The 115,343-nt window shown below is 29.7% G+C and carries 103 protein-coding genes, 2 tRNA genes and 1 pseudogene (2 of these 106 cut by a window edge); 87 read left to right on the top strand and 19 right to left on the bottom strand.

All coding sequences use genetic code 11. The annotated features are described in order from the left end of the window. Both gpmI and fabG read left to right on the top strand, forming a co-directional pair. A protein-coding gene (gene gpmI, locus L8X27_RS02605; RefSeq protein WP_263671065.1) for a 2,3-bisphosphoglycerate-independent phosphoglycerate mutase crosses the window boundary here: on the top strand, positions 1-137 show its 3' end. It extends 1,342 nt beyond the left edge of the window; the window shows 137 of its 1,479 coding nt (coding positions 1,343-1,479); its start codon lies off the left edge, out of view; the stop codon is at positions 135-137. 14 nt (positions 138-151) lie between these two features. Continuing rightward, complete coding sequence (gene fabG / locus L8X27_RS02600) at positions 152-895, top strand: 3-oxoacyl-ACP reductase FabG (RefSeq protein ID WP_220566803.1); 744 nt, start codon at positions 152-154, stop codon at positions 893-895. 8 nt (positions 896-903) lie between these two features. Here fabG and acpS read toward each other — a convergent pair whose 3' ends face one another. From acpS to L8X27_RS02585, 3 genes are all read right to left on the bottom strand, one after another. Next, positions 904-1,260 (bottom strand): holo-ACP synthase, encoded by a 357-nt coding sequence (gene acpS / locus L8X27_RS02595; RefSeq protein WP_263661129.1) that lies wholly within the window; start codon positions 1,258-1,260, stop codon positions 904-906. Continuing rightward, positions 1,260-1,805 carry a flagellar basal body-associated protein FliL gene (gene fliL / locus L8X27_RS02590; RefSeq protein ID WP_133319594.1) on the bottom strand — a complete coding sequence of 182 codons (546 nt, stop codon included), beginning with the start codon at positions 1,803-1,805 and terminating at the stop codon, positions 1,260-1,262. Before fliL ends, acpS begins: the two co-directional genes overlap by 1 nt. A gap of 65 nt (positions 1,806-1,870) precedes the next feature. Next, positions 1,871-2,509 carry a transcriptional regulator gene (locus tag L8X27_RS02585; protein WP_220566805.1) on the bottom strand — a complete coding sequence of 213 codons (639 nt, stop codon included), beginning with the start codon at positions 2,507-2,509 and terminating at the stop codon, positions 1,871-1,873. A gap of 218 nt (positions 2,510-2,727) precedes the next feature. Between L8X27_RS02585 and L8X27_RS02580 the strand changes: the two genes are divergently transcribed. From L8X27_RS02580 to L8X27_RS02565, 4 genes are all read left to right on the top strand, one after another. Further along, a complete protein-coding gene (locus tag L8X27_RS02580; protein WP_263671064.1) occupies positions 2,728-4,152 on the top strand; it encodes a catalase in 1,425 nt (474 codons plus the stop codon). A 51-nt stretch (positions 4,153-4,203) separates the two neighbouring features. Continuing rightward, positions 4,204-4,665 carry an ankyrin repeat domain-containing protein gene (locus L8X27_RS02575; protein WP_263660699.1) on the top strand — a complete coding sequence of 154 codons (462 nt, stop codon included), beginning with the start codon at positions 4,204-4,206 and terminating at the stop codon, positions 4,663-4,665. 172 nt (positions 4,666-4,837) lie between these two features. Beyond that, positions 4,838-6,235 carry an argininosuccinate lyase gene (argH, locus tag L8X27_RS02570; RefSeq protein ID WP_263681020.1) on the top strand — a complete coding sequence of 466 codons (1,398 nt, stop codon included), beginning with the start codon at positions 4,838-4,840 and terminating at the stop codon, positions 6,233-6,235. Positions 6,236-6,255: 20 nt separating this feature from the next. Next, on the top strand, positions 6,256-7,587 hold the full coding sequence (locus L8X27_RS02565; protein ID WP_263666318.1) for an anaerobic C4-dicarboxylate transporter family protein: 1,332 nt from the start codon (positions 6,256-6,258) through the stop codon (positions 7,585-7,587). 3 nt (positions 7,588-7,590) lie between these two features. Here the strand turns inward: L8X27_RS02565 and L8X27_RS02560 are convergent, their stop codons facing one another. Then, entirely contained in the window at positions 7,591-8,265 is a 675-nt protein-coding gene (locus L8X27_RS02560; RefSeq protein WP_133319588.1) for a transcriptional regulator, read from the bottom strand. A gap of 167 nt (positions 8,266-8,432) precedes the next feature. Here L8X27_RS02560 and L8X27_RS02555 point away from each other — a divergent pair, with 167 nt between their 5' ends. The 7 genes from L8X27_RS02555 to feoB all read left to right on the top strand — a co-directional run bounded on the left by L8X27_RS02555 (position 8,433) and on the right by feoB (position 16,480). Next, positions 8,433-8,795, top strand: a complete 363-nt coding sequence (locus L8X27_RS02555; RefSeq protein ID WP_044598311.1) for a Rid family detoxifying hydrolase — start codon at positions 8,433-8,435, stop codon at positions 8,793-8,795. Positions 8,796-8,798: 3 nt separating this feature from the next. Beyond that, the gene (dcuC, locus tag L8X27_RS02550; protein WP_263671062.1) at positions 8,799-10,238 is read left to right on the top strand and encodes a C4-dicarboxylate transporter DcuC; all 1,440 of its coding nucleotides are present in this window, start codon (positions 8,799-8,801) and stop codon (positions 10,236-10,238) included. Positions 10,239-10,251: 13 nt separating this feature from the next. Beyond that, the gene (metC, locus tag L8X27_RS02545) at positions 10,252-11,421 is read left to right on the top strand and encodes a cystathionine beta-lyase (RefSeq protein WP_263671061.1); all 1,170 of its coding nucleotides are present in this window, start codon (positions 10,252-10,254) and stop codon (positions 11,419-11,421) included. A 3-nt stretch (positions 11,422-11,424) separates the two neighbouring features. Beyond that, complete coding sequence (gene purB / locus L8X27_RS02540) at positions 11,425-12,789, top strand: adenylosuccinate lyase (RefSeq protein ID WP_220566812.1); 1,365 nt, start codon at positions 11,425-11,427, stop codon at positions 12,787-12,789. 6 nt (positions 12,790-12,795) lie between these two features. After that, entirely contained in the window at positions 12,796-14,136 is a 1,341-nt protein-coding gene (locus L8X27_RS02535; protein WP_263671060.1) for an MmgE/PrpD family protein, read from the top strand. Positions 14,137-14,228: 92 nt separating this feature from the next. Further along, positions 14,229-14,456, top strand: coding sequence for a FeoA family protein (locus L8X27_RS02530; RefSeq protein ID WP_039627920.1), 228 nt, complete (start codon positions 14,229-14,231; stop codon positions 14,454-14,456). After that, the gene (gene feoB, locus L8X27_RS02525; RefSeq protein WP_263681019.1) at positions 14,456-16,480 is read left to right on the top strand and encodes a ferrous iron transport protein B; all 2,025 of its coding nucleotides are present in this window, start codon (positions 14,456-14,458) and stop codon (positions 16,478-16,480) included. Before L8X27_RS02530 ends, feoB begins: the two co-directional genes overlap by 1 nt. Before the next feature lie 15 nt (positions 16,481-16,495). Here feoB and tenA read toward each other — a convergent pair whose 3' ends face one another. Further along, positions 16,496-17,161 carry a thiaminase II gene (tenA, locus tag L8X27_RS02520; RefSeq protein WP_220566815.1) on the bottom strand — a complete coding sequence of 222 codons (666 nt, stop codon included), beginning with the start codon at positions 17,159-17,161 and terminating at the stop codon, positions 16,496-16,498. A gap of 145 nt (positions 17,162-17,306) precedes the next feature. On the opposite strand from tenA, the gene acpP reads away from it, so the two are divergent. From acpP to L8X27_RS02500, 4 genes are all read left to right on the top strand, one after another. Next, positions 17,307-17,540, top strand: coding sequence for an acyl carrier protein (gene acpP / locus L8X27_RS02515; RefSeq protein ID WP_039617517.1), 234 nt, complete (start codon positions 17,307-17,309; stop codon positions 17,538-17,540). A 26-nt stretch (positions 17,541-17,566) separates the two neighbouring features. Then, complete coding sequence (locus L8X27_RS02510; RefSeq protein ID WP_263661895.1) at positions 17,567-18,781, top strand: beta-ketoacyl-ACP synthase II; 1,215 nt, start codon at positions 17,567-17,569, stop codon at positions 18,779-18,781. A 1-nt stretch (position 18,782) separates the two neighbouring features. Beyond that, positions 18,783-19,718, top strand: coding sequence for an acetyl-CoA carboxylase carboxyltransferase subunit alpha (locus tag L8X27_RS02505; protein WP_173787044.1), 936 nt, complete (start codon positions 18,783-18,785; stop codon positions 19,716-19,718). Between the two features lie 68 nt (positions 19,719-19,786). Beyond that, positions 19,787-19,862 (top strand) — tRNA-Phe (locus L8X27_RS02500). Between the two features lie 3 nt (positions 19,863-19,865). Here L8X27_RS02500 and L8X27_RS02495 read toward each other — a convergent pair. Then, the gene (locus L8X27_RS02495) at positions 19,866-20,663 is read right to left on the bottom strand and encodes a ferritin-like domain-containing protein (RefSeq protein ID WP_263681017.1); all 798 of its coding nucleotides are present in this window, start codon (positions 20,661-20,663) and stop codon (positions 19,866-19,868) included. Positions 20,664-20,744: 81 nt separating this feature from the next. On the opposite strand from L8X27_RS02495, the gene L8X27_RS02490 reads away from it, so the two are divergent. The 26 genes and pseudogenes from L8X27_RS02490 to L8X27_RS02365 all read left to right on the top strand — a co-directional run bounded on the left by L8X27_RS02490 (position 20,745) and on the right by L8X27_RS02365 (position 54,630). Then, complete coding sequence (locus tag L8X27_RS02490) at positions 20,745-21,521, top strand: ABC transporter permease (RefSeq protein WP_263681015.1); 777 nt, start codon at positions 20,745-20,747, stop codon at positions 21,519-21,521. Further along, positions 21,518-22,189, top strand: a complete 672-nt coding sequence (locus L8X27_RS02485; protein ID WP_220566820.1) for an ABC transporter ATP-binding protein — start codon at positions 21,518-21,520, stop codon at positions 22,187-22,189. Before L8X27_RS02490 ends, L8X27_RS02485 begins: the two co-directional genes overlap by 4 nt. Next, positions 22,179-23,294: a capsule biosynthesis protein gene (locus tag L8X27_RS02480; protein WP_263671056.1), complete on the top strand. Its 1,116-nt coding sequence runs from the start codon at positions 22,179-22,181 to the stop codon at positions 23,292-23,294. Before L8X27_RS02485 ends, L8X27_RS02480 begins: the two co-directional genes overlap by 11 nt. Further along, positions 23,294-24,937: a polysaccharide biosynthesis/export family protein gene (locus L8X27_RS02475; RefSeq protein ID WP_263671055.1), complete on the top strand. Its 1,644-nt coding sequence runs from the start codon at positions 23,294-23,296 to the stop codon at positions 24,935-24,937. The genes L8X27_RS02480 and L8X27_RS02475 overlap by 1 nt, the downstream gene beginning before the upstream one ends. 8 nt (positions 24,938-24,945) lie before the next feature. Beyond that, entirely contained in the window at positions 24,946-25,902 is a 957-nt protein-coding gene (locus tag L8X27_RS02470; protein ID WP_412175085.1) for a KpsF/GutQ family sugar-phosphate isomerase, read from the top strand. After that, positions 25,899-26,765: pseudogene (locus tag L8X27_RS02465) on the top strand (galactosyltransferase-related protein); the annotation flags it as partial. The gene L8X27_RS02470 and the pseudogene L8X27_RS02465, both read left to right, overlap by 4 nt. Before the next feature lie 184 nt (positions 26,766-26,949). After that, entirely contained in the window at positions 26,950-28,326 is a 1,377-nt protein-coding gene (locus tag L8X27_RS02460) for a glycosyltransferase family 2 protein (protein WP_263681013.1), read from the top strand. A gap of 8 nt (positions 28,327-28,334) precedes the next feature. After that, entirely contained in the window at positions 28,335-30,350 is a 2,016-nt protein-coding gene (locus L8X27_RS02455) for a glycosyltransferase family 2 protein (protein WP_263671053.1), read from the top strand. Next, entirely contained in the window at positions 30,337-33,231 is a 2,895-nt protein-coding gene (locus L8X27_RS02450; protein ID WP_412175084.1) for a glycosyltransferase, read from the top strand. Before L8X27_RS02455 ends, L8X27_RS02450 begins: the two co-directional genes overlap by 14 nt. After that, the gene (locus L8X27_RS02445; RefSeq protein ID WP_263671051.1) at positions 33,221-33,928 is read left to right on the top strand and encodes a cyclase family protein; all 708 of its coding nucleotides are present in this window, start codon (positions 33,221-33,223) and stop codon (positions 33,926-33,928) included. Before L8X27_RS02450 ends, L8X27_RS02445 begins: the two co-directional genes overlap by 11 nt. Continuing rightward, positions 33,928-34,500 carry an SIS domain-containing protein gene (locus L8X27_RS02440; protein WP_263671050.1) on the top strand — a complete coding sequence of 191 codons (573 nt, stop codon included), beginning with the start codon at positions 33,928-33,930 and terminating at the stop codon, positions 34,498-34,500. Before L8X27_RS02445 ends, L8X27_RS02440 begins: the two co-directional genes overlap by 1 nt. A 3-nt stretch (positions 34,501-34,503) precedes the next feature. After that, the gene (locus L8X27_RS02435) at positions 34,504-35,511 is read left to right on the top strand and encodes a Gfo/Idh/MocA family protein (RefSeq protein ID WP_263671049.1); all 1,008 of its coding nucleotides are present in this window, start codon (positions 34,504-34,506) and stop codon (positions 35,509-35,511) included. Next, the gene (locus tag L8X27_RS02430) at positions 35,504-36,214 is read left to right on the top strand and encodes a cytidylyltransferase domain-containing protein (RefSeq protein WP_002887771.1); all 711 of its coding nucleotides are present in this window, start codon (positions 35,504-35,506) and stop codon (positions 36,212-36,214) included. The genes L8X27_RS02435 and L8X27_RS02430 overlap by 8 nt, the downstream gene beginning before the upstream one ends. Continuing rightward, a complete protein-coding gene (locus L8X27_RS02425) occupies positions 36,204-37,136 on the top strand; it encodes a phosphoglycerate dehydrogenase (protein ID WP_263671048.1) in 933 nt (310 codons plus the stop codon). The genes L8X27_RS02430 and L8X27_RS02425 overlap by 11 nt, the downstream gene beginning before the upstream one ends. After that, a complete protein-coding gene (locus L8X27_RS02420; RefSeq protein ID WP_263671047.1) occupies positions 37,136-37,630 on the top strand; it encodes a YhcH/YjgK/YiaL family protein in 495 nt (164 codons plus the stop codon). The genes L8X27_RS02425 and L8X27_RS02420 overlap by 1 nt, the downstream gene beginning before the upstream one ends. Then, positions 37,627-38,376 (top strand): inositol monophosphatase family protein, encoded by a 750-nt coding sequence (locus L8X27_RS02415; protein ID WP_263671046.1) that lies wholly within the window; start codon positions 37,627-37,629, stop codon positions 38,374-38,376. The genes L8X27_RS02420 and L8X27_RS02415 overlap by 4 nt, the downstream gene beginning before the upstream one ends. Then, positions 38,357-41,623, top strand: a complete 3,267-nt coding sequence (locus tag L8X27_RS02410; RefSeq protein ID WP_263681011.1) for a hypothetical protein — start codon at positions 38,357-38,359, stop codon at positions 41,621-41,623. Before L8X27_RS02415 ends, L8X27_RS02410 begins: the two co-directional genes overlap by 20 nt. Before the next feature lie 10 nt (positions 41,624-41,633). Further along, positions 41,634-43,631: a hypothetical protein gene (locus tag L8X27_RS02405; RefSeq protein ID WP_263681009.1), complete on the top strand. Its 1,998-nt coding sequence runs from the start codon at positions 41,634-41,636 to the stop codon at positions 43,629-43,631. Further along, positions 43,628-45,319, top strand: coding sequence for a hypothetical protein (locus L8X27_RS02400; RefSeq protein WP_263681007.1), 1,692 nt, complete (start codon positions 43,628-43,630; stop codon positions 45,317-45,319). Before L8X27_RS02405 ends, L8X27_RS02400 begins: the two co-directional genes overlap by 4 nt. Further along, positions 45,312-47,297, top strand: a complete 1,986-nt coding sequence (locus L8X27_RS02395) for a hypothetical protein (protein ID WP_263671042.1) — start codon at positions 45,312-45,314, stop codon at positions 47,295-47,297. The genes L8X27_RS02400 and L8X27_RS02395 overlap by 8 nt, the downstream gene beginning before the upstream one ends. Continuing rightward, complete coding sequence (locus L8X27_RS02390; protein WP_263681006.1) at positions 47,294-47,887, top strand: hypothetical protein; 594 nt, start codon at positions 47,294-47,296, stop codon at positions 47,885-47,887. The genes L8X27_RS02395 and L8X27_RS02390 overlap by 4 nt, the downstream gene beginning before the upstream one ends. Next, complete coding sequence (locus tag L8X27_RS02385; RefSeq protein ID WP_263681005.1) at positions 47,880-49,178, top strand: HAD-IA family hydrolase; 1,299 nt, start codon at positions 47,880-47,882, stop codon at positions 49,176-49,178. The genes L8X27_RS02390 and L8X27_RS02385 overlap by 8 nt, the downstream gene beginning before the upstream one ends. Next, the gene (locus L8X27_RS02380; protein WP_263671039.1) at positions 49,168-49,893 is read left to right on the top strand and encodes a class II aldolase/adducin family protein; all 726 of its coding nucleotides are present in this window, start codon (positions 49,168-49,170) and stop codon (positions 49,891-49,893) included. The genes L8X27_RS02385 and L8X27_RS02380 overlap by 11 nt, the downstream gene beginning before the upstream one ends. A gap of 1 nt (position 49,894) precedes the next feature. Then, entirely contained in the window at positions 49,895-51,391 is a 1,497-nt protein-coding gene (locus L8X27_RS02375) for a sugar phosphate nucleotidyltransferase (protein WP_263681004.1), read from the top strand. Positions 51,392-51,427: 36 nt separating this feature from the next. After that, positions 51,428-53,455: a capsular polysaccharide biosynthesis protein gene (locus tag L8X27_RS02370; protein ID WP_263671037.1), complete on the top strand. Its 2,028-nt coding sequence runs from the start codon at positions 51,428-51,430 to the stop codon at positions 53,453-53,455. Continuing rightward, on the top strand, positions 53,452-54,630 hold the full coding sequence (locus L8X27_RS02365; RefSeq protein WP_263671036.1) for a capsule biosynthesis protein: 1,179 nt from the start codon (positions 53,452-53,454) through the stop codon (positions 54,628-54,630). Before L8X27_RS02370 ends, L8X27_RS02365 begins: the two co-directional genes overlap by 4 nt. Here the strand turns inward: L8X27_RS02365 and L8X27_RS02360 are convergent. Continuing rightward, positions 54,627-56,135, bottom strand: a complete 1,509-nt coding sequence (locus L8X27_RS02360; protein WP_263671035.1) for an SGNH/GDSL hydrolase family protein — start codon at positions 56,133-56,135, stop codon at positions 54,627-54,629. The two genes, L8X27_RS02365 and L8X27_RS02360, sit on opposite strands and share 4 nt — an antisense overlap. 164 nt (positions 56,136-56,299) lie before the next feature. On the opposite strand from L8X27_RS02360, the gene L8X27_RS02355 reads away from it, so the two are divergent. The 3 genes from L8X27_RS02355 to L8X27_RS02345 are packed head-to-tail and all read left to right on the top strand — an operon-like array spanning position 56,300 to position 59,163. Then, positions 56,300-57,430, top strand: a complete 1,131-nt coding sequence (locus L8X27_RS02355) for a DUF829 domain-containing protein (RefSeq protein ID WP_263671034.1) — start codon at positions 56,300-56,302, stop codon at positions 57,428-57,430. Positions 57,431-57,439: 9 nt separating this feature from the next. After that, complete coding sequence (locus tag L8X27_RS02350) at positions 57,440-58,813, top strand: cytochrome P450 (protein ID WP_263671033.1); 1,374 nt, start codon at positions 57,440-57,442, stop codon at positions 58,811-58,813. Then, entirely contained in the window at positions 58,810-59,163 is a 354-nt protein-coding gene (locus tag L8X27_RS02345) for a membrane protein (RefSeq protein ID WP_039627957.1), read from the top strand. The genes L8X27_RS02350 and L8X27_RS02345 overlap by 4 nt, the downstream gene beginning before the upstream one ends. Here L8X27_RS02345 and nusA read toward each other — a convergent pair. After that, complete coding sequence (gene nusA, locus L8X27_RS02340) at positions 59,160-60,251, bottom strand: transcription termination factor NusA (RefSeq protein ID WP_263671032.1); 1,092 nt, start codon at positions 60,249-60,251, stop codon at positions 59,160-59,162. The genes L8X27_RS02345 and nusA overlap by 4 nt on opposite strands. Positions 60,252-60,374: 123 nt before the next feature. On the opposite strand from nusA, the gene L8X27_RS02335 reads away from it, so the two are divergent. The 6 genes from L8X27_RS02335 to L8X27_RS02310 are packed head-to-tail and all read left to right on the top strand — an operon-like array spanning position 60,375 to position 64,564. Then, positions 60,375-60,617, top strand: a complete 243-nt coding sequence (locus L8X27_RS02335) for an HP0268 family nuclease (RefSeq protein ID WP_070255886.1) — start codon at positions 60,375-60,377, stop codon at positions 60,615-60,617. Next, positions 60,614-61,912 carry a tRNA (N6-isopentenyl adenosine(37)-C2)-methylthiotransferase MiaB gene (miaB, locus tag L8X27_RS02330; protein WP_220566266.1) on the top strand — a complete coding sequence of 433 codons (1,299 nt, stop codon included), beginning with the start codon at positions 60,614-60,616 and terminating at the stop codon, positions 61,910-61,912. The genes L8X27_RS02335 and miaB overlap by 4 nt, the downstream gene beginning before the upstream one ends. Then, positions 61,896-62,519, top strand: coding sequence for a lysophospholipid acyltransferase family protein (locus L8X27_RS02325; protein ID WP_263671031.1), 624 nt, complete (start codon positions 61,896-61,898; stop codon positions 62,517-62,519). The genes miaB and L8X27_RS02325 overlap by 17 nt, the downstream gene beginning before the upstream one ends. Positions 62,520-62,524: 5 nt before the next feature. Next, positions 62,525-63,490 carry a hypothetical protein gene (locus L8X27_RS02320; protein ID WP_133319440.1) on the top strand — a complete coding sequence of 322 codons (966 nt, stop codon included), beginning with the start codon at positions 62,525-62,527 and terminating at the stop codon, positions 63,488-63,490. Beyond that, the gene (locus tag L8X27_RS02315) at positions 63,487-64,041 is read left to right on the top strand and encodes a hypothetical protein (RefSeq protein ID WP_220566268.1); all 555 of its coding nucleotides are present in this window, start codon (positions 63,487-63,489) and stop codon (positions 64,039-64,041) included. Before L8X27_RS02320 ends, L8X27_RS02315 begins: the two co-directional genes overlap by 4 nt. Beyond that, a complete protein-coding gene (locus L8X27_RS02310; protein WP_070255897.1) occupies positions 64,025-64,564 on the top strand; it encodes a hypothetical protein in 540 nt (179 codons plus the stop codon). The genes L8X27_RS02315 and L8X27_RS02310 overlap by 17 nt, the downstream gene beginning before the upstream one ends. On the opposite strand, the gene L8X27_RS02305 is transcribed toward L8X27_RS02310, so the two are convergent. Beyond that, entirely contained in the window at positions 64,551-65,348 is a 798-nt protein-coding gene (locus L8X27_RS02305) for a membrane lipoprotein lipid attachment site-containing protein (protein ID WP_263671030.1), read from the bottom strand. The genes L8X27_RS02310 and L8X27_RS02305 overlap by 14 nt on opposite strands. Before the next feature lie 72 nt (positions 65,349-65,420). Between L8X27_RS02305 and lgt the strand changes: the two genes are divergently transcribed. The 6 genes from lgt (at position 65,421) to L8X27_RS02275 (ending at position 73,796) form a co-directional block, all read left to right on the top strand. Next, positions 65,421-66,236 (top strand): prolipoprotein diacylglyceryl transferase, encoded by an 816-nt coding sequence (gene lgt, locus L8X27_RS02300; protein WP_263671029.1) that lies wholly within the window; start codon positions 65,421-65,423, stop codon positions 66,234-66,236. A 77-nt stretch (positions 66,237-66,313) separates the two neighbouring features. Next, positions 66,314-67,093 (top strand): fumarate reductase cytochrome b subunit, encoded by a 780-nt coding sequence (locus L8X27_RS02295; protein WP_070255907.1) that lies wholly within the window; start codon positions 66,314-66,316, stop codon positions 67,091-67,093. Then, positions 67,077-69,068 (top strand): fumarate reductase flavoprotein subunit, encoded by a 1,992-nt coding sequence (locus tag L8X27_RS02290; RefSeq protein ID WP_220566271.1) that lies wholly within the window; start codon positions 67,077-67,079, stop codon positions 69,066-69,068. The genes L8X27_RS02295 and L8X27_RS02290 overlap by 17 nt, the downstream gene beginning before the upstream one ends. Then, positions 69,061-69,786, top strand: coding sequence for a fumarate reductase iron-sulfur subunit (locus tag L8X27_RS02285; RefSeq protein ID WP_012661078.1), 726 nt, complete (start codon positions 69,061-69,063; stop codon positions 69,784-69,786). Before L8X27_RS02290 ends, L8X27_RS02285 begins: the two co-directional genes overlap by 8 nt. Continuing rightward, on the top strand, positions 69,764-71,989 hold the full coding sequence (locus tag L8X27_RS02280) for a dynamin family protein (RefSeq protein ID WP_263671028.1): 2,226 nt from the start codon (positions 69,764-69,766) through the stop codon (positions 71,987-71,989). The genes L8X27_RS02285 and L8X27_RS02280 overlap by 23 nt, the downstream gene beginning before the upstream one ends. Then, positions 71,979-73,796, top strand: a complete 1,818-nt coding sequence (locus L8X27_RS02275; protein WP_263671027.1) for a dynamin family protein — start codon at positions 71,979-71,981, stop codon at positions 73,794-73,796. The genes L8X27_RS02280 and L8X27_RS02275 overlap by 11 nt, the downstream gene beginning before the upstream one ends. On the opposite strand, the gene L8X27_RS02270 is transcribed toward L8X27_RS02275, so the two are convergent. Then, on the bottom strand, positions 73,786-74,370 hold the full coding sequence (locus tag L8X27_RS02270) for an NAD(P)H-dependent oxidoreductase (RefSeq protein ID WP_263671026.1): 585 nt from the start codon (positions 74,368-74,370) through the stop codon (positions 73,786-73,788). The two genes, L8X27_RS02275 and L8X27_RS02270, sit on opposite strands and share 11 nt — an antisense overlap. A 93-nt stretch (positions 74,371-74,463) precedes the next feature. Here L8X27_RS02270 and rrpA point away from each other — a divergent pair, with 93 nt between their 5' ends. Further along, entirely contained in the window at positions 74,464-74,793 is a 330-nt protein-coding gene (gene rrpA, locus L8X27_RS02265) for a MarR family transcription factor RrpA (RefSeq protein WP_263671025.1), read from the top strand. After that, positions 74,790-75,242 (top strand): lipocalin family protein, encoded by a 453-nt coding sequence (locus L8X27_RS02260; RefSeq protein WP_263671024.1) that lies wholly within the window; start codon positions 74,790-74,792, stop codon positions 75,240-75,242. Before rrpA ends, L8X27_RS02260 begins: the two co-directional genes overlap by 4 nt. Here L8X27_RS02260 and L8X27_RS02255 read toward each other — a convergent pair. Further along, positions 75,239-76,321 (bottom strand): NAD(P)-dependent alcohol dehydrogenase, encoded by a 1,083-nt coding sequence (locus L8X27_RS02255; RefSeq protein WP_263681003.1) that lies wholly within the window; start codon positions 76,319-76,321, stop codon positions 75,239-75,241. The genes L8X27_RS02260 and L8X27_RS02255 overlap by 4 nt on opposite strands. Positions 76,322-76,473: 152 nt before the next feature. Here L8X27_RS02255 and hsdR point away from each other — a divergent pair, with 152 nt between their 5' ends. The 5 genes from hsdR to L8X27_RS02230 all read left to right on the top strand — a co-directional run bounded on the left by hsdR (position 76,474) and on the right by L8X27_RS02230 (position 84,427). Then, positions 76,474-78,786 carry an EcoAI/FtnUII family type I restriction enzme subunit R gene (gene hsdR / locus L8X27_RS02250; RefSeq protein WP_263671022.1) on the top strand — a complete coding sequence of 771 codons (2,313 nt, stop codon included), beginning with the start codon at positions 76,474-76,476 and terminating at the stop codon, positions 78,784-78,786. Continuing rightward, positions 78,755-80,509 (top strand): AAA family ATPase, encoded by a 1,755-nt coding sequence (locus L8X27_RS02245; RefSeq protein ID WP_243705644.1) that lies wholly within the window; start codon positions 78,755-78,757, stop codon positions 80,507-80,509. Before hsdR ends, L8X27_RS02245 begins: the two co-directional genes overlap by 32 nt. Continuing rightward, positions 80,509-81,741, top strand: coding sequence for a restriction endonuclease subunit S (locus L8X27_RS02240; protein ID WP_133319426.1), 1,233 nt, complete (start codon positions 80,509-80,511; stop codon positions 81,739-81,741). The genes L8X27_RS02245 and L8X27_RS02240 overlap by 1 nt, the downstream gene beginning before the upstream one ends. Positions 81,742-81,862: 121 nt before the next feature. Then, positions 81,863-82,933, top strand: coding sequence for a Fic family protein (locus tag L8X27_RS02235; RefSeq protein ID WP_133319425.1), 1,071 nt, complete (start codon positions 81,863-81,865; stop codon positions 82,931-82,933). Then, positions 82,934-84,427, top strand: a complete 1,494-nt coding sequence (locus L8X27_RS02230) for a type I restriction-modification system subunit M (RefSeq protein WP_263671020.1) — start codon at positions 82,934-82,936, stop codon at positions 84,425-84,427. It abuts the gene before it with no gap. Here the strand turns inward: L8X27_RS02230 and L8X27_RS02225 are convergent. Genes L8X27_RS02225 through L8X27_RS02210 form a run of 4 tightly spaced genes read right to left on the bottom strand, consistent with a single transcriptional unit; the run spans position 84,424 to position 87,834 of the window. Beyond that, positions 84,424-85,605, bottom strand: coding sequence for a molybdopterin molybdotransferase MoeA (locus tag L8X27_RS02225; RefSeq protein ID WP_263671019.1), 1,182 nt, complete (start codon positions 85,603-85,605; stop codon positions 84,424-84,426). The two genes, L8X27_RS02230 and L8X27_RS02225, sit on opposite strands and share 4 nt — an antisense overlap. A 1-nt stretch (position 85,606) precedes the next feature. After that, positions 85,607-86,053, bottom strand: coding sequence for a molybdopterin synthase catalytic subunit (locus L8X27_RS02220; protein ID WP_039627992.1), 447 nt, complete (start codon positions 86,051-86,053; stop codon positions 85,607-85,609). A gap of 3 nt (positions 86,054-86,056) precedes the next feature. Further along, the gene (locus L8X27_RS02215; protein WP_039617593.1) at positions 86,057-86,278 is read right to left on the bottom strand and encodes a molybdopterin synthase, small subunit; all 222 of its coding nucleotides are present in this window, start codon (positions 86,276-86,278) and stop codon (positions 86,057-86,059) included. 11 nt (positions 86,279-86,289) lie between these two features. After that, positions 86,290-87,834, bottom strand: coding sequence for a multicopper oxidase family protein (locus tag L8X27_RS02210; protein WP_263671018.1), 1,545 nt, complete (start codon positions 87,832-87,834; stop codon positions 86,290-86,292). A gap of 145 nt (positions 87,835-87,979) precedes the next feature. Here L8X27_RS02210 and nspC point away from each other — a divergent pair, with 145 nt between their 5' ends. The 11 genes from nspC to putP all read left to right on the top strand — a co-directional run bounded on the left by nspC (position 87,980) and on the right by putP (position 102,320). After that, entirely contained in the window at positions 87,980-89,143 is a 1,164-nt protein-coding gene (gene nspC, locus L8X27_RS02205) for a carboxynorspermidine decarboxylase (RefSeq protein ID WP_263671017.1), read from the top strand. 136 nt (positions 89,144-89,279) lie between these two features. Continuing rightward, positions 89,280-90,209, top strand: coding sequence for a formate dehydrogenase subunit gamma (locus L8X27_RS02200; RefSeq protein WP_039627999.1), 930 nt, complete (start codon positions 89,280-89,282; stop codon positions 90,207-90,209). Between the two features lie 63 nt (positions 90,210-90,272). Further along, positions 90,273-90,953 carry a molecular chaperone gene (locus L8X27_RS02195; RefSeq protein WP_263671016.1) on the top strand — a complete coding sequence of 227 codons (681 nt, stop codon included), beginning with the start codon at positions 90,273-90,275 and terminating at the stop codon, positions 90,951-90,953. A gap of 175 nt (positions 90,954-91,128) precedes the next feature. After that, a complete protein-coding gene (locus L8X27_RS02190; protein ID WP_133319416.1) occupies positions 91,129-91,332 on the top strand; it encodes a twin-arginine translocation signal domain-containing protein in 204 nt (67 codons plus the stop codon). Positions 91,333-91,348: 16 nt separating this feature from the next. Next, positions 91,349-94,171: a formate dehydrogenase subunit alpha gene (locus tag L8X27_RS02185; protein WP_133319415.1), complete on the top strand. Its 2,823-nt coding sequence runs from the start codon at positions 91,349-91,351 to the stop codon at positions 94,169-94,171. A 10-nt stretch (positions 94,172-94,181) separates the two neighbouring features. Beyond that, on the top strand, positions 94,182-94,751 hold the full coding sequence (fdh3B, locus tag L8X27_RS02180) for a formate dehydrogenase FDH3 subunit beta (RefSeq protein ID WP_133319414.1): 570 nt from the start codon (positions 94,182-94,184) through the stop codon (positions 94,749-94,751). Between the two features lie 55 nt (positions 94,752-94,806). Further along, positions 94,807-95,535: a winged helix-turn-helix domain-containing protein gene (locus tag L8X27_RS02175; protein WP_263671015.1), complete on the top strand. Its 729-nt coding sequence runs from the start codon at positions 94,807-94,809 to the stop codon at positions 95,533-95,535. A gap of 48 nt (positions 95,536-95,583) precedes the next feature. Next, positions 95,584-96,162: a sulfurtransferase-like selenium metabolism protein YedF gene (gene yedF, locus L8X27_RS02170; protein WP_263671014.1), complete on the top strand. Its 579-nt coding sequence runs from the start codon at positions 95,584-95,586 to the stop codon at positions 96,160-96,162. Continuing rightward, complete coding sequence (gene selD / locus L8X27_RS02165; RefSeq protein WP_263671013.1) at positions 96,159-97,190, top strand: selenide, water dikinase SelD; 1,032 nt, start codon at positions 96,159-96,161, stop codon at positions 97,188-97,190. Before yedF (L8X27_RS02170) ends, selD begins: the two co-directional genes overlap by 4 nt. Positions 97,191-97,328: 138 nt before the next feature. Next, positions 97,329-100,826, top strand: coding sequence for a bifunctional proline dehydrogenase/L-glutamate gamma-semialdehyde dehydrogenase (locus L8X27_RS02160; protein ID WP_263681002.1), 3,498 nt, complete (start codon positions 97,329-97,331; stop codon positions 100,824-100,826). A 12-nt stretch (positions 100,827-100,838) separates the two neighbouring features. After that, a complete protein-coding gene (gene putP, locus L8X27_RS02155; RefSeq protein ID WP_220566430.1) occupies positions 100,839-102,320 on the top strand; it encodes a sodium/proline symporter PutP in 1,482 nt (493 codons plus the stop codon). Between the two features lie 24 nt (positions 102,321-102,344). Here the strand turns inward: putP and gltS are convergent, their stop codons facing one another. Beyond that, positions 102,345-103,535, bottom strand: coding sequence for a sodium/glutamate symporter (gene gltS, locus L8X27_RS02150; RefSeq protein WP_133319408.1), 1,191 nt, complete (start codon positions 103,533-103,535; stop codon positions 102,345-102,347). Continuing rightward, on the bottom strand, positions 103,532-104,404 hold the full coding sequence (locus L8X27_RS02145; RefSeq protein WP_263661071.1) for a formimidoylglutamase: 873 nt from the start codon (positions 104,402-104,404) through the stop codon (positions 103,532-103,534). The genes gltS and L8X27_RS02145 overlap by 4 nt, the downstream gene beginning before the upstream one ends. Before the next feature lie 255 nt (positions 104,405-104,659). Between L8X27_RS02145 and L8X27_RS02140 the strand changes: the two genes are divergently transcribed. Both L8X27_RS02140 and L8X27_RS02135 read left to right on the top strand, forming a co-directional pair. Then, positions 104,660-106,171: a BCCT family transporter gene (locus tag L8X27_RS02140; RefSeq protein WP_263664637.1), complete on the top strand. Its 1,512-nt coding sequence runs from the start codon at positions 104,660-104,662 to the stop codon at positions 106,169-106,171. Then, the gene (locus L8X27_RS02135) at positions 106,158-107,285 is read left to right on the top strand and encodes a mandelate racemase/muconate lactonizing enzyme family protein (protein WP_133319405.1); all 1,128 of its coding nucleotides are present in this window, start codon (positions 106,158-106,160) and stop codon (positions 107,283-107,285) included. The genes L8X27_RS02140 and L8X27_RS02135 overlap by 14 nt, the downstream gene beginning before the upstream one ends. A gap of 21 nt (positions 107,286-107,306) precedes the next feature. Here L8X27_RS02135 and yedF (L8X27_RS02130) read toward each other — a convergent pair whose 3' ends face one another. Both yedF (L8X27_RS02130) and yedE read right to left on the bottom strand, forming a co-directional pair. Next, the gene (gene yedF, locus L8X27_RS02130; protein ID WP_263671011.1) at positions 107,307-107,534 is read right to left on the bottom strand and encodes a sulfurtransferase-like selenium metabolism protein YedF; all 228 of its coding nucleotides are present in this window, start codon (positions 107,532-107,534) and stop codon (positions 107,307-107,309) included. Continuing rightward, positions 107,531-108,739: a selenium metabolism membrane protein YedE/FdhT gene (yedE, locus tag L8X27_RS02125; RefSeq protein WP_263671010.1), complete on the bottom strand. Its 1,209-nt coding sequence runs from the start codon at positions 108,737-108,739 to the stop codon at positions 107,531-107,533. Before yedE ends, yedF (L8X27_RS02130) begins: the two co-directional genes overlap by 4 nt. Positions 108,740-108,894: 155 nt before the next feature. On the opposite strand from yedE, the gene L8X27_RS02120 reads away from it, so the two are divergent. The 9 genes from L8X27_RS02120 to ccoO all read left to right on the top strand — a co-directional run. Further along, positions 108,895-108,992, top strand: a tRNA-Sec gene (locus L8X27_RS02120). 26 nt (positions 108,993-109,018) lie between these two features. Continuing rightward, complete coding sequence (locus tag L8X27_RS02115) at positions 109,019-110,269, top strand: adenylosuccinate synthase (RefSeq protein WP_133319402.1); 1,251 nt, start codon at positions 109,019-109,021, stop codon at positions 110,267-110,269. Then, entirely contained in the window at positions 110,266-110,685 is a 420-nt protein-coding gene (locus tag L8X27_RS02110; RefSeq protein ID WP_133319401.1) for a flagellar FliJ family protein, read from the top strand. The genes L8X27_RS02115 and L8X27_RS02110 overlap by 4 nt, the downstream gene beginning before the upstream one ends. After that, positions 110,682-111,200 carry a MotE family protein gene (locus L8X27_RS02105; protein WP_165955271.1) on the top strand — a complete coding sequence of 173 codons (519 nt, stop codon included), beginning with the start codon at positions 110,682-110,684 and terminating at the stop codon, positions 111,198-111,200. Before L8X27_RS02110 ends, L8X27_RS02105 begins: the two co-directional genes overlap by 4 nt. 63 nt (positions 111,201-111,263) lie before the next feature. Further along, the gene (locus tag L8X27_RS02100) at positions 111,264-111,815 is read left to right on the top strand and encodes a DUF507 family protein (protein ID WP_133319399.1); all 552 of its coding nucleotides are present in this window, start codon (positions 111,264-111,266) and stop codon (positions 111,813-111,815) included. Beyond that, positions 111,812-112,930 carry a glutamine-hydrolyzing carbamoyl-phosphate synthase small subunit gene (gene carA, locus L8X27_RS02095; RefSeq protein ID WP_263671007.1) on the top strand — a complete coding sequence of 373 codons (1,119 nt, stop codon included), beginning with the start codon at positions 111,812-111,814 and terminating at the stop codon, positions 112,928-112,930. Before L8X27_RS02100 ends, carA begins: the two co-directional genes overlap by 4 nt. Then, the gene (locus L8X27_RS02090) at positions 112,927-113,589 is read left to right on the top strand and encodes a sulfite exporter TauE/SafE family protein (RefSeq protein WP_133319397.1); all 663 of its coding nucleotides are present in this window, start codon (positions 112,927-112,929) and stop codon (positions 113,587-113,589) included. The genes carA and L8X27_RS02090 overlap by 4 nt, the downstream gene beginning before the upstream one ends. A 108-nt stretch (positions 113,590-113,697) precedes the next feature. After that, on the top strand, positions 113,698-115,164 hold the full coding sequence (gene ccoN, locus L8X27_RS02085; protein WP_039617631.1) for a cytochrome-c oxidase, cbb3-type subunit I: 1,467 nt from the start codon (positions 113,698-113,700) through the stop codon (positions 115,162-115,164). 11 nt (positions 115,165-115,175) lie between these two features. After that, a protein-coding gene (gene ccoO, locus L8X27_RS02080; protein WP_087700416.1) for a cytochrome-c oxidase, cbb3-type subunit II crosses the window boundary here: on the top strand, positions 115,176-115,343 show its 5' end (the start). It continues 498 nt past the right edge of the window; 168 of the gene's 666 nt are visible here — the first part of the coding sequence; its start codon is at positions 115,176-115,178; its stop codon lies beyond the right edge, outside the window.

Below are 115,343 nucleotides of genomic sequence, written 5' to 3'. Positions count from 1 at the left end.
TTGATGTTTTTGCTTTTGTTGAAGCTAAAGGAGTAGAAAAGCTTAAAGAAGGCATGGGGCTTAGTAATATAGCACCAAGCGTGCTTAAAATTTTAAACTTACCTATCCCAAAAGAAATGGATGAGGCTTTATTTTAATTTAAAGGAGAACAATGAAATTTAGTGGAAAAAATGTTTTAATAACAGGTGCAAGTAAAGGTATAGGTGCAGCAATAGCCAAAGAATTAGCAAGTTATGGCTTAAAAGTTTGGATTAATTATAGAAGTAAGCCTGAACTTGCTGATGCACTAAAAGAAGAGATAGAAAAAAGTGGTGGTTGTGCGGCTGTGATTAAATTTGATGCAAGTGTTGAAGAAGAATTTACAAGCGCTATTGCAACTATAGTAGAAAGTGATGGTGAGCTTAGTTATTTAGTTAATAATGCAGGTATTACTAATGATAAATTAGCACTTAGAATGAGTATGGATGATTTTTCTTCAGTGATTAATGCTAATTTAAATTCAAGTTTTTTAGGTTGTAGAGAGGCATTAAAAACTATGAGTAAAAAGCGTTTTGGTGCGGTTGTAAATATTGCTTCTATAGTTGGAGAAATGGGAAATGCAGGCCAAACTAATTATAGTGCTAGTAAAGGCGGTATGATAGCTCTAACAAAATCTTTTGCTAAAGAAGGCGCAGCAAGAAATATAAGATATAACTGCATTACCCCAGGTTTTATAAAAAGTGATATGACTGAAGTTTTAAGTGATGAGATTAAACAAAATTATATTAACAATATCCCTTTAAAGCGTTTTGCAGATGCTAGTGAAGTAGCTCAAGCTGTGGCATTTTTATTAAGTGATCATTCTTCTTATATCACAGGAGAAATTTTAAAAGTCAATGGCGGGCTTTATATGTAAGCAAGGTTTTAACCTTGCTTAGTTTCTATAGCTACTACTGCTATAGCAAAACCCCCATCATGCGCTACGCTTACACTTGCTGATTTAATTTTGAATTCTTGCATGACTTTTTGAGAAAAACTAATGTGTGGAGCATTTTTGTCATCTTTAGAGATGGTGATGTCAAAAAAAGAACATTCTTTAGAAATTCCAACCCCCAAAGCCTTAGAGGCAGCTTCTTTAATAGCCCAAAATCCGGCTAGAGTGTTGGTATTTTTTATATAACTTTGCTCTTTCTTGGACAAAAATTTATCCAAGAAAAGTGTTTTATGTCTTTCATAAATTTTTTCTATGCGAGAGCATACGACTATGTCACAGCCTATCATTAAGATACTACAAAGTCGGTAAAATAAATATTTTTGATAAAACCATCAGTTAAAACTTCATTGATCTTACCGGTTAATTCATCTTTTAATCTTTCTTTACCCTTTGTAGTGCTTACTTCTTCAAAGGTTTTTGATGTTAAAGTTCTAATGATAATATCTCTAATAATAGCAACTTTTTTATCAAGTTCAGGAGTTAAGGTTTCAACATTTTGTTCAAGTTGAATGGTGCATTTTACATATCTTGATCCACCATCACTTAATAAATTTAGCGTAAAAGGTGCTAAAGGATACATCACGCCAATATTTGCATAATCACTCCCTCTAGCTGCTACTGCATTTGTTTTTTTAGGAGCTTGTGCAACTTGTGCGCTTTCTTCGGTTTGCGGGGTAGGATTTTCTTCAGAGCCGCCACTAAACATTAGATAAGCAATTGCTCCTACAATAACAAGTAAAAATACAAATAAAAATACAACGATAATGATTACTAAAGTATTCCCGCCTTTTTTCTTTGATTCACCTTGTTCATCCATCATATCATCAGCCATATTTTTCCTTTTATAAAATTTTAAAATGTTATTGTATCAAAAATTATATTTTTTTTAAATTATGATTATTTAATCTTTTGTAAATGTCTATAAACACTAGGTTCTGAAATATTTAAAAGCTCCGCAACTTTAGGAATAACACCTTTTACATTAAATACGCCTTTTTCATATAAACTAGCTATCATTTTTTGTTTTTCCTTCGGTTTTAAACTTTTATTTTTAAAACTTTCAATATCTATCCCCGTAATATCTTCAACGATTTCTTCTAAATCAAGTTTTATGTATTCTTTATTTTCTTGTTCAGGACTTTCATAAGAATTATCATAAATATTTCCAAGATTTAAAATTTCATCAGAGATTTTTTTAAATGCTGAAGTATCATGATTAATACAAAGCAAACCTTCAAGTTTTTCATCTTTTTTAATAAAAAAAGTAGAGCCTGACATTACTTGTGAGCTTTTAGCTGAAGTTTTATAATGTGTTATATAATCACGCTCTAAATAGATTTTGTTTTTAATCATTTCAATAGCAAAGCCTGTTAGAGGTGAATTTATAGTTCTTTTGCTAATATGATTATTAGCTATTTCTGCTATATTAGTACCATCTTCACTTACATCATGCAAAACTATTTCATAATTTCTTCCCAAAGCATCAGCAAGAAATTTCACTAATTTAATATAGTAAGTTCTTGTTTCTTTATCCATTAAACTCTCCTTGTTTTATTAATTTTGTAGTAAAAATATTTAAAATAAGAGCACTTATTCTTATTTTTCAACAATTTTAATACAAAATAAAAATAATTATGCTTAAAAAAAGATTATTTTTTCAAAAATAATAATTTTTATTGTTTAATTTTATTTTAATAATATAGGGATATAATTTATCAAATAATAAAAATTATTATTTATAAAAAGGAGAAAAGATGAAAAAACTAACCAATGATTTCGGAAATATCATAGCCGATAATCAAAATTCATTAAGCGCAGGTGCTAAGGGTCCACTTTTAATGCAAGATTATATTTTGTTAGAAAAACTTGCCCATCAAAATAGAGAAAGAATTCCAGAAAGAACTGTTCATGCAAAAGGGAGCGGTGCTTATGGGGAGCTTAAAATCACTAAAGATATTTCTCAGTACACCAAGGCAAAAGTTTTACAGCTTGGAGAAAATACACCTTTATTTATAAGATTTTCAACCGTTGCAGGCGAAGCAGGTGCAGCTGATGCAGAAAGAGATGTAAGAGGTTTTGCTATTAAATTTTATACTAAAGAAGGAAATTGGGATTTAGTAGGTAATAATACTCCGACATTTTTTATAAGAGATGCATATAAATTTCCTGATTTTATCCACACTCAAAAAAGAGATCCAAGAAATCATTTAAGAAGCAATAATGCTGCATGGGATTTTTGGAGCCTTTGTCCTGAAAGCTTACATCAAGTTACTATTTTAATGAGTGATAGAGGAATTCCTGCAAGCTATCGTCATATGCATGGTTTTGGAAGTCACACTTATAGTTTGATTAATGATAAAAACGAAAGATTTTGGGTGAAATTTCATTTTAAAACCAAGCAAGGTATTAAAAATTTAACCAACGAAGAAGCAGCAAATTTAATAGCAAATGATAGAGAAAGTCATCAAAGAGATTTATATGAAGCTATTGAAAAAGGAGATTTTCCAAAATGGACTTTCCAAATTCAAGTTTTAAAAGAAGATGAAGCAGAAAAATTAGGTTTTAATCCTTTTGATTTAACTAAAGTTTGGCCGCATAGTATTGTGCCTTTAATTGAAGTAGGCGAATTAGTACTTAATAAAAATGTACAAAATTACTTTAATGAAGTAGAACAAGCTGCATTTAGTCCAAGCAATATTGTTCCTGGTATTAGTTTTAGTCCTGATAAAATGTTGCAAGCTAGAATTTTTTCTTATCCTGACGCACACAGATACCGCATAGGAACAAATTATCATTTATTACCAGTTAATCGTGCAAAAAGTGAAGTAAATACTTATAATGTAGCAGGTGCTATGAATTTTGACACTTACAAAAATGGCCTTGCTTATTATGAACCAAATAGTTATGATGATAGTCCAAAAGAAGATAAAAATTACCTAGAGCCTGACTTAGTACTTGAAGGTAATGCGCAAAGATATGCTCCACTTGATAATGATTTTTACACCCAACCAAGAGCCTTGTTTGATATAATGAATCAAGATCAAAAAGAGCAATTATTTAAAAATATAGCAGCTTCTATGAGTGGGGTTGATGAAAAAATTATTGCTAGAGCATTAAGTCATTTTGAAAAAATTTCAAGTGAATATGCAAATGGCGTTAAAAAAGCTTTGAAAATGTAATTTTTACTTGCCACTTTAAAAGTGGCAAACTAAAGATTATAAAGGAAAAATATGTTTAGTAATGAAGAAGAAAAAAGAATTCAAGAGCTTTGCACTATGGCTTTTGATTACGCAAGACAAAATGATTTACAAAATTTAAAGACTATGATAGAAGCGGGTTTGAGTGTGAATTTAAAAAATCATAAAGGCGATAGTCTTTTAATGCTTGCAAGTTATCATAATGCTTATGAATGTGCTAAGTTTTTACTAGAAAATAATGCTAGGGTAGATGAGAAAAATGATAGAGGACAAACTCCATTAGCAGGGGTGTGTTTTAAAGGATATTTACCTATGTGTAAGCTTTTGGTAGAACATGGAGCAAATATTGATGAAAACAATGGTCTTGGTATGACACCTTTTACTTTCGCGTTGATGTTTGGGCATAGAGATATAGTAGAGTTTTTAACAAAGCATTCTAAAAAAAGTTTTCTTAAAAAAATAGCTTTTAGTGTATTAAAAATTTTCAAAAAATAGTTAAAAATTTATAATATATTAAAAATATATTTTATTTATTTAAAATTATCAAAAAATTCTATTATTAAATTATAAATTTTTAAAATTTTTTATTATAGAAATAAAAATTTTAAGCTAAATTAAAATAAATTCAAATAAAATTACCCCTAATTTTTTAATGAAAGGATAACAAATGTCTAACAAAGCAGAAAAATTATGGGGTGGGCGTTTTGATTTACCTACAAATAAATTAGTTGAAGAATATACTGCTTCACTACCAGTTGAGCCAAGACTTGCTCCTTTTGATATACAAGGTAGTATAATTCACTGCACCATGCTTGCAAAACAAGGTATTATAAAAGACGATGAAGCAAAAACTATCATTAAGGGCTTAGAACAAGTTAGAGAAGAAATTCAAAATGGAACCTTTGTTTTTGATATAGCTGATGAGGATATTCATATGGCTGTAGAAAAAAGAATGACACAAATCGTAGGTCCAGTAGGTGGAAAACTTCACACCGCAAGAAGTAGAAATGACCAAACTACACTTGATTCAAAAATGCATATGAGGGCAGTTATTAAAGAAATTTTAGGTCAAATTATTGCTTTAGAAGAAGAAATTATCCATCAAGCTCAAAAAAATATCAAAGCTATTATGCCAGGTTATACGCATTTGCAAACGGGCCAGCCAGTGCTTTTTTCACATTGGATTATGGCGTATTTTTGGATGTTAAGTAGGGATTATTCTCGTTTTGAGGATTTATATAAAAGAATGAATGAGTGTCCTTTGGGAGCAGCTGCACTTGGCGGAACTACATTTAATATAGACAGACATTTTTGTGCCAAAGAACTAGGCTTTACTAAACCAACAGAAAATAGCATTGATAGTGTAAGTGATAGAGACCACATGGTTGAATTTACTGCTATTGCTGCAATGTGTTTCATGCACCTTAGTCGTTTTTGTGAAGAGCTTATACTTTTTTCAAGTCAAGATTTTAAATTTATAGAATTAAGTGATGATTTTTGTACAGGTTCAAGCATAATGCCTCAAAAGAAAAATCCTGATGTAGCCGAAAAAATGCGTGGTAAGACAGGTAGAATGTATGGTAATGTTATGGCAATGCTAACTATTATGAAAGGTATTCCATTAGCTTATAATACTGATATGAGTGAAGATAAGGTTCAAGTTTATGATTCTATGGATACTTTAATGGCAAGTTTAAAAATTATAACTCCTATGATAGAAAAAATGCAAGTAAATACTAATAATACAAGAGCAGCAGCTGCAAAAGGATTTTCAAATGCCACAGATATGGCTGATTATTTAGTAAGAAAAAATATACCATTTAGAGAAGCTCATAGTATAGTAGGTTCAGCTGTGAATTATTGTATTAAACACGGAAAAATGCTTGAAGAGCTTAGCATGGAAGAATTCCATCAATTTAATGAAAATATCCAAGAAGATATTTATGAAGCAATTGCTTTAGAAACTTGTATAGACGCAAGACTTTCTTATGGCGGTACAGGAACTAAAGTTGTATTAGAGCAAATTGAACATGCAAAAGAATTGTTGGATAAATGTAAAAAATAAACAATAAGGGCGAAGATTAGATGGATATTATTTTTATACTTCAACTTTTTATTATTTTTTCTATGATAGCCATAGGTGGTAGATATGGTGGTATAGGACTTGGGGTTGCAGGTGGGCTTGGTATGTGTATTTTGGTGTTAGTTTTTGGTATGCAACCAGCTTCACTTCCTGTGAGTGTTGTGTTTATTATACTTGCTGTGATTACTTGCGTGAGTGTTTTGCAAAGCGCAGGCGGGCTTGATTTGCTAGTAAAAATAGCTGAAAAAGCATTAAAGAAAAAACCTCAAGCTATTGTTTTTATGGGCCCATTAATCACATCCACATTTACAATATTTTGTGGTACTACTTATGTGGCTTTTTCTATTTATCCAGTGATTGCTGAAGTAGCTGCTCAAGCTAAAATTCGTCCTGAAAGACCACTTTCGGTTTCAGTTATAGCAGCAGGTATTGCAGTGGTGGCTTCTCCTATGAGTGCAGCCACTGCAGGTATGGTAGCCATTTTAGCCATTAGTGGTGTAGGACTTGTTCAAATATTAGCTGTGGTAATGCCAGCATTTTTAATTGGCGTTATATGTGCTTGTTTGAGCGTTTTTAAAAGAGGAAAAGAGCTTGAGCAAGATGAGGAATTTCAAAGAAGAGTAAGAGCAGGGGAATATCAGTTTTTAACTCAAGATAAACAAGAAGATAAACAAGAAACAGATCCTAAAGTAAAAAGAGCTTTATTAATATTTGCTTTGGGGATTTTAACCATTATTTTCTTTGGGACTTTTACAAATTTGTTACCTCACTATGAGCTTGCAAATGGTAAAATAGAAAGACTTTCTACCCCAAATTTAATTCAAATGATCATGCTTGCAACAGCTTGTTTAATTATGCTTTTTGCTAAAGTTCCTGCTAATAAACTTGGTGAAGCTTCTGTATTTAAATCAGGACTTATAGGCGTTGTAGGGGTTTTTGGTATAGCTTGGATGACAGGGACATTTTTTGAAGCTTACAAGCCTTTATTTAGTAATTCTTTATCACATATTGTAGAAGATTATCCATATTTATTTGGCGTGGCTTTATTTGCCTTTTCTATGGTGATTTTTTCTCCAGCTGCAACAGTAGCTGCTTTGATGCCTTTGGGTGTGAGTTTGGGAATTCCTCCTCAAATTCTTATCGTGCTTTATCCTTGTGTGAGTGGAGATTTTATAGTTCCAGGAGCTAATCAAATAGCTTGCGTGGCTTTTGATAGAACAGGCACAACAAAAATAGGAAAATTTGTGATCAATCACTCTTATTTAAGACCGGGTTTTTCTTTAATCATTGGTGCTGTTGTGAGTGCTTATTTTATATCGCAAATAGTTTTTTAGCTATTAAAGGCTATTTTTAAATTTTTGCAAATATCTATAGACGCTAGGTTCTGATATATTAAGTGACTTAGCAACTATAGGTATACTTCCTTTTATATTAAAAATTCCCTTTGAATGAAGCTTTTTAATAATCTCATCTTTTTGTTCAGTGCTTAAGCTATATCCTGAATTTAAATATTTTAAGTCTATGTTTTCAGCTAGAATATCTTCTATAGAATGACTAAGTGTTTCTATATTACTCACATTGTGTAAATTTACATTGTTTTGATTGTGAATATCTAATAAATCACTAAAATCATTAATTTTTTCTAGTTCTATGATTTTACTAATAGCATTTCTAAGTTCTGTGGTGTCGTGATTTATACATAAAATTCCTACAATTTTATTTTGGTTTTTTATAAAAAAGGTTGATCCAGTAACGATCTTAGACTTTCCAACCTTTGCTTTGTAATCACATAAAAAATCTTTATTTAAATACTCTTTTTCTTGTACAAGCTCACTCGCAAAAGAGGTTAATGGAGAATTGATTGTCCTTCCGCTAATATGATTATTTGCAATGGCTGCTATATATGAACCCTCAGGTGAAATCACATGAAAAACTATTTCATACTGATCTCCAAGAACTTGCCCTAAAAATTGAGTGAGTTTGATAAATAATTCTTTTTGTTGTTCATCCATGATCTAGACCTTTTTGTTGTTTTTTGTTATTTTACAAAATATTTTCATCAAAGTTGTTAATATTTACAACAATAAAAAAAATTATTATTATGATAAAAAAATATTGACAATTTATTATTATGATGATAATATTATATTATGATTTCATTTAAACACAAGGAGTATACATGGCAAATTATCCAAAGGCTATAGGACCATATTCAGCTTATAGAGAAGCTAATGGTTTGTTATTTATTTCAGGACAACTTCCTATTAATCCACAAAGTGGAAACATAGAAAGTGAAGATGTAAAAGAACAAACAAGACAATCATTGTTAAATATCAAGGCTATATTAGAAGAAAATAATCTTTATTTTAATAATGTAGTTAAAACGACTTGCTTTTTGGCAAATATTGATGATTTTTTGGCTTTCAATGAGGTTTATTCTGAATTTTTCGCAGCTCCATATCCTGCAAGAAGTGCTTTTGCGGTAAAAGATCTTCCTAAGGGAGCAAAAGTGGAGATAGAGGTTATTGCTCATAAAGGATAGAGCATGTTGGGTTTATTTTTTGCAGGATGTTCTGTATTTTTACTTGTATTTATGCTCTATAAAAAAATCAACGCCCACATGGCGTTGCTTTTAAGTGGTTTATTCTTGTTAGCTTTAGCAGGAATTTTTGGACTTTCTCCTATCATTAGTGAAAAACAATCTTTACATTTAGGTCTTTTTGATATTTTCCAAGTAGTAAATACTAAAATGTCAAGTACTCTAGCAGGTCTTGGACTTACTTTAATGTGTATAGCAGGATTTTCTGCTTACATGGATCATGTAGGTGCAAGTTATGCTTTGTTTAAAGTATTTGAAAGACCTTTAAAAGCTGTGAAATCACCTTATGTTTTATTGTTGGTTTCATATTTTGTGATCCAGTTTTTAGTGCTTTTTATACCTTCACATGCAGGTTTAGCACTTTTGCTTATGGTTACAATGTACCCTATTTTAGTGCGCTCAGGTGTTTCTAAGCTTTCTGCGCTTTCGATTATTGCTATTTGTCAATACATTGACCATGGCCCAGGAAGTGGTAATGTAATTTTAGCTGCAAAAACAGCTGAAATTGATCCTGCGGTATATTTTGTGCATTATCAGCTTCCTACAACTGTGCCTATTATCATAGCAGTGGGTATTGCGATTTATTTTTGCTCAAAATATTTTGATAAAAAAGAAAATTTCATATTTAACCGTGATGATGTTGAAAAAGAATTAGCAGAACATGATGGCAAAAGTGAAGAGCTTAAAAAGCCACCTAGAATTTATGCGATTTTACCTATTATACCTTTAGTGTTAATTTTGGGCTTTAGTAGTGTTTTAGATAGCATTATGGTGTTAATGGGATTTACTACCATGGAAGAAGTTAAAGCAGCTTCATCTACTGCAATTAGAATGAATGTGCCAGTTGCTATGATGATTTCAACTTTTATAGCAATTATTTTTGAAATCATTCGTTATAAAAGTTTAATTGATACTTTAAATTCTATCATGGTATTTTTCAAAGGTATGGGACATTTGTTTGTAATCACGGTTTCTTTGATCGTTTGTGGCCAAGTTTTTGCAAGTGGCCTTTTATCGGTTGGTTTTGTAGATACTTTAATAGATTTTGCAAAAGATGCAGGTTTTGGAGTGCTTGCTATCATCATAGCAGTTTCTATTTTACTTGCTGTGTGCGCATTTTTAATGGGTTCAGGAAATGCAGCATTTTTTTCTTTTGCACCACTCATTCCAAATATAGCAAAATCTTTTGGAGTTGAAACTATAACTATGATAGCACCTATCCAAATCATGACAGGTTTTGGTAGATGTGTTTCACCTATTGCACCAGCTATTTTGGCAATTTCAGCTATGGCTAAAGTAAATCCATTGCAAGTTGTAAAAAGAACAGCTATTCCTATGCTTGTAGCTGCTATTGTTAATGTGATTATGACTTATGTTTATTTGTAAAAAAGGACTTAAAATGAATAATAAAACTAAATTAATCCACCTAGGAAGAGGCGATCAAAGCGCTGAAGCAAGATCAGTTAATCCAACCTTAATGCGTGCATCAACCATACTTTTTAAAGATCATGCTACTTGGCAAAAATACCGCGAGCTAAGAAAAAATGAGCGTGTTTTAAGTTATGGTGCTAGAGGAACAGCTACAAATTTTGAACTTGAAAAACTTATTTGTGAGCTTGAGGGTGGTTATAGAGCACAACTTTTCCCAACAGGGCTTGCAGCATTAGCTATGGTGCTTTTAAATTATGCTAGTAAAGATGCTCATTTTTTAATCACTGATGCTATTTATGGACCTGTTAGAACAATTTGTGATTTATTTTTAACTAAAATGGGTGTAGAAATTGACTTTTTAAAAGCTGATGCTTCTGATGTAGAGGAAAAAATCAAACCAAACACAAAATTAATCCTTTGTGAAAGTCCAGGTTCTATACTTTATGAAATCATAGACTTACCAAAACTTTGTGAAATTGCACACAAACATAACATACCAGTAGCGATTGATAATACTTATTCAAGTGGGTATTTTTTAAATCCGCTTGAGCTTGGAGTGGATATTTCAGTAATTGCAGCGACTAAGTACTTAAGCGGGCATTCAGATGTTACTATGGGTATAGTAGTGATTAATGAAAAAGAATGGAAAAATTTTGACAAATTACCAGAAGCTTTAGGATTTACTACAAGTCCTGATGATGCTTATTTAGTGCTTCGTGGTATGAGAACTTTAGATGTAAGAATGAGGGCTCATGAAAAAAGTGCAGATGAGGTAGTAGACTTTTTACAAAGTAGAAAAGAAGTTAAAACAATTTTTTATCCAAAATTAAAAACTCATCCAAACCATGAAGTTTTTATGCGTGATCATAAAGGCGCTAATGGTATGGTAACAATTGAATTTGCAGATGGCATTTCTAAAGAACAAGCCGTTAAATTTGTAGATAATTTAGAGTATTTTTCAATCGGTGCAAGCTGGGGTGGATATGAGAGTTTAGCTACTGTTACTACTCCGCCAAGAACAGCAACAGATTGGAGTGCTAGAGGGCCTTTTGTGAGATTTCATATAGGTCTTGAAGATAGTAAGGATTTGATTGCTGACTTAAAACAATCATTTGAAAAAATAAATTTTAAAGGATAAAACATGGGTGTGAGTGTATTTGATATGAGGTTGCTTCAAGATTCTTGGAGCACTCCTGCAATGAGAGCTATTTTTAGCGAGGAAAATAGGATTCAAAAATGGCTTGATGTAGAAGCTGCCCTAGCAAAAGCTCAAGCAAAACTTGGCATTATCCCTAATGAGGCAGCTACAGAAATAGCTAAAAAAGCGCATTATAAATTTATGGATATGGATTTTATTTTTGCTGAGTTTAAAAAGACTAAACACCCTTTAGTGCCTACTGTTAGAGGTTTGGAAAAAGCTTGCGAAAATGGTCTTGGCGAATATGTGCATTTTGGTGTAACAACACAAGATATCATTGACACAGGCATAGTTTTACAATTTAAAGAAGCTATGGCTTTAATCAAACAAGATTTAAAAGATATAGCTAAAAATTTAGCAAAAATCGCAAAAGAGCATAAGAACACTGCAATGATGGGAAGAACCTTAGCTTTACAAGCTTTACCTATAACTTTTGGACACAAAGTTGCAATTTGGCTAAGTGAGCTTAATCGTCACTATGAAAGAATTATCGAACTTGAAAAAAGATTATATGTAGGATTAATCGTAGGTGCAGTAGGAACCAAAGCAAGCTTAAGTGACAAGGCTAATGAAGTAGAAAAACTTACTTTAGAAAGCTTAGGTTTAGAAGTTCCTGACATCTCATGGCAGCCAGCAAGAGATCGTTTTATTGAGCTTGGTTATGTTTTAGGTAATATCAACGCAACCTTTAACAAAATTGCACATCAACTTTTAATCTTAGCTCATAATGAAATCGATGAAATTGCTGAACCTTTTGGAAAAGGTCAAGTAGGAAGTTCTACTATGCCTCATAAAAGAAATCCCGCAGTAAGTGAAAACGCAGTGACTGTAAGTAATGCCCTAAGAGCTAATATTGCAATTTTAAGCGATATAGAAAGACATGAGCATGAAAGAGATGGTCAAGTTTGGAAAATGGAATGGAAGCTTTTACCAGAAGCATTTTTAATGCTTTCAGTGGTATTAGCAAATATGAAATTTGTCTTTGATGATTTAGAAGTTAAAAAAGACAAAATGTTAAAAAATCTTGATACGCTTAATGGCTTTGTATTGGCAGAACGCGTGATGTTTGCTTTGAGTGATCATTATGGTAAGCAACATGCACATGAAATTGTTTATGAAAATGCTATGAGAGGTATAGAAAATCATAAAACTTTTAAAGTTGTTTTACTTGAAGATGAGCGTGTAAGTAAGGTTTTAAGTGAAAAAGACATTGATGTTTTAATGGATGCTACAACTTATGTAGGTTATGCACCAAAATTAGTTGATGAGTTCTTAGAAAAAATCGCTAATGCACCAATTCTAAAGTAGGAAAAAATGTATTTAAGTGAAAAACTAGCCGAATTTATCGTAAATTTAGACTATGAAGCTATCCCTAGTGAAGTAAAGCAAAGAGCAAAAGAGCTTATGCTTGATGCACTAGGAACAGCCCTAGCTGCTAAAAATGAAGCTTGTGTTTTAAATGCAACTAAGGCTTTTGAAGCTTTAAGTGTAAATCCTAGTGAAAAAATTTGGAGTGGGGGTAAAAAGCTTGATGTAATTTATGCTGCGATGGTAAATGCTATTGCAGCGCATGCCCTTGATTTTGATGATACTCATACTGAAGCTATTTTGCACGCTAGTGCTATTTTAACTCCACTTTGTTTAACTTATGGATTTAGTGTAAGTAAAGATGGAAAGAAAGTTTTAAAAGCCTTTATTATTGGTTGGGAAATTGCTGCTAGAGTGGGTATAGCAAGCAAAGGAAGTTTCCACAAATGCGGCTTTCATACTACAGCTATAGCAGGAATTTTTGGTAGTGTGGCTGCAAGTTGTGTTTTGCTTGATTTAAACAAAGAACAAATCATCAATGCACTAGGTTTAGCAGGAAGTTTTGCAAGCGGGGTAAATGAATTTTTATCTAATGGGTCTAATTCTAAAGTTTTACACATAGCTAATGCTTTGAAAAATGGAATTTTAGTAGCAAATTGCGCAAAAGCTAATATGAGTGGTCCTTTGAGTATATTTGAAGGAAGGGATAATGTCTTTAGAACTTTTGGCTTAGAAGATGAATGTGATAAAAATGAACTTTGTAAGGGTTTGAATGAAATTTGGCAAGTAATGCAAGTTTCGTTAAAACCTTATCCAAGTTGTCATTTTGCACACGGGCTTATTGATTGTGCTATGAGTTTAAGAAATGATGGCTTAAAAGCACAAGATATCAAAAGTTTGCATTGCTTTGTAGATGAGGTGCCAATTTCATTTATTTGTGATCCAATAGAAGCAAAATACACTCCACAAAGTGCTTATGCGGCCAAATTTTCCATGCCTTTTTTAATGGCCTTGGCATTTTTTGATGGCAAAATTACTTTAAAATCTTATGAAAATTTAAATAGAGCTGAACTAATAGAATTTGCTAAAAAAATTAGCTATGAGAAGAAAAAATCTAGCGGTTTCCCTAAATACTTTCCAGGACATTTAGAAGCTGTTTTAAATGATGGAAGAGTAATTAAAAAAGATGTGTTTATAAATAAAGGAAATTTTGATAATCCTTTAAGTTTTGATGAATTAAAAGATAAATTTCTTTCTAATGCTAGCATAGCACTTTCTTTAGAAAAGGCTGAGGAATTAGTCAAAAAGCTTCAAAATTTAGAAAATCTAAATGATTTTGATTTCTAGCAATCTCATTTTTTGAGATTGCTTATTATTTTAAAAAATAAATAATTGAATTTTTTATATAATGTCTTATCTTAGTTTTTGTAAGGAAAAACATGACTTTAGATACATTAAAAGACAATGAAGAAGCCTTTATAGTAGGCTTTGAAGCAGATAAACAACTCCAAGCAAGACTTTTTAGTTTTGGTTTTGCAAAAAACAAAAAAGTTAAAAAAATTCGCTCTTCTATAGCAAATTCTACTATTATGGTAGAACTTGATACAACTTGCGTGATTTTACGCTCAAGTGAAGCAAAAATAATACAAATTTCAAAAGAGTTTTAATGAAAGAAATCATCGTTGCTTTAGTAGGTCAGCCAAATGTTGGTAAAAGTTTATTAATTAACGCACTTTGTAAAGCTAATATGAAAGTTGGAAATTTTAGCGGTGTTACAGTTGAAAAGGCTGAGGCTAGATTAGTTTATAAAAATTATGAGTTTAAATTTATAGATTTACCAGGAACTTATGCATTAGATGGTTATAGTGAAGAAGAAAAAATTACAAAAGATTTTTTAAAAAAGGGTAAATTTGATCTTGTAGTAAATGTGCTTGATTCTACAAATTTAGAGCGTAATTTGATTTTGAGCGCATCTTTAATAGAAGCTAAAATCAAAATGATTATGGCTTTAAATATGCAAGATGAAGCTAAAAATGAAGGTTTTAGTATAGATTTTAAAATTTTATCCCAACTTCTAAATACACCTTGTCTTGGCGTGTGTGCTAAAACTAAAGAAAATCTAAATGCACTTTTGGATTTAATCATTTCAACCCATGAAGCTAAATTTGAAGCTAAAGAGCGTGTTTATAGCGATATCATAGAAGAAGAACTTGCAAAAATAAGTGAATTTTTAAATCAAAATGAAATTACTTATTTAGATTTTTCTACAAAAGATTTGGCACTTGCTTTACTTAAAAATGAAGCCAATATAGTCATTTCGCACGCTTTGAGAAAAATACTTGATGAAGCTTTAGAAAAAATTTATATGGCATATCATAGCAAAGATATGGAAAGTATTTTTAAAGAAGAGCTGATTGCTTTTGCAAATGGTATATGTGTTAAGGTTTTAAGCAAGAGTGTTAAGTATAAAAATCATACCAAAGAAATAGATTCTATTTTAATTAATAAATTTTTAGGAATTCCTATATTTTTGTTTTTTATGTGGGCTTTATTTCAACTAACCTTTACTTTAGGGCAAATTCCTATGGATTATATAGAAATGTTTTTTGCTAATTTAGGTGATATGGTAAAAAATAATATTAGCAATGAATTTATCGCTTCAGCCTTAGCTGATGGTGTTTTAGGTGGGGTTGGTGCGGTTATAACTTTTTTACCAAATATTATGATTTTATTTTTTGGTATAGCCTTGCTTGAAACAACTGGATATATGGCTAGGGTTGCATTTTTATTAGATGGAATTTTATACAAATTTGGCTTACATGGTAAAAGTTTTATCCCTTTAATCACGGGTTTTGGCTGTTCAGTACCTGCATTTATGGCTACAAGAACTTTAAAAAATAAAAAAGATAGACTATTAACTCTTTTTATTATTAATTTTATGAGTTGTGGCGCAAGACTTCCTGTATATGTGCTTTTTGTTGGAGTGTTTTTTCCTGCTGATGTGGCGGGAAATTATCTTTTTGGGATTTATCTTTTGGGTGCGTTTTTGGGTTTGATTGCAGCTAAGATTTTAAGAATGAGCGCTTTTAGAGGACAAGATGAACCTTTTGTAATGGAAATGCCAAAATATAGAATGCCAAATTGGAATTTGGTATGGTTTATGGTGTTTAACAAAGCCAAAATGTATTTAAAAAAAGCAGGAACATTTATTTTGATAGCTTCTTTGCTTATTTGGTTTGCGAGTAATTTTCCTGCACAAGAAAATAATACTCAAGATGCTTTAACTCAAGAGCTTCAGATAGAAAATAGTTATCTTGGACAATTTGGCAAAGCAATAGAGCCTATTTTTGCACCACTTGGCTTTGATTGGAAACTTAGTGTATCTTTGGTAAGTGGTTTAGCAGCTAAAGAAGTGATGATTTCTACTATGGGCGTGCTTTATTCTTTAGGCGATGAAGTTGATGAGACAAGTTTAAATTTACAAGAGGCTATAAAAGAAAACATCCCTTTTAGCACAGCAGTAGCTTTTATACTTTTTGTTATGATTTATAATCCTTGCTTTGCAGCAACTATAGTTTTTGCTAAAGAAGCAGGAAATAAAAAGTATGCATGGTATCTTTTTATATTTACATCTTTATGTGCATATTTGGTTGCTTTTGTAGGGATTAATATTGCTAAATTGATAATTTAATCATCTTTATGATGATTAAATTTCCATTTTTTGCTCTAAAGAGTGTTGCCAAAAGGCCGCTTCAAGTCTTATAGTAGTATAAAAAATTTCGTTTAATTTTTTAAATTTTTCTTCACTAATGCTATTTGTATAAGAATTAAAAAAGTCTTTAAATTCTTTAATTTCATCTTGAAATTCTTTACCTGCATAGGTTAAAATCCACTCTTTGTAAGGATGATTTTCTAAGCTTTTTTCATTAAGTCCTTTATAAATTTCTTCCCCTATATATGCATAACCTATAGCACAAGCACTCAAAGCACACAGCATATCCAAATAATCTCCATTTTGTCCCACACTTAGTAAGTATCTTGTATAAGCAATATTAGTTAAACTTTCATCTTTATAGTCAAGTTTTTCTACATCAATGCCCAGTTTTAAAATACTTCTGTGAAGTTCCAATTCTCCTTCTAAAGTGTAGTTTTGATTTTTAATAGCAAATTGAATTTCTTTAGCGTTATTTGCATTTAAAGCAAGCAAAGCATAGCATTTTGCATAATTATTTAAAAAAATATAATCTTGTTTAAGATAAAACAAAAATGTATCTTTTTCTAAAGTACCATTTTGAAGTTTTTTTACAAATTCATGATAGATGTATTGCTCCCAAGTTTTTTTATTTTCTTTTATAAGTTTATCCAAAAGCATAAATTTCCTTTGCTAAAATTTAAGCTTTTATTTAAACACAGATAATTAAATTTTTCGTAATAATCTTTAATTTTTAACTTTTTAAACAAGAAATTTATTTTTTTATTGTAAAATGCGTTTTAATTTTTTAAACTAGGAGATAAAAATGGCAATTTTTGATGATGTAAAAAAAGTAGTTGTTGAGCAACTTAGTGTTGATGAAGATGCAGTTAAAATGGAATCTAAAATCATTGAAGATTTGGGTGCTGACTCTTTGGATGTTGTTGAATTAGTTATGGCTTTAGAAGAAAAATTTGATGTGGAAATTCCAGACAGTGATGCTGAAAAACTAGTAAAAATTGAAGATGTTGTTAATTATATAGAAAATCTTCAAAAATAATTTTAATTTTTAATAAGGAGTGCGGTTTGAAACGCGTTGTAGTAACAGGTATAGGAATGATCAATGCTCTTGGCTTAGACAAAGATAGCTCATTTAAAGCAATTTGTGATGGCAAAAGTGGCGTTGATAAAATCACCCTTTTTGATACCACTGATTTTCCAGTGCAAATTGCTGCTGAAGTAAAAAATTTTGATCCTTTAAGTGTCTGTGATGCTAAAGAGGTTAAAAAAATAGATCGTTTTATACAACTTGGTATTAAAGCAGCAAGAGAAGCTATGGAAGATGCTAAATTTGATGAAACTTTAAACAAAGAAGAATTTGGTGTAGTTTCAGCAGCTGGTATAGGTGGTTTACCAAATATAGAAAAAAATTCCGTTACTTGCGCACAGCGTGGACCACGCAAAATAACTCCTTTTTTCATACCATCAGCTTTAGTTAATATGCTTGGTGGGATTATTTCAATCGAGCATGGATTACAAGGACCAAATATCTCATGCGTGACTGCTTGTGCAGCAGGAACTCATGCTATAGGCGAAGCTTATAAAAGCATAGCTTTAGGCAATGCGGATAAAATGCTTGTAGTAGGTGCTGAAGCAGCCATTTGTGCTGTGGGTATAGGTGGCTTTGCTGCTATGAAAGCTCTTTCTACTAGAAATGATGATCCAGCTAAAGCTTCAAGACCATTTGACAAAGAAAGAGATGGTTTTGTAATGGGTGAGGGTGCTGGTGCTTTAGTGTTTGAAGAGTATGAGGCTGCTAAAAAGCGTGGAGCTAAAATTTATGCTGAGTTGGTAGGTTTTGGCGAAAGTGCGGACGCACATCATATCACTTCGCCTACTTTAGAAGGGCCATTGCGTGCTATGAAAAAAGCTTTAAAAATGGCAGGAAATCCAAAAGTGGATTATATTAATGCACACGGAACTTCTACTCCGGTAAATGATAAAAATGAAACGGCAGCTATTAAAGAACTTTTTAAAGATCAAATTCCTTTAGTTAGTTCTACAAAAGGTCAAACAGGCCATTGTTTGGGTGCTGCTGGTGCTATTGAAGCTGTTATTTCTTTAATGGCACTTGATCAAGGTGTATTACCGCCAACTATCAATCAAATCGTAGCAGATGAAAATTGCGATCTTGACTATATACCAAATACTGCAAGAAAAAGCGAAGTTAATGTTGTAATGAGCAATTCTTTTGGTTTTGGTGGAACAAATGGTTGTGTGATTTTCAAAAAAGTAGATTAATATGGCTTCTTATTTAGATTTTGAAAAAAATATTCAGCAAATTGATGAAGATTTAGCAAATGCTAAAATCAAAGGTGATGATGAAGCAGTAAAAATTTTAGAAAAAAACCTTGAAAAAGAAACTCAAAAAGTTTATAAAAATTTAAGCGATTACCAACGCTTACAGCTTGCAAGACATCCTGATCGTCCTTATGCGCTTGATTATATTCAAGCTATACTAAGTGATGCTTATGAAATTCATGGTGATCGTGCTTTTAGAGATGATCCTGCTATTGTGTGTTATGCAGGTTATATAGGTGGGAAAAAAGTTATTGTTATAGGTGAGCAAAAAGGTAGAGGTACTAAAGATAAACTTCATAGAAATTTTGGTATGCCTCATCCTGAAGGTTATAGAAAAGCTCTAAGAGTAGCAAAAATGGCTGAAAAATTTGACATACCGGTATTGTTTTTAGTGGATACTCCGGGTGCTTACCCAGGAGTGGGTGCTGAAGAGCGTGGTCAAAGTGAGGCTATAGCTAGAAATTTATATGAGTTAAGCGCCCTTAAAACAATCACTATAGCAGTAGTTATAGGCGAAGGTGGAAGTGGTGGTGCTTTGGCTATAGGAGTAGCTGATAAACTTGCTATGATGAAAAATTCAGTTTTTTCTGTGATTTCACCTGAGGGTTGTGCTGCTATTTTATGGAATGATCCATCAAAAAGTGAAGCTGCTACTAAGGCGATGAAAGTAACTGCTGATGATTTAAAAACTCAAGGTTTAATAGATGATGTTATCGAAGAGCCAATGAGTGGAGCTCATAGAGATAAAGAAAACGCGATTAAAAATTTAAGTGATTATGTCTTAAAAGCTATAGAAGAGTTAGAACAATACGATAAACGCGAATTAGCTGCATTAAGAATGCAAAAAATCTTTAAATTTGGAGCTTTTGCTGAATGATTTGCATTTTTATGCAAATTTCAACTTTTTTTAAAAAAACTATTGTATAATTACAACTTCAATTCAGTGGTTGGATAGCTCAGTCGGTAGAGCAGCAGACTGAAAATCTGCGTGTCGGCAGTTCGATTCTGCCTCTAACCACCATCTTTATTTTCTATTATAAAAATCATCTAATTTTTGAAGTTCATTTTCGTTAAACCCTGCTTGTATTCTAGCTGTTTTGTTATATACTTTTCCTAAAAGATTAAATTCTTTATATTTGGCACAAAGATCAAGGTAATCGTCATTTTCATTTTTTGCATAATTCCACCAAAAATCTCCTTTATTTACATGTTTAATCTCATCATTTAATATAATGGTGAAAATTTCACTAAATAAACTTTTTATAGGATGATTAGTTGTGTTTAATTTTTCTAAGACAAAAGGATTGGCATCAAGTCCTTTTGCTTCAAGTCCTCTATGTACTATGCCCATTCTATGAGCAAGATTATCTTTGGTTAAAAATAAGGCTTTTTCAAGATTATCATGAGCATAGAAATTTCCATATTTAAAACCAAGTTCATTTAAAGTTTTTTCTAAAAGTAAAAAATGCTTAATTTCCTCATCAGCTACTTCAAGCCAATCTTGATAAAATTTCAATGGCAAATTTTTAAATCTATAACTAGCATCTAAGGCCAAATTTATAGCACTATATTCTATATGTGCAACTGAATGTAATATTTTAGCTAAAGATAAAGTACTATTTGCTTCTTTTGGACGCCTTATTTTCATAGGATGAAGGATTTTAACTTGTGAGTTTTCACAAATGATCGCTTCATGGGAATGATTAAAATCATATAAATTAGCTTTAAAATTTTCATAAAATTCATTAAATAATTCAATCTTTTTGAAAATATCTTTATGATATAAAATTTTTTCTAATTCCTCAAAAAAATTTCTTTTCATTTTTAAACCTTGTTAAATATTATATAAGATAAAAAAGTATAATATAAAAATTTTGAAAATTTAAAAAGGTTTGCTAAAAATATGTTTAATGTCATACATGCTCTTTTTTTTAGAGAGTTAAAGACAAGATTTGGTATTAATAAATATTTGGGCTATTTTTGGGTAATCGGAGAGCCTATGATGGTAGTTTTGGTAATCACTTCTATTATAACAGCTATTAGAGAATTTCATCATCAAATCATGCCTGAAGGTGTTTCTATCTTTTTGTTTTTAGCAGTAGGAATTATACCTTTTTTTATGTTTAGAAGTATTATTACTCAGCTTTTAAATGGCATAAGTGCTAATCTAGCTCTTTTTGCTTATAAACCTATTCGTCCCATACATGTTTTTATTGCAAGAGCACTGCTTGAGTTTTGTATTTATTTTACTATTTTTATTTGTGTAATGTTTTTGGCAGGTTGGTTTTTACATATGCAAGTTATACCTAAGCATTTTTTAGAAGTGATGTTTTCATTCTTTTTGCTTGTAATATTTGGCTTTGCTATGGGGATGTGTTTTGCTATAGCAGGACATTTTGCAGAGCCTTTAAAAATGGCTTTAAATTATTTGAATATAGTTTTATACTGGACAGCTTTGGTGGTATTTCCTATATGGATAGTTCCAAAACCTATTTTAGACATTTTATATTACAATCCACTTTTACATATTATGGAACTTTTAAAATATAATTTTTTTCAAAATTATCCATTGCTTGATGATTATAATTACTATTATCCTATTGCATGTTTAAGTGTGATTTTGTTTTTGGGATTGTTTTTTTATTATTTTACTAGAGAAAAGTTGATAGCGGTGCGATGATAAAATTAGTTAATTTAACAAAATCTTTTCCTTTACGCAATGGTGAAAGGCATTATGTTTTTAAAAACTTAAGTTTTGAGTTCCCTGAAAATTGCAGTATAGGTTTAATGGGACGCAATGGTGCTGGAAAATCAACCTTAATGAAACTTTTAAGCGGCTCCTTGCTTCCTGATAGAGGTAAGATTATAACTAATAAAAAACTATCTTGGCCATTAGGCTTAGCAGGTGCGTTTCAACACAGACTTTCAGCAAGAGATAATGCACGCTTTGTGGCTAGAGTATATGGTTATAAAGGAAAGGCTTTAGAGGAAAAGATTAAATTTGTTGAAGATTTTGCTGAACTTGGAAAATTTTTTGATGAGCCTATGAATACTTATTCAGCAGGTATGAGTGCTAGAATATCTTTTGGCTTAAGTATGGCTTTTGATTTTGATTATTATTTAATTGACGAAGCAGGTGCTGTGGGAGATCCTAAATTTAGAGAAAAAAGCTCTAAAATCTATAAAGAAAAATTAAGTAGGTCAAAAGTTATCATGGTTTCACACAATGTAGCTGAAATTAAACAATGGTGTGATAAAATTATATTCATGCAAGATGGACAAGCTACTATATATGATGATGTAGATGAGGGTATAGCGGTGTATCAAGGAAAAATAAATGCAAAATGAGTTATTAAAAAAACTTAAAAATTTAGAAATATTTAATTCTTTTAAAATAGTGTTGATTTTGACAGTATTTGTTGTATTCTATTATGTTTTTATAGCAGCAAATCGCTATGTGAGTGAAAGTGTTTTAAGTGTGAAATCAACGACAGGAGATAGCGGAGCTATTACTGGAATTGCCGCATTTTTGACTAATAATTCTTTTTCAAGCGAGGATATTAATTATTTAAAATCTTATATTCATTCTTTAGATATGTTAAATATCTTAGAAGAAAAAGTTCAAATTCGTGAGTTATATCAAAAACAAAAACTTGATTTTTTTTATAGTGTTTCCTCATCAGCCAATCAGGAAGAGTTTTTAAAGTATTATCAAAACCGTGTTAAAATTACTCAAGAAAACTCAGCTAATGGGCTTTTGCGTGTAGAAGTTGAAGGTTTTGACCCACAAAGTGCACATTTGATAGCTTCAACTATAGTTAAAGAAAGTGAAAAATTTATCAATGAAATTTCACACAAAGCCGCAAGAGATCAAATGCAATTTGCCGAAGAAGAACTTTTGCAGTTTAAAAAAAGATATCAAAAGGCTAAAGATGAGCTTTTAGCTTTTCAAAACAAATATGGAGTATTTGATCCACTCAAACAAGCAGAAGGCACTCTAAAACTCATAGCTGAACTTGAATCAAAAATAGCAGCCAAAGAAGCTGAGCTTTTAATGATGCAAAGTTATATAAACGATAATGCACCACAAATTGTTACTATAAAAAGTGAAATCACAGCTTTAAAAAAACAACTTCAAAAAGAAAAATCCAAAGTTTCATCCCCAAAATCCTCTCAAAAACTCAACGATCTTGCAGCTAAATTCCAAGATCTAACCATAGAAGCAGGTTTTGCAGAAAGTGCTTACACAGCTGCATTAAAAGCTTATGAGAGTGCTAGGATAGAAGCTTTAAGAAAGATAAAGCAGGTGGTTATAGTGCAAAGTCCAAGTTTACCTCAAAGTGCTAAATACCCAGAAGCTTTGTATAATATACTCACAGCTTTTATGATTTTATCTTTGATTTATGGAATTGTTAAATTTATTAAAATGATTATAGAGGAGCATAGATACTAATGAGAAAGATATTTTTATTTTTACTTTTACCTTTGTTTTTATTTTCAGCGGTAGATGTTTCTCAAATCGCAAAAACACAAGCAGATAGTATAAAGCAAATTCAAGATAAAGAATTTTTACAAAGTGATTTAAATAAAACAGCAATTATAAATGCTAAAGTTTTTGGTGCACATTTGTTTAATGGAAACTTTACTAAATTTACCCAACATGTTTATAATCCTGATTATAAACTAGCAGTAGGCGATAGGATTAATGTAAAAATTTGGGGTGCGGTAGAGTTTATACAAACCTTAACAGTAGATTCTCAAGGAAATATTTTCATACCAAAAGTAGGTGCTATTAATCTTTTGGGTGTGAAAAATAGTGCTTTGGTACAAGTTATTACAAAAGCTATTAATAAAATTTATAAAAGCAATGTCTATGTATATGCAGATATGGATATTTATCAAAATGTATCAGTTTTTGTTACAGGAAATGTGAATCAACCAGGCCTTTATCAAGGGTTAAGTTCAGATTCTATTATACAGTATTTAGATAAAGCAAGTGGAATTAATTTAGAATATGGTAGTTTTAGAGATATCCAAATTTTAAGAGATAATAAAGTTATTAAAAAAGTAGACTTGTATGATTTTTTACTTAAGGGTCAGCTTGATCTTTTTCCTTTTAGAATGGGTGATGTGATTTTAGTGGGTAGTGTGCAAAAGTATGTTTTTGTAGAAGGGGATGTACAAAAACCTTTTAGATTTGAACTAAGTAATGATATTTTAAATTTAGAAGATATAGCCAAAGTTGCAGGAGCTAAACCTATAGTAACTAATGCTGTGGTAAAAAGCTATAGGGATGATCATAAATTACATGTGGATGCTTACAGCAAAAGGCAGTTTTTAGGTGTGAAGTTATATAATGGTGATGAGATAGAGTTTAGACCTGATTATACTGCGCAAAATATTAGTATTAGTATAGAAGGTGAGCATAGTGGTTTGCACTCAGTAGTGATAAAAAAAGGCACAACCTTGGCTGAACTTGCTAAAATGATTATAGTTAATGATCAATCAAACATTAACGCTTTACAGGTTTTTAGAAAAAGTGTAGCAGCTACTCAAAAACAACTTATTGAAGCCCAACTTAAAGAGCTTGAAACACTAGCTCTAACAAGCTCTTCGGTTAATGCTGAGCAAGCTAGCATTAGAGCTACTCAAGCTAAAACAATTTTAGAATTTATTGCGCGTGCAAAACAAGCTCAACCAAAAGGACAAATCGTTATAGACAATGTCAAAGCGTATAATTCTATAGTATTAGAAGAAGGTGATGTGGTAAATGTACCTAGTAAAAATAATCTTGTCTTGGTTCAAGGTGAAGTTTCTATACCAGGTGCATTTGTATATATGGATAAAGAAAAATTAAGATATTATATTAACCTAGCGGGTGGTTTTAGCGATAGGGCTGATATATCAAGAGTTTTAGTAATTAATGCTAATGGTAAAGCAACTAAATACAGCGGTAGAAGTTCAGCAGATATAAAAGCAGGAGATTCTATTTTAGTTTTACCAAAAGTAGATAGTCAAAATCTCCAAATTTTTAGCATGCTAACACAAATTTTATATCAAATAGCTATTGCAACTAATGTAGTGTTAAATATATAGGAATTTAGATGAGTCAAATAGATGCGATTAAAATAGCCAAAGAAGTTTTTGAGATAGAGTCAAAAACGATTTTAGACTTATGCGATAATTTAGATGAAGGTTTTAATAAAGCCATTGAGCTGATTTTATCTATCAAAGGTAGATGTGTAGTAAGTGGAATGGGTAAGTCAGGTCATATAGGAGCCAAGATAGCTGCGACCTTAGCTAGCACGGGTACCCCGAGCTTTTTTATGCATCCAGGTGAAGCATTACATGGAGATCTTGGTATGCTTACAAGCGAGGATGTGCTTTTGGCTATTTCAAATTCAGGAGAAACTGAAGAGGTTTTAAAACTCATACCAGTGATTAAAAAAAGAAAAATTCCTTTGATCGTCATGGCAGGAAATCAAAACTCTACCCTAGCTAAACAAGCAGATATTTTTATAAATATAGCAGTAAAAAAAGAAGCTTGTCCGCTTCAACTTGCTCCAACTTCTTCTACTACGGCTACCTTAGCGATGGGTGATGCTATAGCAGTAGCTTTGATGAGAGCGAGGAATTTTAGACCTGATGATTTTGCTTTATTTCATCCAGGGGGAAGTTTAGGTAGAAAGCTTTTAACTAGGGTGGGTGATTTGATGGTGTCAAATAATCTACCCATGGTAAGCCCTGAGAGTGAATTTAATGAGTTAGTTGATGTGATGACTAGTGGCAAGTTAGGACTTTGCATAGTACTTGAGAATAAAAAACTAGTTGGAATCATCACAGATGGAGACTTAAGAAGAGCATTAAGAGTAAATGATAAACCAAGATTTGATTTTAAAGCTAAAGAAATCATGAGTGAAAAACCTAAAACTATAGAGGCAAGTGCTATGGCAAGTGAAGCAGAAGAGCTTATGCTAAAACATAAAATCAAAGAAATAGTTGTCACTCAAGATGAAAAAATAGTAGGTATTATACAACTTTATGCGATAGGAAATGTGTGAAGCTTTCTATTGTTATACCTTTTGGTTTAAGTAAAGAAAGAATTTATATAAAAGATCGTGTTAGTCAAAAATCATGCGAGTTTAAAAGTGATGATAGAGTTGAATATATTTTTGTTGAAGGATATTCTTCTTTAGAAAATGATTTAAAGTGTATCATCGAAGAAAATGGGCATATTTATCTTAAAGATGAAAGTCAAAAGGAATTTTTCTCACAAGGAAAATGTCGTAATCTCGGTGCATCTTTTGCAAATTCAGATGTAGTGATGTTTTTAGATGTGGATTGTTATTTTTCTACAAGATCTCTTGAGCTAATTTTACAGCTTATAGATATAAAAAATATCGCACAAAATATTAATGAGTTTTTAGTGCTTCCTGTTGTTTATCTTAGTAAAGAAGGCGGTGAGTTTATTTACACGCAAGAAAAAGATTTATGGGATGGTTTAATTAAGAATGATTTAATTAGCGGAAAAAGAGAGTGGATTAAATTTTATTCTTTAGTTTCAAGTAGTGTGGTTTTAAATAAACATAAATTTTTAAGTCTTGGCGGATATAGTGAGGCTTTTATAGGACATAGTTATGAGGATTTTGATTTTTTAGCAAGACTTATTTATAGTGGAGTTGAATTTCAAAAAATTCCAAAAGCATTGCCTTATGATGAGGCAAATTGGGAGTTGAGTTCATTTAAGGGTTTTAGAGTTTGGTTTTCTTTGTTAGGCGAAGAAATGAGTTTTCATGGAGTTTATATGTATCATTTTTATCATGAAGAACCAAATCAAAATGATTATATGAGTAACCGCCGAAAAAATCATAAACTTTTTTATAAAAACTTATCTAATATAAAAAACTATCATTTAAAATCTTTGCTTGATAAACATATCATAGAATATAATAAATTTAATTTCACAAAAAAATATATTCCTTTGAAATCTTTAGTTTATACTAGATATTTATATGAAATCAAGCATTTTAATGTATTGAATGTTTTTAATTGTTTTTTGGTAAAAATATCTCACACTAAAGTTTATAGATTATTAAAAAAGAAGTTAAATGCAAACTAAAACCATCGGTGTAGTAATCCCCATATATAATGTAGAAAAATATTTAAAAGAATGTTTAGATAGTGTAATCAATCAAACCTATACTAACTTAGAAATCATACTAGTAAATGATGGTAGTACAGATGAAGACTCACTCAATATTGCAAAAGAATACACTTTAAAAGATAAAAGAATCACTCTTTTTGATAAAAAAAATGGTGGTTTAAGCAGTGCTAGAAATGTAGGTATAGAATATTTTAGTGGAGAATATAAACTCAAAAACAAAACTCAAACTATAAAAGAAAATTCTTTAATAGAATTTAATATAGAAGGTAATAATCCTTATGAAATATACACTGTATATAAAAGCTATAAAGCTTTTAATGATGAACAAGATTTAACTAGCTTTACTTATCCTATTATAGATTATATTATCTTTTTAGATTCTGATGATTATTGGGAATTAAACTGCATAGAAGAATGTGTACCTAGAATGGATGGGGTGGATGTATTGTGGTTTGATTTTAAATTTTTATACGAGACTAAAAAAAGAGACAACAAAAGCCAGATGTTTTATTTTGGATACAATGATGAAAAAATTATTACACCAAGAGAATGGTTGAAAAGAGCTAAGGAAAAAAAACTTTTTTATTTTTGGTTTGCTTGGCAAGGTATGATCAATTTTAATTATCTTAAAAAAATAAAATTAAAATTTATTGATGGAATTTTTGCGGAAGATTGTCATTTTGGAGTGATATTGTTTGCTTTATGTGAAAATATTTACATCCTTCCAAGGCGATTTTATATATATCGCATAAGGGAGTCAAGTTTAATGAATTGCTCTAAGAAAAAATATAATATACATCCTAGTTCTTATTTAAAACAAATTGATGTTTTTCAAAATGAAAATATAACAAGAAATTACCATGAAGCGGCAAGCTGGGCACAAATAGCATTAAAATTTATAAAATTTATTAATTCAAATCATTATTTTGGTGAGGATATAAAAACACATTTTTTACCAGTGGTTTGCAATAAAGCTTTAACTTTGCAAATATTTAATAAGGACCCTTTATTTTATAAAAAGAATATCAAGATACTTAAGCAATATATTCAAAATCAACCTTTAGGTGCAGTTGAAAGAGTGAAAGGTTATTTTGTTTATAAAATGCTCAAACAAGTATCTAAAAATAATGGAATAAAAAAAATTTTATTACCATTTAAGATAGCTTATTTGAGTTTTGATTTTTATAAAAATAGGAAAAGATATAAAAAGGATATTAAAAAAGATTTATCAAATAAAAAATTACCATTAGAGTATTACAAAGATTATCAAAAAGCAATTAAAATAAAAAACAAACTAGAACAGATTTGTTATATCGATTAGGAAGTGAAATGTTATTTATGAAAAAAGACAAATACGACAAACCGCTTGTGAGTGTTATAATGCCTACTTTTAATAGACAAAACTATATAGGTTTTGCTATAGAATCAATTTTAAGTCAATCATATCTGAATTTCGAATTTATTATTATTGATGATTGTTCAACTGATGCAACATATAATATAATTCAAGAATATGCCAAAAACGATAAAAGAATTGTTGTTTTAAGAAATGAAAGAAATAGAGGAATTGTTTATTCGCTAAATAAATGCATGGGGATATGTAAGGGAAAATATATTGCTAGAATGGATGATGATGATATATCTTTACCAGAAAGAATAGAAAAACAAGTTGATGCTATGGAAAGAGATAATAGTATTGTTGTTGTTGGGTGTTATTTTAAACCTATAGGTGAAGATACAGAGTTTTTTGGTAATTGGGTAAATGTCTATGAGTATGATATGATCAAGTTAAAAATGATGTTTGAATGTTCTATATGTCATCCTACAGTTATGATTAGAGCTGAATTTTTAAAAAATCATAATTTAGCTTATTCTTATAAATATCAGTATGCAGAAGATTATAAGCTATGGACTGATATTATTCAAAAAGGTGGTAAAATTATTAATATTCCAGAGACTTTATTATTATATAGAATAAGTAATTTTAGCATTAGTAGGAATAAATTGACATCCAGATTGCAACGGCATAATTCCAAGTTAATAGCAAAACATTATAGACAATTTATCTTAGGCGATACAATTAAAAATACTCATTTGATAGAGAAATGCTCTCCATTAGAATTTTGTAAAAAACAGTATGTTTATAAATTAATAGAAGAAATGCAAACTAATGGTTGTCAACTAGATAATGAAAAAATCCAAGAATTTATGCAGTATTTTTGTGGCTCAGATTCAAATATTCATGTTTGTTTTATATATAAAAATATGCAATTATATGATCTTGTTGGTAGTATATTTTCTATTTTAAATAATTCTATCTCACTTGATCATTTTTGTTTCTATATCTTACACGAAGGGGATTTTTTAAATGAGCAAAGTATTTTACATCTTCGAAAAATTAAAGATTTTGAAATCAAAATAATTGATATTAGAAATTATAAAAGCAATTTTAAAAGTTTTTATTTTAAATGTTTGTACACTTTAAAATACATAAATGTCAAGAAATGTATTTTAATTGATTCTAAGATTATAGCCAAGGATAGTTTAAATCAAATGTGGAATATAGACCTTGAAGATAAAGCAATTGCGGCCGTTGCTGTTCAAAATCAACTTAAATCCGATTTTATATATAGAGAATTTATGCATAAGAATTATTTTGAGAAAAATATATTGATAGTTAATTTAGAGCGTTTGTTTGGGGATAATCTATTGAATAAAATATTATTTTTAGAAAATACTATTTTTATTGAAAATGATTTAATTTCCAAAGATGAAGTTATAATGAATATTGTGTATTATAATCATTGGAAAAATATTTCTCTACGGTATAATATTTATAATCAGCTGTATTTAAATAAAATGAAACTTTATAATGTGCAGCCTGTTTTGATTAGCTATTTAAAATCAAATTCTTGTAATGATAATTTTTTTATTAGTTATGTTAAAGAAAATCATTGTGAATATATAAAGCAGTTTTTAGAGTATGATATAAATAATAACGAATACACTAGCGCAGTAGATGTTGTTAAAAATAGTCTTTCTTATAAAATAGGTTTAAGAATAATACAATCAAAAACAGTTGGTAAAATTTTAACCCTCCCTTTTTCTTTAATCAATATTATTTATCAAGATCATATTGAAAAAAAGATTGGAGATAAACTTAAATCAATAAATGTCAATTTTGGGAATCAAAGTATAGATGAGTGTTATGACTTTATCGAGAGCGAGAAAATTAAACGGCATTTAGCTTATCAACTAGGTGAATGTTTTTTAAAACATCCTATTATGTTTATATTTTACTCTGTAAAAATTTATATTAAATGGAAAAATAATGAGGGGAGATAAAATAATAAAATTACATGATAAGAAGGTTTCGATTGTTTTTTCTGTTGATGAAAAATATCTCCAATATGTTTCTGTTGCTATAAATTCTTTAGTGAAAAAAAGTACAAAGTGTTATATATATGATATTTATATTATTTATACAGGTATTGAGTTAAATAGGTTACACAAATTAAAAAAAATAACTAAATCAAGAAGTAATATAATTATTAATTTTGTTGATATAAAGTATTATTTGGAAGATGCAATTAAACAACATGGTAATATTTTTTATGAAAAATCCTACTTTACAACAGCTATGTACTATAGATTTTTTATTCCTAAAATTTTTTATAATTTTGATAGAGTAGTATATTGTGATAGTGATATGCTTTTTAAGAAAGATATATCCGAGTTGTTTCATATAGATTTAAAGGGTAATGCGATAGCAGCTTGTAAAGACATTGCAGTTTTATATTCTTATAGAAAAAGAAGTGAAATATGGCAGCAAAATATCGGATTAAACCTTGATAAAATAGGACTTTTTTTAGTTCCTAATTATATTAATTCAGGGTTAATTATATTTGATATTAATAAATGTAATAAAATTCAATCTGTTGATCGGTGTTTAAATGTTCTTAAAAATTTTAATAATTTATATTTACCAGATCAAGATGTTTTAAATATTGTATTTCAAAATAATATCTATTTTTTGCATTTAAAGTGGAATTTTTTATGGACAATTGACATAGAATGCAAACAAAAACCATTGTATTTATCTCAGCAAGCTATAAAAGAAATCAATGAAGCAAAAACAGATCCTGGTATAATTCACTATATATCTGAAACAAAACCTTGGAAAGATAAAAATAAATTTTTTTCAGAATGGTGGAAAATTGCTCATGAAAGTATATTTTATGGTGAAATATTATATAGTAAATTAGCAATTCAAAATAGCTATATAAATATAGCACAAAATGATTATATATATGTTGATATTTTGGATTACTTGTTATTGCTTCCATATTTTAATTTAGATGATTTATACAGATTTATAGAACAAGTGTATAGTCTTGAAAATTTTGTTTTATATAGAAAACGAGCAATTAATCAAGCTACGGTTTTTTATCAAAAGAAAACATTCTTTTTGAGCAATGAAGAAATTTATTTTTTTATGATAAAAGAATTTGCACATATTAAAGATGTAGAAGAGAGATTAATTAAACAGTGTTCTTATCTAAATCAAGAGTTGTTTCAAATCCTAAAATTCTTAGATAGCTTAGGGAAAAAGATAATTTTAATCAATAATAGCGTATATTCAAAACAAGACATTACTGAAGTATTACAAAAGAATGGTTTTGATTTTTATGAAGATATTTATTCTGCGGAAAGTTTTCAAGAAAAAGATCATGATGTATTTTTATATTTTGGAAAATTTTTATTTGATATTCAAAGAATTGATCCTAAAAAATATCATTTTAGATATGCTAGCCCTAAAGATGAATTTTTAAAACACAACCCTAAGCTATGTATGATTTATAATAATGAAAGCTTAGAGGCGAGTATTGTTTTAGGATTGTATATAAAAAAATGGATTTTAAACGATAAATATATTGATAATTATTGGGAAGTTTTTGGTTATTTTTATGGTGGGCCGCTTTGCTATGGTTTGGCTAGTTTTGTATATAACCAAGCAATTAAAAATGATTTAAAAGAATTTGTTTTTGTTGCGAGAGATGGTTATGTTATTGAAAAAATTTTTAACTTTTTACAACAACAGTTTAAAACAAATATCAGGACTGAATATGTATATGCCTCGAGAGCTTTAAAGATTTTATCGGATATTGATTTGAGAGCAGATGACTTGCCTTGGGATAATAAAATATCAAGTTTATTTGATTTGTGCGTTGAAGCGTTAAGTAGTTTTAAAAAGTATAAACACAAAGTGTTATCTAAAAAAATACAACTAGATTTACTTAGATCTAATTTGTATACTATTAGAAAATTATCTATTGAAATTGAAAAGTCATTTGTTAAGTATATAGATAATTTTAGTTTTAAACAAGGTAAAATAGGAATTTTTGATTTTGTTTCTTTTGAATTTAGTTCTTTGAGAATTTTGCGGTCTGTTTTAAAGAAGAATTTTTTTTATGCATATTATTTTTATATAATGCCAAATGCTAAAAAGACTTTTTTGTTTAACTTTGCTAAGACATGTTCTTATTCACCGGTATTTTTTAAAAATCATCTTATCGGAGAATTTTTAGTAACAGCACCGGAATTACCTATAAGTTTTATTAAAGATGAGCAGATAAATAGAGTATATAATACATACGAACGACACAAAGTTGAAATTTATAAGATTATTTCTAAATATGAATTGGAATTTTCAAGGGATTTAATTTCAACATTTGGAGATTTTAAAATATCTTTTAGAAGTAGCAAGGTGATTGAGATAATAAATTGTTTTATTGATAATATGGATTATAAAGATAGATATTATTTTAAGGATATATATCATTCTGAAAATAGTGCTCACACTAAATATGTAAAAATTTTTAACGAATACACTAGCGCAGTAGATGTTGTTAAAAATAGTCTTTCTTATAAAATAGGTTTAAGAATAATACAATCAAAAACAGTTGGTAAAATTTTAACCCTCCCTTTTTCTTTAATCAATATTATTTATCAAGATCATATTGAAAAAAAGATTGGAGATAAACTTAAATCAATAAATGTCAATTTTGGGAATCAAAGTATAGATGAGTGTTATGACTTTATCGAGAGCGAGAAAATTAAACGGCATTTAGCTTATCAACTAGGTGAATGTTTTTTAAAACATCCTATTATGTTTATATTTTACTCTGTAAAAATTTATATTAAATGGAAAAATAATGAAAAATAGTTTTTTATATGATGCGGATCAGTGGCTTTGTTTATCCTACGCGTTTAATTCAAAAAGGAAATTCTATAAAGATAAAACGGGGATTGTAAACAATAAGGAGGCGTACTCTCAAGGGTTTATCAATAGAGAAACAGATTTTTTTCTTAATTCGCATATGAATACACATATTGATTTTCCTGCTCATTGTATTAAATCGGGAAATTTTGGCGAGGAATATCCTATAAATTTTTTTTATTCCCGAAAAGTTGATGTAGTTTTTTTTGATTTAATTAAAGATGTAGATCCAAAATTAACTTGCGAACATTTTTGTAAAAATAACATGATTTCAAACCAAGTGGAAATCTTGCTAATAAATACCAATTTTCATACTATTAGGGATAGTATGCAATATATTTGGAATTCTCCTGTAATTAGTCAAGATTTACCATTATTTTTGAAAAAGCAATATCCAAAATTAAGAATTGTAGGTTTTGATATTATTTCTTTAACATCTCAGCTTGATCGAAGTGAAGGTAAGATGTGTCATTTTAATTTTTTAAGCAATAGTGGTGGCAGAGAGATATTGGTGGTAGAAGATATGTATTTTGGCTGTTTAAAAAGAAATGTTATAATCGATGAATTGTTTATTGCACCCTTTTATTATGAAAAAATGGATGGAGCATTGTGTACTGCAATGGCAAAATGTAGGAGGAAATAATGAAAAATATAAAAGATTTTACAGAGGAATATATTTTAAAATTAAATCAATTGTTAAGTGAAATTGATGTGAATATTGTTGCTGATATTGTTAATTTATTTGAACAAGTTTCAAAAAATAAAAACACGATTTATATTATAGGAAATGGAGGTAGTGCAGCTACTGCTTCGCATTGGGCGAATGATTTTTCCGCTGGATTAAAAAGAAGAAATATATTAAGTATTAATATAAAAAGTTTAGCTGATAATGTACCAGTTTGCACAGCTATAGCAAATGATATAGGATATGAGAATATTTTCAAACTCCAATTACAAGATGTATTAAAAAAAAGTGATGTTCTTTTTGCTATATCTTGTAGTGGAACTTCACCAAATATTATTAATGCAGTAAAGTATGCAAAAGAAGTTGGTGCAACGGTAATAGGAGCCACAGGATTTGATGGTGGAGATTTGTTAAAGCTATCTGATATTAAATTTCATGTTCAAACTCCTAAAGGTGAATATGGACTGGTAGAAGATGTGCATATGATTCTTGATCATATTATATATTCATATTATATGCAAAAGGCGTAATTTATGATCAAAATTGGTATTGCAGGTTTTGGAAAGATAGGCCAGTTAAGAGCTCAAAAAATTTTAGAAAAAGATTATGGTAAAGTACTTGCGGTTTATGATATTAAAAAACCTTCAAAATTAAGTAATGATATAATTTTTTGTCATAGTTTTGATGAGTTATTGTCGCAAGATATCGATGTTATTTTTATGTGTACTTTTGTGGATTCTTTGGCTGAGTATACCAAAAAAGCACTATTGTCAGGTAAGCATGTTTTTTGTGAAAAACCACCTTCTAGGACTAGTAAAGAACTTCAAGAAGTAATTGAAATTGAGCATAAGACTAAAATGATTTTAAAGTATGGATTTAATCACAGATATCACTATTCAGTTATGGAGGCTAAAAAAATTATAGACTCTAAAACTATGGGAAGGCTTTTATGGATGAAAGGTACTTATGGAAAAGCCGGAAGTATTGATTATCATAAAAATTGGCGCAATTATAAAAACAAATCAGGTGGCGGAATACTTATAGACCAGGGAATTCATATGCTCGATTTAATGCGTTATTTATCTGGTGAGGAGTTTGAAAAAATTAATAGTTTTGTAACAAATGCTTATTGGGATATTGAGGTGGAAGATAATGCATTTGCTATTATGAAAACTTATTCAAATACTATAGCAATGTTGCATTCTAGTGCTACGCATTGGAAGCATAAGTTTTTATTAGAGATGTATTTTGAAGAAGGTTATATCAATCTTGATGGTATTTTATCTGGGACCAGAAGTTATGCACCAGAAACATTGGTTGTAGGAAGAAGAGAATTTGAAGATATAACTTTTGCAATGGGTAAACCTAAGGAAAATATTACTTGGTTTGAAAATGATGATTCTTGGGAAATTGAAATAAAAGAATTTTTAGATGCAGTGGAGGGTAAAGTGAGTGTTAAAAATGGCACTAGCGCTGATGCTCTTCAAACCATGTTATTGATTGAGAAAATTTATAACAACTCAGGATTTTACAATGACTAAAAATAAATACATTGCAGAAATTCCTGCTAGATTAGGAAGTCAAAGAGTAAGGCAAAAAAATTTAAGACTTATCGAAGGGGAGCCTATGATAGCTTATGCTATAAAGGCTTGTAAAAATGCAAATAGTATTTCTGAGGTGTATGTAAACACAGAAAGTGATTTAATAGGACAGGTTGCCTTGGATTATGGTGTAAAATATTATAAAAGGAGCCAAGAATTAGCTCTAGATCATATTGTGTCAGATCAATTTAATTATGATTTTTTAAAAAAAATAGAATGCGAAGCTCTAGTCATGGTTAATCCTGTTTCGCCTTTAGTCGAATCAAGTGATATAGAAAATGCTATCAAATTTTTTGAAACAAATCAATTAGATTCGATGATATCAGCTAAAGATGAAAGATTGCAATGTTTTTATCAAGGAAAGGCATTAAATTTTAATAAAGATGGGTTATTACCTATGACACAAAATATTGATCCGGTTCAAGTATGTGTATGGACAGTGTGCATTTGGAGAAGGGAAAGTTTTATTAAATCTTATGAAAAAAATGGCTATGCTGTTTTTAATGGAAAATGTGCTTTGTGGCCTATTGATCCTATAAAATCTATTAAAATTAGCTATGAAGAAGATTTTTTACTGGCAGAACAATTGTTAAAAGCACGAAGATATTGCGGCAAAAATGAGGTAAAATACTATGGAGAATAAAAAAATTGCTGTTACTACGGTAGCATTTTCTAAAAATCAATATTTAAGAGAAAAACTAAATTCATATTTTAAATGTGTGCAATTTAACGATTCCTTAAAAAGATTAAGCCAAGATGAGTTAAAAAGTTTTTTAAAAGATGCTGATGGTGCTATTGTTGGGCTTGATGAAATAAATGAAGATATTTTAAAAGAAGTTAACAATCTTAAAGTAATTTCTAAATATGGTGTTGGATTAAATAATATTGATTTTAATGCCGTAGATAAATATAAAGTGAGTGTTGTTTATCCTCAAGGAGTAAATAAAAGATCGGTTTCAGAACTTGCTTTGGGAAATATGTTATCGTTGATGAGAAATAGTTATATAACTTCAAATAAATTAAAAAAACAAGAATGGGATAAAAATGGTGGAATTCAATTAAGTGAAAAAAATGTTGGAATTATAGGAGTTGGAAATATTGGTAAAGATCTTATAAGTCTTTTAAAGCCCTTTAATTGTACAATATATGTTAATGATATAATACAGCAAGATGAGTATTATAAAAGAAATAATTTGATTGAAACAACAAAGGAAGAAATTTATAAAAAATGTGACATTGTTACTATCCACACGCCTTCAACTAGTTTAACAAAAAATATGGTTAATAAGGATGTTTTTGCTATGATGAAAAAAGAAGCATATTTTATTAATACTGCTAGAGGAGATATTGTTGTTCAAGAGGATTTAAAATGGGCTTTAAAAGAAAAAATCATAGCTGGAGCTGCTATTGATGTTTATGATCAAGAGCCACCCAAGGATTATGATTTTATTTCTTTGCCAAATTTAATTTGCACCCCACATATTGGTGGTAACGCTAAAGAAGCGGTTTTAGCAATGGGGGAAAGTGCCATTAAAAATTTAGTAGACTATTTTAAAGAGATTTAATGGCAATCATCACTAATGTGCATCAAGTTCACAGCTTTTTAAAAGATCAAGTAGCTTTAGAATATCTTTATTCTGTATGTAATAGTACACATCAAAATCGGCTCCGAATTTTAGAATTACCATTAAAAAGTTGCAAAAAAGAAAATATAAATGAAACTTTTTTTGTTTTGGAGCAAAATTATATAACAAAACCAAGAAATGAATGTTTTTGGGAGAGTCACAAAAAATATATTGACATACAATTGCACTTAAAAGGTATAGAGCAAATGGAGTTTATTAATGTAAGTCATCTTGAAATTTCAGAAGAATATAATCAAGAAAAAGATTTAATTATATATAATGATAATCGTTACTCAAATAAAATTATAATGCAAAAAAATGATATAGCTATTTTTTTTCCAGAAGATGCACATTTGGGAATGGCTATGTATAATGAGAACCCATCGAATATTTTAAAAACAGTTATTAAATATCCGTTAGGATTATGGAAATGAAAGAATTAGAAATTGCAAAATTGGCATGTTATAAAGCGGGTGATTTTTTATTAAACTTAAAAGAAAAAAAAGTAAATTCTAATGATAAAAAAGATATCAAATTACAAGCAGATTTAGATTCTGAAAAAATTATATGTAAAGTTTTATCTGACGCTTTCTCATATCCTATTTTAAGTGAGGAAAGCTATCGGGTAAGTAATGAAGAGAAAAAAGGTATGTTTTGGATTATTGATCCTTTAGATGGGAGTCTAAATTTTAGCCAAGATATTCCACTATGCTGTATTAGTGTAGCTTTATATGAAAATGATAGGCCTGTATTAGGTGTAATATATGATTTTAATAGAGATGAAATGTTTAGTGGTATAGTTGGAGTTGGTGCTTGGTTAAATGATAAAAAAATTATTCCATCTGATAATATAAAAGACAAAAGTCAAGCTATTTTGGCAACAGGTTTTTCTTCTTATATGAATTACGATAAAGATGGACTAATGGAATTTATATCGAATATTCAAGAATTTAAAAAAATCAGGTTGCTTGGTAGTGCGGCTTTATCTTTAGCTTATGTGGCATGCAGGAGAATTGATGCTTATTATGAAAAAGATATAGCTATTTGGGATGTTGCAGCAGGAATAGCAATACTTGAAAGTTTAGGAAATATAACATATAGTTTTTTTCAAAATGAATTGAAATGCTTAGTTAGGGTAGAAAATAAATTAAAGGAAAAAAATGACATTAGAGCAAATTAGTGAGCTTGTAAAATCAGAATCAGTAAAAATTGTTAGTTTTGATATTTTTGATACTTTGTTGGTTAGACCTTGTATTGTTCCTTCTGATATGTTTAAAATTGTGGCTACAAGAGCAGGTTATGATGAATCTTTTGTAAAGATTAGACAATTAGCTGAACAATACGCAAGAGAAAATAAACCATTCTATGAGGATGATATTACTATAGACGATATTTATAAATACTTACATTTAAATTTTGAATTTTCGGTAGAGGAGTGTGAAAAACTTAAAACAATAGAGATGGAAGTCGAGTTTGATTATTTGTACCCTAAAAATTCAATCCAGAAACTTTTTTTTGAAGCATTGGAAAACCATAAAAAAGTTATTATTGTTTCAGATATGTATTTACCAAAAAAATTTTTGGAAAAAGTTTTAGAAAAAAATAATTACAAAGGCTACAATGAACTGTTTGTTTCGGGAGACTTAAAATTATCTAAAGGTAGCGGAAGATTATTCGATTTTATAATTGCTAAATTTGAAAAAATGGGGTTTGAAAAAAATAGTATTTTACATATAGGTGATAATCCAAGAGCTGATGTAAATATACCTAACTCCAAGGGAATTAAGGGTATTAGAATTGTTAATTCTTCAGATAGATTTAATATGTTATATTTATTAGATTCTATTCAATATTCAAAAATGGTATTTACAGATAATAGATTTATATTGGGTTTTATGATTAACAAGGTTTTTGATCATATTTCAAGACCATATGATAAAGATCATTCTATGTTCAATGGTGAGATTGAAAATTTTACAAATTTATTGTTAACACCTATTTTTTATGCTTTCACTCAGTGGCTTTTAGAAGATTGTAAAAAAAATAATATCGACACTTTGTTGTTGGTTTATAGAGATGGTTATTTGATAGAAAAAATTTTAAATATTTTTTTAAAGGATAAAAATACTCAGATCAATATAAAGCCTTTGAGGCTTTCTAGAAAAGCTTTATATGTTTTTGATGGTTTAAGTAAAAAAGAATGTAAAAAAAAGTTAGTTGCAATACCAGCAAGTACTACTATGACTATTGAGAGTTTTTTAAAACTAAGGTTTTTAATGAATGATTCTCAAGTTACTGAAGTATCAGAAAAATATAATTTTGTATTAGATTCTTATGTCGGAGATGTCAAAAATCAACTGATAATTGCTGATCAAGTATATGAATATTTTTTTAATAATGCCAAGGAAAGAACTGAAATTATAAAAGATTATTGTAACCATGTTGTAGCTGATGGTAAAAATATTGCTGTATTTGATGTAGGGTATAGTGGAAGAATTCGTAAGTTTTTAAAAGATGTTTTAAATGTTGAAACTACAGCCTATCATATGTTTAAACATTTTGGTTTCAAAGGCGATGATGGTATAAAAACATATTTTGACTTTAGTAACACTTTTTTTCAGCATATTCATGTAATTCATAATCAAATATTTGAAGATATTTTAAGTGAGCCTGTTGGAACATTGCAAGAAATTATAAAGAAAAATGATAAATTTGATTTTATACTCGATGATAAATACCAGGCACAAGATGAAATTCTAAAAATTCAAGAAAAAATTTTAAGTAATATTGAAGAATTTTATGATTTATTTAAAAAAGATATTGATACATTGAATATACACGGTTTTGATTTTTATCATTTATTGACACGGTTTTTATGGCAACCAAAAGCTAGGGATATGAATGTCTTTAAAAATTTAACTTTTAAAGATGATTTTATAGTGGGGGATAACAATATTGGCTATGATCGATGGTTTGCGAGTAAAAAAAATTTTCAAAAACCAAACGAATACTGTACTATAAGAAAAATAATTAAGCGATATTATAAAAAGTTTAAAAGTTTCTCATTTTTTCAAAATTTCAAAGATAAATTAGAACTAAAAAAACAAAAACAAAGTCTTCAAAAAAATATACAAGATTTATTTGAATTTTCTACTAAATGCTTTGATGATGCATTAGAAAAAAAAGATTTTCTTTTTGTGGGCCATTTTGCTTATTTTGATAAAGGGGTATGTCGTTATATTTCTAATGCAGCTCAAAGCAAGTCCGCGTTAGTGGTATCTACAACCCCTTGGTTAAAAAAAGAATTTGTACAAAATAAATTAAAAATGCCAAGCATTATAATCCCTAAAGCTACTTTTAATAGAGGATATGACAGAAATGTTGATCTTAATCTTACAGAGTCTGAGAAATATATTTTAGAACAAAATCCAAGATTAAAAGAAATTAGTTTTAGAATGAAGTTGCAATATAAAGATATGGGTAAAAATTATCCAGATAAAATGGTTGTATTTTTATTTCAATATTTTGATGTTTTATTGGAAAAAACTTCTCCAAAAAAGGCTTTCATATGGAATAAATTTAATGCAACGCATGAAATTTTCTACCTAGTTTGTCTAAAAAGAAATATACAATGTGTTTTTATGGAATTTGGAGTAATCCCTGGTACATTTAATTTTGATTTGCAAGGGCAAATGGGTGAGAGTTGGATAGCAAATCATACATCAGATTTTAATGATTTAACAATTAACTCAAATGATCTTGAAAATGCAAAAAAAGTTTTAGAATATATTTGCAAAGAAAAACTATGTAGAAATTTACAACCTAAAAATAATCTTATTGATAATATTAAGAAAGAAATAAAAAAAGATCGCCCAACGATTGTGTATTTTGGGCAAAATGATTTTGAAGCAGGGATGATACCCTATAATCAGCATGTGGTTAAATATCATTCTCCTTGGAGTGTTGACTCAAATGATGCTTGTAGAGTTTTAAGTGAAATATGTATTAAAAATGATTGGAATTTTATTTACAAGCCGCATCCTAATTTAGAATGGTTAGAAGAAAAAAAATCTGAAATCATTGATGCTAGAGGTGTAGATATTCATGAGCTTATAGGTTTGGCTGATGTTGTAGTAACTATACTATCTCAAAGCTCTTATGAGGCTTTGATGCGTGATAAACCTGTTGTTATGTTAGGATATACACATTTAAAACATAAAAATTGTACCTATGAAGCATTCACTAAAGATAATTTGGAGCAAGTTCTTGATAAGGCAATAAAAGATGGTTTTACAGAAGAAATGAGGGAAAATTTTTATAGTCATATCGCTAGACTCTTAAAATATTACCTATACGATGATTATGTTGCAAGAAAATTTAAATACGGAAAAAAAATTGAAGAATTTCAAAAAGAGTTTTTGAGTTAAAGGTTTATTTGTGTTTCAAAGTGTTGATGAAAAAATACAAGAACAGTTAAGTCTGTGGAATTTTGATGCAGTTGAAATATTATATGAAAAAAAATTAGATTCACTTGAAAATGAATATGTTGATTTTTTATTTCAAATTGGAAAATTTGAAAAAATTTATAACTTTCTTAAAGTTTTTCAAGAAACACCTACTTGGTGGGAAATGACAAGGATAAGTAAAGATTATAATTTTTTTTCTTTTCGAGAAAAATTATTGCAAGCAGTGCAATTTGATTTTAAAGCTACATGTTTTAAAAAGAGATATTTGGCATGTTATATTTTAAATTCTAAAATTTCAAAGCAAGAGTTAAATGGAAAATTTTGTCATGAGCTGTTTTATACTTCAATTGTTTATATGGAAAATAATAAATATAAGTGGGGAGCTTATAAAGAGGCTTGCGGTGTAATTTCAACTGCTTATTATATAAAAAAAAGTACTGATTATTTTTTTTACAGTAATGATGATGATTTTTTGGATCGAATGCAAGATTATATGTTTATTTTGCAAGATTATATGAAACAAAATTTTTACGGAGCTTCAATCTGTTATGAGCAAATAAGTTTTTTATTGAAAAAGAAGAAATTAAATATTGTTTATACAATGCCAAATGTTGCAGTTTTAGTAACAGGGGCTATTAGAGGAAAAAAATGGTTTGAATCTTTAAAATTTTTAAAAGATCAAGTTGTAGATCCATTAAATGCGGATATTTTTTTATTTTCTTGGAACAAAAAAATGTTGTGGCCAAGTATTAGAAATAGAAGTAATTGGGTATATAGAAGAATTCCGGAAGTTTATAATGATACTCCTGAACAAATTAAAAACTTCAATGAATTCACAAAATGTTTTCCGAATGTATATAGTAAATTAAGCGAGGATCTATCTATTCCTTTTTCTGAAGATGAATTGGAGCAATTAAATGTTTTTTTTAATGATATTTATTTAGAGGATGAAAGAAGCTTTATTGCTTTTCATCAAAAATATGGCGAATTGAATAATTTGCATAAAATGTTATATGGTAGAAAAATAGCTTTTGAATTAATGGAAAAATATGAGAAGAGGTTTCAAAAAAAATATGATTTTGTATTGATTGTTAGACCGGATTTAGATTATCCCAGAATAGATTCGGCTATACTTGAAAAAATAAATATTGGTAATGTTATTGCTACACACGAGTTGTGGCCGCACCATAAAGAGGTTTTGGATTACTTTTTTATGGGAAATCGTGAAGTTATTAAAAAGATTTGTGACATTTGGGATGCTATTCAAGATACAAGATTGGATTTTTTTAGGGATTCATTTAGAAAAGATTTTCACGCTCAAGAAGCACTACACAAGTGGTTGGTATTTAATAATATAAAATCAATTGAACCACATTTTGCATATAATGTCAATGTTGCAAGATCAATATCTTCAAAAAGTATATGTTTTCCAAATTTGCAAGATGAGTTGCAAAAAGATATTTTAAATTTAAAAAAACAAAATTATGGTAGCGATATAATCGAGCAAAATACACATTTTTTTAGTGATGTTGTTCAATTTTATGGACAAGTGAATATTTGCGAAAATGACCAATTGGATAGGAGTAGGTTTTATTCAGCAAAAGCTCGAGTGAAAAATCATTTGGCTTATAAGCTAGGGCAAGCAATGATTATGTGTTCTAAAAGTATTTTTGGATATTTAAAGATGCCTTATATTTTAAATGAAGTTTATAAAAAACATCAAGTTGAAGTTAATGAATATAATGAAAAAATAAAAACAATAACTTTTTTGAAAATTCCTTCTATGGAGTGTTGTGAAGATTATGAAGAAGCTTTAAAAGAAAAACAATGCTTAACTTATAGGTTAGGTGAAGAATTGATTAAAGCTAATAAAAGCAAATATAAGTTAGGATATATAAATTTTTTTATAAATACCTATAAAAGTGTAAAAAAATTTAACTCATATCAAAGCAAGAGTAACTCTAAATGAAAAAATATAATGTAGTTTTACTTGGTGGTAGTAATTCTGTTATGGTAAATGGTCTGCAAAAAGGGTTAAGGCAAGAGAATGTAAATCTAACAAATTTAGCTTTAGGTGGAAGTAGTTCACTGCAAAATCTTTATGAATTAAAAAGAAAACGAAACCAAGAACACTTAGAAAATGCTGATTTAATTATTTCTGAAAGTAATATTAATGATAGAGCTGCTTCTTTTGATGTTGTTCTTAAACATACTGATTGGTTGTATAGTGAGTTAGCTTCAATAAATAAAAAAATATTAATTATACTCATGCCTCATATTCTTTTTAAAAAAAGTAAAGGATGTAATAATATTCATAAATTCCATATAGCAAAATACGGTTTTAATATTATAGATTTGCAAGAATATTATGAGAGATTTAATTTATGTGATTTTTTTCACAATGTGGATGAATCACATCAGATGGGTTTTATTATGATCCAATTGGCGAAAAATATTGTAAATAATATAAACTATTTTCTCTATCCTAAAAAAATATATGATAAAAGATTTTTTTTTAAAATTTGCTTTCCAAGTGAAATGCTATCAAATAGCGATAATTTTTTTCAAAATAATACACTCTATGAAAAATACCGCACAAAATCAACCATGAAATTTAGCAATTCATTTTTTAGTGAAACGATATTTAGAATTGATAAATCTAGTATATTAAAATTTCCGAAATGTCTTGATGGTTATACTTTAATAGGTATTCATAGTTGGAATAGTGGTCTTATTGAAATGAATAAAAATTGGGAGATAAATCATAGATTCACTTCTACGATTATAATTAAAAACAATCAAGCAATTGTCAAAATTACTCAACCATACATGAATGCATTTAAGGATACTGAAATTAATATAGATGACAATACATCAGTGTATTTTGATGCGGATAGTTCAAGTGCTATTGAGTTAAATAATAAAATATACAGATTAGAGCATTTTGATATTATATCTTTTTTTTTAATTAATAGTGTTAATTATAATGTAAAAATAAATTTAAAAAAAATGAATAATATAGATATAAAAATTCCAAAGCAATATGATTGGAATTTTTTAATTCCACCTATAGAAAAATATAAGAAAGCAATAGAGGAATATTGTTTAATAATGGATCCTAGAAAAATAAATCCAATACAAGATATACTAAATAAAGAAGTAAAAGAAAAAAAAGCGATACAAGAAAATATTTTAAAAATTCAACAGAACTTTTTAAAAGAAAAATACCAATTGCAAAATGATAATAATGAATTGTTTTTGAAATATATAAAAATTTATAATAAAATACATTCAGCCAAAGTAAGAATTCAAAACCAACTTTCTTATAAACTGGGTCAAGCTATGATAATTAATTCTAAATCTATACTTGGTTATATAAGAATGCCTTTTGTATTATCATATATTTATGATAAGCATAAACAAGAACAAAAAATCTATCAAGAAAAAATAAAAAAAGATTCTTCTTTAATATTACCTCCGCTAGAATCTTACCCTGATTACAAAGAAGCTTTAAAAGAAAAAGAATGTTTTACTTATAAACTAGGTCAAGCTCTCATACAAGCTAATAAAACTTGGTATGGGGGGGGGTATATCAGGTTGTTGCTTGAAATTAGGAAGTTGAAAAGGGAATATAATAAAAAGGAAGCATATGAGTAATATTGATATAAATATTCAGCAATGTTTAGAGAATTGGAATTTTTATATGTTGGAAAAAATATATGATTTGAATATCGAAAATGATACTCTTGCAAAAGAATATGTTTTATATTTGTCTTATACTGGACAATATCATAAAATTTTGCAAAATTATAAACTAAAAAAATATTTTGAAAACTTGTTTTCTGATTCATATCGTAGTGAAGTAGATAAACTAATAAAAACAAATGATGGGTTGATCAATATAGAAGAATACTCTAGTGTATCTCGAGAATCGATAGGTTGTTATTTGCTTTTAAACGCTATTAATAATTTTAAACACACTCCTGAACAAGTATTAGATATATTTAAAAACTATCTTGTTGTCGATGATATAAAAATTTCATCTTATAAAATTCCTAAACAATCTTACGAAGCTCTTTTATCAAAAAAGTTTTTTATTGCAAAATCAATAGATTATTTTGAGGTATTTAAGGATAATATTTTTTTTATGAAAGCAACAGTTATATTATCAATCATTCAGTGGCTATTTCCAAAAGAAAATGGATCTAAAAAATATTATCTTAGGTTTAGTAGTAGAATGAAAAATGGTATTAGTAAAAGTGAAATTAGCACAAGTAAAAATGCTAAAGTTGCTGTTTGCATTTCTGGTGCAATGAGGGGTGATTATTTAAAACCAATTGATCAAATTGTTGATAATATAGTAAAACCATTGAATGCAGATGTATTTGTTTTTTCTTGGAGTGAGCATTTAAAATGGCCAGGAATATGTGGAGGTAGTAATTGGGTGCATAGGTTGTTAAGTCAAGATTTTAACCTTATAGCACCGAATGAAATAAGAAATAACCACCTTTTTAAGCAATTATTTCAACACACATACAATAAGCTAGACAGAGAAATTAGTGATGTATTAGAAATTCAAGATTTAAAAAAAATATATAATTGTAAAAAAGTAGTACTAGAAAATCAAAAAGAGTTTGTTGAGCAAACAGGTCTAAAAGAACATTCTTATACAGCAACTAAATTATATTATGGTTGTTTTAGGGTCTTTGAGCTAATGGAGGAATATGAAAAAGAAAATAATATTAAATATGATTATGTGATTAGGATTAGACCCGATTGTAATTTTGCAGAAGTAATTAATATAGAGGACTTGCTTAGATTAGAGGTCAATGAAATTTATATCGCACATCATCTTCATATGAATGGTAGGGTTAGCGATAGTTTTTCTTGTGGTAAAAGAGAAGCTATGGAGAAACTTTTGTTGATGTGGAAAAGAGCTGAATTTAACAAACAAATGCAAGAGTTTGTATCTTATCCTAAAAAATTTGATATTGAAACTCATATGCTATTATTGAGGTGGCTTATTGTAAACAATCTTGTGGCAAATACCGCTTTTCCTTATCCACTTTTAGGTGGAAGTAGTACTATTATAAAAGATTTTCCAGATATTACTGAAGAGTTAAAGAAGGATATATTAACAATAAGAGAGAGTAATATATATAAAGAAGAAAAATTACAGAGTTTTATAAGTTTTTTTACAAAAGTTCAAAAAAAATATAATATAATAAAACCTAAATTGCATTATAATTTCATTTATCCAAACTCAGCCAAAGTAAGAATTCAAAACCAACTTTCTTATAAACTGGGTCAAGCTATGATAATTAATTCTAAATCTATACTTGGTTATATAAGAATGCCTTTTGTATTATCATATATTTATGATAAGCATAAACAAGAACAAAAAATCTATCAAGAAAAAATAAAAAAAGATTCTTCTTTAATATTACCTCCGCTAGAATCTTACCCTGATTACAAAGAAGCTTTAAAAGAAAAAGAATGTTTTACTTATAAACTAGGTCAAGCTCTCATACAAGCTAATAAAACTTGGTATGGGGGGGGGTATATCAGGTTGTTGCTTGAAATTAGGAAGTTGAAAAGGGAATTTTATATAAATATAAAAAAGGATATAAGATGATATTTTTACATCGCCAAAATAATTTAGAATCGTTTATTGAAAATTATGGCATAGAAATTGACTTGAGATATAATGAAAAATTAGTATTAAACCACGATCTACTAGAAAAAAATTCCCTGTATCCTTTTTTTAAAGAAAAAATTCAGTTTATGAAAAATATCCCTATAATTTGCAACATTAAAGAATCGGGACTAGAAGAAAAAATTATAGAATTGCTCGGTGATAATTTTGAGTATTATTTTTTAGACTCTCAAATTCCAGACATTTTAAGATTATCAAAAAACGGATATCAAGGTAAATTTATTATTAGAATTTCAGATGTGGAATCTTATAATGAAAAACTTATGGATATTAGTAAACCTAAATATGTATGGGTGGATTATTCACAATTTTCTAGTTTTAATATTAAAGATTATCAAGAATTTATTTATAACATCAAACCAAAATTAGGACAAGTTGAACCTATATTGGTTTCTCCTGAGTTATACGATCTATCATATATGGAGCTTATAAAACCTATTCAAAGTATTCTACCAAAAGGATTTTCTGTGTGTACTAAAAAGCCTGAGTTGTGGAGTATGTATGTTTAATTTAAGAAAAATAGCCAAAAATTATAAACTTATTATGGTTGATATTGATAATACTTTGTTTAATTATACATTTGCACATAAAAATGCTTTAGAAGTTGTAATGAAACAATATAGTTTTACGCTAGAAGATTATGATTTAGCAAAAAAGGTGATTGCAAAAAGAGGATTATCTGCAAATCATCATAAAAAAGAATTGTATTTTAAAATTATTTGTGAAAATAAAAATATTCATTTTTCAAAAGCTAGTGAAATGTTTGAGTTGTATGTTTCTATTTTTACAAGAAATTTAAAAGTAGATAAAACAATGTTTGAATTTTTATGTTTTGTTAAAAGTCTTAATAAAAAAGTAATAGCTATAACAAATTTTTATTTTGTCGAGCAAATTCATAAGCTAAATTGTGCAAATTTGACAAATATGATTGATTATTTGGTATGCTCTGAAGAATTTGAGCTTGAAAAACCAAATAAAGCACTTGTTGATAGAGCTTTAGAGCTTTATGGGAAATTTATTGATGAAGAAGAAATTATAATGATTGGAGATTCTATCGCCGATAATTTTCTAGGGCGGGGGTATAGGATAAATTATTATCCATATAATTGTTCAAAACTTCTGATCTCAATTTCTGGAAAAAGTGGAAGTGGAAAAACTACTTTGAGTAATGCTATTGATGAGATATATAAAAGTTTTATTATTAGTACAGATGGTTACCATAAATATGAAAGGCATTCTAAGATGTGGGAGAGGGTGACACACTATAACCCAGAAGCAAATAATCTTATTCAGTTAGCTATGGATATAAAACATATTTATCAAGATATAGGAAATAAACTATATATACCATTATATGATCATAAAAATGGAGTGATTGTTAAATCTGATGAGATTAAGATTAAAGATTTAGATATTGTGATTATAGAGGGTTTGCACACTTTATATCAAGAGGTTATAGGAGATTTTGTAAAAATTAAAATATATATTGATTCAGATGAAGCAGATAAACAGAAGATAAATAGAGATAGTAAAGAAAGAAATTATAGTCATTCTAAGATTATAGATACTATACAAAAACGAGAGGAAGATTATAAAAAATATCTTGAAAAACAAAAAGATAATGCAAATTTTCTAATTATAGTTAGAGATGGTATTTTTAAAATACGTTTAAGGGATATATTGTTAAATAATTACTTGCAAAAAGAATATACTGGTAGATATGAAGATTTGATCCAAACCGTAAAAGATATTTTTAATCTGATTTTGAAAAATAGATGGGTAATGGAAAATGATGTATAATAATAAAAAGCTTGATGGGTGTATTAAAGACTACCAAGAGTTGTGTAAAATTTTTGGTAATATTTTAGATACCCCATCAAAAGGTGGAAATATTTCTATAAAGAATGATGAATATTTTATTATTAAGGCTTCAGGTGAGGATTTAAAAAAAGAGCATAAAATTTCTATTTTTAAAAATAATGTCAATTCTTTTTCTTATTACAAAGATTATTCTGTAGATATTGTGAAGCCATCTATGGAAATCAAAATGCATATGGTATTTAAAAATAAATATGTAGCACACTATCATCCTGTTTATATTTTACCTTATTTGTGTGCTAGGGAATATAAATTTGAAAATTATGAAACTATTGATTTTGCCTTACCCGGAAATGATTTATATGAAGCATTAAGTAAAAGTTATTCTTATCAAGAAAAGGGTGTAGTGTTGTTGCGAAATCATGGTGTTGTTATTTACGCAGAGCAAATTCAAGATATAATAGAATTATATAATCAATTAAAAAGTGAATTTTTTGAACAAAATGATTTTGTTTATACTCCAGATGATGCAGTTGATAAGACTAATGAGGAGCTATGGTTGTTTAGAAATGCAATGGAGAATATTGCTATTAAAAAACAAATTAATCTAAACCCATTAAAAGTGAGTGAAATTAATAAACTGTTAAATTTACCTGATGAGCAATATAGAAAAAAAATTATGGAAAGTGAGAGTTAGAATGAATATTATTATACCTGCAACTGGAGTAGGCAAGAGATTTAAAGAAGCTGGATATAAAGAATTAAAACCTTTTATTAAAGTTATGAAAAACAAAGTTATCTTGGACTATGTAGTTGAATGCTTTGATGTTCAAAATGATATTTTTTATTTTATTGTTCAAGAGTGTGAGAAAAGTAAATTTGAAGATTTTGCTTTATCTAGAAAAATTAATGCGAAAATTATTGTCTACAAAGGGGAAAAATTAGGACCTGCTGGAAGCTTATATGGTGTGGTGTCGCAGTTGCAAGATATACTTGATGAGGAAGTTATTATTAGCTATTGTGATTTTGGACAAGAATGGAATTATAAGGATTTTCTACAATTTGCACAAAAAAACCTAGATGTTCAGGCTATAATTCCTTGTTATACTGGTTATCATCCTCATTTATTACCTTTAGAGAATGTATATGCAGCATGTAAGGTGTATGACGATACTTATAAAGTATATGAAGTTATAGAAAAATATAATTCTAAGAATAAATTTGAAGAATATTATTCTTCCGGTATTTATTATTTCAGAACTTTAAAGTTGGCTATTGAAGCAATAAAAAAACAAATAGAAGCCAAAGATATGGCTTCCGGGGAATATTATGTGTCTGTAACTAATAATTATATAGAAAATGTTTTATGTTATCCTTTTATAGAGAAATTTTACCAATTTGGTACTCCAAAAGACTTTGAATATGTAAAAGAAAAACTTAACTCACAAGATGTTAATAACGAAAAAACAAAAATACAAAATACTATTATATTATCTGCTGGTAGAGGAGAGAGATTTTTAAATCTTAATTTTAACCAACCAAAACCATTTTTACCTCTTGGTAAAACAAGTATTATAGAAAATATAATTGATACTTTAAAAAATGTTGATACGAATATTATTTGCGTTGGTGCGCAAGATCATGAAAAATATTGGGAAAATATAAAACAAGAAATAAGGTTCGTAAAACCGAATAAGATTGGTGCGGCATATTCTTATAAAGAATCTTGTGGAGATTTGTCAGGTAATGTTTTAATTCTTCCGTGTGATTTGATTGCCAAGCATGTTAATAAGGAATTTATAAGATTGCAAAAAGAATATGAAGTTATTGTATTTGTTACACATGCTTCTAAATATAATATTAATAATCCGCATTATTTTACTTGGGTAGATGGGGAAAATAATAAAATAGATAATATTTTTGTTAAAAATAGATCTAATGATGCAAATTTAGTAATGATAGGAAGTTTTTATTTTAAGGAAAATTCTTTGTTATTAGAATATATAAATAAAATATTCCAAGAAGATGTAAAAACTAACGGTGAATTCTATATAGACAATGTGTTTGAATTGTTAATTAAAACACATAAGATAGGTTATATAATCGTTGATAATTATTTTTCTTTTGGAACTCCAGAAGAGTATTTGGAAAATAAATATTGGTATAATATTCCCAAAAGTAAAATAAGGGATTAATTTTGATATAATCTCTCTTTGATTTAAAGAGAGATTATGAAATTTTATACCACATCTAAAAGATTAAAAAAAAATGTTAAAAGCTTTTGTAAAATAACTTTATATCTTATCTATAAAAATATTACCAAGGAAGATGTTTTTGTAGGTTGGGGTAGAAAAAAGTCAGGTTTAAAAGCTATAGAATTAGCTAAAAAACATAATGCAAAATTTTTGCTTTTAGAGGATGCCTTTTTACGCTCATTGAATTTGGGTGTAGAAAATAGTCCAAGTTTTTCTATCGTCAAAGATGATGTGGGAATTTACTATGATGCTATGACTCCATCTAAACTTGAAAATATTTTAAACACTTATGAGTTTAGCACCGAAGAATTAGAGCAAGCAAAAAAGGCTATAGAGCTTATAAAAAAAGAAAAACTTAGTAAGTATAATAATAATCTTTGCGTGCCAAAAGAGCTTTTTAGCACTAATGAAGAACGCGTATTAATCATCACTCAAGTAGCAAATGATGCTTCTCTTAAATTTGGCCTAGCTGATAGTTTTTCAACTCAAGATATCATAAATGAAGCTATCAAAGAAAATCCAAATGCTAAAATATATATTAAAATTCACCCTGATGTATTAAGCGGTAAAAAGCAAAGCGATTTTAATGTACAAGATTTACCAAGCAAATGCGTAGTTATAAAAGAAAACTATAATCCCATAGAATTGCTAAGTCATTTTAAAAAAGTCTATACTAAAACTTCTGGTATGGGTTTTGAAGCTTTGATGTTAGGGCGAGAATGCGTGTGTTATGGCGTGCCTTTTTATGCAGGTTGGGGTTTAACTCAAGATAAGTTAGAGTGCAAAAGAAGACTTAAAAAAAGAACTTTAGAAGAGGTTTTTTATGCTGCTTATATTTTGTATAGTGAGTATTTTAACCCTTATTTAAACCAAAAAAGTGATATTTTTGATACTATTTATACTCTAGCAAAGTATAAAAAAATAGAACAAGCTAATTCAAATAAATTGTATTTTTTAGGTTTTACTTTGTGGAAGCGTTGGTTTATGAAGCCATTTTTCAAAGCCAAAAACAATAAAATCATTTTTTTAAACTCACTTGATGGGCTTTATAAAGCGAATTTAAAACCTGAAGATAAAATTTTTATTTGGGGTAAAAAGTATGATAAAACTTTATTGGCTAAAGATTTTAATAATGAGATTTTCTTAGTGGAAGATGGCTTTTTACGCTCTGTTTTTTTAGGTTCAGATCTTACACGCCCTTTTTCTTTGATAATAGATAGTAAAGGTTTGTATGTTGATCCAAACAAGCCAAGCGATTTAGAAGATATTTTGCAAAATCATGAATTTGATGAAAGCTTAAAACAAAGAGCTAAAAAACTCATCACTACCATTACACAAAATAAATTTTCAAAATATAATGGCTTAAAACATGAAAAGCTAAATTTTAATACCGATAAAAAAATCATTTTAATCCCTGCTCAAGTAGAAGATGATGCTTCTATGATCTTAGGTGGTGCAGGTTATGATACCTTAAAACTTTTACAAAGCGTAAGAAAGGCCAATAAAAACGCCTTTATAGTTTTTAAACCTCACCCTGATGTTTTAAGTGGTAATCGCAAAGGTTTAAAAGATAAAAGCATTATTTTAAAATATTGCGATGAGATTATAGAAAATATCAGTATAGATAGTGCTATCAATGCGAGTGATGAAGTCCACACTATAACCTCTACAAGCGGTTTTGATGCTCTTTTGCGTGGCAAAAAAGTAGTGGTGTATGGTAAGCCTTTTTATGCAGGTTGGGGTTTGACAAGCGATTTACATAAAATTCCAAGACGTACAAGAGTGCTTAGTTTAGAAGAGTTGGTTACAGGAGTTTTGATCCTTTATCCAAGATACATCCATCCAAAAAGTAAAAATTTATGTGAAGTTGAGCTTGCATTAGATATAATGTTAAAAATGCAAAAAGATTATTTTTCTAAATTTTATTTGCGTTGGTTTATGGATATAAGAATTTATATATTAAGAAAAATAAGAAGATTAGTAGAATTTATTTTGATTAGATGAATTTAAGTAAAAAGTTAAAAAAATTTTCTGGTAAAAATGTTTTATTACTCCAAGGACCTGTGGGAGGGTTTTTTCGTAAAATTGCTACAAAAATTCCAAAAGCTAAGGTTTATAAAGTAAATTTTAATGGTGGAGATTTTTTCTTTTATCTTTTTAAAAGCATTAACTATACTAAAAGCTTAGCCGAGCTTGAAGACTTTTATAAAAAGCTTTTTGAAGAAAAACAAATTCAAGTTATCATTATGTATAATGATTGTAGAAAAGTGCATGAGATAGCCATTAATGTTGCTAAGCAAATGGGTATTGAAGTATGGATTTTTGAAGAAGGTTATATAAGACCAAACTTCATTACTTTTGAAAAGGATGGAGTAAATGCAAACTCCACTTTACCAAGAGAAAAAGAATTTTATCTAAGTCAGAAAAAATTTGATAAAGATTTTAAATTTAAAACTTTCTCAAGCACTTTTAGAAATATGGCCTTTGCTTCATTTTTATACTGGCTTTTTGCTTTTTTATTTTCTTGGTATTTTAATAATTCTTTACATCATAGAAGTTTAAAACTATTTGACTTTTTACCTTGGTTTTGCTCAGTATATAGAAAAAATAAATACAAAATCACAGAAAAAAGTTTAAATGAAAAAATTCTTTCTCTAAAACAAAAGTATTTTTTAGCTATTTTACAAGTGCATAATGATACTCAACTCTCCCATCATTATAAAAAAACTACAGAAAAATTTATAGAAGAGGTGATTATCTCTTTTGCTAATCATGCCAAAGCAAAGTCATACCTAGTTTTTAAACACCATCCTATGGATCGTGGCTATAGGGACTATACTAAACTTATAGAAGATTTGAGCTTAAAATACAATGTCGAGGGTAGAATTTTATATGTACATGACTTACACTTACCTACGCTCTTAATCAATGCAAGAGGTACTATAGTCATAAATAGCACAGTAGGACTTTCTGCTTTATATCACAACAGCCCTTTAAAAGTTATGGGAAAAGCTTTTTATGATATAGAAGGTTTGACTTATCAAAAAAGCTTGCATACTTTTTGGAAAGAATGCAGGGCATATAAGCCTGATGCGGTTTTACATGCTAAATTTAGAAATTATGTGATATATAAAACCCAAGTCAATGGGAATTTTTTCAAAAATACTAGTTTAGATTAAAATTTTCTTTTTATAGTTTTTTGCAATTTTTTTAGTTTAAAAGGTAAACTTAAATAGCCTATTTTAAAAGGAGTTCTTGAAGCTTGCAAAAGTGCATTACCTAAAAGATAAGGCAAGTGTGTTTTAGCTATTTGAGCGTGTTTATAGTCAGCATAAGCTTTTAGTGGCGGTAGATTTTTTTGATCTTTTTGATTTTTAAAATGATCTTTTTTGACTTTTCTTAATTCAAAAGGTATTTTAAAATACCCTAGATAACTTTTGCTATTTTTCATGATAACTTCTCCAAGCTTATAGCTTAATCTTTCTTTTATCCTTAAACTAGCTCCATAAAGTTTATTGTTTTGGTGGATAAATATCTCATATTCATTTTTTAAGCCTTTGTGGTCTAAAAAACGCAAAAGATTATGATTTTGACTTTGTAAAAATGTTTGCATATCAAGTTTTTTTAGTTCATGGTATTCTAGCACTAATTCTTTATAAAATGCTATAGGTGGTATCAAAAGCTCACAAGCATTTGTAAGTTGAATTTTACATTCAATTTTTTTATTATTATCATTTTCTAAAAGTAAAATTCCTATTAAGTCCACATAATCAAGCCTTGGTGTTTTTTCATTTGCTATGCTTAAGCCCGAACTTTCCTCACTTTGCTTGATAATTTGTGTATTAACATGCAAAAAGGTTTGCTCATCACAAATTGCTTTTTCATTTTGTATATCTTGAAAAGTATTGATAAGTCCAAAATTTTTTATTAATTTAAAAGATGAGTTTTCAATGCTTATAGATGATATAGCATGGGTTGATGAGCTAGTGTGATTCCAAGTGTGTATGCCTAAGATTTGATAGTTTTTTAACTCTTTTGGGAAAATAATTTTTTCATTAGCTTTAATTTTTGTAGTTTTTTCACAAAAAAATGAGTTTTTATGCTCTATTTTAGTTGAATTTGAGGGCGTAAAGATATGAAATTTTCTTTTTGAGCAAATGATATTTTCTTTAGATTTTTTAAAGCTGTGTAAATTTTTAACGATGTTTTTTCCAAGCTCTTGCATAGCTAGTGGCATAGGGTGGAATTTATAGTTTTGATCAAAATCATAAAGATTATTTTTTTGGTAGTAAAGATCTACATCGATTAGATTAAAACCATAATGAGCACAATTTTTCCTATGAGCTTCATTGATAGCTTTTGATTTATCATTACAAGCTGGTATGGGGAGTATAAGCACTATAGTAATTTTGTTTGCTTTGTAAAGTTCTTCATAAAAATAATCAATATTTCTAAGTATAATATTTAAACTCATAGGGCTTAAATAATCATTGATATTTGATTCACTGATGAGAAAATCACTTTTATTTATAGTATTTTCATGGCGTATTAACTCATAAAGATTTTGTAAAGAAGTACTAAGCCCTAAAGCGTAATTATGTAATGTAATGTCTTTGTTTTCAAGACCTATCCTAAGACCATTTTTAACTACACTATTACTACCACCTAGTAAGATTACATCCATAAGTTCTTTCTTGATTTTTTTAATTTTTATTTATTTTATAAAATATTTTTTAATGAATAATTTCAGAGTAAAAACCCCTCATTTTATCTTTAAATAGGTATTTGACAAAGATAACAACTTTAGCTATATTTTTAAATTCAGTATTAAATTTACTTAGGATGTTGATGAAAAAAATATGCCAAAAAAGAGATGTTTTTTATATAGCTGGTTATGATCCTAGAGGATATAGGCATTATTATGCTATGTTTAAAAAAAATTTAGCCGAGCAGAATACACTTTTAAATTATGATTATACTTTATCAAAAGCTCAAGTTGATATTTATCCTTTTTGGCAAATTCAAACCCCACATACAAGTACTTCTTACACCTTTTTAAGCTGGAATGATATAGTCAAAAAAAACTGGTCAGAGGGTATAAAAGATGCTCTGAGTGATTGTTATAGTTTTTTTAGAATTTATACCATCACAGGGCTTTTTTTAAAATTTGGTAAAGAATCCCCGCATCAACTTATCACAGGTTATTATCCATTTTTTTATGTGCTTTTGAGTTTGATTTTTACTTTATTTTGTGCTTTTGGAAGTTTATTTTATTTGCAAAATTTTCATATTATTTTAGGAATTTTAGCTTTTGTTTTATCGTTAGTGTTTTTACCAAAAATGCTTTATAAATTAGGCAAGAAATTAGCTGTTTTTTGGATAGCTAGAATTTGTTCTTTTTGTGCAAACTGGGAGAAAAATTCTCAAGGTGAACTTGAGTTAAGAATGGATGATTTTGCTAGAGTTATTTTTGAAAAACTAAAAGAAAATGCAAATGATAAAAACTATGAGCTCATCTTAAGCGCACATAGCGTAGGAACGGTGCTTTGCATAAATGTTTTAGCAAAAGTGCTTAGAAAATGTGAAAAAGAAAATATTTCTTTTGAAAATTTAAAGGTTTTAACTTTAGGCGAGTGTATACCTTTGGTAAGCTATCAAAAAAGATCTTTTGAGTTTAGAAAAGACTTAGAGTACTTAGGAAGTAAGAATTTAATATGGTATGATTTTACCTCTATTATCGATGGGGCTTGTTTTGCACAAGTTGATTTTATACGCACAAGCGGAGTGAAAACACAATTTAGTCCAAAATACCTTTCGGCTAAATTTCATACCTTATATAAAAACAAAGATTATAAAAAAATCAAAAAAGACAAATATAAAGCACATTTTTTATATTTATTTGCCACACAAATTCAAGGAGTATATAACTTTTTTGAATTTATTATAGGTAAAAATAAATTAGAAGAAAAAATCAAGTAGGAGGAAAACATGGGTCAGTGTCCTTTTCATCCAAAGCCTTATAAAAATAAAGCTTCTACATTAACTACTTTTTTGTTAAAAAGAAGATCTTGGCTTGATGGACTTTATGAGCGAAGCTATAAAATGATGATGGGTAGAGTAAAAATGCCCGGATTTGATCTATATGTAGTAAATGATCCAAAAGAAGTTAGACGCATTATGGTAGATGAGGTTAGAGAATATCCAAAAAGCCAACTTTTACATGAGCTTTTGGAGCCACTTTTGGGCATAAGCATTTTTACAACTAATGATAGAGTATGGGAAAAGCAAAGAGAACTTTTAAGACCTTCTTTTGAAATGACAAGGATTTCTAAGGTTTTTAATTTGATGAGTGAAGCAGCTTCTGATATGATGGCAAGATTTGCAAGGTATGAAGATAAAGCGATTATAGAAGTAGATGAAGCTATGACTTTTGTGACTGCAGATGTGATTTTTAGAACTATTATGTCATCAAAACTTGATGAGCAAAAAGGTAAACTTGTTTTGGATGCTTTTGTAACTGTGCAAGAAGAAACAGTTAAAACAGCTATGCGAAGAATGTTTCGTTTCCCAACTTGGCTTTCAAATCTTTTAGGTGAGAAAAAAAGACTTAAAGCAGGTGGAGTTATACGCAAGGTTTTATCAGATATTATAAAGCCAAGATATGATAATGCTCTAAATGATCAAGGAAAATATGAAGATATTTTATCATCATTGCTTATGGTGGTAGATGCAGATACTAATGAGAGATTTTCTTTTAATGAAATTTTAGACCAAGTTGCCATGCTTTTCTTAGCAGGCCATGAAACCACTGCAAGCTCGCTAACTTGGACGCTATATATTTTAAGTATTTCTCCAAATGAGCAACAAAAAGCCTATGAAGAAATCATGCAAGTTGCGGGTGATGAAGAGTTTAAAATAGAACATATTAGAGCAATGAAATATCTTACAAATGTGTTTAAAGAAAGTTTAAGACTTTATCCACCAGTTGGCTTTTTTGCTAGAGAAGCAAGAAATGATAACAAAATGAGAGATAAGCTTATTAAAAAAGGTTCAGGTGTAGTAGTAGCTCCATGGCTTATTCATAGACATGATAGTTTTTGGGAAAATCCACATGAGTTTGATCCAAGTCGCCATGAAGATAAAAGCAAGATTAAAAAAGACACTTATATGCCTTTTGGTATGGGAGAGCGTGTGTGTATAGGGCAGGGTTTTGCTATGCAAGAGGCTGTTTTGATTTTAGCTAATATTTTAAGGACTTATAAGTTAGAATTAGAAGAAAATTTTGTACCTGATATAGTAGGAAGACTTACTATAAGATCGGCAAATGGTATGAACATAAGATTTATAAAAAGGCAAAAATGAAAGAAAAATTAGCAGGAACTATACTACTTTGCGCTATCGTTCCTTTAGCGGTGATTAGTTATCTTTTTATTGTTATAGTGGGTACTTTTGGTAATCCTGCTAGGGTTAGACAAGGTGTGAGAGCGCTTGATCATTTTGTCAATGCTACTTTGTTTAATGGTTATGCTTGGGAGTCTTTATCGTCTCATGCTTGGAGAGAGCGTGATAAAAGATGGGCTAAAATAGTTATTAAAATCACAGATTTTTTTGATAAAAATCACTGCCAAAAGGCAAATAAAAGAGAACAACCTATAGTGGATTTAGTTTTAGAAAGAAAGCTTACCGAACAAACTGTCGGTAAGCAGCTTTAATTTTCTCCAAATAAAGCTTTAAGGTTTTTGAACGCTTCTTCTTGGTTATTAGTTTTATCTTCATTATTTACTTCATTAAGCTCTATCTCATATCCAAGAAGCATACTAGCTAAGCGTATATTAATACCACTTTTTCCTATGGCTTTGCTTTTTTGTTCGCTATTTAGCGTTACAATAGCTTTTTTATCTTCGATACTAACTGAGTTTATAATGGCTGGAGCTAGGCTTCTTGTGATTAAAATTGCCATTTCATTAGAATACTCAATGCAGTCAATATTTTCATTTTTTAATTCTTTGCTTACAGCATTGATTCTAACTCCTTTTATACCCACAGTTGCTCCTACTGCATCAACACTCGGGCTATTAGCTTGCAAGATGATTTTTGCTCTCTCGCCTGGAATTCTTGCACTTGCATAAATATTTATAAGACCATCTTTGATTTCAGGAACTTCAGCTTTTAATAAAGCTTCTAAAAATTTAGGGCTAGTTCTACTAAGCTCCATTCTCATACCCGATTTATCAATATATACATGTCTAATAACAGCTTTAATTACATCGCCTACTTTAAATTTTTCACCTTTGATACGATTTTTTCTAGGTAAATATGCACGAAACTCATCAATTTCTACATAGGTATTTTCTTCACTATCTACTCTTACTACGCTACCAAAAACCATATGTCCTACCATTTTTTGGTATTTTTCATAGATTTTTTCTTCTAAGAGTTTTTGAATGTTATATTCTAATTCTTTATGTAAGATATTTACAGCAGTACGGCCTAAATTTTCCAAAGAACATTCATAAGTTAGCTCATCGCCAATTTCTACATCTTTAGCTTCGGCCCTTGCTTTACTTAAAGCGATAAAATGCTCATTTTCATTTTCTAATCTTCCATCATTATCAGCTACTACGATGATTTTTTGATAAAGTTGCAAATTTTTACCCGAATCAACAAAAAATTCATATTTATCGCCATAAATTTTCTTAGCAGTATTAATAAGTGCTTTTTTAACTCTTTCTCTTACATCTTCTATTTGTAAATTTTTCTCATTAGCAATGGATTCAATTATATCTGTGATTTTTTCCATAATGACAATACAACCTTAATTTTGGATTTTAAAAGTTTGGAGAATAAAATTATATCTTTAATAAGTTTAATTAAAAGTAAAATTTGCTATAATTTCAGATTAAAAAAACTTGAGGATGATGATATGGACTTAAAAATAGCAAGAACCTCTGTTGATGAAAAGCCAAAAAGTATAAGTTTAGAAAGTATTGAAAAGGCTGTAGATAAAGAAGGTCAAAAATTTTTCTATTTTGATAAAGATAATGCCCATAAGCAATTAATCGCTTTGGTGGAGCATTTTGAAAAAAAAGGAAAATGTGTTTATCATAGAACAATCAAATATGGTTTAGATGATGCAGATTTTATGTATGAGGTACATATTCTTTGAGTAAAAAACTTTTTATACAAACTTTAGGTTGTGCTATGAATGTGCGTGATTCAGAGCACATGATAGCCGAACTTAAAGAAAAAGAAAATTATGAATTAACTCAAGATGCAAAAGAAGCAGATTTGATTTTAATCAATACTTGCTCGGTGCGTGAAAAGCCTGTACATAAGCTTTTTTCAGAAGTTGGAAGTTTTGAAAAAATCAAAAAAAATGGAGCTAAAATAGGAGTTTGTGGTTGCACTGCTTCACATTTGGGAGATGAGATTTTCAAGCGTGCTCCTAGTGTGGATTTTGTTTTGGGCGCTAGAAATGTTTCTAAAATCACAAAGGCTGTAAATACTCCAAAATTTTTAGGTAATGATATAGATTTTGATGAGAGTAATTATGCTTTTGCAGATTTTAGAAATAGCCTTTATAAGACCTATATTAATATCTCCATAGGTTGTGATAAGCATTGTACTTATTGTATAGTGCCTCACACAAGAGGAGATGAGATTTCTATACCTTTTGAGATTATTAAAAATGAAGCATTAAAAGCTGTTTCTAAGGGTGCTAAAGAGATTTTTTTACTAGGACAAAATGTTAACAATTACGGCAAAAGATTTTCTAATGCTCATGAAAAGATTAATTTTTCAGATCTTTTGGAAAAGTTAAGTGAAATTGAAGGTTTGGAGCGTATCCGCTTTACAAGCCCACATCCATTGCATATGGACGATAGATTTTTAGAGGTTTTTTCTAAAAATCCTAAAGTTTGTAAGTCTATGCATATGCCTTTGCAAAGTGGTTCAAGTGAAATTTTAAAGGCTATGAAACGCGGATATACTAAAGAGTGGTATTTAGATAGAGCATTAAAACTTCGTTCTATGTGTAAAGATGTGAGTATTTCTACTGATGTGATTGTGGCTTTTCCAGGTGAGAGTGATAAAGACTTTGAAGATACCATGGATGTGCTTGAAAAAGTGCGATTTGAGCAAATGTTTTCTTTTAAATACTCTAAAAGACCATTAACTAAAGCTGCAACTATGCCAAATCAAATTCCTGATGATATAGCTTCAAAACGCTTGAGTGTTTTACAAGCAAGACATACAGAAATTTTAGATGAAATTGTTGTAAAACAAAAAGACAAAGAATTTGAAGTTTTATTTGAAGAATTAAGAAGTGAAGGTTTTGTAGCAGGTAGAAGTGATAATAATTTTTTGATTCAAGTTAAAGGCAGTGAAGAGCTATTAGGACAAATGAAAAAAGTAAAAATCACCAATCCTAGGCGTATGGTGTTAAATGGCGAAATCCTTTAAGATTAATCTTTTAGCCTTTGGAATTTTTTTATTACAATGGCTAATTTTTTTAACTTGTAGAAAGGTTTATTTAGGGCAAAAGCTTCCAAAAAGATCATGTGTGATACTTTTTTGGCATGGGCGTCTTGCTCTAATGCCTTTTGCTTATCGTAAAATGGGTATTAAAGGAAAAAAGGCTTATGTGATGATTTCACACCATAAAGATGGGGAGATCATTGCTAGAAATATTGCTTTTTTTGGTTTAGATACTTTAAGAGGTAGCACAAGCAAAGGTGCTTTGGCTTTATTAAAACAATCTTTTAAAATTTTAGATCAAGGCGATGATGTGATTATCACTCCAGATGGGCCAAGAGGACCTTATCATAGTGTTTCAGATGGTTCTGTGATGATAGCTTTAAAAAAAAATGCTCCACTTTTTTTGCTAAATTATGAAGCAAGTTCTTTTTGGAAATTTAAAAGTTGGGATAAAATGATTTTACCTAAGCCTTTTTCTAAGATTACTTATAGATTAAGTGAAGAAATCAAAATACAAAATTTGAATTTAGAAGAAGCTAAAGTATTGATAAAAGAAAAATTTGATATGATAAGTCAAATAGACAAAGGATAAACACCATGTTATCTTTTTTTAGAAAGTATATTTTACAGCTTTTAATTTGTATTTGTTATGATGAAAAACAATACATTATAAGATGTCATACTTGGAAAAAATCTCAACCAGTTGATACTTTTGAAAAAAGTTTTGAAGATAAAGAAAAAGCAATAGAATATGTTAAAAATTTAAGTAAAGACTTTCAAATTTATTATATTTGTACCTTTTTTACACCTATTGCTCAAGGTGTAGTGCCAAGTTCAAATTTCAAAGAGCTTTCTAATTTTGGAGTAGAAGCAAATAATGTTAAATGTATTCCTTTTAATAATGCTTTGTTGTATGTTTCCAATCAATCTTTGAGTTCTTACAAAGAAGATTATGAAGCTTTTGGTGGTTTAGATTTGCTTTACTCACCTTTTTCTTTGCTTTATCATTGTATAGCAAATAGAGGTTTTGAAGAAAAAATAGGCCTTTATGTGTATAGATATCATGATTTTGTTGCGATGTTAATTTGTAAAAATGAGATTATATTATTTGGAAGTTATTTTAATATAGCTAGTCAAAATTATGACGAAGTTGATTTTTTTGATGACATTAAAGAAGAATTTGATTTGCAAATTGATGATGAAAGCCAAGAAGAAGAAAATGAACAAAATTATGATTTAAAAAGTTTAGAAGAGATGAGTAAAGAACTTGATAAGCTTGAAGATTTAGATGAGAATGAAGAACAGCTTCCTATGGAATCTTTAGAAAATTTTAGTTCAGATATGAAAATGATAGAATACATCATTTCAAGTGTAAAAGAATTTTATCATAATCCTTTGTATGATAATAGTTTTTTAGAAGAAATTGTAATTTTTGATGAGGAAAGTTTTAGTGCAACCTCGCTAGATTATTTAGAAAATGAGCTTTTTATAAAGCCAAAAGTAGAGCTTATAGATACTTTAAATTTGATGAATGAGCTTGTAGTTAAGGATTTGAAGCTATGAGATATAGTTTAATAAAGCCGAAGATAAAACCAGTTTTTAATCTTTTTACTAGAATTTGGATTTATTTTACTAGTATTAGTGTGTCTTTGATTTTTGTGGTGTTTATTGTTGTTGTTTTTAAAAGCTACTACGCATCTGTGCAACTTGATGATAAGAAAAAAGAATTGGCTCAAATCATAGCTCAAATTAATTCCAATAAACTTAAATATCAAGAATTAGTAAGACAAAATAATAAAGCAGAAATGATTTTAGGGGATTTAGAACAAGAACGAGAGAATGGTAAAAATAAAGTTTTATTAAAAAGTATTCAAAACCTTTTTACTTTAGTGCCTAAAAATATATCTTTAGATGAGGTTTTAATGGAAGATAGGTCGCTTATTTTAAGAGGTATTACACCTACTAAAGAAATGTTTGCTTTGTTGTTAGAAGCCCCATTAAGAAGTATTTTTTCAAATTCTCAAACAAGCTATTATCAATTAGAAAATGGGTGGTATCGCTTTGTTAGTGTAAATATTACTATACCAGAGGAAATGTATGAACAAAAAAGATAAGAGCTTAGAAGAAGCTGATATATTAAAGATATTGATTTACTCTTTTTCATTTGTTGCACTTTGTGCAATATTGATTTTATTCTTAATTGTACCCTTTTTGAAGGATTATAAAATCGAACATTCCAGATTAGCCGCTCAACAAATTCAAAACACCAAAGCATTAAATGAATTACAAGCTTTGGAAAAGGTTATTAGAGATTTTCAAAGTACAAACGCGCAAAATTTAGCTCAAATCAATGCGGAATTTTCTCAAAAAGAATTAATGGATTTTATGAAAAATTATTTTGATGATGTTAAAATAAATCTTATTCCTATTAAAAAAAGACAAGAATATTTAAAATATCAATTTGGAGTTAGCGTAAAGATGAAAAATCCACAAGCTTTTTATTCTTTTTTAAATGATTTACAAAGATATAAAAATTTAATAGAAATAAGTACGCCTGTTGAATTTAAATCAGAAGAAAAACACATTGATCTTAAATTTAGAATCAAAGTGTTTCATGCTTTAGCTATTCAAAAATAATTACTTCATTATTTTGATAAGGAGAGATTTTTTCTTCCTTTTTACTATCTTGTTTTATATCTTGAGCTTCTAAATTTTCTTGTACTTTTGATTCTTCCTTGATTTCTTTTATATTGGTTTTTAAACTAGAAGTGATTTCTTTGTAAAAAGCAACAAAAACTTTATCAATTTCCAAAGCACTAGCTGCAAGACTTTCATTTACTTGGGTTGGGACAGCACTATAAACTTGTCTAAAACTTTCTATACTTGCTTGACCTTTTATAGGATAGTTTAAAATAATAGGATCATTTAATTTTGCTGAACTCGTTGTGCTTTGGAAAGTATCTTCTTGATGCAAATTATTTAAATGACTTTGAGCTTCTAAAATAATCATAAAAGAAGATTCTACACTATCGCCTCCAAGACTTGAATTTCTTGTAACTTTATCCTCATATAAGTTAGCACTGATGGTAATATTAAAAGCATAATCAGGATTTTCATTATCTATAGTATATCCTTTACTTTCTAATAGTGCTTTACTATCTTTAAATAGCTGTTTTTTTAGTAATTCTAGGCTTTTATTGATTCTTTGATTTAGGGTAGATTGTTCAAAATAAGAACTATAAAAAGTATTTTTAATAATTTCTATTTCATTGATTTTAACTTTTGGGCTATTTTCTTTTGTATTGTTATGTTCTTCAAAAGAACTTTTAAAACTTGGCATAGAAATATAATAAGTTTTTTGATTACCAGTGCAAGCACTTAAAAATAAAATTATGCTAAAAAATAATAATATTTTTTTCATTTTCTCTCCTTGTTATTTTTATAATTATACAATTTTTTGCTATATTATGTGTTTTATTATAAAGGCTTTTTTATGGAATTTTGGCAAAATATTTATGCAAATTTTGATGTAGTGGCTTTTGAAATTTTTGGTTTAAAAGTGCATTGGTATGGTATTATGTATGTATTAGCCTTACTTGTTGCTTTAATGGTTGCAAAATACTATGCTATTAAAGACAATATGGGAATTTCAAAAGCTATGCTTGATAGTTATTTTATATGGGTTGAAATTGGTGTAATTTTAGGTGCAAGATTGGGTTATATTTTAATTTATGATGCAAATACTTTATGGTATCTTACACATCCTTGGCAAATTTTTAATCCTTTTTATAATGGAGAATTTGTAGGAATTAGAGGTATGAGTTACCATGGTGCTGTTATAGGATTTTTAATAGCAACTTATGCTTTTTGTAAAAAAAATAAACAAAATTTATGGAAATATTTAGATTTGGTTGCTATTAGTGTGCCGTGTGGTTATATTTTTGGGCGTATTGGAAATTTTTTAAATCAAGAGCTATTTGGTAGAGCTACGGATGTACCTTGGGGTATTTATGTAGATGGGATATTGCGTCATCCTTCGCAACTTTATGAAGCATTTTTAGAAGGTTTTATAGTTTTTATCATTTTATTATTGATAAAAAAATATAAAAAATACAATGGAGAGCTTATTGCTTACTATACAATTTTTTATGCTTTAGCGCGTTTTGTTTGTGAGTTTTATAGAGAGCCTGACTTTGGTATAGGCTTTGTTGTTTTTGGTATGAGTATGGGTCAAATTTTAAGTATTATAATGTTTTTATTAGGACTAATTTTATCTTTTTATTTAAGAAATATTAAAAAAAATTTATAAATTTTTATTTTTTTTAAGAATAAAAGTTCTATAATTGCTCCGATATTATAAATTATCAACTTTTTAAAGGAGTAAATATGAGCCAACTCATTGAAGGTTTTTTAGGCAAGAGTGTTGATGGCAAAAAAAGCAAAATGCCAGCAAAACTTGACTATATTCAAAGTGCAACAGGCTTGATTTTAGGCTTGTTTATGTGGGCACATATGTTTTTCGTTTCTACCATTTTGGTTAGTGATGATTTTTTTGATTCAGTAGTTCACTTTTTGGAACTAAAATTTATCATTGATAGCCCTATGATGAGCTACATCACTTCTTTTTTAGCCGCCTGTGTTTTAGTGATTTTCTTTGTGCATGCAGGTCTTGCAATGAGAAAATTTCCTATCAATTTTAGACAATATCAACTTTGTAGAACACACTTAAAATATATGAATCATGGTGATTCTTCTTTATGGTGGGTTCAAGCTGCAACTGGTTTTGTAATGTTTTTCCTAGGTTCAGCGCATTTGATTTTTGTTATAACTAATGCAGATAAAATCAGTGCTGATATGTCAGGCGATAGAGTGGTAAGTCATTTTATGTGGTTATTTTATATTGCCTTATTAATCTGTGTTGAGTTGCATGGAAGTATTGGTTTATATAGATTATGTGTAAAATGGGGTTGGTTTGAAGGTAAAGATGCAAAAGAAAGTCGTAAAAAACTTAAAAAAGCAAAATGGTTTATTAGTATTTTCTTCTTAGTTTTAGGTGTATTAAGCTTAGCTGCTTTTGCAAAAATAGGTCTTAATAATTACCAAAACAACTCTGTAGCGCAAATAGTAAAAACTTATGATGGAGCTAAATATGAACATACAATATAGTGATGCTTTAGTTATTGGTGGTGGTCTTGCAGGTTTAAGAGCTGCTATTGAAGTTGCAAAAAGTGGTCAGAGTGTAACTTTATTAAGTATTTGTCCGGTTAAAAGATCTCACTCAGCTGCTGTACAAGGTGGTATGCAAGCAAGTTTAGGAAATAGTGTAAAAGGCGAAGGTGATAATGAAGATGTGCATTTTGCTGACACAGTAAAAGGATCTGATTGGGGCTGTGATCAAGAAGTAGCTAGAATGTTTGCACAAACTGCTCCAAAAGCGGTTCGTGAGCTTGCTGCTTGGGGTGTGCCTTGGACTAGAGTTACAAAAGGACCTAGAACTGTTGTTATAAACGCTCAAAAAACTACTATCGAAGAAAAAGAAGAAGCACATGGTCTTATAAATGCAAGAGACTTTGGTGGTACTAAAAAATGGAGAACATGTTATATAGCTGATGCAACAGGGCATTGTATGTTATATGGTGTGGCAAATGAAGCGATTAAACATCAAGTTAAAATCATTGATAGAATGGAAGCAGTAAGATTAATTCATGATGGTAAAAAATGTTTAGGAGCTATTGCTAGAGATTTAACTAATGGAGAATTAATTGCTTATGTTGCTAGAGGAACTATGATTGCAACAGGTGGTTATGGCAGAATTTATAAACAAACTACAAATGCTGTTATTTGTGAAGGTACAGGAGCTGCTATTGCACTTGAAACTGGACTTTGTAGACTTTCAAATATGGAAGCAGTGCAATTTCATCCAACTCCAATCGTGCCAAGTGGTATCTTGCTAACTGAAGGTTGTAGAGGTGATGGTGGTATCTTAAGAGATGTTGATGGTTACCGCTTTATGCCTGATTATGAGCCTGAGAAAAAAGAACTTGCAAGTAGGGATGTTGTAAGTCGTAGAATGATGGAACATATTAGAAAAGGAAAAGGGGTAAAAAGCCCTTATGGAGATCATTTATGGCTTGATATTTCTATCCTTGGTCGTGCTCATGTTGAAAAAAATCTTCGCGATGTTCAAGATATTTGTAAAACATTTAATGGTATTGATCCTGCTGATGAGGGTCCAAAAGGCTGGGCGCCAGTTTTACCTATGCAACATTACTCAATGGGTGGTATTAGAACAAAACCAACCGGTGAAAGTCAATGGCTAAATGGTCTTTTTGCATGTGGTGAGGCAGCTTGTTGGGACATGCACGGATTTAACCGCTTGGGTGGAAATTCATGTTCAGAAACTGTTGTTGCAGGTATGATCGTAGGGGATTATTTTGCACAATATTGTAAAGAAAATGGTTCAGAAATTGATACAAACATCGTTAAATCTTTCCTTTCTAAAGAGTATGATTATTTAAAATCTCTTGTAAGTAAAGAAGGAAAACATGATGTATTTGAAATCAAAAACAGAATGAAAGACATTATGTGGGAAAAAGTAGCTATCTTTAGAACAGGTCAAGGTCTTGAAGAAGCGGTTAAAGAACTTGAAGAGTTATATCATAAATCACTTGATCTAAAAGTGCATGATAAAGAATTAAAATGTGCAAATCCAGAGCTTGAAGAAGCTTACAGGGTTCCAAGAATGCTAAAAATTGCTTTATGTGTTGCTTATGGTGCGCTTTTAAGAACAGAAAGCCGTGGGGCTCATTATAGAGAAGATTATCCAAAAAGAGATGACTTAAATTGGATGAAAAGAACAAATACTTACTGGGTAGAAGGTGAAAGTATGCCTAGAGTTGAGTATGAAGATCTTGACATTATGAAAATGGAAATTCCACCTGCATTTAGAGGTTATGGTGCTAAAGGAAATATCATTGAAAACCCATTAAGTGAAAAACGCCAAGCTGAAGTTGATGCGATCCGTGAAAAAATGGAAGCAGAAGGCAAAGGTAGATATGAAATTCAACATGCTTTAATGCCTTATGAATTACAAGCTAAATTTAAAGCACCAAATCAAAGAATAGGAGTTGATTATGAGTAGAAAATTAACAATAAGAGCATTTAAATATAATCCATTAAGTAAAATTTCTAAGCCTCATTTTGTTACTTATGAGCTTGAAGAAACTCCATTTATGACGATTTTTGTGTGCTTAACTCAAATCAGAGAAAAAATGGATGCGGATTTGAGTTTTGACTTTGTATGTAGAGCAGGGATTTGTGGAAGCTGTGCTATGATGATCAATGGTAAGCCAAAACTTGCTTGTAAAACATTGACAAAAGACTATCCAGATGGTGTTATAGAGCTTATGCCTTTACCTGCATTTAGACACATAAAAGATTTAAGTGTTAATACAGGTGAGTGGTTTGATGGTATGTGCAAACGCGTTGAAAGTTGGGTGCATAATGAAAAAGAAACAGATATTTCTAAACTTGAAGAGCGTATTGAGCCAGAAGTTGCTGATGAGACTTTTGAACTTGATCGTTGTATAGAGTGTGGAATTTGTGTTGCTTCTTGTGCGACTAAGTTAATGAGACCTGACTTTATTGCAGCTACTGGACTTTTAAGAACAGCTAGATATTTACAAGATCCACATGATCACAGAACTATAGAAGATTTTTATGAATTAGTGGGTGATGATGATGGTGTGTTTGGATGTATGTCTTTGCTTGCATGTGAAGATAATTGTCCAAAAGAACTACCTTTACAAAGCAAAATCGCTTATATGAGAAGACAGCTTGTCGCTCAAAGAAACAAATAATCTTAGCCCCCAAGAAAAGGGGGCACTTAAAACCTTACTAAAACAAATTTGGCAAAATCATAGTGTTTATCTTGATACAAATACACTTTTTGATGAAAGTTTAATTGATGCTCAAAAAGCAGCAATTCTTTTAAGTACTAATCTTGAAAATTATGAAAGATTTAGCGCTTTAAATGAATTTAAAAGTTTGATGAAAAGTTTAAATTTACGCTTAGATCTTTATGGTATTCAATATGCGCAAGTTTGTTTTATTAACGCTTTAAATTTAGGAATTTTAGACAAAAATGAGCTTTTAAAAGCCTTGGAAAAACTTCAAAAAATCACCGATAATACTTTAATACATACTTTTGTATCTAAACAAAAAGTTATTCAAAAAGATTACAAGCAAGAAGTTAAAAACTCACATCAAACACTAGATCTCATTAATCAAAACTTACAAGAGCTTTGCGAGGATGAAAAAGCTCAAAAACTCTTACAAGAAGCTTTAGTTAAAATTAGCAATATTGATTTTTCTATCGCGGTAACAGGTGTAGTAAATGCAGGTAAATCAAGTATGTTAAATGCACTTTTAAAAAAAGATTTTTTAGGTGTATCTAACGTGCCTGAAACTGCAAATTTGAGTGTTTTAAAATACGGCAAAGATCAAAAAGCTAAGATATATTTTTGGAGTGAAGAAGAATGGCAAGATATTTTAAAAAGCTCTAAAGATAATCAAGATATGCAAGATCTTATAAAACAATTAGAGCAAAATTTTAATCTAAATGAGTATATTGAAAAAGAAAATAAAAATATAGAAATAAAAATTGAAGAATTAAAAAATTACACTAGTGCAAAAAGCAAAATTTCAGCACTTATTAAAAAAATAGAGCTTTTTTCATCGCTTGATTTTTTAAAAGATAATGTTTGTATAGTTGATACCCCAGGACTTGATGATGTTATTATCCAAAGAGAGCTTTTAACAAAAGCGTATATAAGCAAGGCTGACTTTTTAATTCACCTTATGAATGCTTCTCAAAGTCTTAGTCAAAAAGATTGTGATTTTATTATAGAATGTTTGCTAACTTCAAGGGTAAGTAAGCTTTTAATTGTGCTTACTAAGGCTGACTTGCTTAGTCAAAAAGACTTGCAAGAAGTAATTAACTATACTAAAAATAAACTCAAAGAAAATTTAGCACAAAAGCAGCTTAGCCAAGAATTATTAGATAATTTAGATTTTGTGTGTATTTCTTCAAAATTAGCTAATGATTTTTATCAAAAAAAAGGTGGAAATTTAGAACAAAGTAATATTTTAACACTAGAAGAACTTATAGCTAAAAGTTTATATGATAAAAACAAAATTGCTCTAAGTGCTTATAAAAAAGAATTATTATTACATTTAGAAAAAATAGAAGAAAAAATTAAATTTTCTAATAAAATGCTAAATTATGAAAGCTTTGAGCTTGATAAGCAAAATCAAACTATTATCAATAATTTTAAAGCAAAAAAAGAAAAATTAATGCAAGTAAAAGCAGAACTAAGTGCTATTTTTAGCACAAAAGATGAAAATACTCAAGAAATTTTAACGCTTTTGCATTTACTAGCTAAGAAATTAAAAGAAAAACTTATAGATGAGCTAAAATATAATCAAAATAATAAAATCAAAAACAACACTCAAAGACTAAATACTATCATCGATACGACTTTAAAAGATGGAATTTTTGATCTTTTAAGAGAATTAAAACAGCAAAGTGAATATAAGATCAATGAGATTAAAAATACACTAAGCGTGAAATATGATTTTTTAAAAGCTATTTTAGAGCAAAATTGTGATGATTTTAAAAGTAAGGTTGAAGCAAAAATAGAAAGCATTTTCACTAATGATCTTTTTATGACATTAAAAGCGGAACTTTTAAAAAATTTAGAGTTTACTCAAGATATTTATAAACTAGAAAGCTCTTTAGAAAATCAAATTTTAGAAAAATTACAAACATTTAATATAGAAAAAATCGCCCTAGATTTAAAAAATAATCAAGAATTTTTTACTAATTTAGAGCTTAGTCTGAATTTATACGAAAAAGAACAAGAAGAGCAAATCAAAGACTTAAAAGACTTGATTTTACAAATAGAACAAAACGAACAAAATTCCAAAGAGCTTTTAGAAAAAAACAATACAAAATTACAAAGTTTAAAGACTTTAAAAATGGAGCTTTTAAATGCAAAATGATTTGATTAATGATTTTTTAAAAGCCTATGAAAATGCTTATTGTAAAAGTTTTGATGATAGTTTTGAAGGAAAGATTTTAGCAATAAAAAATGCATTTTTAGAGCCGAGTTTGCATTTAAATGATGTGTTTTTAAAAGATCTTGAGATGATTATAGCTAGCTATAAAAGAGCCATTAATGTGGCCATTATAGGGCAATTTTCTAGTGGCAAATCCACGCTTTTAAATTTAATTTTACAAAAAGAATGCCTGCCAACAGGCGTGGTGCCAGTGACTTTTAAACCTACTTTTTTACGCTATGCTAAGGAGTATTTTTTAAGAGTTGAATATGAAGATGGTAGTGATGAGATTGTAGATATAGATGAGCTTTCTAAATTTAGCGATCAAAGAAATGAGCTAAAAGAAACTAAAAGTTTGCACCTTTTTGCGCCTATTGAGCTTTTAAAAGATATCACGCTTATAGATACCCCAGGTTTAAATGCAAACACCACCGACACGCTAACTACTTTTAAAGAACTTTCTTTTATGCATAGTGCTATTTGGCTTAGCTTGATTGATAATGCAGGCAAAAAAAGTGAAGAAGATGCTATAAAAGCAAATGCTAAGCTTTTAGAGCGTGGCGGAATTTGCGTGCTTAATCAAAAAGATAAGTTAAGTCAAGATGAGCTAGAAAATGTTTTAAATTACGCTCATTTAGTTTTTGATAAGTATTTTGAAAAAATCATCGCAATTTCATGCAAAGAAGCAAAATTTGATTTGCAAAAGTCAAATTTGCCTTTGCTTTATGAGTATTTAAAAGAACTTGATTATGAGCATATTAAAAAAGATTTTATCAAAGATAAACTTGGCAATCTATGCGAACTTTTGTCAAATCAATATGATTTATTTCAAAATGCACTAGAGCAATTAGAGCTTAAATTTAATACTATTATGCAAACTTTCAAAGTAAGCAAGCTAGAGCAAAAAATCAAAATTTTAAATCATAATTGTTTAGATAAATTAAAACTTGTTGGAGAAAAAATTTCTCAAGAAATCTTAAAATTTATCAAAGAAAAAGATAGTAGTTATTATAAAGAAGCTAAGGGCTTATTTAAGAAAAATCTTTATGAAAAAGTTGCTTATAAAGCACCATATCTTTCAAGTGATGATGCGTTTTTGGCTATGTTTTATAACTCTGAAGCAATGAATAAGGAATTTAAAAGATTAAAAAATGAAATCGCTTTAGAATTTAGTCAAATCAAAGATGATTTTTCCTTATTTTTTACTAATTTAGAAGAGCAAATTTTGCTTTTTAAGGCTCAATTTTCAAATTTACAAAAAGAAAATGCCTTAGAAAGTGAAAAAGAATTTGCTAGTTTTAGAAGCTTTGCTAGTGCTAGTGAAGAACTTTTTTTAAAAGATTTTAAGCAATTATTGTTTAAAAGCCAACTTGAACTTGATCTATTTTTAGAAAAGCTTAATCTAAAAGCTTTGGCAAATTATGAAAGTGCTACTAAACTTACTTTGGGATTTTTTAGCACTAAAATGAATGCAAGTAAAGAATTTTACGAGCTTGATAGCACTGAGTTTAGCTTGTATCATCCAAAAGCAAGTGAAGTACATCAAAGGGTATTAACCGAGCTTAATGTATATGAATTTGAAGATTTACTTTTAAATAAGCCTGTAGTTTTAAAAATTTATAAAAATTATATGCAAAGTTTTGTTGATTTTATTGAGGCTAAAAGACAGATTATTTTGAATTTAAAAAGTGAATTTGAGGCTAAAAAATCAATGATTTCTAGCATCAAATCCCAAATTTCTAAGCTTTAAAAATTTTTTCTAAGTGTGCTTTATAGTTTGTGAAATATTCTTGTACTTGAGGATTTTTGATTACATCATTTGCTACGAAAGTAGGCAAAGCACTCATTCCTAAAAACTCATGTGCTTTGTGAAAGTGTAAATACACTCCATCAACTCCGGCTCCATTAAAGAATTCATTCTCATCATCAAATGCTTGCATTGGAGCATTCCAAGTTAGTGAAAGCATGTATTTTTTATTTTTTAAAAGCCCACCTGTGCCATAATTCTTAGTAGGTTCATTATGACTTCTACCATCGTTTTTATAAAACACTCCATGTCCTGCTGTGAAAACATCGTCAATGTATTTTTTCACTATCCAAGGCTCTCCCATCCACCAACCAGGCATTTGCCAAATCAAAACATCAGCATTTAGAATTTTTTCTACCTCATTGTTTGTATCATAGCCTTGATCTATATGTGTTTGCTGGGTTTGTAAACCAAGATCTTTTAAGGTTTTAAGTGCAAGCTCATGTAAGCTTGTATTAAGTCTTCCTTTAGAGTGTCCAAAGTCTTTTGCACCATTTAATAACAATACTTTTTGCATATTTTATCCTTTTATGTTTTTAAAATTATAATTTAACTATAATTTTATTTCAATACTGAAATTTATGTAAGATACTATATAAAAGGAAAGTATATGGAAGAAAAGTGCGATTTTACAGAATGCGGGTTTAACTACACCTTGTCTTTGATTTCGGGAAAGTATAAGATGAGTGTTTTGTATTGTTTGTTTCGTTATGAAGTTGTAAGATATAATGAACTTAAAAGATATCTTGGTAATATTTCTTTTAAGACTTTAACGCATACTTTAAGAGAGCTTGAAAATGATGGTTTAATCACGCGTAAAGAATACCCACAAATCCCTCCAAAAGTAGAATACCGCCTTGCTAAAAAAGGTCAAAGTTTAATCCCTATTTTACAAGCGATGTGTGATTGGGGTGAGGCAAATCAAAAGGAAGAAAAATGATAGAATTATTAGATGGTATAAATTTAGAAAAATACATGGGTACATGGTTAGAAATGGCTAGAAAACCTGCATTTTTTCAAAAAACTTGCAAAAGTGCTAAGGCAGAATATGAGCTAGAGTATGAAGGCTCTATGCCTATAATCAAAGTTAAAAATATATGCACAAAAGAAAATGGAGAAATCTCTCAGGCAAATGGCAAAGCTAGGGTAAAATCTCCAAGATCTTTAGCGGTTAAATTTAGTATTTTTATGAATGTTTTTAACAAGCCAAACTATGAGATTATTTACATTGATACAAATTATCAAGTTTCTATCGTAGGTAGTCCTGATAAAAAATATCTTTGGATTTTATCAAGAGAGATTTTAGCAAAAGAGCAAATAAACTCTTTGCTTGAAATAGCCAAGCAAAGAGGTTTTGATACTAGCGATGTGATTTTTGATGAGTATTAATCCTGCTCACTCATATCGATTACATAACGGAATTTGGCTTTTCCTGAAGTGAGGTTTTCATAAGCTTTGTCAATCTCGCTTGGTTTGATGAGTTCAATTTCAGGATAAATTCCATGTTCTAAAGAAAAGTCAAGCATTTCTTGAGTTTCTTTAATGCCCCCAATAAGTGAGCCATATACTTTTTTACCGGCTTTATGTACAAAATGAATGATGTTAATGCTAGGACTTACTTCATGTGGAGGTAATCCTACTATAGCCATCTCACCACCAAATTTTAATAAATCCATATAAGCTAGCGGATCATAAGGGGTTGGTATGGTGGAGATGATGAGGTCAAATCTTTCTTTTACCGCACTTTTATCTGTACTAGTATAAAAATTACTCACACCCATAGCTAGAGCTTCTACTTTTTTGTTCTCATTTCTTGCAAAAACGCTTACTTTTGCGCCCATTTTTACAGCATATTTTACTGCCATCATACCAAGCCCACCAAAACCTGCTACGGCTACACTTGAGCCTTCTTTGATGTTTGAAAATTTAAGCGGTGAATAGGTAGTAATACCTGCACAAAGTAAAGGTGCTACTTTGTCAAGTGGAGCATTTTTGGGTACATTGATAGCAAATTTTTCACTTACTACGATGTTGTTTGAGTAGCCTCCATAGGTGTTTTCATTATCATGAAATACATCTTTGCAGTTATAAGTGTAGATGGTTTTACCATTTTCGCAAAATTGCTCTTGAGATTTTTTGCATGCTTCGCACTCTCCGCATGAGTTTACCATGCACCCAACCCCAGCATAATCACCTACTTTAAATTTACTCACATTTTCACCCACTGCGATAACTTCTCCTGCTATTTCATGACCAGGTACGCAAGGGTAGGTTGCCTCGCCCCATTCGCTTCTTGCGGTGTGTATGTCGCTATGGCAAATTCCTGCGTACTTGATAGCGATTAAGATGTCGTTTTTGCCTACTTTATGGCGTGTAAATTCAAAAGGTGTAAATTTAGAATCCTTGCTAAGCATAGCATAACCTTTACTTTTAACACGACCATTTTCTAAAAATATTTTTGAGTCCATTTTCTCTCCTTTGTGATTTTTGAAATTATAATAAAGCTAGGTTTTTATTGCAATAGGGAAAATAAAGTAAGATACTATACTCAAGGTGAGTTTGTGGGTTTTGGTTTGATTTTTATGGTATAATTATTTAAATTTTTATCCATAAGGAAGCCATGGAACTTAAGCATTTTTCAGAAGATGATACTAGAGTTAAACTCATAGATGTAAAACTTCACGCTAGCTCTTGGAGTGAAGAAAATATCATAAGAAATTATTATTTTACTGATGGGCGTAAGCTTATAGGAAATAAAAGAGGCGAAAGAAAATTTGCAGATTATTTGCTGAAATTTCAAAACAATAATCTTGCTATCATAGAAGCTAAAAAACAAAGCAAAGATCCTTTAGATGGCTTATCTCAAGGCATAGAATATGCCAGAATTTTAAACGTAGCATTTGTATATAGCACTAATGGCGATAAAATTTACGAATACAACTTAAAAACTTCAAGCGGTGAGTACATAGAAAAATTTCCAACTCCAAGTGAGCTTTTTGCTAGGATTTATGGAAATTTAAAAGAATGGCAACACAAGCTTTTATCGCAGCGAGAATTATACATACCCCAAAAAGAATTAAGATATTATCAAAAGATCGCAGTTGATAAAGTCATAGAAGCTTTGATCAACGGTAAAAATAGAATTTTACTCACTCTTGCTACAGGTACAGGTAAAACCACCATAGCTTTTGCTTTGTGTTATCGTTTGCTTGAAGCTAGGTGGAATAAAACAAATCAAGACAAAAAACCTAAGATATTATTTTTATGTGATAGAGTGAGTTTAAGAGATCAAGCTTTAGGAGAGTTTAATCCTATAGAGGGCGATTGCGTGGCAGTGAGTGCGCAAGAGTTGAGAAAAAATAATGGCAGAGTGCCTACAAGTGCAAATGTGTTTTTTGGAATTTATCAAAGTCTAGCTTCAAATTCAAAAGAACAAGAAAATGCTAATGAAGAACAAGAAAGCAAATTCTACTTACAATACCCCAAAGACTTTTTTGATCTTATCATCATCGATGAATGCCACAGAGGTGGAGCGAATGAAGAAGGTAGCTGGGTAGGGGTGCTAGAGTACTTTTCATCGGCTACGCATTTAGGGCTTACTGCTACACCTAAAAAAAGCGATAATGTAGATACTTATAGATATTTTGGTGGGAGTGTGTATGAGTATAGTCTTAAAGATGGCATAGAAGATGGCTTTTTAACTCCTTATAAAGTTAAGCGTGTTACGACTACGCTTAGTGAAGGCTATGTGTATAACCCTGATGATATCATAGAAGGTGAGTTAGAAAAAGGCTTTTATAAGATCAATGAATTTGAAAGAAATATTCACTTACCTCAATACAACGATTTTCTAGCTAAAGAAATTTTAAAGCTCATCAACCCTATGGACAAAACCATCATCTTTTGTGTTAACCAAGCTCATGCAAGTGAAGTAAAAAGAGCCATTGATAAATTTAAAAGTGTAAAAAGAGATGACTACTGCGTGAGGGTTACAAGTGATGAGGGTAAAATAGGGCTTGAATACTTAAAGCAGTTTCAAGATAATGACAAAAGCTATCCTGTAATACTCACTAGTTCTAAAATGCTAACCACAGGAGTAGATGCTAGAAATGTCCGCAACATAGTGCTTTTGGCAAATATAGGTTCTATCATAGAATTTAAGCAAATCATCGGAAGAGGCACTAGGGTGTATGAGGGAAAAGACTTTTTTACTATACTAGATTTTACCGGAGTAACAAGACTTTTTTATGATCCTAAATGGGATGGCGAGCAGATCAAAGATGAAGAAAAAACCGAGGTAAAAACTATACAAAACAAAAGAGAGCAAAGCAACCATAAAGAAGCAACCAAGCAAAAAGAAGTCACTGTGCATTTAAAAGGCACAAAACTAAAAGTGCTTGATATAACGACAAGCTACATAGGAGATAGCGACAAGCCACTTAGCACAAAAGAATTTTTGGAATTTTTAGTAGGAAAGCTAGCAGAATTTTATAACGATGAGACAAGGTTACGCGAGATTTGGAGTAACCAAGCAAGCAGGAAAGAATTTTTACAAAAACTTGAAAAAGACCGCATAAGCGAGCAGGTTTTGGAAGAATTGACAGTGATTTTTGAGCAAAAAGACTGCGATGTGTATGATGTGCTAGCACACTTAAGCTTTAACAGCGAGATCAAAACACGCCATGAACGCGTACTAAATGTAAAAAATAGTGCATTTTTAAAACGCTTCCAAAAAGAAAAAGCCTTAAAGCTTGTCGAGTTTTTACTAGATAGGTATCAAGAGTATGGTATAAAAGACTTTGATAGTGGGTTAAAAACACTTATAGATCTTAGCTCTTTAGGTAGCGTAAAAGAGCTAGTGAGTGAATTTGAAGGTATGGAAAATTTAAAACAATGCATTGATGATTTACAAAGGGAGATTTATGCAGGATAAAAGAATAGAAATAGGTGAGTATAAAGGTATAGTTTCGCAGCATATAGATTTGGAAAATAGTGCAAATATTTTGCTAGTTGGTGAAAATGGTTGTGGGAAGTCAAGAATTCTAGAATCTATTTTTGAAAAATATATACAAGATGACAATTTTAATGTGATTTGTTTTTCTTCTGGACAAAATGAAAAATTTACTGAAATTTTTAAAAAACATAAAAAAGAAAAGATGCGAAATAAAAAGAACTACGATAATAATCGAAAAGTTGTTCATTCTTTTTATTTTGATAAAAATTGGATAATTTTATTAGTATTTTTTTCCATCTCTACAAAGCAAGACTCTTTGGTAAAAAGCTTTTTAATGGAAAAAAATATAAATATTGAGAATATAAGTTTATATTTTAAATTCAGAATTCTATCTGATTATATTCGAAGACTTGAAATTGAATTGATGCAAGAAGCAAAAGGCGTTGTAAAAAGAATTATAAGAGATACTATAGATTATAAAATACTAGAGAAGATAGCTGAAAAAAAATTTGATCAACATTACTATGAAGATTTCAATAGTGAACCTTATCCTATAATAAAGCGAGGTATAAATTTTTCCATAAATCAAGCTAATGAAATTTTTGGCAAAGATAGCTCTGAAATTTTTACTTTTTTAAGTAATGCAACTCAAAATGATAGAAATATTGATATAAACACAGTAACACTTACTTTGGATAACGACCTTAAATTTGATGATTTAAGTGATGGCGAGTATCAGCTTTTAGCTATTTATGCTATTTTAGATATTTTCGATAAAGAAAATACTCTTTTTTTATTTGATGAGATTGATTCACATGTACATTATAAAAATATTGAAAAATTATGGAGTCGATTGGAAGACATTAAAGGTTATTGTATATCTACATCACATATTACAGAAAGTATTGTGAGAAAAAATATAGAAGATATTTATTTGGTTGACAATGGAAAATTACAAAGTAAAGATATTTTTAATGAATTATGCAAAAGGCTAGATAATTTCACATCAAATAAAATGTATCAATATCAAATAGCATCAAAATGTGAAAATATTGTTTTGATAGATGATTTGAATGATTGGGAGATTTTTAAAATGTTATGTGAAATTAAAATTGATAATGAAGATGATTTGAAAATATTAAATCAAATACAACCTTTTAAGTGTCCTTCTGGATATAGTAGAAATACTGATACTATTGGAAATAAAAAACTTGAATGGTGTAAGGATTATATTAAAATATTAGAAAATAAACATTTTAATAGTAAAAATATTTTTATAATATGTGATAAGGATAATTATATATTAAGTTCAATAGATAACGAATTAAAACCATCTGGCTTAAAATCACTCCTAAAAAGTCTTAATGATTATGCAAATTGTTTTTATTTGAGAGTCTGGAAAAGAAGAGAAATAGAAAATTATTTACTCTCATATACTATGCTAGAAAAATACAATGTTTTAAATTTGATAAATAATGATAATCTAGCTAAAAATGATCATATAAAAAAAGATGATAACTTGGATAATATTAATTCTTTAAAAGAATTAGATTGCAAGGATATTATTCAAGGATTGTATAGTGATGATAATGGAGATGATATAAACAAAATGAGACAAGTTATTTTTAGTATTCCAAAAGAAGAAATTTCAGAAGATATAGTAACGATGTTTAATTTTTTGAAAAGCAAGGTAAAAAAATAATGATAAAATTACCGCAGGGTTGGGAAGTTAAAAAGCTTGGTGAGATAGGTTTTTTTATAAGGGGCGTTTCTTACAAAAAAGAGCAACTATTATCCACAAAGAATGAAAAATCTGTTTATTTGTTAAGAGCAAATAATATTCAAAATGAATTGAATTTAGATGAACTACAAATCATTCCCAAAGAATTAGTAGTTGATAAGATTATTCAAAACAATGATATATTATTTGCAATGAGTAGCGGTAGTAAACATATTGTAGGCAAAAATATACTTTTAAACAATTTAAATGATTTTACTTTTGGGGCTTTTTGTGGATTATTTAGAATTATCAATCTAAATATTTGCCATAAATTTATAGCTTATTATTTAAGAAGCGATTCTTATAAAAATTATATTTTCAATATTTCTAAAGGTTCTAACATAAATAATTTAAGGTTTGTAGATTTAGAGAAATTTCAAATTCCGTTGCCGCCGCTCAAAGAGCAAGAAAGGATAGTGGGGATTTTAGATGAAAGTTTTGCAAAGATAGATGAGAGTATAAAAATCTTAGAGCAGAATTTACTAAATTTAGATGAGTTAATGCAAAGTGCCTTGCAAAAAGCTTTTAACCCTTTAAAGGATAATACTAAGGAAAACTACAAACTCCCGCAAGGTTGGGAATGGAAAAGCTTAGGGGAGATTTGCGAAATTATAGGTGGCGGCACTCCATCGAAACAAATAAAACAATATTGGGAAAATGGAACGATTAAATGGGCTACTGTAAGAGACATGAATACAGAAACTATTGAAGATACAGAATTTCGTATTACAAACTTAGGCTTAGACAATAGTTCTACAAATATTATTAATCAGGATTTTATATTAATTGCAACTAGGGTTGGATTAGGGAAAGTTTGTTTAGTAAAAGACACTTTAGCTATTAATCAAGACTTAAAGGGAATATTACCACACAAATCACTGAATAAAAAATATTTATTTTATTTTTTTAAGAAAAACAAAGATTTTTTAATAGAAAACGGTATAGGTGCTACTGTCAAGGGTGTATCAGTAGACTTTATCAAATCTCTACAAATCCCACTACCCCCACTCAAAGAACAAGAGCAAATCGCTTCGCATTTAGATGAGCTTTCTTCTCATGTAAAAAATTTAAAGCAAAACTATCAAGCACAGATAAAAAATCTACAAGAGCTTAAAAAGTCCTTGCTAGATAAAGCTTTTCAAGGAAGATTATAAATGTTAAAATTTTTATCAAATTTTAACATAAAGACTAGATATGTTAAAAATTTTTGATTTTTTTAACATATTTTTTTATAATGTTAAAAATTTTAAAAAAATTTTAACATATGGAAAAATTATGAAAGAATTCATACCACCAAAACTTCCTTTAGATATAGAATTAAATGCAAATATTTATGGTCTCATCATTAGGGCTTCGAGAAAATTAGCGGAGTTAAATGGATTTAGCAAAAGCATGCCTAATCCAAATATATTAATCAATGCTTTGATCTTGCAAGAAGCTAAAGATTCTAGCGAGATAGAAAATATTATTACCACTCACGATGAACTTTTTTTATCTCAAATCGATGAAAGTAAACTTACAAGAGCGGTAAAAGAAGTAAAAGACTATGAAAATGCTTTAAAAAAAGGATATGAGCTTTTAAAAAAAGAGCAATTATTAAGAAATGCACATATTTTAGAAATTCAAAAAAGACTAGAAAGAAATAATGCAGGTTTTAGAAAACAAAGCGGAACTACGCTGATAAATCCTACCACAGGAGAAATCAAACACACACCCCCGCAAAATCCTAGTGATATACAAGAACTTATGGGAAATTTGGAGCGATACATCAACGATGATACTTTAGATGAACTTGATTTTTTGGTAAAAATGGCAATCATTCATTATCAGTTTGAAAGCATACATCCATTTTACGATGGTAATGGTAGAACAGGCAGGATTATCAATATACTTTATTTAGTTTATAAAGGCTTGCTTGATTTGCCTATCTTGTATTTAAGCGCTTATATAGTAAATAACAAAGAAGAGTATTACAATCTTTTACAAAAAGTACGTGATGAAGGTGCAATTTTAGAATGGATAGAATATATACTCAAAGGTGTAGAGCAAACTGCTATAAAAACGATAAAAACCATTACTATAATAGAAAAAATGATGTCTAATGTAGGTGAAATTTTGCAAAATAAAACGAATTTTTACAGCAAAGACTTTGTGGAGCTTTTGTTTTCTCATCCTTATACAAAGATAGACTTTTTGATAAATAAATTAGATATTTCTAGGCAAAGTGCCTCAAAATACCTTAAAATTTGTGAAAATTTAGGGGTGCTAGAGTGCATTAAAATGGGTAGAAATAATTATTATATTAATATAGAACTTTTAAGACTTTTTAGAAAGGGAATTTTTTAAATGCAAAGTAAAATCGATAAAATCACAGATATTCTAAGAAGAGATGATGGCATAAGTGGTGCTATGCATTATAGTGAGCAGATTAGCTGGGTGCTTTTTTTGAAATTTTTAGATGATTATGAAGAAGAGTTAAAGCTAGAAGCTGAGCTAGATGAAAAGCCTTATAGGGCTATTTTGCAAGAAAAATTTAGTTGGAGGGCTTGGGCAGCACCTAAAACAAGTGAAGGAAAGCTTGATGTAAAAAACGCTTTAAGTGGAAGTGATTTGCTAAGCTTTGTGAATGATGAGCTTTTTCCATACCTAAAAAGTTTCAAAGATAATGAAAATTTCAAAAGTATAGAGTATAAGATAGGCGGAATTTTTGAATTTATAGACAACCGCATAGCTAATGGCCATACTTTAAGAGAGGTTATAAATTTAGTTGATGAGCTAAGTTTTAGCAAAGAAAGTGATGTATTTGCTTTGGGTGAGGTTTATGAGAAGCTTTTAAAAGACATGGGAAGTGATGGGGGAAATAGCGGGGAGTTTTATACCCCAAGACCTTTGGTTAGAGCTATGGTGGAGGTGCTAGACCCTAAAGCAAAAGAGAGAATTTACGATCCTGCGTGTGGGAGTTGTGGATTTTTAGTAGAGAGTTTTTTGCATATTCTCTATGAAGATAGGGCAAAAAAGAAAAAAGCAAATTTGAGTGTGGAGGAACTTGAATTTTTACAAAATGATGCCTTGTTCGGTAAAGAAAAAACTCCACTTAGTTATGCAATGGGTGTGATGAATATGATTTTACATGAGGTTAAGTCCCCAAATATCATCAAAACCAATACTCTAAATAAAAAAATCACAGACATAACTGAAAATGAAAAATACGAAGTGATTTTGGCAAATCCTCCTTTTGGTGGTAAAGAAAAAGATCAAATTCAAAATAACTTTCCTGTAAAATCAAACGCTACTGAGCTTTTGTTTTTACAACATATTTTAAAGTCTTTGAAAAACAATGGAAGATGTGCCATAGTAGTGCCTGAAGGAGTGCTTTTTCAAAATTCAAATGCCTTTGTGAGTGTAAAAAAAGACTTGCTAGAAAATTTTAATCTTGAATGTGTTTTAAGCTTGCCAAGTGGGATATTTTTACCTTATAGTGCGGTAAAAACTAATGTGCTTTTTTTCTCTAAAGGGCAAAAAAGCATTTGTGGTGAAAATGATGAAAGTGTGTATTACTATGAGCTTGTACCACCTTTTAAATTGACTAAAAATAAACCTTTAGAATACACGCATTTGCAAGAATTTTTAAAATGTTATAAAGAAAGAAAAATCACGGCTAATTCTTATTTGGTAAGTAAAAAAGAACTTGAAGAAAGAAATTATGATTTAAGTGCTAAAAATCCAAATACAAAAGAAGAAAAAACTTTGCGTGAAATAGAGGAAATTTTAAGCGAGTTAGAGCAAAATCAAAAACAAGCAAAAATGCTTTTTGAAAAAATTCAAAAAGCACTTGTTTAAGGCATTAAAACAATATCCACTAAATCATTTTCTTTTATATCATCATTTGCTATCATAAGTGCAGCTTTGTGGTTAAGGTTGTTGATGATAGCACTTGAGCCTTGTTTTTTGCCTTTTAAATTGGCATAAATTTTTCCATCTTTAAATTCTACATTACAAGCTACAAATTCTAAATGCGAACTTTTTTTCTTATAGTCAGTATTTGCAAATGTTTTAAATACATAGTCTTTTTCTTGTAAAAGCCAAGCATTTAAAAGTTCTCTTACATATAAATTAAACATCACCATAGCCGAGTATGGAAAACCCGGTAGAGCAAAGATGAATTTATCTTCAAATTTGGCAATTTTGATGTGTTTACCAGGCTTTACATCGACTTTGTCTAGGATGACTTCGTACTCTTTAACAGCTTGCTTTAAAAAGTCAAAATCCCCCATGGAAACTCCACCAGTGGTAACTAAAATATCACACGCATTAAGTGCTTGTTTTAAAGCACTTGGAGTTTTTTGCATATCATCTTTTAAAAGTGGAAAAATTCTAGCTTCAGCACCAAGTTTTTTTGCCATATTAGCTATGGCTACATGGTTTGATGAGCGAATTTGTGCAGGATGTTCTAAGCTTTCGCCTAAGTCTTTGATTTCACTTCCGCTACTTAGCACGCCTATGATAGGTTTAGCAAAAACACTAATGTGAAAATATCCAAGCTCGGCTAAAAGTGCTATCTCGCTATAGCCTAGCTTTGTGCCTTTTGTGAGTAAAATTTCACCTTTAGTGTAGCTCTCGCCCACCTTTCTTACAGCAAAGCCTTGTGGAACTTTTTCTTTTATATAAACCATGTTGTTTTTAACTTCTACTTTTTCCACAGGCACTAAGGTATCACAACCCTCACTCATCAAAGAACCTGTAAAGGTTTTAACACATTCTTTATTTTGTATTTTAAAGCTTGGAAAAACTCCCGCAGGCACTTCACCTATGATAGACAAAGGCTCATCTTGCTCGCTAAATTTGATCGCATAGCCATCCATAGAAGCTGTGGGAAATTGAGGGTTATTGGTAGAAGCTTTGATGTCTATGGCTAAAATTCTATCTAAGCACTGTGTTAAGGCGATGTTTTCTATCTTTTCATATGCTTGTATGTGTGAATGAAGTATGTCTAAACTTTGGCTATAAGAAGTTAGCATTTTAGTCCTTAGTGCTTAAAATTCCTGCTCCTTGAAGTTTCAAAGAGCGTTCTTTGGCATAAATTTTTTCGCCATTAATGATATCATATTTCCATATAGGTGCACTTGCTTTAAAATCTTCTACAAAATCATTAATCAGCTTAAGTCCTAATTTTCTTTGCTTACTTAAAACCCCAGCAAAATAAGAACTCTCATGCACCTTAACCTCGCCGATAGAGTGAGCAAACATCAAGCTTACATTTTCATTTGCAAGTTTTTGGCACCACTTTTCAAACCAAGTTTTTAATAAAGGCTCATATATATCAAAACTCAAAGCTTCAATCTCATCTTCGGCCCTCACTATACCGCAAAATGTGATCAAAGCTCCGCAGTTTTTATCTTTAGCATATTCATACCATCTAGCATAAATGCTAGGAATTTCTAAGGCTCCTTGGTGTAATTCAAACATAACTCATCCTCCACAAACCGGTGGTAATAAGCATATTTTATCCCCATCTTTTAAGGTGGTTTCATCATCAAAAACCATTTCATCATTTAAAGCAACTGCACAAAGCTCAAGCCATTCTTTTAAGCTTTCATCTTGCCCTAAAATTGCTTTTAATTCTTTAAGATTGCTTACGTTTAGTTCTAAGCTTTCTTTGTTAATTGGCCCTAGAAATTCGACTTTTACCATTTTTTTTACCTTTATTCTTTTATTTCTAAAATTCCCATCATTCCAAGATCTTCATGCTCTAAAATATGGCAGTGAAACATTCTAATACCGGTAAATTTTTGACTCATTCTAAGTCTTAATTCTTCTCCAGGTCTTACATTAATCGTATCTTGCAATGCTCTGAATTTTGCTTTTGTTATTTTACCCTTAAATTTAGAAGATATGAGTTCAAATTGTGTTCCATGTATATGGAAAGGATGATCCATATGCGATTTGTTTTTTACTACCCATTCTTCTACCTCATTTAATTTTGAGGTTAAATCCGTTCTATTCATATCAAATGTTTTACCATTGATTAAAAACATAGAGGCAAGGCTTTTTTTGATTTCTTCTTCACTTTTTTTACTAATACCATGCATTTGCATATGATCTTCACTCATAATCACTTCTTTAAAGCTTGTAGCTTCTTTTAAAGGTGGAAATTCGCGTAATTTTTCCGGTATGTTTTCTATAGTTTTTTCTACTTTAAGATCAGCTAACATAAGAGTGTAAGGTTCTTCTTTAACAAGCATTTTATCGCGGTCATAATAAGTACTTTCAAGTTTAAATTCACCCTTACTTGCTTTGATTAATACTTCTACTCTTGAAGCAGGACTTAAAAATAACTCATCTAATTCAACACCTTTTTCTATAAGTCCTCCATCAGTTCCTACTAAAATAAATTTAGCACCTTTAATGCGTAAATTTAAATATCTTGCCGCACAAAAATTATAAATACGAATTCTTTGAGCTTTGTCAAGTGTTATTTTTGGTTTTAATTGTCCATTGATAAGAACTAAATTTCCTTCTCTGCCATTGAGCCAGTCAAATAAATTATTATCAGGAATTTGTGCATTTTCATCTAAACGCAAATCACTAATCACCCAATCTTGCTCTTGTAAGTGCGATAACGCGTCTTTTTTGGCTTTTACTACAAATACCCCTGCTAAGCCTTTATAAACTTGCTTTGCTGTGGTGTAGTGTGGGTGTGGATGATACCAGTAGGTTCCTGCTGAATTTTCTCCAAGTTTAAAGCGATAAATTCTTTCTCTACCAGGCATGATAGGATCGTGTGGGTTGCCATCTTGCTCAGGTGGTATGTCAAGTCCATGCCAGTGGATAGTAGTTGGCTCTTTTAAACTATTTTTTACCAAAATTTCTACAGTATCACCTTCATAAACTTCTATTTTAGGTCCAGGTATAGAGCCATTGTAAGTAAAGCATTTTGTTTTTTTACCTTTAACAAGCTCTATTTGACTTTCTTTGATTTCTATACTTGATCTAAAGAAATTTTTCTTTGTACTTGTGTTTTTTAGAAGTTTTAAATTTGCTAATGTTTGTCCGCTAGGAAAGTCTTTTTCATCGAGTAGTTTAATGTTTGGATTTTTTAGTTTGATAAAAGAAGTATCGATTTCTTTTGTATCTTTTTGTGTATGTTTTGAGTGCATATTATGATGAGAATGATCCCCCATTGCATAAGCGCTGCTAATACTTGCTAAACCTAAAGCATTAAATTTTAAAAATAACCTTCTATCCATTAAATTTTTACTCCTAAATTAATTTTGATTTGGATTTTGATTATAGCTATTGTTTGATTAATGATTGTAAATTATAAAAACAAGATATAATTTTAATATGGTTTGTTATACAAGTGGTTTTAAATCAAAAAATTAAGGACAAATAATGCTAATTAAAAATCATTTAGATAAAGACTTTCAAACTCCTGCTTATATTTTAGAAGAAGACAAGCTTAGAAAAAATTGTGAGCTTTTGGCTAAAGTGAGTGAGCAAAGTGGAGCAAAAGTCTTGCTTGCTCTAAAGGGTTTTGCTTTTTCAGGTGCTATGGATATAGTGGGTGAGTATCTATCAGGCTGTACTTGCAGCGGGCTTTGGGAAGCTAAATTTGCAAAAGAATATATGAACAAAGAAATTCATACTTTTTCACCTGCTTTTAAAGATGATGAAATAGATGAAATCATAGATCTTTCACACCATATAGTATTTAATTCTTTTAATCAGTTTAAAAAATTTAAAGACAAAGCAAGTAAAAAGTCTCTTGGTTTGCGTTGTAATCCAGAGCTTTCAGTGGCTCCAAAAGAACTTTATAATCCTTGTGGCAGATTTTCAAGACTAGGAATTCGTGCGATTGATTTTGAAAATGAAGATTTTAGCGCTTTAAGTGGGCTTCATTTTCATGCTTTATGTGAAGAAAGTGCGCATTCTTTAGAGCTTGTGTTAAATGCTTTTGAAGCTAAATTTTCAAAATTTATTAAAAATATGAAATGGGTTAATTTTGGTGGGGGTCATCATATCACAAAAGAAGGTTATGACACGCAAAAACTAATTGATCTTTGTAAAAAATTTAGCGATAAATACGGGGTGCAAGTGTATCTTGAGCCAGGTGAGGCTGTGGGTTGGCAGTGTGGGACTTTAGTTGCAAGTGTGATAGATATAGTAGAAAATGAGAAAAAAATAGCTATTTTAGATACTTCAAGCGAAGCTCATATGCCAGATACTATCATTATGCCTTATACAAGCGAGGTTTTAAATGCTAGAATTTTATCAAGTCGTGATGGGGAAAAATATAGCGAGTTAAAAGAAAATGAATTTGCTTATTTACTTGGTGGTAATACTTGCCTAGCAGGAGATATCATGGGCGAGTATGCTTTTAATCAAGAATTAAAAATAGGGCAAAAAATAGTATTTTTAGATCAAATTCATTATTCCATAGTTAAAAACACCACTTTTAATGGAGTAAGACTTCCAAATTTAATGTTCTTGGATAAGAATGAAAATTTATCTATGGTAAGAGAATTTGGCTATGAAAATTATTCAAAAAGAAACTAAAAATTGAGTTTTTTTGTAGTTTTTTGCAAATTTATGTTTTTTAAATAAAACTTTTTTTAAAATAAAAATGGAAACTGAAAATTAACAAAACTACAACGCTAAGCTTTGGTTAGCGTGTAATGTTTAGGAGTAATTTATGCATAGGGTTATACTAGCTCTTTTAGCCTGTTTTAACTTTCTATTTGCTCAAGAAAATTTTGAAGTTAAAAATACTCAAATTTGGGATGTACAAAGAGTGATGAATATAGAAAGTTATCAAAATTTTGGTGCTTTGTGGACTAAACTACAAGGTGAATATATTGCAAGTGCTGTTTTGATTATACTTATAGTGGTAATTTCAGCTTTTGCATTGCATTATATGGTCATAGGTCCAAAGAAATTTTCTCATGATGGTAAGAAAATTTATGCTTTTTCGGTATTTGAAAGATTGTTTCATTTTGTAGCAGCAATCTCTTGGATTATCCTTGTGCCAACCGGACTTATTATGATTTTTGGATCATACTTTGGTGGTGGATTTTTTGTAAGAATGTGTAAAAACTTACATGGTATTGCTACTATTTTATTTATCATTTCTATCATTCCTATGCTTTTGTGTTGGATTAAAAGAATGCTTCCTGCAAGTTATGATTTAAGATGGATGATGATAGTAGGTGGATATTTAAGTAAAGAGAAAAAACCTGTGCCTGCGGGTAAGTTTAATTTTGGTCAAAAATCTTGGTATTATATAGCTGTTTTTGGTGGCTTTTTGATGATAATCACTGGTGCGTTTATGTTTTTCCTTGATTTTAATTCTACTTCTTTGCAATCTATTTTTGGCATTTCTCATATAGATATTTTAAGAGCTTCAGCTATCATCCATAATATTTTGGGTATTTTATGTGCAGTATTTTTTGCTATTCATATTTATATGGCCGTATTTGCTATTAAAGGAAGTATCCACTCTATGATTAGTGGTTATAAAGAAGAAGAGGAAGTTTATATTTTACATTCTTATTGGTATAAAGAACTAAGCGATAAAAAACAAATCAATCCATCGTTTACTTATGATTCTAAAACAAAATTTTAAAATCTCACTTGATTTTTTTAAATTTTCCTTGTTATAATCAAATAAAAATAACAAGGAAAATTAATGATACAAGATATTGATCTTTCGCGTAAATATTTTTATGAATTTTTTTCAAAAGCTTTTAATTTTATCGATGAAAATGAGTTTAAAATTTGGCATGAGCAAGTTTTAGTTTTAGCTCAAAGTCCTTTAGATGATAGTTTAAAATTTGATTTTGAAAAACTTAGTGTATGTGATTTTGTAAGTTTTAAAGAAGAACAAAATGGAGTGTTTTTTGATTTTTCTTATGTGAATGTGCCTATTAGTGCTTCTTTTTATGATGAGGGTAGGGATGATGGCAAAATGAAGCTTCAAGCCTGTGAAATCATTAGAAAAACCAAATTTAGAAAAAAAGAAGATTGCAGGCAAAGTGAAGATGAATTTGGCTTTTTGTTTGCTTTTATGGCAAGTATTATTGAGTATGATTTAAAAGTTGCACAGCAATTATTTCGTTTTGTGATAAACCCTGTAATAGATGAGTTTATAGAAAAATTACAAATCCACAAAAACTCAAATTTTTACATTGCTATTGCCAATATTATGAAAGTCTTTTTTGCAAATGAAAGAGCTTATTTGGAAGTACAAGCACCTATAAAAAAAGAAGGTAAAAGTGTAGCAGATGAGGCTTTACAAAGACTTCCTTATGAGCCAAGACTTCCTACTAAATTTAGCAAAACAAATATAGAAGAACTTAGTAAATTATAAAAATTAATATGTATTTTGTTACCAAAATACATATTATCAAAATCATCTTTTTATGAAAATAGAAATTAAATAAAATCTTAAGTGAAAATATGCAAAATTTATCTTGTTAAGTGTATAAATACTTTGAAAATAAGTATTTATAGTTATTCTTTACTTTTATTTCAAAGGAGAGAACATGGAGGCCAATCAAAGAAGGGATTTTTTAAAAAAATCTTTGAAAATTGGTGCTTTAGGGGTAGTAGCTGGGGCAAGTGTAAATGCTTTAGCTAAAGATGATTACCAAGAGCAAAATACCGTAGTTTTAGGAAAAAGTACTAAAAAAGAAGTGCTTTATAGAAAAACTATGCATTGGGAAAAATACTACAAAATAGCTTATTAATTAAGAAAGGAAGAAGATGGCATTAGCAAGAAGAAATTTTCTTAAGCTTGCTGGTATTGCTGGTCTTGGAAGTGCGGCTTTTGGTAGTGAAAACAAAGCTATTAGAGCTGCAAGTGAACAAGAAGTAGCAAATCCTTATCCAGATTCTAAGATTGTTAGAACAATCTGTAGTATCTGTAGTGCAGGCTGTGGAATTAAAGCGGAAGTACAAGATGGAGTTTGGGTGCGTCAAGAAAACGCTATAGAACATCCTATTTCTCAAGGATCACACTGCTGTAAAGGGATAGATCAAATCGATCTTACTAAATCAAAGCAGCGTATTAAATATCCTATGAAAAAAGAAAATGGCAAATGGGTACGTTTAACTTGGGAGCAAGCTATCAATGAAATTGGCGATAAAATGCTTGAAATCCGTAAAGAAAATGGACCTGATAGTGTTATGTTTTTAGGTTCGGCTAAATTTAATAACCAACAAGCTTATTATTTTAGAAAATTTGCAGCATTTTGGGGTACTAACAATATAGACCACGTTGCTAGAATTTGACACAGCGCAACAGTCGCCGGTGTGGCGAATACATGGGGTTATGGCGCTATGACAAATCATTTTGGTGATGTGACTAAACACTCAAAAATGATGATTATTTTTGGTGCAAATACTGCTGTGGCAAATCCTATCGGATTTAAACACTTATTACAAGCAAAAGATCGTAATAATGCTAAATTAGTAGTTGTAGATCCTGTATTTACAAAAACTGCAGTACATGCTGATGAATATGTAAGAATTCGTCCAGGCACAGATATAGCTTTAGTTTATGGTATGCTTCATTTGATCTTCAAAAACGGTTGGGAAGATAAAGAATTAATCAAAACTAGAACTTATGGTGTTGAAGAAATAAAAGCAGAGGCTGCTAAATGGACTCCTGAAGTTGTAGAAGATGTAACAGGCGTTCCAGCTGCTCAACTTGAAAAAATTACAAGAATGCTAGCTACAATCAAACCTGCTACGCTATTTTGGGCTTTAGGTATTACTCAACACTCGGTAGGTAGCTCCAACACAAGAATTCTAGCTATCTTACAACTCGTTCTTGGTAATATAGGCAAACCAGGTGCAGGAACAAACATCATTAGAGGTCATGATAATGTTCAAGGTGCTACTGATATGGGCTGTTTGGCTGATACTTTACCAGCTTATTATGGGCTTGATGATAATGCGTGGAATCATTTTGCTAATTTTTGGAATGTAGATAGAGAATATTTAAATTCAAGATTTTATTCTAAAGAATGGATGCATGAAAAAGGTTTTTCACTAGCAAAATGGTGGCAAGGCGTTTTACATGAAGAAAAAACTTATTCTAACTCACCTATCCGTGTGCTTTGGGTGCAAGGAACGGGTATTACTTCTATGGCGCATACGGTAAAAATTCAAGAAGCGCTTAAAAAACTTGATATGATTGTAATCGCTGAACCTTTTGTAAATGAAGTAGCAGTTTTAGCAGATCGTTCTGATGGTATTTATATTATCCCTGCTTGTACTCAATTTGAAACAGAAGGTTATGTCACTGCGACTAATCGTGCTATGCAATGGCGTTCTCAAGTAGTAAAACCAATTTATGAAAGCAAAGAAGATCAAGAGATTATGTTTGCTTTTGCTAAAAAATTCGGCTTTTATAAAGAATACACTCGCGGTATGAAAATGGAATTGAAAGATCATAAGCTTGTACAAACAAGAGATGATAATGATGATAATTTTATATGGCCTGATGATGCTACAAGAGAAATGAGTAATGGTCTTTTAAGTATAGGCTTAAGAGGTATTTCAGCTGAACGCTTAAGAAAACACCAACAAAATTGGGAACATTTTGATCCTGATACTCAAAGAGGTCTTGGTGGTGAAGTTAAAGGCGAATACTATGGCTTACCTTGGCCTTGTTGGGATGAACAACATCCGGGAACTTCTATATTATGGAATACTGATGTGCCTTATGAAGAAGGCGGTATGGGCTTTAGAAACCGCTTTGGTTTGGAGCATGAAGGACATTCTCAATTAGCGGATGATGCCTTTACTCCAAAAGGATGTAAAGTTAAAGGTGGTTACCCACAAATCACTAAGGCAAATATTGAAAAAGTATTTAATATCAAACTAAGTGATAGCGAAAAAGAATTAATGGGTGCTAGCTGGAGTACAGATATTTCAGGTATTATTTTAGAAAAATGTAGAGAAAAGAGTGCTTGCTGTTTGGGTAATGCAAGAGCTAGAATGAAAGTTTGGGAATTTGCAGATCCTATTCCGTTACATAGAGAGCCTATTCACTCACCTCGTTGGGATTTGGTTAAAAAATATCCTACTTGGGGCGATCAAGAGAAAAACTTCAGAGTTGAGAGTAAATTTATCAGCGAGCAACAAAAGAAAGATTGGAGCAAAGAGTTTCCGACTATCATTTCAAGTATGCGTTTAGTAAATTTAAGTGGTGCAGGTATGCTTGAGAGAACTAGTAAATATCTTGCTGCAATCACACCTGAAATGTTTGCTAATGTTCACCCTGAACTTGCCTTAAAATATGGTATAAATGATGGAGATATGATGTGGATTCATTCACCGCAAGGCACTAAGATTAAAGTAAAATGTGTGCATAATCATTCTGTTACACCGGATAGAATTTGCTTGCCTTATAACTTTGCGGGTATTATGCAAGGAGTGGATTTAAGTTATAATTATCCTGAAGGCACTAGACCTTATACTATAGGTGAAAGTTCTAACACGGTTACTAACTATGGTTTTGATATAAATACGCAAATTTCTGAATTTAATGCAGGACTTTGCAGACTTGAAAAGGCTTAAGGGGTAAGTTATGGCTAGAATGAAATTTTATGTAGATAATAATCGCTGTATTTCTTGCTTTGCTTGTCAAGTGGCTTGTTCAAGTGCGCACGAAGTGCCAGTGGGGATTAATAGAAGAAAGGTAATCACTTTAAATGAAGGCATAGAAGGAAAAGAGTTTTCAACAACTCTTGCCTGCCAACACTGCACAGATGCTCCATGTGAGCAAGTTTGTCCTGTAAAATGCTTTTATATTAGAGCTGATGGTATTGTTTTACATGATAAAAAAACTTGTATAGGTTGTGGGTATTGTCTTTATGCATGTCCTTTTGGTGCTCCACAATTTCCAAGAGATGGTGCTTTTGGTATTAAAGGTCAAATGGATAAATGTACTATGTGTGCAGGTGGTCCTGAACCTACTAACTCTCATGAAGAAAGAGAACTTTATGGACAAAATCGTATCGCAGAAGGTAAAGTGCCTATGTGTGCTGCGGTTTGTTCTACAAATGCACTTTTGGTTGGTGATGCGGCTGAAGTTAGTGCAATGTATAGAAAAAGAGTTTTGCTTAAGGGCCAAAATTTAGGACTTGATGCAAAATAACCCAAAGGGTGTTTACAGGCACCCTTTTTTACTACTTATAATCCAAGGTTAATTCATGGAAGAATTAAATTTAAAAATTCAAAAAAATCTTGATGAAAATAATAAACTTACTTGTAAAAAAGCACTAGAGCTTTTAAAACAATACTCCAAAGAAGATTTTCAAGCTAGTATAAAAGAATTAGGCGTAAAAATTTCAGATTGCGAGTTAGGTCAATTTGGAAAGTTAAATAAAAATATAGCAAAAAGTGAAATTTTAGAAAAATTAGAAACAAAACTAGATTCTAAGCGTCGCATATCATGTAAAGATGCTTTAGAATGTGCTAAAAACTTTAATATGGCTGATATGAGAGCTACGCTTAAAACTTATAAAATTGATGTTAAATACTGCGAACTCGGTTGTTTTGAAGAAAAAAAAGGTAAAAAATTTCATATAAAAAGCAAAATTTGGGTAGAAAATCCTGATGGAGAATTACTTTTTGGTAAAGGGAAAACAGATATTTTAGAATTAGTTGGAGAATGCGGAAGTATTTCCCAAGCGGCTAAACAACTAGGGATTAATTATAAAAAAGCTTGGCTTTATATACAGGATTTAGAAAAAAATATGAAAGAAGAATTGCTCATTGCTAAAAAAGGAAGAGGAAGTGAAGCTGGTAGTAAGCTTACTCCTAGAGCTTATGAGCTAATTCAAAATTTTAAAATTTTACAACAAGATGTAGAAGAATACACTAATAAGCGCTTTAAAGAATTATTTTTCAAGAAAAATCAAGAAAAAGATAAAACTTAATTTGAATACAAGTTATAAAAATATATCATTAAGTAAAAAAGGTAAAAAATGAAAATTGATTGTAGAGATTTAGCTTGTCCGCGTCCTGTGATAGAGACAAAAAAGGCTTTAGAAGAGTTAAAAGAAAATGAAAATTTAGAAATTCTTTTAAATTCTCAAGCTTCTAAAGAAAATGTAATGAGGTTTTTAAAATCTTTAAATTTGAACTTTAGTGTGAAAGATGTAAATGATGAAAGTATTATTAGTATTATAAAAGATGGTGATATAGTTCAAATTCAAGAACAAAATTTGCAAGAATATAATGTGTTGTTTTTAAAAAGCGATAAAGTAGGTGAAGGGGAGCTTGGGAAAAATCTAATGCTAGGTTTTTTAAAAACCTTAAAAGATTTACCTAATAAACCTGTAAAAATCCTTTGCGTTAATGATAGTGTTTTAATGAATACTGATTGTTCTCATATGGCTTTTGAAGCTATGAAAGAGCTTGAAAATTTAGGGGTTGAAATTTATAGTTGTGGGACATGTTTGGAATTTTTTGGTAAAACTAAAGAGCTTAAAATAGGCAAAATAGGTAATGCTTATGAAATTTTAAATGAACTTTTTGGAAAGGCAAAGATTATTTCTTTATGATATATAAAGACCAAAAACTAACTCAATATGTAAAAGCTGCGGGTTGAGCTGCCAAACTAGACTCGGCGGGTCTTGACAAAATTCTTGGCATTTTAAAACCGCATGAAAACATTTTAAGTGGTATTGATAATAACGAAGATGCAAGTGTTTATAAGCTAAATGAAGATTTAGCTTTAGTGCAAACACTTGATTTTATCACACCTGTGGTTGATAGTACGTATCATTTTGGTGCTATAGCTGCTGCCAATGCTTTAAGTGATGTATTTGCTATGGGTGCTGAGGTGATTAATGCCTTAAATATTGTAGGCTTTGATACTTGTCATTTTAACAATGAAATTTTACTTGAAGTTTTAGAAGGTGCTAGAGCTAAGGTTGAAGAAGCTGGTGCTGTGCTAGTAGGTGGCCATACTATAGAAAATGATGAATTTATTTTTGGTCTTAGTGTGACAGGTGTAGTTCATCCTAAGAAATTTATAGCTAATAATAGTGCAAAAGATGGTGATGTTATTTTACTTACTAAGCCTATAGGTAGTGGCATTATTAGTACTGCTATCAAGGCTGGTTTGCTAGAAAAAGCAAAGATTTTAAAAGCAATAGAGCAAATGAGTTTTTTAAATCTTTACGCAAGTCGTATTTTAAAGGGGTTTAAAAGTCTTAGTGCTTTAAGTGATGTTACTGGTTTTGGCCTTTTGGGGCATTTAAAAGAAATGTTAAATGAAGAGATTATGATAGAAGTGTATAAAAATGAAATTCCTTTAATGGATGGAGTTTTGCCAATGGCTAATATGGGGATAATCCCAGCAGGAGCTTATAAAAATAAAGATAGCCTAAAAATTTGGGTTGATAATTTAAATGAAAAAGATGAGGATATAGTGTATTTTGATCCTCAAACTTCAGGTGGACTTTTAGCTGCAATGAGTGAAAAAGATGCAAATGAGGCTTTGAAAATTTTGAAAGATTACAATATAGAGGCAAAGATTATTGCTAGATGTGTAAGAAATACTCATAATTATTTATTATTACGCTAATATTTTATTTACAATTAAAAATATATGTTTATATTTGTTACTTTTTTACATAAAAAAATAAATTATAAATAAATATATGTTGATTTTTGTGGCTATTTTTGTATCATAAAAGATATTAATTACTAAATGGAGGAAGAAATGATACAAAAAGCTTTGCAATTAGCTGAAGAATTACAAAGAAAAATAGAAAGTAATATCTCTCAAAGTGAAAAAGAATTTCACGCCAAAATGCAAAAACTTTTAAACAATCCTAAAAATAAAGTGATGTTGATTGAACTTTTAGATCGCTCTTTTAGATGTAAAGATAAAAGTGCGAGTTTTGAGCTTATAGAGCATACTTTAAACAAATATGGTATAGCAGATTTTTTTAGTGCTTTTGAAAAATTTTTGCTTTTTTCATTTTTAAATTTTGGAAAATTTGCACCAACTCTTAGTGTGCCATTTTTCATTAAGCATTTAAGAGAAGATACTAAAGCTATGGTTTTAGATGCAAATCCTAGTGTTTTAGAGCCTCATATGCGTAAAAGAAAAGATGAAGATAAAATTACCTTAAATGTAAATTTAATTGGTGAAGAGGTTTTGGGTGAGGCTGAGAGTGCTTATAGAGTAAAAAAATATGAAGAAGCATTAAAAACAAGCTATATTACTTATATTTCAATTAAAATCACTACCATTTTTTCTCAAATTAATATCATTGATTTTGAATACTCTAAAGATGAAGTGGTAAAAAGATTGGATAAATTATATGCTCTTGCTTTAGAAGAAGAAAAAAAGCAAGGTGTGTCTAAATTTATCAATCTTGATATGGAGGAATTTAGAGATTTAGAATTAACCGTTGAAGCTTTTATGGAAAGTATTGCAAAGTATAATATTAAAGCAGGTATCGTTTTACAAGCTTATCTTCCTGATTCTTATGAATATTTGAAAAAACTTTTTGCTTTTTCAAAAGAAAGAGTTTTAAAAGGTATGAAGCCTATAAAAATTCGCTTTGTTAAAGGAGCGAATATGGAAAGTGAAGAAACTATAGCTTCGCAAAGAGGTTGGGCTCTACCTACTTTTTATAAAAAAATTGACACAGATAGTAATTATAAGAAAATGCTTGATTTTGTCTTAGAAGGCGATAATTATAAATATATTAATGTAGGTATTGCGAGTCACAATTTATTTGAAATTGCTTATGCTTATACTAGAATTTCACAAGCAGGAGCTTTATCATCTTTTACTTTTGAAATGCTTGAAGGTATGAGCTTGCAATGCTCTTATGAGCTTTCTAAAATGCATGATCTTATACTTTATGCACCGGTGTGTGATGAAGCGCATTTTAATAATGCCATTGCTTACTTAGTAAGAAGACTTGATGAAAATACTAGTGAAGATAATTTCATGAGATATTTTTTCAACCTTAAAATTAATGATAAAAATTGGCAAATGCAAAAAGAATTATTTATAAAATCTTTAGAAGGCGTTGCTAGTTTGGATAATTCTACCCATAGAACTCAAGATAGAAATAATGAAACAAAGGCTATTAGTTCTTATGAGAGTAAAGAATTTAAAAACGAACCTGATACAGATTTTATCTTAAAAGCAAATAGAGAATGGGCTAAAAATATAAGAACTAAATATGAAAATTTAGAAAATTATGATGTGTATCCGGTTGCAAAAGAAGAAATTAAAAACGAAAATTTACAAGTAATAGAAGTTAAAGATAAAATCAAAAATCGCACTATAGGTAAAGCACATTTAGCAGGCCAAAAAGAGATTAAATATGCTTTAGATGTAGCTAAGAGCTCAAATTTTAGTGATTTAAGTCATGATGAAATTTATAAAATTTTAGCAAAAACTGCTCAACTTGTTAGAGATCGTAGAGGAGATTTAATAGGTATAGCAGCTTTAGAAGTAGGAAAAACTTTCTTAGAGATTGATCCTGAAGTTAGTGAGGCTATAGACTTTTTAGAATTTTACCCACATTCTTTGGAAAAACTAAAAGAGCAAAATCCAAATACTACTTTTAAAGCAAAAGGCATAGGTGTGGTAATTGCACCATGGAATTTTCCAGTAGGTATTTCAGTAGGAACCATAGCAGCACCTTTGGCTGCAGGTAATAAAGTAATATATAAGCCATCATCTTTATCCATGCTAACAGGTTATATGCTTTGTAAATGCTTTTGGGATGCGGGAATTCCAAAAGATGCTTTGATTTTCTTACCTGCTAAAGGTAGTGATATATCAAAATACTTGCTTGTTGATCAAAGTGTGAAATTTTCAGTATTAACCGGTGGAGAAGAAACTGCTTATGCAATGCTCAAAGCTAATCCAACCTTACTTTTAAGTGCTGAAACAGGCGGTAAAAATGCAACTATTGTTTCTAAATTTGCTGATCGTGATAGTGCGATTAAAAATATCATTCATTCAGCATTTTCAAATTCAGGTCAAAAATGCTCTGCTACTTCTTTACTTGTTTTGGAAGAAGAAGTTTATGAAGATGAGGAATTTAAAAAGACCTTGGTAGATGCTGCTAGTTCTATGGCGGTTGGAAATCCATTTGTATTTAAAAATAAACTTGGAGCTTTAGCAGATAAACCAGATGTAAAACTGCAAAAAGCATTAGATGAGTTAGCTCCATATGAAAGTTGGGCTTTAAAACCTAAATTTGTAGATGATAATCCTTATCTTTTAACTCCAGGGATTAAATATGGTACAAAAAAAGGTGATTTTACACACATGAATGAGCTTTTTGCACCAATTTTAACTGTAATGAAAGCAAAAGATTTAAAAGAAGCTATTGATATAGTAAATTCTACAGGTTATGGACTTACAGCAGGATTTGAAAGTTTAGATGAGAGAGAATGGAAATACTTCCACACTCACATAGAGGCAGGAAATATTTACATCAATAAACCAACAACAGGAGCTATAGTTCTTAGACAACCTTTTGGTGGTATTAAAAAATCAGCCATTGGTTTTGGTAGAAAAGTTGGAATTTATAATTACATCACTCAATTTTTAGATATAGAGCAAAGTCAAGCTGATCAAAATGTTTTAGACAATGAATTAGTATCAAATTTAAATGCTTTAAGCTTGGATTTAAATGAAAAAGATAAAGCTGATTTTGAAGTCATTAAAGCTATGGCAAGAAGCTATGCTTATCATGCAAAACATGAATTTGCAAGTGCAAAAGATTATGTCAATATAAGAGGCGAGGATAATATTTTCTCTTATACAAAGGTTAAAAATATCGCTTATAGAGTACATAAAGATGATAGTTTAAAAGATATTTTAGGGGTTATTTTAGCAGCCAGTGTGCTAAATATTGATCTTATTTTAAGTTATGATGAGCATGAGAAAATAGATCTTGTGCAAAAGATTAATCAAAAAATTAGTTCAAAAACTTTATTCCTTAAAGAAAGTAAAGAAAATTTCATTAGCAAAATAGCTGATTATGAAAGAATTCGTTATTTTGCTCCATTAGATGTTAATGATGAAATTTTCATAAAAGCAGCAAGTTGTGCAAAAATCATTGCCAATGCTAAGCCTTTAATGAATGGGCGTTTTGAGTTGCTTTTATATCATAATGAAAAAGCTTTAAGTATATCTTTCCACCGTTATGGAAATTTAGGCACTCGTGCTTTAAAATAAAAAGGAGAAAAAATGGAGGTTGTACACATTAATACTCAAATTGCGATAATGTTTGTCGCATATTCAGCATTAATGCTTTTTATTGGATTTTATTTTTATAAACAAAATAAAAATTCAGAGGACTATTTTTTAGGTGGTCGTTCTATGGGACCTGTGGTTTCAGCACTTAGTGCTGGAGCTTCTGATATGAGCGGTTGGCTTTTAATGGGTTTACCGGGAGCTTTATATGTAAGTGGTTTAGCTGAAAGCTATATTGCAATAGGGCTTAGTATAGGAGCATTTTTAAACTGGGCTTTTGTAGCAAAAAGACTTAGAATTTATACTAGTGTGATTGCAAATTCTATTACCATACCTGATTATTTTGAAACAAGGTTTGATGATGATAAGCATATATTAAGAGTGGTTTGTGCTATTGTTATTTTAATTTTCTTTACTTTTTATGTTTCATCAGGGCTTGTAGGTGGAGCAAAGCTTTTTGAAGCAACTTTTGGAATCCAATATGATTATGCACTTACTACAGGAACTGTGATTATAGTTGCTTATACATTTTTGGGTGGATATAAGGCAGTTTGTTGGACGGATTTGATTCAGGGTTTATTAATGATGAGTGCCTTGATTATCGTACCTATAGTGATGATTTATCATTTGGGTGGCTTTAGTGAAGCTGTTAATATAGTCAAAGAAATTAAGCCAAATACTTTTTCTATGGGGGAAGGATTAAGCTTTTTGGGTATAGTTTCAGCGCTTTCTTGGGGACTTGGGTATTTTGGTCAGCCACATATTTTGGTGCGTTTTATGTCTATAAGATCAACTAAAGATATTCCAACTGCTACTTTTGTAGGAATTTCTTGGATGGTTATATCTTTAATTGGAGCTTGTTTGATAGGTATTTTAGGTATAGCTTATGTGAGTAAATTTGAGCTTAGTTTGCAAGATCCTGAAAAGATTTTTATCGTAATGTCGCAATTGCTTTTCAATCCTTGGATAGCAGGTGTTTTATTAAGTGCTATTTTGGCAGCCATTATGAGCACAGCAAGTTCGCAATTGCTTGTTTCAAGTTCAACTATAGCAGAGGATTTTTATAAAAGAATTTTTAACAAAGAAGCGTCCAATAAAACAGTGATGACTTTGGGTAGATTTGGTGTTTTAGCAGTAGCTGTGATAGCTTTTATTATTTCTACTGATAAAAACTCAAGCGTATTAAGTATAGTAGCTTATGCTTGGGCAGGGTTTGGAGCAAGTTTTGGTTCTGTAATGCTCTTTTCGTTATTTTGGTCAAAAATGACTAGATATGCTGCTATTGCAGGTATGATTACCGGTGCAGTTGTAGTTGTAGTATATAAAAATTTCTTAGCAGAGTGGCTTGATTTTCCTATTTATGAAATCATTCCAGGATTTTTAGCTGCTTCTGTTGTGATTATTTTAGTGAGCATGGTAACTAAAGTTCGCCCAGGAACTAAAGCAGCTTATGAAACAATGCTAAAACATCTCTAATACTCTCGCAATATGCGAGAGTAACTATGAAAAAATATTAATCAAATAAGTATTTAAAGGTATTGCAACAATATCAATTAAAACAGCACCGCATAAAGGTACTATTAAAAAAGCTTGTCTTGAAGTTAAATTATATCTAGAACAAACTGCATTCATATTTGCTACTGCATTTGGTGTTGCACCTAGACCATGTCCCATAAGTCCGGCACACATAATCGCACTATCATAATTTTTTCCGCATAATCTAAAAACTATAAAAATTGTAAAGAATAGTAAAGCTAAAACTTGCACAATCAAAGTAATAAAAAGAGGTGTAGCAACAGCACTTAGTTCGTTTATTTTTAAATTTATCATAGCCATAGTTAAAAAAATACCAAGACTTAATTCACTTATAGTATCTATTGTATATTGATTTAGCTTGAAAATATTAAAAGAATCATTAATATTTCTTACAACAATAGCAACAAGCATGGCACCAACATAACTAGGCAAAGAATAGCCGCTATATTGTGTAAATTTGGAACTTAAAAAAAATCCAATACACATAATACATAATATTAAAAATAAAGATTTTAAAAAATCTTTATAATTTGCATTGTGAATTTCATGCTTTAGAGGATCTATATCTTTAATATCTTGATTAGTTGTGATTTTTAATTTGTGTTTATTTATAAGATATTTTGCTACAGGACCTCCGAGCAAAGACCCTGAAATCAGTCCAAAGGTTGCCGCTGCCACTGCTAAAACTTTAGCGTTATTTAAGCCACTTAATTCTTCAACCATACCTCCAAAAGCTATAGCATTTCCATGTCCTCCTTCCAAAGAAACAGCACCACATAAAATTCCATATAGTTTATTTAAATCGAATAAACTCATCATGGAAATGCCGATAAAATTTTGCATTAAAGCCATAAACCAGCAACAACCTAGATAGATTAAAAGTACTTTTCCTCCTACTTTTAAGAGTTTAAAACTTCCACTTAATCCTATTACGGTAAAAAAAGCCACCATTAAAGGAGTTTGTAAACTTGTATCAAAATCAACTTTAATCTCAATAAAACTTAAAATCCAAATGATTATACTGATTAAAAATCCACCTATAACTGGTGCGGGAATGCAAAATTTTTCTAAGATTAAAAAACGTTTTTTCAAAAACATACCAAACAATAAAACCCCGATACTAATAGCTAATACACTTAAACTATCAAATTTCATATCATTCCTTTACTTAATAAAAAATATGCTAGATAAGCAGCGATTTTTGCAGTGTGATTGTCTATATCAAATTTAGGATTAAATTCACAAATATCTGCTAAAGCAACTTTTTTGCTTTCAAAAATAATTTTTATCGGAGTTAAAATTTCTTTTAAATTGATACCAAAAACAGCAGGGGCGCTTACAGCAGGAGCTATGCTTTGTGAAAATACATCCATATCAATACTTAAATAAACAACTTCATTTTGTTTTAAGAAGTTTTTAATGACTTCTATACATTTTTCAAATTCAGTATCTAAAACATAACTTGCTTTCATATTATCCATAGTTTGAAAAAGTGCTTTTGTGTTAGATAATTTACTTGCACCCAAGCAAAGATAAGAAAAATTATAATTATTTTCTTTTGCATATTCATAAGCTTTGTAAAAAGAATTTCCAGAAGTATGTAACTCCTGAATTCTTACATCAAAATGTGCATCAAAATTTATAACTCCTACACTTTTTTTGTAATCTAAAAGCGCTTTGATACAAGCTAAAGATGTTTCGTGTCCACCTCCTAAAATTACACCATAATGATTATTATGTAAAATTTCTAAGCACTTGTGATAAAGTAGTTCATCGCCTAATTCTAGGGTATCAAAATTTTCAATATCTCCTAAATCATCAAAATCAAAATCATCATGTATAGCAAAATTTGCCATATTCTTTCTTATAATTTTTGGTGCTAATTCACTTCCAATTCTACCATTATTTCTCTGCACACCCAATGATGAACAAAAGCCTAATAATTTATTATTTGAAGAGTGATTTAAACATTTAAATAATCGTTTATGGATAATTTCATCACCATCATTTCTCCCTTGCCACATGTATTCCTCCTTTTTTGTGTTTAATTTCAATGTAAGATATTTTTTTAAATATTTTTATATTTTGAGAAATAACATTATTTATTTGTGTATTTTAGTAGCAATAATTTATTGATTAAATAATTTTTTATTATAGTAAAAAATATTTGAAAATACTGAGGTATGGCTTTTAATGCATTTATGATAAAAGTTTCTTTAAGTTTTATTTTAAAATAAGAAAATACTATATATTTACTACTTGAAACAAAAAGGAGATTTATGCAAAAAAATAATCAAAAAACTTATGATTTATTTTTGATAGTGACATCTATCTTGGCGGTTTTTATGGTGATTGTAATTTTACTTATAAATCCTAGTAAAGCTTTAGAAGTAGCAAATTTTCTTTTTAGTAAGCTTACACATATGTTTGGCTCATTTGTTCAACTTTTTGAGTTTATTTGTGTAGTTTTTATTTTCTACTTGGCTTTTTCTAAAATAGGTAATATTAAATTAGGCGATGGGATAAATCCTTATTCAAATACTGCTTGGATTTTTATGTTTATTTGTGCAGGACTTGGATCTGCTACTATGTATTGGGCATTTATGGAATGGGCATATTATTATTTAGCACCTGGGTTAAATATTACTCCAAAATCTACAGAAGCTTTAAGAAGTGCAACTTCTTTTGTGTATTTGCATTGGGGTATTACGCCTTGGGCTGTATATGCTTTAAGTTCTATTGCAATGTGTTTTCATTTTTATATTTTTAAAAATAAAAATTTAAAAATTTCAAGTTTAATAGCAAATATCTTGCATATTAATCAAAATATAGTGCTTGATAAAATCATCGATGTTGTGTTTTTATTTAGTACTTTTGGTGGACTTGTGCTTACTACAACCCTTTCTATAATTACAATTAGTGCTGGACTTTCTGGAATTTTTGATATTAATGATGGTTTTTATTTAAAATTTATTCTTTTAGCTATTGTTACAGCTGTTTTTACCTTTTCTAGTTTTGTTGGATTATCAAGTGGTATGGCAAAACTTGCTAAAATATCTTGTATCTTGTGTTTTGTGTTTGCAATATTGGTATTTATTTTAGGAGATAGTGTATTTATATTAAATAATATAATAAATAGTATAGGGGTATTTTTTAGTAATTATGTTTCAATGAGCTTATATAATGATATTGCTGGTGTAAGTAGCTTTAATTCTGATTGGACAGTTTTTTATTGGCTTTATTGGATTACTTACACTCCTGCTGTTAGTATTTTTGTGACAAAAATTTCTAAAGGAAGGACCATTCGTCAAGTAATTTTTGGTCTTATTGTGGGTGGATGTATTGGGACTTGGTTTTTCTTTGGAGTTTTGAGTTCATATGCAATAGATATTTTTCAAAGTGGAATCTTAGATGTTCCAAATTTTATTAGTTCAAATGCTGGAGAAGCTGGAGTGGTAGCATTGGTAAAAACACTACCATTTGGTACTATTTTTGCTCTTTTTTATTTCCTGCTTATGATGGTATTTTTGGCTTCTCATATGGATGCTACTGCATTTACTATTTCTTGTGTAAGCACAAAAATAGATAGTGAAAATCCTAGTAAATATTTAAAAGTTTTTTGGTGTATTATGCTTGGATTAATTCCTCTAGCAATGCTTTATATAAATGCAGATTTAAATACCTTAAAAGTTGCAGTTGTTTTGAGTGCTGCTCCTTTTTTGGTAATACTTGCTATTAGCTTTTATGGGCTTATTAAATGGATAAAAAGGATGGATAATGAAAATTACTAAGGTTGAACCTATATGGTTAAGGACAAAAACTTTTGATGAGTCTTGTGAGTGGGGTGAAGATGCCTTTATATTAAGAATTTATACAGATAATAATCTTTATGGAATAGGGGAAAGTGATAGTGCTGCAGCAGTTTTAAAGATAATGTTTGAGCAGCCTAGTACTCATGGATCTTGTAGAAATTTAAGTGAAATTTTAATAGGACAAGATCCAAGAAATATTAAGAAGATTATGGATGATTTGATTGAGGGAAGTGCGTATTATGGACTTAGCGGAGCATTAATTTGTGCTTTAAGTGCAATAAATATTGCTTTATATGATTTACTTGGAAAAATTTATGGTGTAAGTGTAGCTACCATACTTGGTGGAAAAAGAAAAGACTTTTTAAATGCATACGCTACTTTTATTCCGAGTGAAAATATGGAAGAAAATATTTCTAGAGTAAAATACTTAAAAGAAGAAGGTTTTAAACTATTAAAATTTGGTGGTGCAGGCTTTGGTAATAATGCATTAGCTGATAAAGAGATTATCAAGAATATTAGAGGTGCAGTGGGTGATGATATTAAACTTAGTATTGACTTAGTAGGGCTTTGGAAAAATTTTTCTTATGCAAGAGAAAGATTTTTGGAAATTGAAGAATATAACTTAGAGTGGATAGAAGAACCAGTTAGTGCAAATAATTTTTATGATTATGCAAGACTTAGCGAACACTTACCTTGTAAGATTACGGGTGGAGAGAGTTTTTACACGCTAAATGAGTTTGAAAATTTTATTAAAAAGTCAAAAGTTTCTATTGTGCAACCTGATATTACTAGATGCGGTGGTTTTGACACTATGTTAGAAATTGAAAAAATATCTTTAAAATATGGTTGTGATTTAGTCCCGCATGGTTTTTCTACAGGAATTTTACTTGCTGCTACGGTGCAGTTTCTAGCAAGTACTAAATATTGTAATTTGATAGAGTATTCTCAATCAACAAGTGTGCTTTTTACTCATTTGGTGAAAAATTTAATCCCTTGCAAAGATGGTATAGTTGAAGTCAATGATGCTGTGGGTATAGGAGTGATATTGGATGAAAATTTAATAGAAAAATATCGTATAAATATAAAGATTTGAGTAAATACTCAAATCTAATTTTTAAGGTTTTTGAATTAAAAATCTAAGCGTTGGTCCATCTTGATCTATCTCTAAAATTTCAAATCCGCGATTTTTCGCATCTTGAGGTATAGAATTAATACTTTGTGGGCAATCACATAAAATTTCTAAGACCTCACCTGATTTTAATTCTTTTAATGCATCAATGGTAGCTATAGCAGGATATGGGCATGCCTCACTTTCTAAATTTAAACTATAATGAATAATCATAATTTTCCTTTGTTGTGTTGGAAGAATAATTTTTTAAATTTTAAAACAAACAAAAATAAAATAGCAAACAAAGCTAAATTGATTAATAAGCCATTAAAATAACCAAAATCATTTAAAAGATGAATTTTTATACCATTTGTTAGTATTTTTGGGAAATGATCATAATTTAAAGCTAAGATCATAGTACCGATGATATTGGCAATACCCACTATAATAAAATGACTTTGCCCCTCGCAAGCTCTATACATCCAACCACACTCGCATCCTCCGGCAAAAACTATTCCAAATCCAAATAAAAAAGCACCTATAGCAAGGTTTGGTGATATTTCTATTACTTTGCTAGTATGCCCTTGTAATATAAAAGCAAAAGCTATTAAACAAGCTATGATCATACCTATTAAAGCGCCTTTTATAGCATTGTCTCTACCAAATAAAAATAAATCTCTAAAGCAAGAAGTGAAGCAAATTTGAGCCCTAGAAATGATAAAACCAAAAACAAAACCAAATATTAACGCTAAAGGAAAAAAACTTTCTTTGTTTTTAATATCAATATTTTGTTTTTGTAGTATAAATACAACATAAGTTATAAAAATTATAAATACACCAAGTCCTATGTAAAAATATATTTTTGAAATTTTATTTTGTGTTTTTAATTTTTGATTTTCTTTGCAAACGCGTTGTAACTTTGCTTTTGGCTTAAATAAGGCAAGATTACAAACCTTAACACCTAGATAAATTCCTAAAATCATAAATAAAGTAAAAACCCAAGTATGTAAAGAAAAATAAGGTAAACCTGTAAAGAAATTTGCTAAATTACAACCAAAAGCAAGTCTTGCACCAAAGCCTGATAAAATTCCTCCTATAATAGCTTGAAAAATTCGAATTTTGCTAGCAGGTAAACGCCATTTAAATTTATTTGCTAAAAATGCAGCTATTAAGCATCCTATAAACATACCTATGAGCATGATACCATCAATTCTTGTTAAGGGACTGCCGCTTAAATTTTGCTTTTGGTAGTAAGTGTAGGAGCTTAAATCCATACCAAAAAATTCTAAAATTTCTCCACCCCAGCGTGTCATTTCACCTGTAACAGCCCAAACACTACCAAAAATTCCAAAATAAATAGCACTTAAAATTCCAAGTATAATCATGCCTTTGGAATTATCCCAAAAATTTATAAAAAAAGATTGTTTGAAAGAATGCATTGATATATCCAAAAATTGTAATTGTCAAAACTTGACACTGAAAAACAAACATTATAACTAAAAAATATAATATTTCAAAGTATTTTTACACGCTTATAATTTCATATGTTTAATTTTTGTTTCAATTAAAAATATTAAGATATAATATCATTTTTGGAAGGTTAGCTTATCTGGTGATGGCCACTGACTTCAAATCAGATGAAAGGGTAGTTGACTACTTTTTGGGGAGTTCGATTCTCTCACCTTCTCGCCAAATTTAAGTCAAAATGGAGTTTTTTTATGAGTAAAGCAGATATTGTCGTTGGTATCCAATGGGGTGATGAGGGTAAGGGTAAGATAGTTGATAAACTATGTGAAAATTATGATTATGTTTGCAGAAGTGCAGGTGGACATAATGCAGGTCACACTATATGGGTTGATGGTATAAGATATGCTTTACATTTAATGCCATCAGGTGTTTTAAATAAGCAATGTATTAATGTTATAGGTAATGGAGTTGTAGTTAATCCTGATGTATTAATTAGTGAAATGGCTCAATTTGAAAATTTAGAAGGAAGATTATTTATAAGCGATAGAGCTCATTTAAATTTAAATCATCATGCTTTGATTGATCAAGCAAGAGAAAGACTTAAAGGCGATAAAGCTATAGGAACAACAGGCAAAGGCATAGGGCCAAGCTATGAAGATAAAATAAGTCGTAATGGACATAGAGTAGGGGAATTGCTAGAGCCTGAAAAACTTTGTGAAAATTTAATGAAAGATTTTGAACTTAAAAAAACTTATTTTGATGTTTTAGGTATTGCAATGCCTAGTTATGATGAAATTTTAAAAGATTTAAAACGCTTTAAAGAAGTGCTAGCGCCATATATTACAGATACTACAAGAATGCTTTGGAAAGCTTTAGATGAGGATAAAAAAGTATTGTTAGAAGGCGCGCAAGGTTCTATGCTTGATATTGATCATGGAACTTATCCTTATGTAACTAGTTCAACGACTATTTCAGCTGGAGCTTTAAGTGGTTTGGGATTAAATCCAAAAGAAATTGGAAAAGTTATAGGCATAGTAAAAGCTTATACAACGAGAGTGGGAAATGGAGCTTTTCCAAGTGAGGATTTAGGCGAAGATGGTGAAAAAATAGGGCTTATTGGTAAAGAAATTGGAGTAAGTACAGGTAGAAAAAGAAGATGTGGTTGGTTTGATGCGGTTGCGGTAAGATATACTGCAAGATTAAATGGCTTAGATACTTTATCATTAATGAAACTTGATGTATTAGATGGTTTTGAAAGTGTTAAAATCTGTAAAGCATATGAATATAAAGGACAAGAAATAGACTATGTACCTTGTGATTTAGAAAACGCTAAGCCTATTTATGAAGTAATGGAAGGTTGGGATAAAGTTGCAGGGATTAGAGATTATGATTTGCTACCTGAAAATGCTAAAAAATATATTAAGCGTTTGGAAGAATTAAGTGGCGTTAGAGTAGGTTATATCTCCACAAGTCCTGAAAGAGAAGATACTATCATTTTATGAAAAGCAAATATTCTTCTGTGATTAAGCTTAGAAAACAACAGCTTGATAAAGCAGAGGCAAATTTGACTAGAACAAGACAAAAGCTTTTGTTGTGTGAAGAAGAATTTAAAGAAGCTTTGAAAACATGCGAAAGCTTGACTTTGGCTGATAAAGGTTCAGTAGCTTTGTTAAGATCGTCTTTAAAAATGCAAGAGATTGCAAGAGAGGGTAAGCAAAGAATTAAACAAAAATTAGACCTAACTAAAAAAGAACTTGCACATCATCAACATTTATACAAAAAGGCTCATTTGGAATTTGAAAAAATTAAGGTTTTAGAAAATGAAGAATTAAAAAAAATCCAAAAAGCTTTACAAAAAGAAGAAGAAAAATTTATAGATGAACTTGCTATAACAAGACATTTTAATAAGGATAAATGATGAAAAAAATAATATTTTTATTGATTTTCTTAAATTTTGTAAATGCACAGCAAAATTGCGAGCAGTATTTTGAAGCAAGAAAAGAGCAAATGCAAGAGCAAATTAGAGAATATGATGAAGCAAGACAAAGTTTAGAGGCTTATAGAGCTTCTTTTGAAGCTTTGCAAAAAGAAAAAATGCAAGCTTTGGAGCAAAAAGAAGCTGATGTTAATGCAAGTTTAGAGCAAATAAAAAGTTTAAAAGAGCAAAATGAGCGTATATTAGAAGCGACTAAACAAAATCTTCAAGTTATTAATGATAAAACTATGGGGCGTATTACAGAAATTTATGCTAAAATGAAAGATGTGGCCGTGGCAGGTATATTAAGCGAAATGGAACCGGATGAGGCTTCAAAAATTCTACTTTCGCTAGATCCTAGAAAAATTTCATCCATTATGGCCAAGATGGATCCAAAAAAAGCTTCCGATTTAACACTACTTTTGAAAAATTTAGATCAAAATGCAAGTTCGCAGTAAGTTTTAAGCAGTTTTTACCTTTTTTTTAGTATTATTTCAAAATAAAAATAAAAAGGTGAATAAATGCGTATCAAACCAGCTCATATACCTTATATAGCAAATAAAATAATACTTGATTTAATGCATTCTTCTTTTGTTAAAATTAAAGATGATAGTCAAAAACTTTTAAAAACAGCAAAAGAAATTATAGAAATAGATGTTTTAAATGAGCGTAAACTTGATGAAAAAGCAAAAGAAATTTTAGAAAGCCAAGAAGATGAAATTGAGTTTATGCAAATAGATAGAAAAAGTATGTTTTGGATGATTAAGAAAAAACTAGCAAATGAGTTTAAATTTATGCTTGATAGTGAAGATAGATACAATAATCTTTCTCATAAAATTTTAGAAAATTTAGTGGAAGAAGATTTGATAAACTACAATGTGTCAGAAAATCGTGTTAAAAATCTCATTTTTTCAAGTATTATGTCTTATTTAAAAGAGTATGAAAATTTAGAAGATTTAGTCTATGAAAAAATTTCAAATTATAAAAGAAAACTTATTCCAGGTTCTGAAGAATATGAATTGGTATTTGAAAAGCTATATCAAGAAGAGCTTAGAAAAAAGGGACTTTTATGAAAGCATATATTTATATAGAGAATGATGTTTTTTTAAGCGCAAAGGCTTTTGGACAAAGTGGAACTTTTTTTGGAGAGCTTGTTTTTAATACTTCTTTAACGGGGTATCAAGAAATTATTTCTGATCCATCATATGCAGGTCAGTTTGTAGTATTTTCAATGCCAGAAATTGGTATAGTTGGTATTAATGATGAAGATAATGAAAGTAAAAATGTATTTGCTAGCGGAATGATTATAAGAGAATTAAATGAAGATTATTCTAATTTTAGAGCCAATGATTCTTTAAGTGCTTATTTGAAAAAGCATGAAAAAATAGGGCTTTGTGAAATTGATACTAGATTTTTAGTTAAAATGATCAGAGATCAAGGAAATTTGAGAGCGGTAATATCTACTGAAATTAAGGACAAAGAAGAGCTTAAAAAAATGCTTCTTTCTAGTGCTAAAATTGATGAGGTAAATTATGTAGCACAGGTTAGCACTAAAAGCTCTTATAAACATAGTAAAGGTGCTTGGAATCATAACAACAAAGCTTATGAGAATGTAAAAGCAAATGGTAAAAAAGTAGCTGTGATTGATTATGGTGTAAAAGAAAATATTTTAAATGAGCTTGTAAGTGTTGGACTTGAGGTGGAAGTTTTTCCTTATAATACCAAGGCAAAAGATTTGATTGATTTATATCAAAAAGGTAAAATTCATGGGGTATTTTTATCCAATGGACCAGGTGAGCCAAAAATTTTAAAAGATGAAATCGCAGAGATTAAAAAACTAGCAGAAGCTAAAATTCCTATGCTTGGTATTTGTTTGGGACATCAACTTTTAAGCAATGCTTTTGGTTATGAAACTTATAAAATGAAATTCGGCCAACATGGAGCAAATCATCCTGTTATTAACCTTACTAATAACACAGTAGAAATTACAGCACAAAATCATAATTATAATATTCCTGAAGAAATAGTAGAGGTCGCAACTATTACTCATAGAAATTTGTTTGGTGATAATGTAGAGGGTGTGAGATATAAAAATTATCCTATTATATCAGTGCAACATCACCCAGAAAGTTCTTCAGGACCACATGAGAGCAAGTATATTTTTAAAGAATTTTTAGAGCTTTTGTGAGTTTAGATTTTATTGCTTTAGCAAGTATAGCTTTTCTTTCTAGTTTTGGGCATTGTTATGGAATGTGTGGAGGTTTTGTTTTAGCTTATACTCAGCTTTCAAAGCAAATTAAGCTCCCTTTTTTTCTTTTAATTTTCTCATATCATCTATCTCGAATTTTTGCTTATGTTTGCTTGGGTATATTTTTTGGAGTTTTTGGAAGCTTGCTTTCATTTAGTGAATTTTCAAAAGGCATAATGTTTTTTATAATTGGAATTTTTATGATAACATTAGCACTTGCTTTGATTTTTAAAGGAAAATTTCTAAGTTTTTTTGAAAATTCTTTATTTTTTGAATGCGTAATTAAAAAAAACATCTCTAGATTGATTCAACAAAAATCTTTCAAGAGTACTCTTTTTTTAGGATTTTTAAATGGCTTTGTGCCTTGTGGTTTGGTGTATTTTTATATAGCCTTTGGAATGAGTGTGCAAAGTGTGTATTTATCGGCTTTAATTATGCTTGTTTTTGGTTTTTCAACTTTACCAGCATTGATATTTCTTGCGTATTTTTCTAAAACATTAAATGAAAAATTTCAAAAAATAGCTAGTTTAATTTCCTATATTTTAATTTTTTGTTATGGTGTGTATTTTTCTTATATAGGCTTTGTTTTTACGCGATAATTTATTAATAAATAATAAATAATTAGACATAGTTTAAGCTAAAAAAGATATTAAGTATCGTATAATATAAAGATCGCATAATTGCAGAAAAAAACTTAAGGAGAGGAAATGCACCCAGGAAATGCATTAAACTATGACTATACGGTTGCTAAATATTTTATGTTTGCTACCTTATTGTTTGGTGTTATTGGTATGGCTATTGGAACGCTTATTGCCTTTCAGATGGCTTATCCGGATTTAAATTATTTAGCCGGTGAGTATGGTACTTTTTCAAGACTTAGACCATTGCACACTTCAGGTGTAATTTTTGGTTTTATGCTCTCAGGAATTTGGGCTACTTGGTATTATATTGGTCAGCGTGTGCTAAAAGTTAGTATGGCAGAATCAAGCTTTTTAATGTTCATTGGTAAATTGCATTTTTGGCTTTACATGATCACTATGATTATAGCTGTTATTACTTTGTTTGCAGGTGTTAGTACTTCAAAGGAATACGCAGAGCTTGAATGGCCGCTTGATATATTGGTAGTTTTAGTTTGGGTTTTATGGGGTGTAAGTATTTTTGGGCTTATTGGAATTCGCCGTGAAAAAACTTTATATGTTTCACTTTGGTATTATATAGCTACTTTCCTAGGTATAGCAATGCTTTATTTATTTAACAATATGGCTGTGCCTACTTATTTTGTGAGTGGAATGGGTGATTGGTGGCATAGTGTTTCTATGTATGCAGGGACAAACGATGCATTAGTTCAATGGTGGTATGGACACAATGCAGTTGCATTTGTATTCACTGTTGGTATCATTGCTCAAATTTATTATTTTCTACCAAAAGAAAGTGGACAACCAATTTTCTCATACAAATTATCTTTATTTGCATTTTGGGGCTTAATGTTTGTTTATTTATGGGCAGGTGGACACCACTTGATTTATTCTACAGTGCCTGATTGGATGCAAACTATGGGTTCAGTTTTTTCAATCGTTCTTATTTTACCTTCTTGGGGTTCAGCAATTAATATCTTACTTACTATGAAAGGTGAGTGGAGTCAATTAAGAGAAAGCCCATTAATCAAATTTATGATTTTAGCTTCAACTTTTTATATGTTCTCAACTTTGGAAGGTCCTATTCTTTCTATTAAATCAGTTAATGCATTAGCACACTTTACAGATTGGATTCCAGGACATGTTCATGATGGTACTTTAGGTTGGGTTGGCTTTATGACTATGGCTGCGCTTTATCACATGGTGCCTAGAATGTTTAAAAGAGAATTATATAGTAAATCGCTAATGGAAGCTCAATTTTGGATCCAAACTACAGGTATAGTATTATACTTTAGTTCTATGTGGATAGCAGGTATTACTCAAGGTATGATGTGGAGAGCTACAGATGAGTATGGTAACTTACTTTATACTTTCATTGATACTGTTGAAGCTATTATTCCTTATTATTGGATTAGAGCTGTAGGTGGCTTGTTGTACTTAGTAGGATTTTTCATGTTTGTTTATAATATTTATAAATCAATTTCAGTGGGTAGAGTGCTTGATAAAGAGCCAAAAAGTGCTTCACCTATGGCAGCATAAGGAGGAAAAATATGTTTAGTTGGTTAGAAAAAAATCCATTCTTTTTTGCTGTGGCAGTATTTATAGTGATCGCATATGCAGGTATTGTGGAAGTTTTACCTGATTTTGCTCAAAATGCAAGACCAATTGAAGGTAAAAAGCCTTATACGGTTTTACAACTTGCAGGACGCCATGCTTAT

This window comes from Campylobacter sp. CNRCH_2015_1657, from assembly GCF_025772685.1.
Classification (GTDB): Bacteria; Campylobacterota; Campylobacteria; order Campylobacterales; family Campylobacteraceae; genus Campylobacter_D; species Campylobacter_D lari_D.
The sequence above is the reverse complement of the archived record's forward strand: the minus strand, read 5'-3'. Positions and strand labels throughout refer to the sequence as shown.

What these genes read in the sequence shown, in the direction of transcription:
- fabG (WP_220566803.1), top strand. Translation starts at nt 152, where the DNA reads ATGAAATTTAGTGGAAAAAATGTTTTAATAACAGGTGCAAGTAAAGGT.
- acpS (WP_263661129.1), bottom strand. Translation starts at nt 1,260, where the DNA reads ATGATAGGCTGTGACATAGTCGTATGCTCTCGCATAGAAAAAATTTAT.
- fliL (WP_133319594.1), bottom strand. Translation starts at nt 1,805, where the DNA reads ATGGCTGATGATATGATGGATGAACAAGGTGAATCAAAGAAAAAAGGC.
- L8X27_RS02585 (WP_220566805.1), bottom strand. Translation starts at nt 2,509, where the DNA reads ATGGATAAAGAAACAAGAACTTACTATATTAAATTAGTGAAATTTCTT.
- L8X27_RS02580 (WP_263671064.1), top strand. Translation starts at nt 2,728, where the DNA reads ATGAAAAAACTAACCAATGATTTCGGAAATATCATAGCCGATAATCAA.
- L8X27_RS02575 (WP_263660699.1), top strand. Translation starts at nt 4,204, where the DNA reads ATGTTTAGTAATGAAGAAGAAAAAAGAATTCAAGAGCTTTGCACTATG.
- argH (WP_263681020.1), top strand. Translation starts at nt 4,838, where the DNA reads ATGTCTAACAAAGCAGAAAAATTATGGGGTGGGCGTTTTGATTTACCT.
- L8X27_RS02565 (WP_263666318.1), top strand. Translation starts at nt 6,256, where the DNA reads ATGGATATTATTTTTATACTTCAACTTTTTATTATTTTTTCTATGATA.
- L8X27_RS02560 (WP_133319588.1), bottom strand. Translation starts at nt 8,265, where the DNA reads ATGGATGAACAACAAAAAGAATTATTTATCAAACTCACTCAATTTTTA.
- L8X27_RS02555 (WP_044598311.1), top strand. Translation starts at nt 8,433, where the DNA reads ATGGCAAATTATCCAAAGGCTATAGGACCATATTCAGCTTATAGAGAA.
- dcuC (WP_263671062.1), top strand. Translation starts at nt 8,799, where the DNA reads ATGTTGGGTTTATTTTTTGCAGGATGTTCTGTATTTTTACTTGTATTT.
- metC (WP_263671061.1), top strand. Translation starts at nt 10,252, where the DNA reads ATGAATAATAAAACTAAATTAATCCACCTAGGAAGAGGCGATCAAAGC.
- purB (WP_220566812.1), top strand. Translation starts at nt 11,425, where the DNA reads ATGGGTGTGAGTGTATTTGATATGAGGTTGCTTCAAGATTCTTGGAGC.
- L8X27_RS02535 (WP_263671060.1), top strand. Translation starts at nt 12,796, where the DNA reads ATGTATTTAAGTGAAAAACTAGCCGAATTTATCGTAAATTTAGACTAT.
- L8X27_RS02530 (WP_039627920.1), top strand. Translation starts at nt 14,229, where the DNA reads ATGACTTTAGATACATTAAAAGACAATGAAGAAGCCTTTATAGTAGGC.
- feoB (WP_263681019.1), top strand. Translation starts at nt 14,456, where the DNA reads ATGAAAGAAATCATCGTTGCTTTAGTAGGTCAGCCAAATGTTGGTAAA.
- tenA (WP_220566815.1), bottom strand. Translation starts at nt 17,161, where the DNA reads ATGCTTTTGGATAAACTTATAAAAGAAAATAAAAAAACTTGGGAGCAA.
- acpP (WP_039617517.1), top strand. Translation starts at nt 17,307, where the DNA reads ATGGCAATTTTTGATGATGTAAAAAAAGTAGTTGTTGAGCAACTTAGT.
- L8X27_RS02505 (WP_173787044.1), top strand. Translation starts at nt 18,783, where the DNA reads ATGGCTTCTTATTTAGATTTTGAAAAAAATATTCAGCAAATTGATGAA.
- L8X27_RS02495 (WP_263681017.1), bottom strand. Translation starts at nt 20,663, where the DNA reads ATGAAAAGAAATTTTTTTGAGGAATTAGAAAAAATTTTATATCATAAA.
- L8X27_RS02490 (WP_263681015.1), top strand. Translation starts at nt 20,745, where the DNA reads ATGTTTAATGTCATACATGCTCTTTTTTTTAGAGAGTTAAAGACAAGA.
- L8X27_RS02485 (WP_220566820.1), top strand. Translation starts at nt 21,518, where the DNA reads ATGATAAAATTAGTTAATTTAACAAAATCTTTTCCTTTACGCAATGGT.
- L8X27_RS02480 (WP_263671056.1), top strand. Translation starts at nt 22,179, where the DNA reads ATGCAAAATGAGTTATTAAAAAAACTTAAAAATTTAGAAATATTTAAT.
- L8X27_RS02475 (WP_263671055.1), top strand. Translation starts at nt 23,294, where the DNA reads ATGAGAAAGATATTTTTATTTTTACTTTTACCTTTGTTTTTATTTTCA.
- L8X27_RS02470 (WP_412175085.1), top strand. Translation starts at nt 24,946, where the DNA reads ATGAGTCAAATAGATGCGATTAAAATAGCCAAAGAAGTTTTTGAGATA.
- L8X27_RS02460 (WP_263681013.1), top strand. Translation starts at nt 26,950, where the DNA reads ATGCAAACTAAAACCATCGGTGTAGTAATCCCCATATATAATGTAGAA.
- L8X27_RS02455 (WP_263671053.1), top strand. Translation starts at nt 28,335, where the DNA reads ATGTTATTTATGAAAAAAGACAAATACGACAAACCGCTTGTGAGTGTT.
- L8X27_RS02450 (WP_412175084.1), top strand. Translation starts at nt 30,337, where the DNA reads ATGAGGGGAGATAAAATAATAAAATTACATGATAAGAAGGTTTCGATT.
- L8X27_RS02445 (WP_263671051.1), top strand. Translation starts at nt 33,221, where the DNA reads ATGAAAAATAGTTTTTTATATGATGCGGATCAGTGGCTTTGTTTATCC.
- L8X27_RS02440 (WP_263671050.1), top strand. Translation starts at nt 33,928, where the DNA reads ATGAAAAATATAAAAGATTTTACAGAGGAATATATTTTAAAATTAAAT.
- L8X27_RS02435 (WP_263671049.1), top strand. Translation starts at nt 34,504, where the DNA reads ATGATCAAAATTGGTATTGCAGGTTTTGGAAAGATAGGCCAGTTAAGA.
- L8X27_RS02430 (WP_002887771.1), top strand. Translation starts at nt 35,504, where the DNA reads ATGACTAAAAATAAATACATTGCAGAAATTCCTGCTAGATTAGGAAGT.
- L8X27_RS02425 (WP_263671048.1), top strand. Translation starts at nt 36,204, where the DNA reads ATGGAGAATAAAAAAATTGCTGTTACTACGGTAGCATTTTCTAAAAAT.
- L8X27_RS02420 (WP_263671047.1), top strand. Translation starts at nt 37,136, where the DNA reads ATGGCAATCATCACTAATGTGCATCAAGTTCACAGCTTTTTAAAAGAT.
- L8X27_RS02415 (WP_263671046.1), top strand. Translation starts at nt 37,627, where the DNA reads ATGAAAGAATTAGAAATTGCAAAATTGGCATGTTATAAAGCGGGTGAT.
- L8X27_RS02410 (WP_263681011.1), top strand. Translation starts at nt 38,357, where the DNA reads ATGACATTAGAGCAAATTAGTGAGCTTGTAAAATCAGAATCAGTAAAA.
- L8X27_RS02400 (WP_263681007.1), top strand. Translation starts at nt 43,628, where the DNA reads ATGAAAAAATATAATGTAGTTTTACTTGGTGGTAGTAATTCTGTTATG.
- L8X27_RS02395 (WP_263671042.1), top strand. Translation starts at nt 45,312, where the DNA reads ATGAGTAATATTGATATAAATATTCAGCAATGTTTAGAGAATTGGAAT.
- L8X27_RS02390 (WP_263681006.1), top strand. Translation starts at nt 47,294, where the DNA reads ATGATATTTTTACATCGCCAAAATAATTTAGAATCGTTTATTGAAAAT.
- L8X27_RS02385 (WP_263681005.1), top strand. Translation starts at nt 47,880, where the DNA reads ATGTTTAATTTAAGAAAAATAGCCAAAAATTATAAACTTATTATGGTT.
- L8X27_RS02380 (WP_263671039.1), top strand. Translation starts at nt 49,168, where the DNA reads ATGATGTATAATAATAAAAAGCTTGATGGGTGTATTAAAGACTACCAA.
- L8X27_RS02375 (WP_263681004.1), top strand. Translation starts at nt 49,895, where the DNA reads ATGAATATTATTATACCTGCAACTGGAGTAGGCAAGAGATTTAAAGAA.
- L8X27_RS02370 (WP_263671037.1), top strand. Translation starts at nt 51,428, where the DNA reads ATGAAATTTTATACCACATCTAAAAGATTAAAAAAAAATGTTAAAAGC.
- L8X27_RS02365 (WP_263671036.1), top strand. Translation starts at nt 53,452, where the DNA reads ATGAATTTAAGTAAAAAGTTAAAAAAATTTTCTGGTAAAAATGTTTTA.
- L8X27_RS02360 (WP_263671035.1), bottom strand. Translation starts at nt 56,135, where the DNA reads ATGGATGTAATCTTACTAGGTGGTAGTAATAGTGTAGTTAAAAATGGT.
- L8X27_RS02355 (WP_263671034.1), top strand. Translation starts at nt 56,300, where the DNA reads ATGAAAAAAATATGCCAAAAAAGAGATGTTTTTTATATAGCTGGTTAT.
- L8X27_RS02350 (WP_263671033.1), top strand. Translation starts at nt 57,440, where the DNA reads ATGGGTCAGTGTCCTTTTCATCCAAAGCCTTATAAAAATAAAGCTTCT.
- L8X27_RS02345 (WP_039627957.1), top strand. Translation starts at nt 58,810, where the DNA reads ATGAAAGAAAAATTAGCAGGAACTATACTACTTTGCGCTATCGTTCCT.
- nusA (WP_263671032.1), bottom strand. Translation starts at nt 60,251, where the DNA reads ATGGAAAAAATCACAGATATAATTGAATCCATTGCTAATGAGAAAAAT.
- L8X27_RS02335 (WP_070255886.1), top strand. Translation starts at nt 60,375, where the DNA reads ATGGACTTAAAAATAGCAAGAACCTCTGTTGATGAAAAGCCAAAAAGT.
- L8X27_RS02325 (WP_263671031.1), top strand. Translation starts at nt 61,896, where the DNA reads ATGGCGAAATCCTTTAAGATTAATCTTTTAGCCTTTGGAATTTTTTTA.
- L8X27_RS02320 (WP_133319440.1), top strand. Translation starts at nt 62,525, where the DNA reads ATGTTATCTTTTTTTAGAAAGTATATTTTACAGCTTTTAATTTGTATT.
- L8X27_RS02315 (WP_220566268.1), top strand. Translation starts at nt 63,487, where the DNA reads ATGAGATATAGTTTAATAAAGCCGAAGATAAAACCAGTTTTTAATCTT.
- L8X27_RS02310 (WP_070255897.1), top strand. Translation starts at nt 64,025, where the DNA reads ATGAACAAAAAAGATAAGAGCTTAGAAGAAGCTGATATATTAAAGATA.
- L8X27_RS02305 (WP_263671030.1), bottom strand. Translation starts at nt 65,348, where the DNA reads ATGAAAAAAATATTATTATTTTTTAGCATAATTTTATTTTTAAGTGCT.
- lgt (WP_263671029.1), top strand. Translation starts at nt 65,421, where the DNA reads ATGGAATTTTGGCAAAATATTTATGCAAATTTTGATGTAGTGGCTTTT.
- L8X27_RS02295 (WP_070255907.1), top strand. Translation starts at nt 66,314, where the DNA reads ATGAGCCAACTCATTGAAGGTTTTTTAGGCAAGAGTGTTGATGGCAAA.
- L8X27_RS02290 (WP_220566271.1), top strand. Translation starts at nt 67,077, where the DNA reads ATGAACATACAATATAGTGATGCTTTAGTTATTGGTGGTGGTCTTGCA.
- L8X27_RS02285 (WP_012661078.1), top strand. Translation starts at nt 69,061, where the DNA reads ATGAGTAGAAAATTAACAATAAGAGCATTTAAATATAATCCATTAAGT.
- L8X27_RS02275 (WP_263671027.1), top strand. Translation starts at nt 71,979, where the DNA reads ATGCAAAATGATTTGATTAATGATTTTTTAAAAGCCTATGAAAATGCT.
- L8X27_RS02270 (WP_263671026.1), bottom strand. Translation starts at nt 74,370, where the DNA reads ATGCAAAAAGTATTGTTATTAAATGGTGCAAAAGACTTTGGACACTCT.
- rrpA (WP_263671025.1), top strand. Translation starts at nt 74,464, where the DNA reads ATGGAAGAAAAGTGCGATTTTACAGAATGCGGGTTTAACTACACCTTG.
- L8X27_RS02260 (WP_263671024.1), top strand. Translation starts at nt 74,790, where the DNA reads ATGATAGAATTATTAGATGGTATAAATTTAGAAAAATACATGGGTACA.
- L8X27_RS02255 (WP_263681003.1), bottom strand. Translation starts at nt 76,321, where the DNA reads ATGGACTCAAAAATATTTTTAGAAAATGGTCGTGTTAAAAGTAAAGGT.
- hsdR (WP_263671022.1), top strand. Translation starts at nt 76,474, where the DNA reads ATGGAACTTAAGCATTTTTCAGAAGATGATACTAGAGTTAAACTCATA.
- L8X27_RS02245 (WP_243705644.1), top strand. Translation starts at nt 78,755, where the DNA reads ATGATTTACAAAGGGAGATTTATGCAGGATAAAAGAATAGAAATAGGT.
- L8X27_RS02240 (WP_133319426.1), top strand. Translation starts at nt 80,509, where the DNA reads ATGATAAAATTACCGCAGGGTTGGGAAGTTAAAAAGCTTGGTGAGATA.
- L8X27_RS02235 (WP_133319425.1), top strand. Translation starts at nt 81,863, where the DNA reads ATGAAAGAATTCATACCACCAAAACTTCCTTTAGATATAGAATTAAAT.
- L8X27_RS02230 (WP_263671020.1), top strand. Translation starts at nt 82,934, where the DNA reads ATGCAAAGTAAAATCGATAAAATCACAGATATTCTAAGAAGAGATGAT.
- L8X27_RS02225 (WP_263671019.1), bottom strand. Translation starts at nt 85,605, where the DNA reads ATGCTAACTTCTTATAGCCAAAGTTTAGACATACTTCATTCACACATA.
- L8X27_RS02220 (WP_039627992.1), bottom strand. Translation starts at nt 86,053, where the DNA reads ATGTTTGAATTACACCAAGGAGCCTTAGAAATTCCTAGCATTTATGCT.
- L8X27_RS02215 (WP_039617593.1), bottom strand. Translation starts at nt 86,278, where the DNA reads ATGGTAAAAGTCGAATTTCTAGGGCCAATTAACAAAGAAAGCTTAGAA.
- L8X27_RS02210 (WP_263671018.1), bottom strand. Translation starts at nt 87,834, where the DNA reads ATGGATAGAAGGTTATTTTTAAAATTTAATGCTTTAGGTTTAGCAAGT.
- nspC (WP_263671017.1), top strand. Translation starts at nt 87,980, where the DNA reads ATGCTAATTAAAAATCATTTAGATAAAGACTTTCAAACTCCTGCTTAT.
- L8X27_RS02200 (WP_039627999.1), top strand. Translation starts at nt 89,280, where the DNA reads ATGCATAGGGTTATACTAGCTCTTTTAGCCTGTTTTAACTTTCTATTT.
- L8X27_RS02195 (WP_263671016.1), top strand. Translation starts at nt 90,273, where the DNA reads ATGATACAAGATATTGATCTTTCGCGTAAATATTTTTATGAATTTTTT.
- L8X27_RS02190 (WP_133319416.1), top strand. Translation starts at nt 91,129, where the DNA reads ATGGAGGCCAATCAAAGAAGGGATTTTTTAAAAAAATCTTTGAAAATT.
- fdh3B (WP_133319414.1), top strand. Translation starts at nt 94,182, where the DNA reads ATGGCTAGAATGAAATTTTATGTAGATAATAATCGCTGTATTTCTTGC.
- L8X27_RS02175 (WP_263671015.1), top strand. Translation starts at nt 94,807, where the DNA reads ATGGAAGAATTAAATTTAAAAATTCAAAAAAATCTTGATGAAAATAAT.
- yedF (WP_263671014.1), top strand. Translation starts at nt 95,584, where the DNA reads ATGAAAATTGATTGTAGAGATTTAGCTTGTCCGCGTCCTGTGATAGAG.
- L8X27_RS02160 (WP_263681002.1), top strand. Translation starts at nt 97,329, where the DNA reads ATGATACAAAAAGCTTTGCAATTAGCTGAAGAATTACAAAGAAAAATA.
- putP (WP_220566430.1), top strand. Translation starts at nt 100,839, where the DNA reads ATGGAGGTTGTACACATTAATACTCAAATTGCGATAATGTTTGTCGCA.
- gltS (WP_133319408.1), bottom strand. Translation starts at nt 103,535, where the DNA reads ATGAAATTTGATAGTTTAAGTGTATTAGCTATTAGTATCGGGGTTTTA.
- L8X27_RS02145 (WP_263661071.1), bottom strand. Translation starts at nt 104,404, where the DNA reads ATGTGGCAAGGGAGAAATGATGGTGATGAAATTATCCATAAACGATTA.
- L8X27_RS02140 (WP_263664637.1), top strand. Translation starts at nt 104,660, where the DNA reads ATGCAAAAAAATAATCAAAAAACTTATGATTTATTTTTGATAGTGACA.
- L8X27_RS02135 (WP_133319405.1), top strand. Translation starts at nt 106,158, where the DNA reads ATGAAAATTACTAAGGTTGAACCTATATGGTTAAGGACAAAAACTTTT.
- yedF (WP_263671011.1), bottom strand. Translation starts at nt 107,534, where the DNA reads ATGATTATTCATTATAGTTTAAATTTAGAAAGTGAGGCATGCCCATAT.
- yedE (WP_263671010.1), bottom strand. Translation starts at nt 108,739, where the DNA reads ATGCATTCTTTCAAACAATCTTTTTTTATAAATTTTTGGGATAATTCC.
- L8X27_RS02115 (WP_133319402.1), top strand. Translation starts at nt 109,019, where the DNA reads ATGAGTAAAGCAGATATTGTCGTTGGTATCCAATGGGGTGATGAGGGT.
- L8X27_RS02110 (WP_133319401.1), top strand. Translation starts at nt 110,266, where the DNA reads ATGAAAAGCAAATATTCTTCTGTGATTAAGCTTAGAAAACAACAGCTT.
- L8X27_RS02105 (WP_165955271.1), top strand. Translation starts at nt 110,682, where the DNA reads ATGATGAAAAAAATAATATTTTTATTGATTTTCTTAAATTTTGTAAAT.
- L8X27_RS02100 (WP_133319399.1), top strand. Translation starts at nt 111,264, where the DNA reads ATGCGTATCAAACCAGCTCATATACCTTATATAGCAAATAAAATAATA.
- carA (WP_263671007.1), top strand. Translation starts at nt 111,812, where the DNA reads ATGAAAGCATATATTTATATAGAGAATGATGTTTTTTTAAGCGCAAAG.
- ccoN (WP_039617631.1), top strand. Translation starts at nt 113,698, where the DNA reads ATGCACCCAGGAAATGCATTAAACTATGACTATACGGTTGCTAAATAT.